Origin of the sequence: Streptomyces sp. NPDC019890 (assembly GCF_044903445.1) — a bacterium.
GTDB lineage: Bacteria > Actinomycetota > Actinomycetes > Streptomycetales > Streptomycetaceae > Streptomyces.
The window spans coordinates 115,343-230,685 of record NZ_JBJDQK010000008.1 but is presented as its reverse complement, the minus strand read 5'-3'; the positions used below and the strand labels follow the sequence as shown (position 1 = coordinate 230,685).

The following is a 115,343-nucleotide window of genomic DNA, read 5'->3' as shown; positions in this document are numbered from 1 at the left end:
CTCGCCGACCTGGAGCAGCAGCTCAAGGAGACCCAGGACGCCCGCCGCCGCCTCATCGTCACCGACGGCGTCTTCTCCATGGACGGCTACGTCGCCCCCCTCGCCGAGATCTGCGACCTCGCCGACCGCTACGACGCGATGGTCATGGTCGACGACTCGCACGCCGTCGGCTTCGTCGGCCCCGGCGGCCGGGGCACTCCCGAGCTGCATGGCGTCATGGACCGTGTCGACATCATCACCGGCACCCTCGGCAAGGCGCTCGGCGGCGCGTCCGGCGGCTATGTCGCGGCCCGCGCCGAGATCGTCGCCCTGCTGCGCCAGCGCTCCCGCCCGTACCTCTTCTCCAACTCCCTCGCCCCAGTGATCGCCGCCGCCTCCCTCAAGGTCCTTGACCTGCTGGAGTCGGCCGGAGACCTGCGCGAGCGGCTGAACGCGAACACTGCGCTGTTCCGTACGAAGATGACCGAGGCGGGCTTCGAGATCCTGCCCGGCAACCACCCCATCGCTCCCGTCATGATCGGCGACGCGGCCGAGGCCGGGCGGATGGCCGAGCTCCTGCTGGAGCGCGGCGTGTATGTGATCGGTTTCTCGTACCCCGTCGTCCCGATGGGCCAGGCCCGGATCCGGGTCCAGCTCTCCGCCGCGCACTCCACCGAGGACGTGGAGCGGGCGGTGGCGGCGTTCGTCGACGCACGAGCGACAATGGCGGGGTGATCGACCCCCGGCGGCTGCGTATTCTGCGGGCCGTGGCGGACCACCGTACGGTGACCGCCGCGGCTTCCGCGCTGTATCTCACCCCCTCGGCCGTCTCGCAGCAGCTCAACGCGCTCGAGCAGGAGACCGGCCACGCCCTGCTGATCCGCAGCGGCAAGGGGGTGCGGCTGACGGCTGCGGGGGAGATCCTGCTGGCCCACACCCATGCCGTGCTCGCCCAGCTGGAGCGGGCGGAGGCAGAGCTCGCGGCCTACGCGGGCGGCGCGGCCGGCGAGGTCACGGTCGCGGCTTTCGCCACCGGCATCGCGGAGGTCGTCGCCCCCGCCATCGGGGTTCTCGCGGTCAAGCACCCGGACATCCGGGTACGCGTGCGGGACGCCGAGGGCGACGAGAGCCTGCCGCTGGTGCTCGACGGTGAGGCGGATCTGGCCGTCGCGGTCGAGTACCGGGGAGCGCCCCGCGAGGACGACCGGCGCCTCGCCCGCGTGCCGCTGTACGCGGAGCCCTTCGACGCCGTGCTGCGCGCCGACCACCCCCTCGGTCTGGCCGGACGCGTCGAGCTGGCCGAGCTCGCGGACAGCGACTGGATCGGTCCGTATCCGGGCAACCCGTGCCACGACATGGTCCTCCTCGCCTGTGAACTCGCGGGTTTCCAGCCCCGCTTGATGCACTTGTCCGACGACTTCCGCGCCGTGGTCGCCCTGGCCGGGGCGGGCGCGGGGGTCGCGCTGGTGCCGCGCTCGGCGCTGCGCGGGATGGAGCTGAAGGACACGGTCGTACGGCCGGTCGCGGGCCCGGCCGCGACCCGCCGCGTGTTCGCCGCCGTACGCAGCGGAGCCCAGGCACACCCGCTGATCCGGCCGGTGCTCGACGCACTGGCGGACTCCGCCGCCGGACTCTCCACCGACTGATCACGACCGCCGGTACCCCTCTCAGGAGGCGGCGGGCGTCGCCTCCAGCGCCTTCTTGAGGTTGCTCAGAGTGGTGCGTATGTTCGCGCGCTGGAAGTCGGCGAACACCTGCCCGCGGGTGGCGAGCCTGTCGAACGCGTTGGCCAGGGCATCCGGCCAGGCGCGCCGGTCGTCCGTCCAGATCTCGGTGACCCGCGTTCCGCCGTCGACCGCCTCGAAGCGGTACTCCCAGGTGGCGATGCGACCGGGCAGCACAGGCTTGCGCCTGCCCATCCCTCGCACCCGGAAGGCGAACCGCTCACCGGGATCCGCCACGGTCACCGTGCAGCGTGTGGTCCAACCCATCGGCCCCCGCTTGTTGTGGCCGTCGAAGACCATGCCCACGTACGCCTCCTGGGCGCCGTCGGGCACCGTCGCGCCCCGGTTCTCCGGGCTCCAGCGGCCCATCAGTGCCGGATTGCTGACCTTCGCATAGATCGCCGAGGGGTCGGCGTCGATGACGACGCTGTCCGACACCGAGTACGTACGTGCCATGGAACGACTCCGATCGTGGGCTTTGGGCGGACAGCGTCGTCGGCGGTCATCCCTGCGGTCGTCCCGCGTCGGCCAGGATCGAGGCGTCGACGTCGTACTCGTCGTCCCGTCGGCGAAGAGCCTGAGACCTGTCCCTGGTGAGGACCGTGCCGAGCCAGCCGGCGAGGAATCCGACGGGGACGGAGACCAGGCCCGTAGTGGTGTACGGGAACCAGGTGAAGTCGTCATCGGGGAAGATCGCTTGAGGGGAACCCGAGACGAGCGTGGTGCCGGTGATGAGGATCAGCACGCTCGCCGTGCCGCCGATGAGCGTGCTCAGCAGCCCGCTGCGGTTGTACTGGCGCCAGAAGAGGCTGTAGGTCAGCGTGGGAGCAATGGCGGAGGCGCCCAGGCAGAAGGACAGGGTGACCATCGCCTGCAGGTTCACATGGCGGGAGGCCGCCGCGAGGAAGATTGCGGCGAGGCCGATCGCGGCCGCCGTCCCACGGGCCAGCATCATCTCGATCCTGTCGTGCGAAGTCCGCCTGCGGCGCAGACCGTGCGTGATGAGGTCGTGCGCAAGGGTGTTGGCGCAGGCGAGCGTGATGCCGGCGACGGAGGCGAGCAGCGTCAGGAAGATCGCCGTGGTCATGGCCGTGAACAGCAGCGTCTCGAAGGCCGACACATCCGCGCCCATGACCGCCCGGCTGACCATGAGGATCGAGGTCTTGCCCTGCGGGTCGCCGAGCATGATCTGCTGACGGCCGACGATCGCGGCGGCGCCGAAGCCGATCACGGCGCTGAGCACGCACATCACGACGACGGTCGAGACCGCCCAGGACATGGAGCGCCGCACGGCCTGTGTGCTGCGGGAGCTGAACATGCGCATCGTGATGTGCGGGAGGCATGCCGCGCCGAGTACGACGGTCAGCTGGGCGCTGATCATGTCGAGTCCGTCGCCGCCGAACTGGAGCCCGGGTGCGAGATACGCGTCGCCCGCACCGCTCCCGCGGGCCGCCGCGTCCAGCAGCGAGGGGATGCTGAAGTCGAAGCGGTTCAGGACGAGCGCGGCGATGGCGACGGCCGCGGCGAGCAGCACGACGGTCTTCACGATCTGGATGAATGCGGTGCCCTTCATGCCGCCGATGGCCGCGTAGATGATCATCAGCAGGCCGAGCAGCACAATGGACCCGGTCTTGAAGCCTGCGGCGTTGATCCCGAGAACGAAGGCCAGCAGATCGCCCGCGCCCGCCAGCTGGAAGATCAGCAGGGGGAAGAGGGCGAGGAGGGTGACGACGCACGCGGTGATGCGCACGGCGGGGCTCGGGGCGCGGCGGGTGAGTACGTCGCCCATGGTGAACCGGCCCGCGTTGCGCAGTGGTTCGGCCAGCAGGAACATCAGCAGCACGAGGGAGAGTGCGGTGCTCAGGGCGAGTACGAGCCCGTCCTGGCCGAGCAGCGATATGACGCCGATGGTGCCGAGCACGCTCGCGGCGGAGATGTAGTCGCCGGCGATGGCGAGGCCGCTCTGCGCGGGGGACAGGGAGCGGGAGCCGGTGTAGAACTCCTCCAGGTCGTCGCGGTCGGGTCCGGTCATCACGCACAGCAGCAGGGTCACTGTGGTCACCGCGATGAAGGCGACGAAGGACATGGTCTGGGTCTCGGAGCCGAATCCGTTCATCGGCGTGCTCCCTGGGTGGTCGGGGCGGCCTGGAGACGTACGGCTTCGGTGAGCGGGTCCACCCGCCGGCGCGCGGTCCTCTCGTACGCGGCAACGGCTACGAGCGTCACCGGGAGCTGGATCAGACCGAGCAGAAGGGCGATGGTGAGGCCACCGGTGATCTTGCTCGTCATCAGCCCCGGCGCCCAGGCGGAGAGGAAGAGGAACAACACGAAGTACCCGAGGGCCGTCAGAGTCGCGACCCGGCGCAGCCGTTTGTACGCGGCGCTCAGGGCGCGGATGTCGCGGTGGGGGTCGACCGGAGGCGGCGGGGGCGGGGCCGCGGGCTCCTGCCAGGAGTGGAAGGAGTGTCTCTGTGGCTCGGGGAACTCGGGATATGAGGGTGGCGGGGAGTAGTACGACATCGCGTTGGTTCCTCGTGCCTGTGCGGTGCGGCAGGGGCAGGGCATGCTGGCGGAGCGCTTCGTTACCCGTGGGTAGCGACGGCCGGTGCATTGTTGCATGAACTGTTCGGTCGGTCAGCAGGTGAATCAACTGGCGGACCGGACCCTGCCGGGCCCTCGGACATCCGGCCCTATGGGCCGCCGCCGCTCGGTGGCCCCTCGTCAGTGCACCGTGGTCCGCGAGCCGCCGGTTTGCCCGGCAGTCACAAGCGGCGATGCAGAATTTGTCCGCTTCTGCCACCGAGTGAGACCGACACCGGCGAGCACGACGACCATCCCCGCGACGATCCGGAATGTGAGCGCCTCGCCGAGCAGGAGCGCCCCGAGTGCGACGGAGACCACAGGCAGCAGATGGCCGACGGTGGCGGCATTTGTGGCGCCTTCATCGGCAATCAGCCGGTAATTGAGAGCGAAGGTGAAGCCGGTCCCGAAGATGCCCAGAATGACCACGGCAATCACACCGACCGCAGAGATGTGACCGGACTCCAGCCCACCGACCGGCAGGGCCGTCGTGCTCAGTGCCGTCGCGGTGAGCAGCTGGGCCGCGGACAGCGACATCGGGGCGGTGCCCTTCCCGGTGAGCTTGCGCCCCATGTCCGCGAACGCGACGGCGTAGCTCACCGCCGCCGCGAGAATGGCGAGGGCGCCCCAGCCGGCGATTCCGCTCTGCTGCCACGGCGCGAAGATCAGCAGCGTGCCCGCGAACCCGATGAGGAGACCGCCCAGTAGGAAACGGACTTTCGCGGCCGGTGTCAGGGATGGCTGACGAGATTGGCAACATTCGTCGAGGAGTTGGACGGTCCGCCCCGGTCGTTGATGACATGACGGATCGTCCCGGTGCCGCCGAGCGATACGGTCACCATGCTCCGGAAGCGCACATTCGGACTGTTCGGAGCCTCGAAGGCGTGCTCGGCCGTCACGCTCGGATTCGCGTTGAAGAAGCAGTAGCTGCCGAGCCCGAATGCCTCATGACTGGTGACCTGACTGCTGACCTTGTACGCGGCATAACCCTGGGTCGAACCGTTCATCCACGCCGCCTGGTTGGGCGGGTCGTACGGCATCTCGTTCTGGTAGAAGTAGGTGCGCCCGCCGTTGCCGTTCCAGACCGTCTGATGCTTCTGGTAGTGCTCCACGAACAGCCCGTACATGGTGACGTTGTCGCCGTTGACGACAAGTCCGGTGTCCGCCGTGTTGCTGTTCCAGCCGATGCCCGTGCCGTGGTCGCCGCGCCAGATCCACATATGGTCGCCGATGACGTTGGCACTGTTGACCACCAGGCTCGTCGTCGCCTTGCCCACCGCGGCACCGCCGACCCGGAAGAAGACATCGTGCAGGGACGTCGGGTTGGCCGCGTGTCCGGCCAAGGAGCCGGACGGTCCGACCTCCATCAGCGTCTGCGAGTTGGTCGTACCGGCGTCGAAGAGGATGCCCGCGACCTTGACGCCGTCGACGTCCGCGACCGTCATCGCGGTGAGGCCGTTGTCCGGGACGAACGTGGCGAGGCCGAGCCCGAGGACCACGGTGTCGGGACGGGTCACCCGCAGGGTCTGGTTCAGATGGTAGACACCGGGGGTGACCAGCAGGTTCTTGCCCTCCGCCAGCGCGGCGTTGATCTGCGCGGCACCCGCCCCGGGCTTCACGATGAAGAACTGGTCCATGCCGAGGGAGGTGCCTGCGGCGTTGCCGCCGGCCCAGGTGGTGGCCGATGAGTTGGCCCGCAGGGACGGTACGAACACCTTGTAGGCGCCGGCGCTGTCCACGTACAGGAAGGGCTTCTCACGGACCGTGGGTGACTGGTTCACGGTGGTGTAGGGAGGGTTGGGGAAGCTGGTGGCCGGGACGCCCTGGCTGCCGACGAAGACCATGTTCCAGTTGGCGCCGGTCCAGCTGCCGAGCTGGGAGTTACGGGTCAGCCACTGCTGCTGGGTACCGGAGCGCACCTGGCCGTCGATCTTGGTGTCGGCCATGAAGCCGCCGCTGGCCCAACCGCCGTCGTCGAGCGCCAGATTGCCCCGGACGTGCATGCGCCGGTACGGAGCGGCTTGGGACACCGCCCATCGGTCCGTGCCGCCGGACGGGTTCACCGCGAGGTTCTCGGCACCGCGCCAGAAGTTCTGCGTGGCGTTCTGCGGCGGGAACCAGTCGGCCTCGACGTGCACCGCGCCGTTGATCGTCACCGAGTCGGGCGACTGGCCGAGGCCGAGGACCTGGGTGTAGAAGCCGACGTTGACGTCGTTGTTGTAGGTGCCCGGCTTGAACATGACCGCGTAGCGCTGAGAGCCGAACTGGTTGGTCTCCTGCTGCTGGAAGATCGAGTCGAGCCGGTTCTGGATGGCCGACGACGGCATCGACGGGTCGATGACGACCACGTTCGGACCGAGGTCGACATCGGAGGGAGCGTTGCTCACCGGTGCGACCTGGAACCGCTGGGCCACTGTGCCGTTGCAGGCGTACTGCACGAGCTGCACGCTGTCCGCCGTCGAGGCGGAGGGGACGTCCAGGCACTTGCCGCTGTTGCGGTTGACGAAGTGGTACGCGCCACCGCCGTCGTCCACCGCCTGCCACTGCTGGTTGCCGCCGCCGCCGTACGTCCACAGGTGCACGGCCGCGTTGTCGGCGGTGGACACGTCGCTCACGTCCACCACCTGAGCCGGGTCATTGCGGTTGTTGATCCGGACGAAGCCGTCGCTGGTGGCGGTGAAACTCCACTGCTGGGCCGTGGTGTTGTTGCAGGCGTACTGCTGTACGGCAGTGCCGTTCGCCGTCGCGGCCGAGCGTGCGTCCAGGCACTTGCCACTGCCGCTGTTCACCACGGTGGCCCAACCGGTCGGCAACGCGGCCGCTTGGGCCGCCTTTTGAGGCGTCGCCGCCTCGCTGGACGGCACGGCGACCAGGACCGAGAAGGCCGTGGCCGCCACGGCGAAGGCGGCCACGAGGGGCCTGGTCCTGCGGTCGGCTTTGACGGTGTGACGGCCCGCTCCGGGCCTGCGCTGCGATCGAAGCACGATTTCTCCTGTGCTGGTGGGGTCAGCGGTTGTACGGCGGTGAGGACGCGGGTGAAGTCCAGGGGCTGCTGCGAGAAGCCATGGGCTCATCGGCCTGCTACCGTCCACTTCTGGTTGGCGGCTCCGGTGCAGGTCCAGATCTGCAGGCGGGTGCCGTTGGCCGAGCTGTTGCCGGTTGCGTCCAGGCATTTGCCGGCCTGGGGGTTGACGATGTCGTGTGCGGCGGTGACGTTCCAGCGCTGGGCAGCGGTGCCGTTGCAGTCCCAGAGTTGGGTCAGGGTGCCGTCGGCGGTTCCGCCGGAGGTGACGTCGAGGCACTTGCCGAGGGCCTGGAGGGTGTCGTCGCTGCCGACGTTCCATTGCTGGGCCGCTGTGCCGTTGCAGTCGTAGAGCTGTACGGGTGTGCCGTTGGCGCTGTTGGCCCCGGCGATGTCGACGCACTTGCCGCCGAGGCCCGTGACGGGGGCGGCCGTGCCCGGCCCGCTGTCGCTGGTGGTGACCCGTACATGGTCGACGACAAGCTGCTGGGGGAAGACGGTGCTGCCGTCCGGGTCGCCCGGCCAGTAGCCGCCCACCGCGAGGTTCAGGATCAGGAAGAACGGCTTGTTGAACACCCAGGTACGGCCGCCGAGATCGGCGGGCGTACGCCGCTGGTAGACCGTGCCGTCCACGGACCAGGTGACCGAGTCCGGGGCCCAGTCGACGGCGAACGTGTGGAACGCGTCGGCGAAGGCCTGCCCACCGGGCAGCGAGTACGCGGCGCCGATGCCGCCGGAGCCGGAGTATCCCGGGCCATGGAGGGTGCCATGGACGGTCGAGGGCTCGAAGCCGACGTTCTCCATGACGTCGATCTCGCCCGAGTCGGGCCAGCCGACCTGGCCGATGTCATTGCCCAGCATCCAGAAGGCGGGCCACATGCCCTGGCCGCGCGGCACCTTCAGACGGGCCTCGACATGTCCGTACGGCTGCGTGAACCTGCCTGCTGTGTTCAGCCGGGCGGAGGTGTACTCGCATCTGCCGTACCAGCACTGGTAGTTGGCCCGGTTCTCGCGCCGGGCGATGATGACCAGATGACCCTGACCGTCGAGAGCGGCGTTGCGGTTGCCCGCCGTGTAGTACTGCCGCTCATGGTTGTTGACGTTGTCGCCCGTCTCGATCTGCCACTTGCCCCCGTCGACGGCGGAGCCCGCGGGACCTTCGAATTCGTCGGCGAACGTCACGGCGGCCGGCCCGGCCGCGGCTGTCGGCGGGGCGGGGGCGGGTGCGCCCTGCGCGAGGCCGGTGCTGACGGTCGCCACGGCGAGGATCGAGAGGACGGAGAGGAGCAGGCGTCGCGATGAGCGCGGGGAGTCCATGACTCTCCCTTCCAGGTCTGGCATGCATATGACAGACCAGATGGCCCGAACGGCGTGGGGGCAACGCGGGGCAGGGTGGGGGGCGCTTAGTTCACTCCGTGATTTAAGAAGTGAACTAAGGGGCTGTCAAGGTCTTGGTATGGACCAGTCCGGGAAGTCTGTTCAGGCCGGATCAGTGAGCGGGGTCTGGTGCGTGCAGATGCAAGGCGGAGGATCCCTGGGCTTCGCCGCCTGAGACCGCTGCCGCTGTAGGGCGGTGCGGCTCAGGCCCGGAGCCTGGCCAGGGTCCACTGCCGCCCCACCGGCGCGCCGAGGCGTAACATCGCTACGGACAAAAGTAGCGTTGCTAACGCATCAGTGTTAGCGTTGTTCCTGTCGGGATGGAGGACGCCATCCCGCCAGGACAGGGAGCGACGTCATGAGCGAGCAGTCCACCACCTCACGCCGGGTCGCGATCGTCACCGGCGGATCCCGCGGCATCGGCCGGGAGAGCGCAGAGCGGCTGGCGTCGGACGGCTTCGCGGTCGTCATCAACTACGCGGGCAACCAGGCCGAGGCCGAAGCAGCCGTGGCGGCCATCACCGCCGCCGGCGGACAGGCGATCGCGTTTCGCGCCGACGTGGCTGACGAAGCGGGGGTGTCGGCTCTCTTCGGCCTCGCCGAGGACACGTACGGCGGCGTCGACGTGGTCGTGCACGCGGCCGGTGTCATGACGCTGGCTCCGCTGGTCGACACCGACCTGGACGCCCTGGACCGTATGCACCGGACCAATATCCGCGGGACGTTCGTCGTCGACCAGCAGGCCGCGCGCCGACTGCGCGCCGGCGGGGCGATCATCAACTTCTCCAGCTCCGTACTGGGCCTGGCGCTGCCCGGATACAGCGCGTACGCCGCCACCAAGGGCGCGGTCGAGGCCATGACCCTGATCCTGGCCCGGGAGATGCGCGGACGGGACATCACGGTCAACGCCGTGGCTCCCGGACCGACTGCCACCGCTCTGTTCCTGGACGGCAAGGACGAGCAGACCATCGCCAAGCTGGCCGGGCAGGCACCGCTCGGCCGTCTGGGCACGCCGCAGGACATCGCCGAGGTCGTCGCGTTCCTCGCCGGTCCCGGTCGCTGGGTCAACGGCCAGGTCCTGCGCGCCAACGGCGGCATCGCCTGATCCGCGCCCGCCCGCCCCACCTTCCCCCTCAGGGCCCCTTCTCCTGTCAGACCTTCCGCTCAACAGACCGAGGAGTTGCGTCATGGGCAAGACGATCGTCATCAAGGGTTCCGGTTCCGGGTTCGGAGCCCTGGCCGCACGGGCGCTGGCCCGGGCAGGACACACTGTCTACGCAGGGATGCGCAACACCGAAGGGCGCAACGCCGGCCGCCGCTACGCCGGCTTGATAGCGTCCAGCCGATGAGTACCCGAACACGCATCCTGGAAGTGGCGGCCGACCTGGTCGCCCAGTCGGAGAACGGCGACGTGTCCACCAGGGCCGTATGTGAGGCCGCCCAGGTGGGGGCGCCGGCGCTCTACCGGCACTTCGGGGACAAAGAGGGTCTGCTGTCGGCCGTCGTCGACCACGGCTTCGACAAGTACCTGGCCACGAAGCGCAGGCGCAGCCCCGGTACGGACCCCGTCGAGGACCTGCGCAAGGGCTGGGACACCCATGTGGAATTCGCCCTGCAGAACCCGAATCTGTACCGGCTGATGAACTCTCCCGCGATGCGCACACCGCCGGCCGCGGCGCTGGAGTCCCATCAGATCCTCACCCGCGACCTGGAACGGGTCGCTGCCCTGGGAAAGCTGCGACTCACCCCGGAACTGGCCGCCCAGATGGTCATGTCGGCCAATGTCGGCGTGGCCCTGATGCTTGTCGCCCGCCCTTCGACCTTCACGGACCCGAGCCTGTCGCGGCGGGTACGGGACTCGGTGCACGCCGCCATCTTCACACCGGATGCGCTGGGCACCGGCACCGCGGCCGAAGCACCCGGCACCGATACGGAACAGGCTCAAGTGCCGTCCGCGGCAGCCCGGTTGAGCACCCTGCTGCGCCAGGCGCACGGTGAGGCGCTCAGCACCGCCGAATCGGCCCTGATGACCGAATGGCTGGACCGGCTCTCGAACACCCCCGTGGCCCCGTTGCCGGACGACTCGGCCGTCGAGGAGCCGAGCCCGCGGGCCTGAGACGAGTCAGCGCTCCTCCGCTCCGTACAGGGCCTGCTTGGTGTAGGTGCCCCAGATCAGCGCGGGGTACCCCTCGCCGATGTTCTTGAGGGGCACCTGTTTCTGAGTGGTCGCGTCCTCGCCGAAGCGGCCGATCGCCGTGACGAGGTCGTCGGCGGAGCCGACGAACCACTCGGCCTTCCTGTCGTCCGTACGGCCCGAGGTCGTCGTCCCGGCATCCTCTCCAGCGGCCGCGAAGGTGGGATCGCCTGTGTCGCGTCGGCCGAGGGTCCCACTCAGGTACGAGGTGACAAGCTCGGCGGTCCGGGAGGTGATCGCCTGGTCGCCTATCGCACTGCGCAGCTTGGTGCGTTCGCCGTCCCGCTCCGCGGACTTCACGATCGACGGGGTGATCTTCTTGCCGTCGTGGCGGAAGGAGGCGTAGGCGCCTGCCAGTTCCATCGGACTGGCTCCCATCAGCCCCAGCGACAACGCCTCCGGCGATGCGAAGTCATCCTTGCTCACGTCCATGCCGAGCGCCTTGGCGGTCTGCCGGACACTGTCGTCGGTTACTGCCAGGCCTGTCGGGTCCTCGTCGTTGTTGGTCTTGGCCTCCATGGAGGCGGCCATGGCGATGGGTTCGAAGGTGGGGCCGGCCTGGTAGTCGGAACGGGTCGCGTTGCTGACGTAGTGGCGCAGGTAGTCACGGCCGCCGTAGAGAGCGACGATACGGCCGGACTTCGGGTCCACCGATACGGCTCCGGCCTGCTGGTTGGCGTCGGCGGCAGCCGCCCCGGCCACCTCGCCCGACTCCGACTCCGCCCCCGATTCCGGTTCAGGCCCCGCCACACCGCTGAGCCCCGAGGTGACCGCCTGCTCCAGGGCTCGCTGCTTGTCCGGATCGATGTTGAGAGTGATGCGCCAGCCACCGCCCGCCAGTTCCTGTTCGCTGACGCCGGAGGCCATGAGCTCACGCGTGGCGGCATCCACCAGATAGCCGGTCCGACCGGAGAGCCCGGACGCCGGTGCCGGCGCCGCCGGGACGGGGAACTTCATCGCCTGCCGCTTCCCCCTGTCCAGCCAGCCCTCCTCCACCATGTTGTCGAGTACGTAGTTCCAGCGCGCCGTGACCAGCTGCTTGCCTTCGGGGCTCGCGATGGCCCAGTCGTACTGACTCGGAGCCTGCAGCAACGCGGCCAGATACGCGCCCTGTTCGACGCTCAGCTCCTCGACCTCCCGGTGGTAGTACGCGCGCGATGCGGCCTGCACACCGTAGGCGAGACGTCCGTAGTAGCTGCTGTTCAGGTACCCGGCGAGGATGTCGTCCTTCGAGTACTGCCGGTCGACCTTGAGGGAGATGACCAGCTCCTTCACTTTGCGGCTGACCGTCTGCTCCTGGCTCAGGTAGTAGTTCTTGACGTACTGCTGCGTGATGGTCGAACCGCCCTGCTTGCCCTTGCCGGTGACCGTGCTGACGATGCCACGGGCGGTTCCGGTCAGCGAGACGCCTGAGTCGCTGTAGAAGTCCTTGTTCTCCGCCGCGACGAAAGCGCGCTGCACATCTTCGGGCACCCTGCTGAGCGGGACCGTCTCCCGGTTGATCTCCCCCGTGCGGGCGAGGCGGCTGCCGTCGCTGAACAGAAAGATGTTGCTCTGCGCCTTGGCCAGTGCATTGGCCTGGGGGATGTCGATGGCGACGTAGAGGACGGTGAACCCTCCGATCAGCAGGGCGATGACGCAGATCAGGGCGGCGAGTGCCTTCCGCCAGCTGAGGAAACGGCGGATTCCGGTCCGCTTCGGGGCGGGAGTCTTCCGCCTGCCCCGACGCACGAACCGGCCCCGGCGGGCCCTCCCTCTCGCCTCTCCGGGCGACCACGCCTCGCTGATCTCGTTGCTGATCTCGCTCGCCTTCTGCCGATCCACCGTCCGGTTCGGACTCCAACTGGTGCGCATGACGCCATCCTCAGCGCCGAAGATCTTCGTAAACGCAAAGGGAGACATCGGCTGGGCCTCGGAGGTGTATCAGCCGTGTATCGGAGGCTCGGGTTCCGGGAGATGGAGGGTGGCGTGTGCACCGCCGCCGGGTGCGTTGGCGAACTCCAGTTCCGCGCCGATGACTGCGGCCTGACCGAGGGCGATGGTCAGCCCCAGGCCATGGCCCGTGCCGCGTTCGCGGGCGCCCGTGCGGAAGCGCTGCGGCCCGTCCTGCAACACCGAGTCCGGATAGCCGGCACCGTGGTCACGTACCGATACGGTCCTGCCGTCCGCCGCCACCGTGACGGTGACCGGAGCGAGGCCGTGCCGGTGTGCGTTGACGATCAGATTGGTGAGAATGCGCTCCAGCCGGCGTGGATCGGTCCACACCGTCGTCGTTCCGTCCGTTCCGTCTGCGCATACGAGTTGTACGGACAGGCCGGTGCGGGCGGTGATGTCCTTCACCAGCAGACCGAGGGGGCAGGGGGAGAGGTCGGCCTCTTCCGCCCCGGTGTCGAGCCGGGAGATCTCAAGCAGGTCCTCGACGAGCGCGGCAAGGACGCGCACCCGGTTGCGGACATACCCGGCCGCCTCGTCGCCCTCGGGGAGCAGTTCGGCGGCGGTGACCAGGCCCATCAGGGGCGTACGCAGTTCGTGGGCAACATCGGCGGTGAACCGCTGCTCACTGCGCAGGCGTTGCTGCAGGGCAGCGGCCATGGTGTCCACGGCCGTGGAGATTTCGCCGATCTCGTCGCTGGGGCGCGCCGGGGCATCGATACGGGCGTCGAGGTCTCCGTCGGCGATCCGCCGCGCCGTCCCCGCGGCCGTACGCAGCCGCCGGCTCATCCGCCCCGCGCTGACCACACCGAGCGGCAGCACAGCCGCGGTGGTCAGGGCCCCGGCCCAGGCGATGGTCGCGTCGAGTGCGCTGATGTCGCGCAGGGTGGTGGTCATGTCGACGCGTACGGACAGCACTTGCCCGCCCGCGGGGCGCGCGGCCCACATGGCCGGACCGGTGGGACCCGTCGCGTACTGCGTCCCCCGCCGGCCGCGGGCCGCGAGGTCTCGCAGCCCCGCGGGCAGACCGGGCGCATCGAGCACGGCACCGGTGCCCTGCACCGTCCCGCTGCGGGTATAGGTGATGGCCGCCCGGTCGAGGGTGGTGCGGGCAGCTTCGCGGGCCTGGGACATCTCCCGGTCACGGGAGGCGTGGTGGACAAGTACGCCGACGGCGACAGCGACCGCGCAGATGGCGGCGGCGACAAGGGCGGCGATACGCCATCTCAACGGCATCGTCAGCGCCGCAGCTTGTAGCCGAAGCCGCGGACCGTTTCGATCCGTTCGGCGCCGATCTTCGCCCGCAGCCGCTGCACATGCAGATCGACGACACGAGTGTCGCCGTGCCAGGCGTGGTCCCACACGCGGCTGAGCAGCGTCCTGCGCTCCAGTACGACACCGGGCGATGCGGCGAACTCGAGAAGCATCCGCAGCTCGGTAGGGGTGAGGGCGAGCGGCTGTCCCGCGCGGTGGACTTCCATGCCGCGGGTGTCGATCGTCAGATCCCCGAACGTCATGGTGGAGGTGTCGGCGCCGTCCGCGTCCGCAGGGGCGGGGGTGAAGGAGGCCCGCCGCAGCAGTGAGCGGATACGGGCGACGAGCACCGCGCTCTCGCACGGCTTGACGACATAGTCGTCGGCACCGGCCTCAAGGCCTGACACCACGTCGAGGGCGTCGCCGCGCGCGGACATCATGAGGATGGGCGCAAGGCTCAGTTCGCGGATACGGCGGCACAGTCCGATGCCGTCGAGCTCCGGGAGCATGACGTCGAGCAGCAGGAGATCCGGGCGCCGTTCGAGAAAGATCTCAAGCCCGGACAGTCCGTCGGCAGCGGTGGAGACGGTGAAGCCGTAGCGCTCGAGAAGCATCCGGACCGTGTTGCGGATGACCTCGTCGTCCTCAACGAGCAGCAGATGGGCCTGGGCGGCGCTGCCGGGCAGAGTGGGGGGAGAGGTCATCGGTCCGTCCTGGTCGTGGGGAGCGGTGACGGACTCGCCATGGTGCGGGGCTGGTCCTGTTGCACGGCTGCGGTGAGCACCTTGCCGTCCCACCGGTAGCGGGTGGTGAAGCGGCCGTCGTTACCGGTCGAAGTGAGAACCAGATCGCGCCCGAAGGTCTCGCCGGTGAGCCCGAGCGGCCCCCAACTGATCAGCACCGGCCGTACCGCGGTGCCGAAGGCCCCGTAGACCTGAATCAGCGTGAGCCCGGCCTCCGGCGCATCGAGTGCCACCACCATCTCGTCCTGCCCGTCCCCGGTCAGGTCCCGGTAGACGGGCCGGCGCAGCCCGCAGTCGGGACCGGGGCAGTTCTGCATGGCGGCCTGCACCAGCGGGGGCACATTGGGGTCCTTCTCCAGCAGCTCCTTCACGGCTATGCGCTTCAGCCCGGCCGCGGGCACCTCGACACCCTTGATGCTCAGATACGGACGGTCCGGGCCGGTGGGCGTCGGTGTGAGCGGCTGGGCGTACTCCGGCCACAGCGGCGACGCACTGGTGGGCGGCGACAATGTGGGCGCCGGACCCCCGTCCCGTGCGCCGGTCTCCGCGGCACATCCGCCCAGGCCCACGACGGCTGCGCAGGCGGCGAGAGCGGTTATGAGGGTCCGCCTGCGGGGGTGAGGAGCGGTGCGGGGGGTGTGGGGCATAGGCATATCAGCGTACCGGCGGGGGCGGGAGGGGCTGAGGGGGACGTCCGCATGCTCGCGGCGCAACGGAAGTGGCCCACTCCATGGGGTCACAAATGGCCTGTGCGATGGGCCATTTGGCCTTCTAGGGTAGGGCGCAGAGCGGCCGGTGGGCGGTCGCCCCTGGCCAAGGAGCCTCATGCCCCTGCGGATTGTGCCGCCGAACGGTTCTCCGCGGACACTTGCCGTCGCCCAGTTGGTCAACTCCCTCGGTGACGGCGCGTACTACGTCTGCTCCGCGCTCTACTTCGCACGCATCGTCGGACTCTCCCCGGCCCAGATGGGCCTGGGGCTCACCGTCGCCTGGGCGATCGGCTCCGTCGCCGGAGTCCCGCTCGGGCATCTGGCCGACCGCCGGGGCCCGCGCTCCACTGCCGTGCTGCTGGCGCTGGCGACCGCGGCCTCGGTGGCCGCCTTCCTCTTCGTACGCTCCTTCCCGGCATTCGTGCTGGCAGCCTGCTGTTACGCCACCGCCCAGTGCGGCCTCTCCGCCGCCCGCCAGGCGTTGCTCGCCGGTCTGGTGGCCAAGGAGGAGCGCACCGAGACGCTCGCCCATCTGCAGTCGACACTCAACGCGGGCCTCGCCGTCGGTGCCGCGCTCGGCGGCGTCGCACTCCACTTCGGCATGCGCGAGGCGTATCTGTCCATCTTCGCGATCGACGCCACGGCCTTCACCCTGTGCGCGCTGATGCTGCTGCGGCTGCCCAGCGTCGCGCCCGCGGCACCGGCCGCCACCGACGGCCCGAAGCTCGCGGTGCTCCGCGACCGCCCCTACGCGCTGGTCTCCCTCCTCAACATGATCATGCTGCTGCGGATGCCGCTGATCAGCCTGGCCATCCCCCTCTGGATCGTGGAGCGGACCTCGGCGCCGGGCTGGACCGTCTCCGCCCTGCTCGTCCTCAACACCGGTGCGGTCATGCTCTTCCAGGTCCGCACGGCCGTCGCGGTGACCGACCTGCCCAGTGCCACCCGCACGGTCCGGCGCGGCGGCGCCGTGATGCTCGCCTCCTGCGCCGTCTTCGCCCTCACGGCAGTCACGGGCACACCCGCGTCGATCGCTGTGGCCGTGCTGATGGCCGGGGCCATACTCCAGGTCGCAGGCGAAATGATGCAGTCAGCCGGAGCCTGGCAGATCAGCTTCGACCTTGCGCCGACCGGCCGACAGGGCCAGTACCAGGGCTTCTTCGGCACCGGCGTCCCGGTGGCCAGGATGCTCGGTCCGCTGCTGCTGACCGCGCTGGTCGTCGGCTGGGGCGTGCCCGGCTGGCTGCTGCTGGGCACGCTGTTCCTGGGAGCCGGGCTCGCGACGGGACCGGTGGTGCGCTGGGCGGAGAAGGCCCGCCCCGTGGTGGCGTACTCCGGTTGAGGCGGCGGTCAGACGCAGCGGTAGGTGAGCTGCGCGGCGGCCGTGTGCGCGGACGGCGAGACGATGCGCAGTTCGGCCGCCGCCCGGTACTCGCCGCGGCCGTGGAACGTCCACAGCAGGTGCAGGCGCGCCTGCTTCTGGCCGCGGGTCAGCTTCTCGCGCAGCAGGCCCGATGTGGTGCCGTCGCTGCGGATCCACCGGTACGTCACCGTGCCCGGCCGTCCGTTGGTCTTCACCACGCCCACCACATCTGCCGTGCCGTCGCACCCCGGCCCCTCCGCGGAGGTCTGCACGGCCACGTCCTGTACGGCCAGGGCAGGTCCGTAACGCTGCCACGCGAGGAAGATGAGCACGGCCAGCAGTACGGCGCCGGCCAGGGTGTACCGGCGCAGTCCGCCGCGGCGGCGTTCGCGGGGCTGCTCCGGACCGTCGGACTGGCCGGCCAGTGTGCCGTGCCAGACGGCGGCGGTGGAGTTGTGGGGGACGCGGCCCGCGACGACCGCGGTCACTCCCGGGCCGAAGCGGAGGACGTCGCCCTCCACGCGGTCGGGTGCGACGTCGGTCGGCTGTCCGCCGCCGTGGACCAGTGTGGCCTTCTCCGTCGCCGACTCCGGCTGCCGCACCGTCTCCGGCTCCGGCCGCTCGAACCAGTGGCTGCCGAGGGCGGTCGCGCTGTACCCGTCGCTCTCGGCCTCGGCGTGAGCACGGTCGGCGGACAGGCGCGCGGTGGTCTGGTCCGGCACGTGTTCGTGCTCGTGTGTGCGGTCGTGGTCGCGGTCGCTGTCGTGGTCGCTGTCGTGGGGGATTCGTGGATCTCTCATGAGATGGTGCACCGCCGGGTGAGAATCTGCTGCGAGGAACTGCCGCTCGCGGCGGCAGGGTTCGTCGTCGCCCGTACGCCCCAGTAGCAGCCCTGCCCCTGGAAGGTGTGCTTGAGGCTGATCGTGTACTGCGTCGCGCCGCTGCGTTCGAAGGTCTCCGTGCCGTCCGGCGTACCCAGTTCACCCTTCGCCTGGCCGGTGAACCAGGTGACGACGATGGTCACGGGACCCGTCCCGTCCGTGGCGACGTCGATGGTCGCGGCCCCGCTCGTCGTACTCGTCTGCCGAAGGCTTGTGACGAATACGGACTTCACGCTCACAGCGGGCGTACTGGGAGTGGAAGGGCTGGGCTCGGTCGACGGAGCGGAGGACGACGGTGTCGGCGGGGAAGCGGGCGTCGAGGACACCGTGGGTGCGGGCGTGGTGGCCCCGGCGGTCACGCTTGCCGAAGGAGAGGGCGAGCTGCTTGCCGAGGCGCTCGCCGACGCTGACGGGCTAGCGGAGGCGGACGGACCGGCGGGCGCGTCGGTGGCCGTGCCCGGCACGGCGCCGGTGGTGGCGAGGCTCTGAGCCGTCGCCTCCTTCGGGCCGTCTCCGGTGGCGTTCGCGGCGACGGCGACCATCACAGCCACCACCAGCGCGGCGACGCCCGTCAGTATCCCGCGCAGACCCGGCTTCCAGCTGCCGCCCCAGCCGCCGGCGCCGGCGAGCGTGGTCGTCGCCAGCTCCGTGGTCCCGGCGGCCTGGCCCCCGGCGGAGGGGAAGAGCAGCGGCAGCAGGGCGGCGAGCGCGGCCAGTTTCCGCTGGCCCCGTTCCTCCCAGTCCGGGCCGTACGCGGCCTGCGCGATGTCCTCCAGTTCGGCCACGAACGCCGCCGCGTTGTCGGGCCGCTCCTCCGGCTCTTTGGCGAGACCGCGCCGGATCAGCGGTCGCACCGGCTCCGGAGCGTCCTGATCGGGCACGGGTGCGCTGATGTGCTGCAGCGCCAGCTCGGCGAAGTTCTCACCGGTGTACGGTTTGCGGCCCGTCAGGCACTCGTAGAACGTCGCGGTCGCGGCATAGACGTCGGCCGCCGGCGAAGCGGGCTCACCGTTCCACTGCTCGGGTGCCATGTACGCCGGAGTGCCCGCCACGCCGGGCGTCGTGCCACGGCCCGCGGCGATGCCGAAGTCGACCAGCTTGGACGAGCCGTCCGCCGCGACCAGGACGTTCTCCGGTTTGTAGTCACGGTGCACCACACCCGCACGGTGCGCGGCGGCCAGTCCCAGCAACGACCCCTTGAGCACGACCAGCGCCGCCTCCGGGCCGGTGGCCCCCTCCTGACGCAGCAGCGCGCGCAGGGCGATGCCATCGACCAGTTCCATCACGATGGCGGCACCCTGCGGCGCTTCGACGTACTCGTACAACCCCACCACATGCGGCGAGTCCAGCCCGCCGAGCAGCCGGGCCTCCGCCCGGAAGTCCTGGACGAAGGCGGAGTCCGTCCGCAGCCGCTCGCTGAGGTATTTGATGGCCACCGGCGTGCCGGTCGCGTCATGGACGGCCAGGACGACATGCCCGCTGCCGCCCGAGCCCAACTCCCGGGTATCGGTGTACCCGGGCACTGCCCACGCGTTCATCACGCCCCCCTGGCGTTGCTTCCGGCGGGGGACTGCCCACAGCCGTTCATATGTGACCGCCGCACGGTAGCCCATCTCCAGCCCACGTCTCGTCCTCATGAGGGACACATTTCCGTCACGACTGGTTCCCGTGCGGGGGTGGGGAGCGCTGCGGTCAGTGGGTCGTATGGGCGAGGGGTATCGCGAGCTCCAGCACGCAGTGGGCCGGCGCCGACCGTGCGGCGGCTCAGCCCGCGTACGGGTCGGGGTTCTTGCCCCGCCTGGCCAGGAACTCGAAGTCGCAGCCCGTGTCGGCCTGGGTGATCTGCTCGGTGTAGAGCGCTCCGTAACCGCGCTCGTACCGCTCGGGCGGCGGCGTCCAGGACGCTCCCCGGTCTGCCAACTCCTCCTCGGACACGCCCAGTTGGAGGGTACGTGTCTCGACGTCGAGGGTGATCGGATCTCCCGTCCGTACCAGGGCGAGCGGTCCGCCGACGTACGACTCGGGGGCGATGTGCAGCACGCAGGTGCCGTAGCTGGTGCCGCTCATCCGGGCGTCGGAGATCCGCACCATGTCCCGGATTCCCTCTTTGAGCAGATGGTCGGGGATCGGCAGCATGCCGTACTCGGGCATGCCGGGGCCGCCCTTGGGGCCGGCGCCCTGGAGCACCAGCACATGGTCCGGGGTGATGCCGAGCTCCGGGTCGTTGATGGTGCGCTGCATGGTCCGGTAGTCGGGGAAGACCACCGCGGGTCCGGTGTGCTTGAGAAGACGGGGCTCGGCGGCGATGTGCTTGATGACCGCACCGTCGGGGCAGAGGTTGCCGCGCAGGACCGCCACTCCGCCCTCGTCGGCGAGGGCGTTGTCCCGGCTGCGGATCACGTCGTCGTTGTGTACGAGTGCCCCCGCGAGCTGTTCGCGCAGCGTGTCGTGCGCGACGGTGGGCCGGTCCAGATGCAGCAGATCGGTGATCCGGGAGAGGAATCCCGGCAGCCCGCCCGCGAAGTGGAAGTCCTCCATCAGATAGCGCCCGCCGGGGCGGAGGTTGGCCAGTACCGGGACGGTACGGGCGATCCGGTCGAAGTCGTCGAGCGTGAGCCGTACACCCGAGCGTCCCGCCATCGCGATCAGATGGATCACGGCATTGGTGGACCCGCCAAGGCCGAGCACGGTCGTCACGGCGTCCTCGTACGCGTCCGGAGTGAGAATCCGGGACAGCCTCAGGTCCTGGCGTACGAGTTCCACGATCCGCAGCCCGCTGGCCGCGGCCATCCGGTCATGACCGGAGTCGACGGCCGGGACGGAGGAAGCGCCGGGCAGGGTGACGCCCAGCGTTTCGGCAGCTGCGGTCAGCGTGGCGGCGGTGCCCATCGTCATGCAGTGGCCGGGGGAGCGCGCCAGGCCACTCTCCAGCTCCGCCATCTCGCAGTCGCCGATCAGCCCGGCTCGCTTGTCGTCCCAGTACTTCCACATGTCCGTGCCCGAGCCGAGGACTTCGTCGCGCCAGTGGCCCGGCAGCATCGGTCCCGCCGGCACGAAGACGGTGGGCAGGTCGACGGAGGCGGCGCCCATCAGCAGCGCAGGCGTGGACTTGTCGCAGCCGCCCATCAGCACCGCTCCGTCGACGGGATAGGAGCGCAGCAGCTCCTCCGTCTCCATCGCCAGCATGTTGCGGTAGAGCATCGGGGTCGGCTTCTGAAACGTCTCGGAGAGTGTGGAGACCGGGAATTCGAGCGGAAACCCGCCGGCCTGCCACACGCCACGCTTCACGGCCCGGGCCCGGTCGCGCAGATGGACATGGCAGGGGTTGATGTCCGACCAGGTGTTGAGGATCGCGATGACCGGCTTGCCCAGGTGCTCCTCGGGGAGATAGCCGAGCTGGCGGGTGCGGGCACGGTGACTGAAGGAACGCAGCCCGTCCGTGCCGTACCACTGGTGGCTGCGCAACTGCTCGGGCCGCAGCGTCATACACCCCACCCGGCCACCAGTCCGGCGACCGCCGCGCGATTGACTTCGGGCAGCACGCGGCTCGGCGGACGGATGTCGCGCCGGCACAGGCCGAGCGAGGCGAGTGCCTCCTTGACCACCGTCACATTGTCTGCGGACTGGTGGGCGGCGCGCAGTTCCTCGAACGGACGGATCCGTTCCCAGATCTTCATCGCAGCCGGGTAGTCCCCGGTGTGCAGCGCGGCCAGCAGGTTCAGCGAGACGGCAGGGGAGACGTTGACGAGACCCGAGGTGAAACCGGTGGCTCCGCTCGCGAAGTAGGACGGGGCATACAGCTCGGCGAGTCCCGCGACCCACACGAACCGGTCCAGACCGGCGTCCCGCGCGAAGGCGGCGAACCGCGCGGCATCCGGCACGGCGTACTTCACCCCGATGACATTGGGGCACAGCTCCCCGAGCTCGGCGAGGCGGTCACCGTCGAGCTGCGGATTGCGGATGTACGGGACGATGCCGAGCTCCGGCACGGCATCGGCGATCGTGCGGTGATAGGCCGTCCAGCCGTCCTGCGAGAGATACGGATGGACGGGCTGATGCACCATCACCATCGAGGCGCCCGCAGCGCGGGCATGCTCGGCGGCGGCGACAGCGGTCGGCAGATCGAGGCCGACCCCGACCAGAACCGCGGCCCTACCGCTCACCTCGTCGATGGTCAACTCCGTGACCGCGCGCCGCTCTACGGGGCTCAGGGCGTAGTACTCCCCGGTGTTGCCGTTCGGAGTGACCGTGCGCACGCCGCCGTCGAGAAGGCGCCGCAGCAGCGAGCGGTGAGCGCCGGTGTCCAGGGTGTCGTCGGCCGTGAAGGGCGTGACCGGGATTGCCACGACATCGGCGAGCGCGTCCCGCTGCGACGTGAAATCGGGGGTGCTCATAGTTCTGCTCCTTCAGGAAACGCCCGTTGTACGAAGGCGGCGATGTGCTCGTGCAGAGCGCGGGCCGCCCCTTCGGCGTCCCCGGCCAGCGCGAGCCGCAGAATCTCCCGGTGCTGGGCGGCCTCTTGCTCCCAGGACGGCTCGGCGGCCCAGGCCACGGCGGAGACGAGGGCCGCCTGGTCACGCACCTCGTCGAGCATCCGGGCGAGCAGAGGATTGCCGCACGGCAGATACAGGGCCCGGTGGAACTCCCGGTTGGCCAGCGAGCGTTCGGCCGCGTCGACCGCCTCGTCCGCGCTGATGAGGGCCGACCGCGCGGGCTCCAGCGAGGCCCGGCGGGTGACGGTGCGCCGCAGCGCCTCCGGCTCCAGCAGCAGCCGTACGTCATACACCTCGCGGGCCATGTGCGCGTCGACCATGCGCACGGTGGCGCCCTTGTACTGGCTCATGACGACCAGGCCGGTGCCCGCCAACGTCTTGAGCGCTTCCCGTACCGGCGTCTTCGACACACCGAACTGCGCGGCGAGTTCGCTCTCGACGAGAGCCTGGCCGGGGCTGAGTCTGCCGGTGAGTATGCCGTGTTTGATCGCCTCCAGTACGAACTGGGTGCGGGAGGGGATCGGAGTCGGGGCGAAGGCCATGGGCACGCTCTCAGATCTCACGTATCGCGTCTCGTATATGACGTACGAACTGCAACGCGATGAAGCTAGAGCCGTGCCCATGGTTCGTCAATGCTTCGCGCGGCAGCCGCCTGACGTCCGATGGGTCGCTGTCGGGCGTGCTGCTTGCGGCGGCGGGGCCACCAAAGGCGCGTCCGGTGTTGGTATCGGCGGCCCACGCTGGACGGTGGGGGCCGGCCGTCGACCCGTAACGCCTGACTGCTGATATTGGGCCTTACATCGGTGGCGCGGCAGGGTGGAGGAATTGCGACGCCCCTCAGTCGGCGGGACGCTGGACGTATCAGCCCCGCGGCGTCCGACTGCGCCTGCGGCCCGTGAATGGTGCCCGGACCAAGCTCCCGCCGACGGGGGAGAACCGCTGCGGCGGGGCACCTGATGCTGCGGCCGGAACGGCCATCAGGCCGGGCGGGTTGCGCTTCCCACCTCGCCTGGGAGAACTCCATGGACGGCACCATTCTCGAAGAGATGCGGACAGCGCTGCGCGGCCCGGTCATCGGCCCGCAGGACCCGGAATACAACCAGGCTCGCAAGATCTACAACGCAATGATCGACCGGCGCCCGGCCGCCATAGTGCGGTGTTCGGACGCGGCGGACGTCATGAACGCGGTCGACTTCATCCGCGACCACGGTCTGGAACTCGTCGTACGGGGCGGCGGGCACAGCGGCGCCGGCCTCTGCCTGGTGGACGACGGCGTCACCATCGACCTGTCGCCCATGCGGTGGGTGCGCGTCGATCCCGTATCGAAGGTCGCCTGGGTCGGCGGCGGCAGCCAACTCGGCGACCTCGACCACGCCGCCCACGCCTTCGGTCTCGCCACTCCGGCCGGCATCATGTCGACGACGGGCGTCGGCGGCCTCACCCTCGGCGGCGGTCACGGCCACCTCACCCGCAAGTACGGACTGACGGTGGACAACCTGCTGGCCGCGGACGTCGTGCTCGCCGACGGCAGCTTTGTCACCGCGAGCGAGACCGAGCATCCCGACCTGTTCTGGGCACTGCGCGGCGGCGGCGGAAACTTCGGCATCGTGACCTCCTTCAGCTTCCGGATGCACTCTGTGCACTCCGTGGGCGTCGGCGTCACCGTGTGGCCCGTCGACCAGACCCGCGAGGTGCTCCAGTGGTACCGCGACTTCCTGCCGCAGGCGCCCGACGACCTGAACGGCTTCTTCGCGCTGCTCGTCGTGCCGCCGGGCCCGCCGTTCCCGGAAGAGATCCACGGGCAGAAGATGTGCGGCGTCGTGTGGTGCTGGACAGGAGACCTGGCCCGTCTCGACGACGCCCTCACAGTCGTGAGCGAGCCGGGCCGGCCGGCCTTCCACTTCACAGCTCCGATGCCCTACCCCGCGCTGCAGACCATGTTCGACGAGCTGATCCCCACCGGGCTGCAGTGGTACTGGCGCGGCGACTTCTTCGACCGGATCACCGACGAAGCCATCGATGTGCACCTTAAGTACGGCGAGAACCTCCCCACCGACCTGTCGACCATGCACCTCTATCCGGTCGACGGGGCAGCCGGACGGGTCCCCGAGAGCGACACCGCCTGGGCCTACCGGGACGCGGTCTGGTCCGGCGTCATCGGCGGTATTGACCCCGATCCGGACAATGCGGAGATCATCAGGCAGTGGGCTGTCGACTACTGGGAGGAGCTGCACCCGTACTCGATGGGCGGTGCGTACGTGAACTTCCTCGGCGCGGGTGAGAGCCAGGACCGGGTCAGGACGACCTACCGCGATCACTACGACAGGCTCGCGGAGATCAAGCGGATCTACGACCCGAACAACCTCTTCCACGCCAACCAGAACATCGAGCCTGCCGGGCAGAGCTGACCAGCAGCGTCATTCGGCCGTCCTTCGGAGCCGACGCGCCTTCCGGCTTGTCCTCCTCGGTGCCGAGGACCGCGGGCAACCAAGCGAGGCCGCCTGCTCGTCCCCACCCAGGGCCGCGCTAACGGGGGGCGGCCGTGGGCCCGTACAGGGCCGGCGAGTGAAAGAGGCTGCATGCTCCGCATTCACTTCACCTCTCATGACCTCCAGAACATCCGAATCGCCTCGCAGCCCGATCCACTGTGGGAGCTGGTCTGCAGTGTCTGCCGATTACAGACCGGCCAGGGACGGCTCGACTTCGGAGACTGGCGTGGCTCGGCCCACCACAGGCTCCGCAGGGATCCGGTCGTGCACCGGTCCCTGCAACTGCTGCGGACCCTGATCCCCGCTACCGGCTACATCCCGGACTTCCTCACACCGTCCATCACCGGTGCCGACCTGGCCGAGGGCCTCGAGCAGGTGCGTGGCACGCCGCGCGGGCAGCTGGCCGGCCAGATGGCGCGGCTGGCCGAGTCCCGGCCGGTCCCGGGCTGGACCCGTTCCATGGGCCTGGGGCGCGTCGGACTCCACTCCCTGGCAGGCGCCCTGGCGACCTATCACGGGGCACTGCTGCGCCCCTACTGGCCCACCATCCGCACCGCGGTGGGCAACGATGTCAGTCAGCGCGCACACGCACTGCTGGAAGGGGGTACCCAGACACTCCTGGAAGGGTTGCACCCGCTGGCGCGATGGAACTCCCCGGTGCTGGAGGTGGACTACCCGGTCGACCGCGACCTGCATCTGGAGGGGCGCGGTCTGCATCTTGTCCCCTCGTACTTCTGCTGGCGCCGGCCGACCGCCCTCGCGGACCCCGAACTGCCCCCGGTGCTCGTCTATCCGGTGCCGAAAGTACCGATCGACGTCGCGCGGGCGACGGAGAACGGCTTGGTGCGGCTGCTCGGACGCACCCGGGCGGCGGTCCTCATCGAGGTGGCCAACAGGCGCGCCCGGACCACGTCCGAGGTGGCCGAGGCCGTCAGAATTTCTCTGCCGAGCGTGAGTTACCAGATCAGCGTTCTGCGCGACGGCGGCCTTGTGACCAGCCGCCGTGAGGGCAAGTACGTCCTGCATGCGGTGACCCCGTTGGGCCTTCGGCTGCTCGGCGCCGGCATACCGGTTGCGGCGGAGCCGCCGCTCGAGGGCGCGAACGCCGCACAGCCGGTTACCTAGAGGGTGTCAATGCTGCCCGGCGGGGACCTGCGTGCGCCCGGCGGGGACCCGGGCGACCTCGCGGTCGATCAGCTTCTCCATCGGGCCGATCGCGAGCGCTCCGGAGGTCACGATCGCCGCGCCGATGGCGACGAGCAGGATCACCGTACCGAGTCCGACCATCGTGTCGACCGGCACGGTGTACGCGCCCACGATGCGCACCACGCACTCGCCGAGCAGCGCCGTGCCCCAGACCACGGAGAACAGTGCTTCACCGCGGCGGAAGCGGGGATCTGTGGCCATCAGGAGGTCCCAGGCGGCGGTCTTCTCCGCGCTGTTCTTGGTCAGCCACGGCTTCAGCGCGGTCGTCATCAGCGGGCGGCCGGTGGTGACGGAGAGGAGGATTCCGAGGCCGATCACACTGCTGACGCCGCTGTCCTTGGCGAGCATCAGGCGCGGGTCGCCGCTCACCGTGGACAGCGCGAGGCTGATCAGATTGACGGCCAGGATCAGCGCGGCGAACCGGTTGAGGCGCCGTTCCCGTATGACACCCCACACGGTCCGCACCGCCGGCAGGACACTGCTGATCGCGAGTGCGGCGAAGGTGGACAGCCCGCCCGCCTTGAGGACGTAGTACGCGGCCATCGGCACGCCCGCCTCGACGATCAGCGGCGTCAGACTCTGCACGAGGGGGCTGCGGTTGCTGCTGTCCATGATGCGGGTTCCTCCGTTGTCGCTGGGTTCCGGATGACGGGAACAGCTTCGCGGGAAGGGCCCTGCCCCCTGCAGAGCCTTGCGTCCTGAGTCCGGCATGACATTTGTCAGCCGGTTCGGGTGTACGTCGGAATGTCCCCGATGAGCCTCGATCATCCGACGGAGCCGCTCGTCAGTCCGCCGCCGGGCCGTCCGTCGTGTCCGTCGGCGGCCGATGGGCGGGCCACGCGTTGAGGGCGCTTGCCAGCTGGGCGCGCGAACGGACGTCCAGCTTCTGGTAGATGCGGGTGAGCCGCGCCTCGACCGTCTTCACGCTGAGATACAGCTTCGCCGCCGCCTCCTGGTTGCTGGCCCCCTGGCCGACCAGCTGCGCGAGCCGCAACTCCGCCTCCGTGAGGGAGGACACGGCGCCGCCGCGGGCCGGGTCGGGTTCGGTCGTACGGGACGGTGTCTCCGTCACCAGTGCCAGCCAGGGCGACGCACCAGCCCGTTCGAAGACCGCGGCCGCCGTCTGCAGCGCGTTCTGCGCGGCCGACCGTCTGCGGCGGCGGCGTTCGACCCGGGCGAGCGCGATCAGCGTCCGCCCGCGTGCCAGCGGCAGCCCCGCCGCGGCGAAGCGATCGGCGGTCTCGGTCAGCAGCGCTGCCGCCTCATCGGGCTTTCCGACCGCCGCCAGATACAGGGCGTACGCCCGGTCGCAGCCGAGCAGCACCGTTGCGCGGCCCAGGCGTTCGGCGTCGGGCCGCACATCGGAGAGCAGGGCCGCGGCATCCTCGGGGGCATCGTTCGCGATCAGCGCCTCGGCCAGCTCCTCGTGCCAGCGCAGCATGGAGGGGTCGACGGTCGACTGGGCGTGTTCACCGGACTGCACCCGGCGCAGGGTCTCCAGGGCATTCGCCACATCCCCGACCACGAGCTGGACCCGGCCGAGTGCGTACAGACTGCGGGAGAGGAAGACATGGTCGCCCTCCTCCTCGGATGCCTGGACGCTGCGCCGGGCGTAGCTCGCGGCGCGGGCGAAACTGCCGCCGGCGCTCTCCGCGAGAGCCAGCGTGTACCAGGCGGGCCCCGGCGAGAGGCCGGCCTCCAGGGTCAGGGCGAGTGACCGTCCGGCGTGCGCGAGCGATGCCGCGCACTGCCCCTGCCGGGCGTCGATCTCCGCGAGCGTGTGGAACAGCTCGATGGCGTCCTCCACCGGGCCACGGCGCTCGACCAGCGGCAGCAGGGCGTTGAGCTGGTCGCGGGCGTCGGTGAGCCGGTCGTCGAAGAGCGCATGGCGGATCGTCAGGATCTGTGCGGCGTTCCGGATGCCCAGCGGCCGCACGACCATCTCGAGGGCTCGTGCCTCGGTGAGGACCTGCTCGGCGTCCGGCGAGCCCAGGACGCGGTCCATGCGCGCCTGGACGGTCAGCGCCGTGGCCGCCGTCGTACGGTCGCCGACCGAAGAGGCGAGCACGGCGGACTCGACTGCGGCGGCCCGGGAGCGTACGGGATCACCGTCGGCCAGCACGTGCTTCACAGCCAGCCGCAGCTGGACGGCCGCCCGCAGTGCCGTGTCGCCCTCGGAGTCCTCCATGGCGTGGACGTAGATCTCGTCGAGGTCGGTCAGTCCCTGCCCGGCCGTGTCCAGCACCGCGAGCCGCGCGCGAACGCGGTCGGCGGGAGCGGCGTCACGCGCGAGGAGATCGGTCGCGGCGCGCATCGCAAGGTCCGCGCGGGCGGCGCGGGCGGCTTCCTCGGCGGCGTCGACGAGCCGGGCGAGCCGCTGCGCGCTGTGTGAGCCGGGCGTGGACTCGGCGGCGAGCAGGGCGAGTTCGGCAGCCAGTGCGCTGTTCCCGCGGCGTCGCGCGGTGTCGGCCGCGGCCGCGACCTCCGCTGCCAGTTGCTCGTCGGGGACGTCGGTGGCCAGCGCCCGGTGCCGTACGGCCTCGACGGGGTCGTCCACGACCCGCGCGAGAGCCGCATGGCCGTCGCTGCGCTCGGCCCAGCCGGCGTCGTGCACCAGCGTGGAGGGCAGTAGCCCGGCCGTGAAGGCGACCGTCCCGTCCTCCGTGAGTGAGATGAGATTCGCCCGCTCGGCGGCGGCGAGGTCGGCCTCGGCCGTGGGGCGGCCCGTGCGGCGGATCAGCGAAGCCGTCGGGCGCAGCGCCAGTGCGGCCAGCAGGAGCGTGTCACGCACGCCGGGGGAGGCGGCGCCGAGCAGTTGACGTGCGAGATCGCGTGCGCGCCCGGACAGGGACAGTGCCTCGGCGTGATGCACCGGGGTCCTGGCGTCGGCGAGGGACCGGCCGACGGCGAGCGCGAGACGCGGATTGCCGCCGCTGGCCTTGTGGATACGGCCGGCCATCCGGGACGGCAGCCGGTGGTGGATGAGGAGTTCGGCGATCTCGTCGGCGTGCAGCGGCGCCACGTTGAGGATGTCGGCCTCGGACGGCACCCACAGGGGCTCCGGGCAGGCAGCGTCCTGCGGCGGGGTACTCGTGGTGGAGGTGTCGGGTCCGTACGCCGCCGGGGTCTCGACGGCGACGACCCGTAGCGCTGATGGAGCCAGATGGAGGGCGAACCGCAGCAGGTCGGCGCTGTCGGCGTCGATGCGCTGGACGCCGTCGACGACGAGCAGGACGGGGCCGTGTGCGGCGAGCGTCCGCAGGATCTGCGCGAGGGCGAGCCGCAGGGCGATGGGGTCCCAGCCGTCGTCGGGCACGGGCGCCTCGCGGCACAGCATGGCGACGGCGGTCCGCTGCGGTCCGGGCAGTCCCCCGAGGACGTCGTCGCTGTCGGTGCCGCCGCGCGGCCGGACTGCGGGCCAGGACGTGCAGGCAGAAATGGTCGCGACCAGGGCGGCGGCGGCCGCGCCGGGTATGTCCCGGTCGGAGGGCAGAGTGGCGAGCCACAGTACGGTCTCGCCGCGGGACTCGGCGCGCGCGGCGGCGGCCAGGGCGACCTCGGTCTTGCCGACCCCGGCAGGGCCGGTGAGCAGGGCACGCCCGCGGGTGTGCAGGACCCGTTCGAGCCGTGTGAGTAGCTCCCCCCGCCCGACCGGTGCAGGGCGGTGCGCCGCCGTTGTCACCCCCACCACCCCCCACGTGGCCTGCACGGGACTCTGCCCGTTGAGAGCAGAGCATACGAATCAGGCCACCCCCGTCCAGGCTGTGTGTCCGGCATGCGGACACACGCGCCCGGAAAGGCGGCAGGGCGCGCCCGCGGCGAGATGCCGCGAACGCGCCCCTGACCAGCTGTGATGCGGTTGTTTGGGGTGGTTCAGAAGGTGAGACTCCAGGAGTCGATGTAGCCGGTGTCACCCGATGCCACATCGCGGACCTGCAGCTTCCAGGTGCCGCCTGCCACCTCGCTGGACGCGTCGACCGTGTACGTCGCGAGGACGTTGTCGGCGCTGTCGGACGATGACGAGGCCTTGAGGTTGCGCACCGTGCCGTCCGGCGCGATCAGGTCGATGACCAGGTCGCCGCGCCAGGTGTGCTTGATGTCCACGTTGACCTTGAGGGCGGCGGGGGCGTTGCCGGTGAGGCCGGTGACGGCGATCGACGAGCTGACGGTCGAGAGGTCCGCGATCGTCACGTCCGCCGTGTTGCTGAACGTTGTGCCGCCGGTGGTGCCGGTGACGGCGTTCACGGTCTTCGCCGCGTCGGCGATGCCGGTGCCGCAGCCGCCCGTGCACGTGCCCGGCAGTGGCCTGGCGTTGCTCTTGATCGCGGCCTCGATCTCGGCCGGGGTCAGAGTGCTCTTGGCCGACTTGAGCAGCGCGGCGAGCCCGGCGATGTGCGGGGCGGCCATCGAAGTGCCCTGGTAGGGCTTGTAGTTCTCGGTCGACTGAGTGGTGGCCCCGGAGTTCAGCGTGGAGAGAATGCCGTTCTCGGGGGTGGTGACGGTGCCCGGGGTGTCGGTGGCGCGGCGGGTCTCGCCGCCGGGAGCCGAGACATCGACGATGGAGCCGAAGTTCGAGTAGAACGAACGGTTGCCCTCGCGAGAGGTGGACGCCACGTTGATGACGCCCGAGCAGTTGGCCGGGGTGAAGCCGGAGGCGTTGGCGTTGCTGTTGCCCGCCGCCACGACGACCGTGGTGCCGCGCGACACGGCGCCGTTGATCGCGTTCTGGTAGACGCTGGGGCAGGTGGCGCTGGCGCCGCCGAGGCTCATGTTGATGACCTTGGCCGGGTTCGGGTTCGCCGGGACGCCCGGGACGGTGCCGCCGGACGCCCAGGTGATCGCGTCGGCGATGTCCGCGGAGGAGCCGCCGCACTTGCCGAGCACACGTACCGGCTGGATCTTCGCGTTGTACGCGATACCCGCAACGCCCTTGCTGTTGCCCGTCGTTGCCGCGATCGTGCCCGCGACGTGGGTGCCGTGCCAGGAGGAGTTGCTCGCCTTGGAACCGGTGCCGCACTCGCCGTCGGTCGCGCTCCAGTCGCCCTCGTCCTTGGAGTCGCTGTCCCGGCCGTTGCCGTCCCGGGCGTCCGCTGCTGTCGAGATGAAGTCGTAGCCGGACACGACATTGGCGGCCAGGTCCGTGTGGGCGGCGTAGCCGGTGTCGATGACGGCGACGGTGACGCCGCTGCCGGTGGTCTTGTCCCAGGCGCCGGGCACGTTCATGCCGCCGGTGGCCTCGAACAGGTCCCACTGCTTGGTGTACTCGGTGTCGTTCGGGGTGACCGCCATCGCGTAGGCGCGGATGTCGGGCTCCACGGACGCGACCGACGGGTCGGCGCGGAATGCGTCCAGGACCTCGGTGAGCTCCTTCTTGGACGCCTTGCCACCCAGGTCGACCAGAGCCGCGCCGCCGGCCAGCCGGCGCTCGAACGACAGGCTCTCGCCGGTCTCGGCGGCCTTGGCCGTCGCGTCGCTCCTGGCCGCCGTGTTGGACGTGGCCTCGGTCGTCCTGGACTTGTAGGTGACGATGACCCTCTCGACCGCTGCGGTCGGCAGCCCGGTCATGGACTGCGAAGCCGGAGCGGGCTTCGGCGAGGGGGCCGGCGGGGTGGCGGCGAGTGCCACGGACGACGTGGCGGCGACGGCGGCGATCGTCGCGCTCGCGGCCACGACGGATATGAGTCTCCGTCTGGAACCGTTCAAGGTGTTCCCTTTCAACTGACGGTGCGGAGGCGGCAGGCGGCGTGGGAACCGCGGTTCGCTGTGGGGGTGCGATCCGCGGTTCCCTGGGCCGGGTCGCCCTGACGCCGCCGTCGGCGCGACGGCCCCTGGTCAAGGGCCGCCGCCGGCGGAACCCACGATTTACATGCACCTGACATTCAACGATCAGGGGCTGGAATTCGCCGGTGCGGCAGACAGTAGGGAACGCGGAGATGAACCCGATACGGGGAAAACCCTTGTCACCCCGTGGCCGGGTCCCTCAGCAGTGACCGGGGCGCGGCAGGGTCACGGCGTGTCGCGTCGCACGCAACGGCGGATGTCAGTGCGGGCTGGCACGCTGAAGGCGACTGACCGCAAACCGTCCCCGCGCGCGTGCGGGAGGAGAACCGCGATGCTGACCACCACATATGTCCCGGGCGCGCCGAACTGGCTCGACCTGGGAAGCCCCGACGTCGAAGCGGCCGCCGCCTTCTACGGAGCCCTGTTCGGCTGGGAGTTGCTGACCATGGGACCGGAAGCCGGAGGGTACGGCTTCCTGCGGCTGAACGGGAAAACCGTCGCCGCGATCGGCCCGCTCACCGAAGAGGGCGCGGCCTCCGCCTGGACGCCGTATTTCCACACCGCCGACGCCGACGCCACCACCAGGGCCGTCGAGCAGGCCGGCGGCACCGTCCGTGTCCCGCCCATGGACGTCTTCTCGGAAGGCCGGATGGCGGCGTACACCGACCCGACCGGGGCCCGATTCGCCGCCTGGCAGCCCGGCGACACGAAGGGCCTGGAAGCGGTCAACGATGTGAACACGCTGTCCTGGACCGAGCTGTACACCACGGACGCTGCCGCCGCGAAGGACTTCTACCGCTCCGTGTTCTCGTGGGACTACGAGGACATGCAGGTCGCCGGTATCACCTACACCGTCGTCTCTCCCCAGGGCGGCGGCGAGAGGGCCACGCAGGGCGGCATCATGCAGCTGCAGAAGGAGCACCTGGCGGCGGGCTCCCGCTCCGAGTGGCATCCGTACTTCGAAGTGACCGACGTCGACGCCACCTTCGCCGAGGCCACCCGGCAGGGTGCCACGACGCTCATCCCGCCGATCGACGCGGAGGGTGTGGGCCGTCTGGCCATGTTCACCGACCCCTTCGGCGCTCCTTCGGCCGTCATCCGCGGCGCTGACCGCTGAGTCCGCGGCCCTGACGGTCAGACGAAGTTGACCTCGGCGCGGCGCAGCAGAGGATCGTCCACCATCCGCCACAGAGGTACGGCGTAGTTGCCGAGACCGTATCGGCCGCCGAAGTGGAGGCCGAGGACGCGGTGGTCGGTGAGGTCGAAGACGGGGGAGCCGCTGTTGCCGCCCAGCGTGGAGCAGTCGTGCTTCACGACGTTCTGCTGGGACGCGAGCTCCGTGGTGGTGCCGGGCTGGAGGCGCTTGACGTTGTAGATGTCCATGAAGATCCTGCTCATCGACTCCGGTTCGTTGCGCCGGCCGTCGTACGCCGGATAGCCGACGCAGTACACCGGATGTCCGGGCAGGTCGGCGGGGGAGTCCGCGGCCACCGGGAGCGGGGTCGGCAGTGCCGGGACGCCCGTGGCGGGGGAAACACGCAGCAGGGCCATGTCGACGTCCTGGTGTATGCCCAGCACCTCATCGACGTGGTACGCCGGTCCGCCGTCCCCCAGGGGCGCGCCGTACTCCTCGGTCAGGTCGATCCGGGCGTTCATGCCCGGCTGGAAGGTCCACCCGGCGCCGTCGGCGCGGGCGAATTCCACCGCCACATGACGGTTCGTCATGACGACGTCCGGGCTGACGAGGAAGGCGGTGCCGAGCCAGTCCAGGCTGGCGTGTCCCGAGACCTCGACCCTTCCCACGCGCGCGATCGACTCGCGGATCGCGGCCCGGTGGCCGTCGAGGACCGCCCAGTCGCCCTCCTGCGGCGCGAAGTCATGGTTCTGGATGAGGATGGCGGGTCTGCCTTCGAGCAGGACGATGGCCTCCATGCCGAAGGACTCGTCGTCGCTGATCTCGTCCGCGCGCCCCTCGGCGAGCTTGTCCAGGCCGTCCGCGCCCGCCGACAGCACACGGTCCCGCTCCTGCTGGGCGAACTGGGATATCTGCCCGCCCGGCTGTTCCTCCGCGGGGAGTTCCGCCGACGATTCGGGGACTTCCTGCCACAGTCCCTCCCGTACCCGCTGCGCGACCTCCCGGAGGTCGGTGAAGACCCGCTGGGGGTCGGTGGCCACCGGTGACCTGCTGCGATTACCCATGTCGCCCTCCTCAGTCGTGCTGTGCCGTCTCGATCTCGGCATGGATGCCGGGGTTGTTGGCCTTCAGATGGCGCATGACACTGTTCATCTGCGTACCGACGTTGACGAAGGCAGTCGCCCTGCCCTGGAACATCACGTCCTCCACGCGCCGTGTCCCCCGGTGGAGCGCGACGACCCTCCAGTCGTCCGTGAGGACGGGTGATCCGGAGGATCCGCCGCGGGTGTCGGTGAAGTAGCGCACATCGTGCTCGTCGGCTTCGTAGACGAGGTTGTTGCGCAGGGCGACACGTTTCGGCCGGCCGCCGGGGTGCTGGATGATGTTGACCGCCACGAAATCACCCTGGGTGACGGCCAGTGGTTGCCTCGCCAGCTTCAGCACCGGCCGGGAGGGCTCGGCGGTCAGCCGGAGGATCGCGTAGTCGAGTTCCCTGTCCGCGGCGACGAGTTCACTGACGGTGGCCTCCTCACTCTCCACGTCGTCCGTGTCGTAGTCGAACCGGGCGTGCGCATGCCGCGCCTGGAGTCGCAGGTCTTCGGGGTCGGCCCCTGGGCGGTCCTTGCCCGTGCCGGTCCGTGCGTTGACCACATGGTGGTTGGTGATGAGCAGGGCAGGAGCGATGAGCCAGCCGGTGCCGGCGTGCGGGAAGCCGTTCGGCTGGAGCGGGGAGCCGCCCTGGTAGGGAGGAACCTTGATGCGGGCGACCGCCAGTCCGGCCCGGTCGCCGCCGCGGAGGAAGTCGAAGGGGACCGTGTCGTCGCGGTGGACTATCTCTTCCTTGATTTCCGGGGCGGGCAGCTGCGCGACGATGTCCGGCTCGCCTCCGGCACTGCGCGCGACATCGTCCAGGGCGCGCTGCAGGACGACGAGAGCTTCGGCTTCGGTGGTCTGGGCGACGGCGTTGCGCAGCCAGATCTCCAGTGGCACGGAGCCGTCCACCAGCCGCTCGACCCGGTTCATTTCGTTGAGGTCCGAGTGCACCTGCCGTCCGGGTGCGGGAAGCAGCGGCAGCGTGCCGCGGTACTTGGGCATGATGCCGTCGAACAGCAGCGGCCGGACCATCGGGTCGGCGAGCCCGGTCTCAAGGGCGGCGTCGCGCACCTGGAGGATCTCTTCCGGCGTGAGGTACGCGTTCATGCCCGATCAGGCCGTGGTGGGCCGTTCCTTTCGCGTGCGCTGTTGTTCGTCGCCACGCGGCGGCCGCGTGTCTGCGTAGTACGCCCGGCGGCTCCCGCGCCCATGGCGGCGGCCACCCCTGCCGCGATCCCACCGCGCTCGTCATGGACGGCAAGCAGCCGCCGGGCGAGGACGTCGAGGGTGCCGCGGTCGCGAGCCAGCCGCAGGATGTCGGTGGTGTTGGAGGGGCCGGCTCCCTCCGGCGACCGGGCCGGTCCCGCGGCGTCGCGGAGGATGTCCATCAGGGTTCCGAGCAGCGCTGGTTGGCGGGAGGCCGCATGCCGTATCGCCGTGCCCAGGGTTTCCAGCGCCGCGTCGTCCGTCGGCAGACCCACGACCTCCACCGCGTGCTCGAGCGCCCCGGGATCCTGCGTGTAGACCTGCGAAGCGACGGCGCGTACGAGTACGGGCTGGTCGGCGAGAACGGCGTCGGGCAGCCGCCGCAGCTTCTTGGCGAGCTGGTTGTCGGCTTCGAGATCCGGGGCATCGGCGTCGGCCGCGAGGCAGGACCGGGCGAGCAGCGCTCCCATTGCTTCGAGGTCCTGCCCGAGGCCGACCGCGATGTCCTCCGCCGTACGCAGATCGCCGTCGGCGCTTTCCAGGTCGCCCGCGTCCTCCGAGAGACGGGCGGAGAGCAACAGCAGCTCCAACTGCCGCTCCGTGCAACCCGCGCTCTGAGCGGAGTCGATGGCGTCCGCCGTCGCCCTGCGGGCCTCCTCCGGCTGCCCGAGCCGGTTCAGGGTCTCCGCCAGCAGGGAGTGCAGCGGGCTGCACGGCGTCCAGGGCCGACGTTCCGCGAGCCGGACGAACGCCTCGTCGGCGAAGCCCTGCGCCAGAAGATCCTCCACCTCACGGGCGGCGATCCGCTCCCAGTCCTCCTGGTCGGCGCCCGCCATGACGTGGTCGGATGCCCCACCGCCGAGCTTGGCGGTGAGGAGGCCGGCTGCTCTGGGGGCCATCTCCTGCTCTGCGCCGACGAGGAACCGCTCGACTCCCGGCAGCCACCGCTCCTCCACCGACCGCGGGTTCTCGTTGAGCCGCAGCCGGTGGTAGATCTCCTCGGCGCGTGCCTCAAGACCGTCCCGCGCGGCGTAGTACGCGACCGCGCGCCGTTCGACGGTGCGCATCACGTCGGTGCGGTCGCTGCCCGGTAGCCGCAGCATGATGGCGCGTACGTCGCCGCGGTGCTGTACGGCCTCGGGTCCGGCCGGTTCCACCAGGTCGAGGCGGGAGAGCTCGTCGAAGAGGAGACGGGCGTCGTCGAGGGTGTCCACCCGCAGGCCGCACGGCTCGGCGAGGACGTCCTTGATGATGTCGGGGGTGATGACCCGCAGCACCATGCCCGGATGGGCAAGACGGCGTACGTCCGGGTTCGCGATGTGGTTGAGGATGCGGTCGTAGAGGATGCCCTGGACGAGCATCTGGTCGACGCGGCGGAAGACCTGCCGGCGCCGGGCGGGCAGGCTGCGGATCAGTTCGCCCATCCGGTCGGCTTCGCTTCCGGCGAGTGTGGCTGCCCGGGCGGCCAGTTTCAGACTCAGCGGGTGGCCGCCGACCCGGTCGGCCAACGCCCGTGCCACATCGGGATCCTTGACGCCGCAGGACATCAGAAGACCGACGGCCGCCGACGGATCGAGTTCGTGCAGTTCGATGTCCAGCGGTGTCATGGCGCCTGCCGGATGGCCGACGGGAGCCCGCCCGGAGACGACGACGCGCAGTCGCGGGTAGACGTACTGGAGCGCGACGCAGATCGCCCACATCCTCCCCACCACCGGGGAACCGCGGTACTGGGCCTCCTCGAACGAGTCGACGACCAGCACGAACGGGGGGATCTTCTGGTGTGCTGCCGCCACGGCGCGGACCAGTACGTCGGCGACCCGCCGGATGAGGTCCGTCTCGCGCTCGGTGGCGAGCAGCTGGAACTCCTGCGAGGAGCTGCGTCCGAGGACGGACCGGGTGGTGGCGAGCTCGTGCAGCTTCGTCACACGGTCCTGGCCCTCCCGTTGGCTGCGCGCCGCCTGCTGGCACTCGTCCGCCAGGGCGTCCAGCTCGGCACGGTGAGTGGGGTACTGGATGCCGAGCTGCCGCGCGGCCTCGGCGATCAGGGTGACCGGCTCGTGGATCGAGAGTGTGGGCCGCTCGAAGTCGATGTAGGCGAAGGGGAAGCCGGCGGTGTGGCCGTGGACGCTGTCGAGGAGGAACTCGGCAAGGAGGGTGCTCTTGCCCATGCCGCCGGGCCCGTGGATGACCAGTGGGGGCACGGGTGCGCTGTCGAGGCCGGCGGAGGGGTTGCCTCCGGCCTGTTCCGCTCGGGCGGCATCGGCCTCGGCCTCGGTGGGCAGGTCGATGTAGCTGCGCAGTTCCTCGAGTTCGCGGGTGCGCCCATGGAACGTTCCCTGTGCGAGCCGTTCGAGGGGTTGCAGGAGTCTGGCCCGCTCCAGGGAGTGCTGGAGTGCACGGGCGTCCGGCAGCCCGCTGGTGCCCGGGATGCGCGACAGCCACAGCACCGCCTGGAGGGTGTCGGCCAGTTCGTCGGCGCTCTGGTCCTTCGGCGACGGCCCCTCGCCGGACAGATGGGCCAAAGCGCTGCGCTCCGGCCCGGACTCCTCGTCCCGGAACTGATCGAGGTTGCACTCCAGCGCGAGCCGGGCTGCTTCCGGGCCGGCGAGAGATCGCAGCGCGCGGTCCCGGACATCGGCCTTGAGGCTCCACAGGGCCCTGTCCTTGCGGCCCATGGTCGTACAGTCGTCGACAAGCTCGAGGAGCGCGCCGCCGTGGGCGCGCTCCTCGCCGGGCAGCCGGAGCAGCATGGGATCGAAGTGGGTGAGCAGGCAGGCGGCTTGCCGGTATGCGCCGCGGGCGTCCGAGACGACGTGGCTGCGGTCGTCGCCGCCGCGCAGTTCCCGGCGCAGTCGTTCGGTGAAGATCCTGCGCGCCTCAGAGGGTTCGGTAGACACGAATCGCCCCCTCCGCTGCCGTGCAGATCTTCCGCATGTAGCTCTCGCCGCCGGCGGCCGCTTCCGCCGCCGCGAGTACTTCTTGGACGGCCACGTCGACGAATTCGGTGATCGTCGACTCCGCGGGTGCTCCGGCCTTGAGGAATGTGGGAGGGGATTCGTGGAAGTACTGGTCGAAGAAGCTGCGCAGATCGGCGGGTTCGGCGACCCGGGCCGTGTCCCAGCAGAGGCTTCCCCGCAGGTCGTAGGGCAGTTGACGCATCGCGGGCCCGTAGCCGAGCAGCACCAGGCGGGGAGCCTGGTCGCCGCGTACCGCCGCGTGCTCGTAGATGGCGAGGGCCAGTTGTCCGATGAAGTCCCACATGTCGGAGCTGGGGGCGAGTTTGTCGCACTCGTCGAGGACCAGCCAGAGGCGGTCGTCGACGGCTGTCGCCCTGCCGACCACCCAGTGCACGGCGTCGTCGATCGAGGGCAGCAGGTCGTTCAGTTCGGTGGGGTTCAACGGTGACATTCCCGCGCCGGGGTCGGTGACGAACTCCGCCATCCGGCGGATGACCTTGTCCGCGGTGGAGGTGTGCGACAGGGTCACTCGTGCCGGACGGAATCCGTGGTGCTGCCCGATGTGGCGGATGAGGTTGTAGGTGTATGACCTGCCGCTGTCCGGTTCCCCGTCCACCAGCAGCACGGACTTCTCGGGGTCCTCGACGAACCGGCGCAGTGTTTCCCGCAGGTTCTGACGGTCGATGAAGACCTCTGTCCCGTTCTTGAGGACGCAGGTACGGAAGTTGTCCTCCGAGGCATGGGCGCGGCAGTCCTCGCGCAGGCGGTCGCGGAACTCAAGGGCCTTGGAGATTTCCGGAAGCACGGACAACCGGTCGACCGAGGCGAGGGCCTCGACGAGTGCGAGCTGCCGCTGGATGTCTTTGCGTGAAGCTTGAACGAGTGCGCGGGCATTCTCCCCACTGACCGCCGTCAGAGCGAGGGCGGAGATGAAATCCGCGGAGAATCCGTACTGGGCGAGCTGAGTGTGGGGATCGGTGGTGTCGAGCAGGTACTCCCGTACCCAGAGGGTGACGAGGTCCCATTCCGTTTCGGCCAACGGCATAGCGCACCTACCCAGCCGCCCCTGGGGAGCAAGGGCCGGACCAACTGCTACTTGTCATGTTTGCACCCGGTATGCCCTCATGCAACGTCGCTGAAAATCCGCTGGAAAGGCTCTCTGACCTTAGGGTTTCCCAGGTACTCGGCGATGCCGTGATGGTTGTGGCTGTTGTTCGTCACCAACAGGTCGGTGACCCGTTCCGGCGGCGCGTACTCAGGCCGCAGCGTGTGGTCGAGCGCCACCAGGTCCCGCAGGTCCGAGGCGTTGCGCCAGGCCCGTACGCCGGCCGGGACCGCGGGCGGCTTCGCCAGGTGGTCCTGCACCTCGGTGATCGCCAGCGGCGATCCGACCGTGGCGAACAGCTCGACCTCCCGGCCCTGCTCCGCCAGTACTTCGTAGGCGACGATGGACCCGAGGCTGTGGCCGACCACTACGAGGGGAGCGCCGTCCAGGCCCTCCAGAGCCTCCTGCACCACGCCCCGAATCGTCTTCCCCGCGCCGCCGAAGAAATAGGCGTGCACGTCCTTGAACGTGTGCTTGACGAGCAACCGGAACACCGCCTTGCGCGGTGTCGCGGGCAACGGCAGCGCCTCGAGCGGGAGGCGGTCTGACGGCCCGGCATCCTCCATCTCGGCGAGTGTGTCCGCGAGAGAGGTCATTTCGCTCAGCCAGTCGACGAGCGCGCCCTGCGGCTCGCCGGCGCCGGGCGTGGACTCGGGCCCGACGCCACCGGCCTCGAACCGTGCTTCGTCAAGGGTTCTCGCCACGAATTCCTCGGGCGGTTCGAACTCCACGGATGTGACTGTCTCCTCGATTTCCGTCGGCCCGCCGTCCAGGGGGCCGGGCCGGGAATCGGGCAAGGGCCGCTCGTACCGGACAGGAGCCCAGTAGGCCATGCGGGAGAGATCGGCCATGTCGCTGCCGAACAGCGCCCTGTCCCACTGGGACTTGAGCAGTTCCGAGCGGACTTTGTTCCCGTTTCCATGGACGTAAACGACTCTGGGTTGCATGACTGCCTCCCGCCTCGGCACGAACGCCGGCCACTGTCAGTATTGGCTCGGGGGGATTCGATCGCCATTCGGCCCCCGCCGCGGCTCCTCCGGCTGCGCCCGAGGCGCCCGTTCAGGCGGTACCGGCCGCTGTCGGGTTCGGAAGCGGGCAGCGCACGGAACGGATCCCGGTGATGCCCGCCGCCCCAGGTGCAAGGAGAAACCCCCATGGCCACCGGCCTCTCCCTCCACGTCGGACTCAACAAGGTCGACCCAGCCACATACGGCGGCTGGGACGGCGAACTCGTCGCCTGCGAGAACGACGCCCGCGACATGGCCGGCCTGGCCCGCGAGGCCGGGTTCGACGAGACGACCATCCTCACCACCGACGGCACCGTCGAGAACGTCACCGCCGAGCTGAAAAAGGCGGCCAAGAAGCTGAAGAGCGGGGACATCCTGCTGTTCACCTACTCCGGCCACGGCGGCCAGGTGCCGAACACCGTCGGCTCCGACGACGAACCGGACGAGTTCGACGAAACCCTCGTCCTGTACGACCGCGAGTTTCTCGACGACGAGCTGTACCGAGAGTTCGCCCGCTTCGAGGAGGGCGTACGGATCCTTGCGCTGCTCGACTCCTGCCACAGCGGCAGCGGCATCGAGGTACGCGAGGTCCTCAGCCCCGAGGCCATGCAGAAGCAGTTCCAGACGCTCGACCCGGACCAGATCGAGAACACCTCACGGCTCATGCCGGTCGCCAAACAGTACGAGATCTACCAACGGGACAAGGAGTTCTTCGAGGAGATCCAGCGCGGCCTCGGCCCGAAGAAGACCCGTGAGTCGGAAGTGAGCGCCCTGCTCATCTCCGGCTGCCAGGACAACCAGCTCTCCTCCGACGGCCCGGTCAACGGCAAGTTCACCGGCACCCTGCTGGAGGTCTGGGACGGCGGGACCTTCCACGGCGGGTACCGGGCCTTCCACCGCGACATTCTGCGCAGCATGCCGGCCACCCAGAGCCCGAATTTCTATGTGACCGGCCGACCCGGTGACCAGTTCCTGGAACAGCGCCCCTTCACCGTGTGAGTGGAGCCGTCAAGGTGAGCGGCCTCGTCACGGCCAGGCGCCGGTGAAGTCGATCTGCTCGGCCCACTCCGGGTGATCGATCAGCGGGTTGCGATTGCCCTGTATCTCGGCTATCGCCGCATTGCGGTGCCGCTCGTACTCGCTGACCGCGTTGTCACTGTGCCAGGCCAGCAGAAGGCCCAGGCGCTCCCGCTGGAGCTCGCGTGCCTCATCGCCGATGAACCCGGGGTAGCGCAGCAGGAAATACAGCGTCGCCCTGGCGACCGGACCCTTGCCGGCCGACGGCTCGAACTTGTCCGGCTCACGGCGCCCGCAGGCCTCCCGGACGACTTCCTCGCTGTCAGCGAAGTCGAAGTACGGGATGTTTCCGCGGAAGCTGTTGCACCCCGACTCGCAGGCGAAGAGGTGATGCAGATCCCCGCGCATGGGCTCCTTCTTGGCGAACCAGGACTGCGGCACGACATGCTCGCAGTTGAACGGCAGCGCCGCCTCCAGGGCGTCGAACTGGGCCTCGAGCGCGGCGGGGCCGGGCGCACTCTCGTGCAGCAGGAACTCCTGCCAGCGTCCGATCCGGGCGGCCTCCACCGCGGCGTCGGCCTGTATGAGCTCTTCGGGCGAGAAGTCCTTGCCCGAGTAGATGCTGCGCAACTGCTCGTCCGGATGCAGGTCGACCCACGGGTAGACCATGCGCATCGGCTTGTACGCGGGCCGCTGCGCATGGGTGGCTTCGAGCAGTTCGGTGAGCGCGTGGCACAGCCCGCTGGGGCGGTCGGCGCGGATGTTCGCGTAGTAGGCCTCGCGCGCGGCTTCGTCCGCACGCGCGTCGTAGTACGGGCGGCTACGTGCGGCCGCCAGGTTGACCAGCGCGGCGGCCAGGTCGGTCTCGGCGGGTGACTGACCGTCGATGTGGCCGACCCCGGAATCCGGCACCAGCGGGGGGCCGGCTGCCGGCGTCGGAGGCGACTGGGGAACCCGGGCCTGGGCCAGTGCCTGAGGCTGCGCCTGTGCTTGGGCCTGGGGTGTGGCCGGGTCGAAGCTGACACTGATGTGCAGCGGAACGCTCCAGCCCACGGTCCCGCCTGGTGCCGACTGCTGTGCGGCCCCGTCAAGTGCGAGGCTCTGCGGTCCGACGCCGTTTGTCGCGCTCACCGGCGGCTGTGACGTCTCGACCGGATGCAGGGCCGCTCCGGCCGCGAAGAGCTCTTCGCGGAGTGCGGCGCCGGCGCCGGTCAGGGGGGCCTGCCGGAGCGCACCGAGGACGCGGCTGATCCGCACCCCCTCATTGGCCTTCCAGGCCAGCCGGTGCTCACCCATGGCCGGTTCCCAGCGGGACCCGTCGACGGCAAGGGGCTGGCCGTGCTCGTCGGTGCGCGGAACACCGGCGTGATGCAGCGCCACGACCTCCCACTGGTCGTTGAAGACCGGTGACCCCGATGAGCCGGGTGCCGTGTCCGTCTCGTAGTGCAGGAACTTCTCCAGCAGGTCCACGACCCGGTTCTCACGCAGCGCGAGCTGCTTGGGCTCGCCGTTGGGGTGCTGGACGATGTTGACGATCTCTCCGAGGATGACTTTTCCCTCGGCCTCCTTGAGCGGCAGTCGGCCGAAGGACGACACCGGTCGGCCGTCCTGGGAGTGTTGGGCCACGGCGACCACGCTGAAGTCGAGGTCACGGTCCGTGACAAAGAAGGTCCCCGGCTCCAGAGAGAACACCACGGGCGCGAGCAGCTGTCCGTCCAGGCCCTCCTGGAAGTTGAATTCGACAACACCGCGGGCCGCTTCGTCCGCCGTGTGCAGTACATGGTTGTTCGTCATCAGGAGCGAGGGGGACACGAGAAATCCGGTGCCGTGGAAAGTCCCGCCTCCGCCACGGACGGTCACCCGCCCGATCGAGCGGGAGGCCAGAAATCCCGCTTCGAGGAAGCCGACCCCAATGAGGTCATTGCGCCCCATCAGGCGCTCCAGCCCCAGCAGATCGGCTCCGGCCGTGTCAGGGTCCAGGCCCAGACTGCTGCCCGGGGTGGCTTCCGCGGGCGTTTGTTCAATCTGCTTGGCCATCGCCAGGTCGGCGCCCAGGCGTGCCAGCCTCTTACTGATCCGGTCAGGCGAATCGGCGTACAGGATGCCGCTCTCGTCGAGCGCCCGAAGATTTCCTGCTCGCTCCGCGGTGCGCATCGCGTAGCGCTCACCGGCTCGCTTCACTTGCGCGAGGTATTCCGCCTCCGCCCGGGACAACTGTTCCACTGTCATGGCGGCCCGACCTCCTCGTGGCCCTCGTTCGTATGTGGGTTTGGCAGCTTTTCGGCCCCTCTTTCATTAGGACACGGAATGTGCAGCACTGCTCACTCGAATGGGGTAATGCTTCGCCCTTCAACACTCGACACTGAAACAGTGCCAATTTCTCCGTCCCGGGCCGACGTCCATCTCATCCGGCGGGTTCGCGTACGGGTGCGTTGTGCCGGGCGTGCGACAGGAAGGCGCGGGCGGGGCGGCTGAGCGGGCGGCGTCGGTGGACGATGCCCACGGCGCGCAGCAGCGGCGGGGTGAAGGAACGGACCTCGACGCGGTGACCGAAGGCCCGTAACACCATGTCCCGGTACCAGATCAGCGAACCGAGCCCGTCCATGACGCTGGTGACCCAGACCAGCCGCTCGTCCGCCTCCACCACCGGCACAGGGCGCACGCCGAGCCGGCCGAACATCGCCTCGAGCTCCGTGCGCCGACCGGTGCCGGGGGTGGGCAGCACCATCCGCAGGCCGCTCAGCATCCGGTACGGCACGGGGTCGGGGAGCCCGGTGCCGCGCGGCGAGATCAGTACGACCTCGCGGTCCCGCAGATGGTGCGTCGACAGCTCCTTGTCGACGGGCAGATCGACCAGGCCCAGCTCCGCCGCGCCGTCGGTCAGGGCTTCTACAAGTGCCTCGCGGCTGTCGTGCTGGAGCAGCCGTACCTCGATGCCGGGGTGGCGTTCGGTGAAGGAGGGCACGAGGTCGGCGGCGAGGTCGAGGGAGAGTGTCGGGGTGACGGTGACGGTCAGCGTGCCCGCGCTCGAACTGCGGCCGTGTGGGGGGCGGATGTCCTCGATGGCTTCCACGGCGTCGAGGACGGTGCGGGCCAGTCGTACGACGCGGGCGCCCATGGGGGTCAGGGTCGCTCCCCGGCTCCTGCGGTCCAGGAGTTCCACGCCGAGGTCGCGTTCCAGGGACTGGATGGAGCGGGAGAGGGCCGGCTGGGCGATGTAGACGGAGTACGCCGCGGCGGTGATCGAGTGGCAGTCAGCGACGGCGACGAGGTAGCGCAGCTGCTGGAGTGTGGGGGTCATGGACGGACGGTAGCCGCAGGGCCTTGCGGGTGTAAGAGCCGCTCTGTGAACAAATCCCGCTCTGTGCAAGGAAGTTGATGCTCCGTCAGCAGGCTCCCATACCTCTGAGGCATGGGTGGCGGATGTGCTTGACAGCGCCCGCCGACCGCCGCAACGATTCTTCGCGGCAAGCAATGTTACTGCTGATTAGCCTCACTGGTGCCCGTACATCTCTCAGCCCGCCGTGGTCCGACCCGCCCCGGCCGTGGCGCAGCGCCGGCCCTCCGTGCCGTGAACCACCGCTCGACGCTCCCTCGCCCGGCCCTGCTCGGAAACCAAGGAGAGCCCGTGACCTCGCAGCCGACCCGGTACTCAGGCCGGGACCTCGTCGTCGTGCTCAGCCCGTTCGAGGAGCCCAACGCCCCGATGGTCGCGGCCGCGGAACGGGCCGGCGCGCTGGGCCTGCTGGATCTCGGCAGGGACCGCGAACGGGCACGCACCGCGATGGACAGGCTGCGAGGGCGCTACGGAGTGCGCGTACCGGCCGGATGCCGGGTCATTCCGGCCGAACTGCCCGCCGGGGTGGACACCGTTCTGCTCGCCGAGGAGAACTGGCGCACAGGGACGGCCGAGTGGGCCGCGGGCGGCCGGCGCCGGGTATGGGCCGAGGTCGTCAGCCCCGCCGAGGCCACGGCCGCCCTCGCCGGCGGCGCGGCCGGGATCGTGGCCAAGGGACACGAGGCAGGCGGCCGGGTCGGCGAACTGACCACGTTCGTACTGCTCCAACGGCTGCTGGCCGACCCCGAGATGACCGTTCCGGTCCTGGCTGCGGGAGGCATCGGCCCGCACACGGCGGCCGCGGCCGTTGCGGGCGGAGCCGCCGGAGTCGTACTCGACACGCAGCTCGCGCTCACCACCGAGGGCACCGAGCCACTGCCCGCCTCGGTCGCGGCCGCCATCCGGGCCATGGACGGCAGCGAAACCACCCTTGTCGCGGGCCATCGCGTCTATGCCCGTCCCGATCTGACCCCACCGAAGGGGAACCTCGCCGAACTTCTCGGCGCGCGCGGCCTGCATACCCAGCCGCTGCCCATCGGCCAGGACGGTGCGACGGCCGCCCGGCTCTCCTTACGCCACCGCACCACCGGCTCTGTCGTACAGGCCGTGCGGGCCGCCATCACCGGTCATCTTCAAGCGGCGGTCCGGGCCCGTCCCCTCCAGCCGCGCCCGGACGCGGGCCGTCTGCCCGTGGCCCAAGGGCCCATGACCCGGGTCAGCGACCGACCCGCCTTCGCCTGGGCCGTGGCCGACGCGGGCGGGTTGCCCTTTCTCGCCCTGGCCGTGATGGACGGCCGTGATGTACGCGAACTGCTCACCGAAACCGCCGAGCGCCTGGCCGGCCGGGACTGGGGCGTCGGACTGCTCGGCTTCGCCCCCGACGAGCTGCGCCGCGAACAGCTCGCCGCCGTCGCCGACGTACGGCCGCCGTACGCGATCATCGCGGGCGGCCGGCCCGCGCAGGCCGCCCCCCTCGAAGCCGCCGGGACCCGGACCTATCTGCATGTGCCCTCGCCCGGACTGCTGGAGCAGTTTCTCGCCGAGGGGGCGCGGCGGTTCGTCTTCGAAGGGCTCGAGTGCGGCGGGCACATCGGGCCGCGCGCCGCCTTCCCGCTCTGGGAGGAACAGATCGAGCGGCTGCTGGCCTGCCCGTACGCCGCCGAGCTCGACGTGCTGTTCGCCGGGGGCATCCACGACGAACGGTCCGCGGCGATGGCGGTGGCCGCCGCCGGTCCGCTGGCCGAGCGCGGCGCCCGGATCGGCGTCCTCATGGGCACCGCCTATCTGTTCACCGACGAGGCAGTGTCCGCCGGAGCCGTACTGCCCGGCTTCCAGCGCACAGCCATCGACTGCCGGGCCACGGCACTGCTGCACACCGCTCCCGGCCACGCCACCCGCTGTGCCGTCACTGCGTACGCCGATGTCTTCACCACCACCGCCGAGCGGCTGCGGCAGGACGGCGCGAGCCCCACCGAGGTGTGGGAGGAGCTGGAGAAGCTCAACCTCGGGCGGCTGCGGATCGCCAGCAAGGGCCTGCGTCACACCGCGACGGGGCCCGCCCCGGCGGACGAGGAGGAACAGCGCGACGAGGGCCTCTACATGCTCGGCCAGATCGCCACCGCGCGCACCGCCACCACCACGGTCGCCGCCCTGCACACCCAGGTCACCGAGGGCGCGACGCAGCTGCTCGAGGACCGTCTGGAGGAGTTGCGGGCCGAGGCACCCGAGCCCCTGGTGGAGGAGGCTCCGCTCGACATCGCGGTCGTCGGCATGGCCTGCCGCTATCCCGGCGCCGACGACCTCGCCGGTTACTGGTCGAACATCGTCGCCGGTACCGACTCCGTCACCGAAGTGCCCGCCGACCGCTGGGACACCGCCGCCTACCACGACCCCGATCCGGCGCGGGCGGGGGAGCGGACTCCGTCCCGCTGGGGCGGCTTCCTGCCACCCGCCCCGTTCGACGCGCTCGCCCACGGCATCGCCCCGGCCTCCCTCGGCAGCATCGAACCGGTTCAGCTGCTCGCCCTCGACATTGCCGCCAGAGCCCTCGCCGACGCCGGATACGCGGGGGAGCGGCACTTCGACCGCTCCCGCACTTCGGTCGTCTTCGGCGCCGAGGCCGGTACGGATCTCGCCGGGGCCTACGGCTTTCGCGCCCTGCACCCCGGCTATCTCGGCGAGCTGCCGCCCGAGCTGGACGCCCAACTGCCGCGGCTGACCGAGGACTCCTTCCCCGGAGTCCTCGCGAACGTCATCGCCGGACGCGTCGCCAACCGCCTCGACCTCGGGGGCGCCAACTGCACCATCGACGCCGCCTGTGCCTCCTCGCTCGCCGCCCTCGACCTGGCCTGCAAGCAACTGCGCGACCGGGACAGCGACATGGTGCTGTGCGGCGGAGCCGATGTGCACAACGGCATCAACGACTACCTGATGTTCGCCTCCGTACGAGCCCTGTCGCCCACCGGCCGGTGCCGCCCCTTCGACACCTCCGCCGACGGCATCGCACTCGGCGAAGGCGTCGCCTGCCTCGTACTCAAGCGTCTGCCGGACGCCGAACGCGACGGCGACCGCATCTACGCCGTTGTGAAGGCCGTCGGCGCTTCCAGCGACGGACGTTCCCTCGGACTCACCGCACCCCGGCCCGAAGGGCAGCGCCGCGCACTGGAACGCGCCTACCGGCGCTCCGGGATCACGCCCGCCGAGATCGGTCTGGTGGAGGCTCACGGCACCGGCACCGTCGTGGGGGACAGCACCGAACTGGCCGTCCTCACCGAGGTCTTCGGCGGCTCGGACGCGGGTGGCTGCTCGCTCGGCTCGGTCAAGTCGCAGCTCGGTCACACGAAATGCGCGGCGGGGCTGGCCGGGCTGATCAAGGCGGCACGGGCCGTGCACTCCGGCGTCCGGCCGCCGACTCTGCATCTGACCAGCCCCAACCCCGACTGGCAGCCGGACACGAGCCCCTTCTGCTTCGACACGGAGGCCAGGCCGTGGGCCGAGCCCGTCGGCCGGCGGCTCGCCGCCGTCAGCGCCTTCGGGTTCGGAGGCACCAACTACCACGCCGTCCTCGCCGGGTACGGCGATGCGGACGAGCCCGCGCACGGGCTGGACACCTGGCCTGCCGAGCTCTTCTGCTTCCGGGGCGCGGACCGTCCGGCCGCCGTGCGGGCGATCGACCGCCTCGCCGCCCGGCTGGAACAGAACGATGCGGCGGGACGGCCCTGGCCGCTGCGTGACCTCGCCGGTGAGACGTCGGCCGGGGAGGGCGGGATCCAGGTCGCGGTCGTCGCGACAGGCCTTGACGACCTGGCCGCCAAGCTGGACCGGGCCCGGGAGTTCGCCACCGGTGACGGCATTCATGTGCGCACCGATGCACCGGAGTCGGGCCGGACCGCCTTCCTCTTCCCGGGGCAGGGCAGCCAGCGTCCCGGCATGCTCGGCGATCTGTTCATCGCCTTCCCGCGGCTGCGGACGACGCTGTACGCGGCGGACCCTCGCCGCGTGAGCAGGATGTTCCCGCCCGCCGCCTTCACACCCGAGGAGCGGGCCGCCCAGCGCGCCGCCGTCACCGACACCCTGACCGCCCAGCCTGCCCTGGGCCTCACCGGAGCGGCCGCCCACCTCCTGCTCACCTCGCTCGGCATCCGCCCCGACTGCACGGCCGGGCACTCCTACGGCGAGCTGGTCGCCCTCTGGGCCGCCGGCGCCTACGACACCGCGACCCTCCTGCGGCTCAGCGACCGCCGGGCGGAGGCGATACTCACCGCCGCCGGAGACGACCCCGGAGCGATGGCCGCGGTGCCCGCGCCCCCAGGGGTCCTGCCCGAACTGCCACCCCGCTGCGTTGTCGCCAACCACAACTCACCGTCCCAGTGCGTCATCTCAGGGCCCACGCAAGCGGTCGATGCCGCGATCAGCGCGCTGCGCGAGGCGGGGATCGCGGCCGAGCGCATCCCGGTCGCCTGCGCCTTTCACAGCGAAGTCGTCGCCGGCGCCGCCGACGCGCTGGCAGCGGAACTCGCCGCTTCGGCGGTGTCCCGGCCGACGCTCCCGGTCTGGTCGAACACCACGGCGCGCCCCTATCCGGCCGAGCCGGTGGGCGTTCGGGAGTTACTGGCCCGACAGCTCGCCGAACCGGTGCGCTTCGCCGAGCAGATCGAGGCGATGTACGCCTCCGGGGTGCGGACCTTTGTGGAGGCGGGCCCGGGCCGGGTGCTGACCGGACTGGTCGGCCGCATCCTGGGCGACCGGCCGCACACCGCCGTACCGCTCGACGTTCCGGGCGAACACGGCGTGACCCGCCTGGTCACCGCCCTCGGCGAACTCGCAGCGGCGGGCGTCTCCTTCGACCCGGAGCCGCTGTTCAAGGGGCGCGCCGCGGCGCTGCCCGCCGAGCCGCCCCGGCGTGCCGGATGGCTGGTGGACGGCCATCTCGTACGAACGGCGGACGGACAGCCCGTGGCGGGCGGACTGCGCCCGGCCCGGCGGGTGGCGGTGGCTCGTCCCGCGGTGGCCGCGGACCGGCGTGAGGACGCCGTACTGGAGTACTTGCGTGGTGCGCGGGAATTGGTTGCCGCGCAACGGGACGTGCTGTTGGGCTACTTGGGGGTGGACGGTGCGCCACCACGCGCACCGTTGGTCGCACCCGAGCCCGAAGCCCCGGAAAGCTTCGCGCCTCGGCCGGTCGCCGAGGAGACCGAGAGCCGCCCCCTCACGCGTGACGAACTCATGGATGCCGTGCTGGAGATCGTCCATCTGCGCACCGGCTATCCGAGGGAGATGCTCGACCCGGCGCTCGACCTGGAGGCCGATCTCTCGGTGGACTCCATCAAGCGGGTGGAGATCATCGGGGCGCTGGCGGACCGGATCGGGCTGCCGCGCGGTGCGGACGGGCCGGCGGAGTCGGCCGTCGAGGAACTCTCCCGGCTGAAGACCATCAGCGGCATCGTCGAGTGGATTGTGGCGCGCCGCGCGACGGCGGAGCAGGACCCTGGCGCCGGGCCGGCCGCCGATCCCACGACCGAGCCGCCCACCCGGGAGGACGGGCTTCGTCCACCCGCCCGGGAGGATCGGCCTCGCCCAACGCTCCCCGCCCGGCTTCTGGTCGAGGTCGCTCCCGTGGGGCCGCCCACCACCCGCAACCCGGCCGATGTGCTGCCCGGCCGGCGGTTCGCCGTCGTCGACGACGGCCTCGGGATCGCCGTCGCCCTCGCCGCCGCGCTGGAGTCCCACGGAGCCGAGGTGCGCACCCTCCACCCGGACCGGCTGGCGGACGCCGCCGGGGCCGACGGCGTGGTGGACCTGAGCGCCCTGCGCCCCGGCCCGGCGCCCGTGCTGCCGGAGAACTTCGGCGCGCTGCGCGCGATCCTGACGGCGGGCACAGGCCGACTGCTGCTCGTCACGGGCCGCGGCGGAGCGTTCGGCCGAACCGCGGCGTCAGAGGCATCGCCGGGTACGGCCGACCCGATCCCCGGAGCAGGTCTCACCGGCTTCGCCCGTGCCGCGGCGATCGAGCACCCCACCACCGCCGTGCGTGCCGTGGACATCGACCCCAAGGACCGCCCCGAGCGGATCGCCGCCCATCTGGTCGCCGAACTGTGCGCCGCTGACGAGCCCGTGGCGATCGGCTACACGAACGGCACACGCAACAGCCTGCGCACCGTCGCCGCCCCTCTCGCCACCGGCGAAGCGCGTCCTCCGCTCCCGATCGGCCGCGACGCGGTGGTGCTGCTGACCGGCGGAGCCCGCGGCATCACCGCCCGTACAGCCATCGCCCTCGCCGAAGCCACCGGCTGCCACATCGAACTCATCGGCCGCACGCCACCGCCCGACGACGCCGAGGACCCGGCCGTCGCGCACGCCCATGACCGGGTCGCCCTGCGCGCGGCCCTCGTCGGGCTAGGCCTGCGCACCCCCGCCGAGATCGAGACGGCCGCGACCCGCATCCTCGCCGCCCGCGAGATCCGCGGCACGCTCGCCGCCCTCAGCGGCACGGCCGCTTCCGTGCGCTATCACGCGGCGGACGTCACCGACCTCGATGCCGTACGCGCTGTCGTCCATGACATACGCACGCGTCACGACCGTCTCGACGGCATCGTGCACGGCGCCGGAACCATCGAGGACAAGCTGCTGCGCGAGAAGGACCCGGCGTCCTTCGCGCGGGTCTTCACCACCAAGGTCGACGGCGCACGCCACCTCGCCGACGCCGCCGCCGACCACGGTGACGGTCCGGCCCCCGGCTTCCTCTGCCTCTTCGGCAGCGTCGCCGGTGTCTTCGGCAACCGCGGACAGGCCGACTACGCGGCCGCCAACGAGGCCCTGGACACCCTCGCCACCACCCCCGCCTGGTCGCGACGCTTCCCGGGCCGGGTCCTCGCCGTCGACTGGGGCCCGTGGGCGGCCGAGGCAGGCGGCATGGTCACGCCCGAGCTGGAGCGGATGTACGCGAGCCGCGGCATCCCGCTCCTCGATCCGGCGGCCGGCACCTCCGCGCTCCTCGCCGAACTGGCGCACGGCACCACCGGCCAGGTCGTCCTCCTCGCCGAAGAGAGCCGGGCCTCGGCCCAGGCCCACCATGGCTGACCGCGGCCCCCGTCCGACCGACGCCGCCATCATCGGCATGGGCGCCGTCTTCCCCGGGGCCGCCGACCTGGCCGCGTACCGTCGTAACCTCGTCGCGGGCATGGACGCCATCACGGATGTGCCGCCCCGCCGCTGGGACCCCCAGGTCTACTACGACGCGACCGGCACCGAAGGACCTGCCCGCAGCGATCAGTTCTACTGCCGGCGCGGCGGCTTCATCGACGACCTCGCTGCCTTCGACCCGACCCGTTTCGGCATCATGCCCGCCGCCGTGGCCGGTGCCGAGCCCGACCAACTGCTCGCCCTGCGCGTCATCGCCGAGGCCGTGGCCGATGCCGGGGGCGAGGAGCGGCTGCCCGCCGACCGCTCCCGGATCGGCGTCATCCTCGGCCGCGGCGGGTTCATGGGCGTCGCCACCGCCCGCCTCGACCAGCGCGTGCGCACCGCCCACCAGTTGTCCGCGACGCTGCGCGAACTCGCCCCCGAACTGGGCGAGGAGCGCATCAGCCAGGTGCGCGAAGCCTTCCAGGCAGGGCTGGGCCCGGAACGGCCGGAGGCGTCCATCGGCCTCGTACCCAGTTTCACCGCGGCGAGGGCCGCCAACCGCCTCGACTTCCAGGGCCCCGCCTACACCCTTGACGCCGCCTGTGCCTCCTCGCTGCTCGCCGTCGAGCAGGCGGCCGGCCTGCTGGCCTCCGGCAGCTGCGACCTGATGGTCGCCGGAGCCGTGCACCACTGCCATATCGCCACGCTGTGGAGCGTCTTCACCCAGCTGCGGGCGTTGAGCCCGAGCCAGCAGATCCGCCCGTTCGACCGCCGCGCCGACGGCACGCTGCTGTCCGAGGGCACGGGTGTCGTCCTGCTCAAGCGCCTGGCGGACGCCGAGCGTGACGGCGACCGCGTCCATGCCGTCGTGCGCGGTGTGGGCGTGGCGGGCGACGGCCGCGCAGCGAGCCTGATGAGCCCCCTGGTCGACGGACAGGTTCGCGCCCTGCACCGGGCCTGGAGGCAGGCCGGGCTCGATCCGGCCGCACCCGGTGCGCTCGGGCTGCTGGAGGCGCACGGCACCGGTACGCCGGTCGGCGACGAGGCCGAACTCGCCACCCTGGCACGCGTATTCGGTCCGCGCAGGGCCGGCGCGGAACCGGTCGCGATGGGGTCCGTGAAGTCGATGGTCGGCCACACCATGCAGGCTTCCGGGATGGCCGGGCTGATCAAGGCCGTACTCGCGGTGCACGACGGAACGCTGCCTCCGACCCTCCATGTCGAAGCGCCGCACGAGGGCTTCGCCGCGACACGGATGCGACCGGTGACGGAGTCGGAGCCCTGGGAGCGCGGGCACGGGCCGCGTCGGGCCGGGGTGAACGCCTTCGGCTTCGGCGGGATCAATGCGCATGTGGTGCTGGAGGAGGCGCCGGGTGCGGGCGCGTTCGTCCCATCAGCCGGGCGCGGGTCGGGCCGACCTGCCGTGCTCGCCGAACCCCCTGTGACTTTGCTCGCCGCTGCCACTCCCGGCGAACTCGGCCGCCTGGTCGAGGGGTTGGCGGACTCGGGACGGTCCTCGCCACCATCGCCGTCCGGCGGGCCGCCCTGCCGCCTCGCCGTTCTCGGTCTCACCCCGAAGCGCCGGGCTCTGGCCATGGCGGTCGTCGCCCGGGGAAGGCCGTGGCGCGGTCGCGGCGGTGTGTGGTTCGCGCCGCGCCCGCTGCTTGCGGACGATGCACGACTGGCGTTCGTCTTCCCGGGTCTGGAGCCGGACTTCACGCCGTACGTCGACGATGTCGCCGACCGCTTCGGTCTGCCCCGGCCCGCGCCGACCGGCGGCGGCACCCTCGTGGAACGGGCGGTGGACGCCATCGCCGTGGGCCGCTTCTTCGCCCGCGTCCTGCCCGAACTGGGCGTACACGCCGACGTGCTGGCCGGGCACAGCCTGGGGGAGTGGACCGCCATGGTGGTCGCCGGGATGTATCCCCAGCAGGCCGTCGACACCTTCCTCGACTCGCTGCGGCCGGGCGATCTCGACGTTCCCGATCTCGTGTACGCGGCACTCGGCTGCGGGGCGCAGCAGGCCCGGGCCGCCCTGCACGGGCTGGACCGCGTCGCCGTCAGCCACGACAACTGCCCCCATCAGTCGGTGCTGTGCGGGGAACCGAGTCCCGTGAGCGAGGCGCTGGCCCGGCTTGCCGGGCAGGGCGTACTCACCCAGGAGTTGCCCTTCCGGTCCGGCTTCCACACGCCCATGTGGGCGCCCTACCTCGATCAGGTCCGCGCCGCGTTCGCCAGACTCCCGCTCCGGCCGCCGACCGTGCCCGTCTGGTCGGCGACCACAGTCGCCGCGTACCCCGGCGGCGAGCAGGATGTCCGGGAGGTGGTGCTGCGTCATCTGCTGGAGCCGGTGCGCTTCCGGGAGTTGACGGCGCGGCTGTACGCGGAGGGGGTACGGGCCTTCATACAGATGGGCCCGGGCAGCCTGCCCGGTTTTGTGTCGGACACCCTGCACGGCCGGGACCACCTGGCCGTCTCCGCGGGCGCCGGGCGGGGCGGCAGCGGTCTTGACCAACTGCGCCGGCTGGCCGCGGCCCTGTGGACGGAGGGGCTGAACCCGCGCTGGGACCGGCTGGCGGAGGACGAGCCCGCGGCGGTCGCCGCGCCCGCGTCTGTCGCGTTCACCGCGCCCGCGGCCCCCGAACGCACGGCCCCCGAACGCACGGCCCCCGAGCCCGCCCTCGTACGGCTCGACCTCGGCTCTCCGCTCATCAGCCTGGGAGCCGCCGCGCCCCCGCTCCGTCTCGCCCGCCCGCCCTGCTCGCCCCGGGCGTCCACCCCCGGTCAACCGGGACTGCTGTCGGCCCTCGACGCCGTACTCGACGAAACGCACGACGCGGCACGCGCCGTCGCCGATGCCTGGCGCGGGAAACCCGCCCCGCAGCCGCCTGTGTCAGCAGCCCGTCGCACCCTGCGCCGGCTCTCCCTTCAGACCATGCCCTACGTCCGTGACCACTGCGTCTATCTCCAGCCCGACAGCTGGCCCGAGGTCTCGGACCGCTTCCCCGTCGTCCCCATGACCACCCTCCTCGAACTCGCCGCGGACGCCGCACGCCAGGCCGCCCCCGGGCGGGTCGTCACCGGCTTCGACGACGTGCGGGCCCTGCGCTGGCTGTCCGTCGCGCCTCCCGTCGACGCGGAGTTCCACGTGACTCCCGACCCCGCGGGCGACCGGGTACGCGTGGAGATCGGCGACTGCGCGACGGTCACCGTCACTCTCGCGGACCGTCATGCGGCCCCTCCCGCCCCCGACCGCTCGGCGCTGACCCGCGAAGGGCCGCCTCCCGTCAGCGCCGAGGCCCTCTATCGCGACCGGTGGATGTTCCACGGCCCCGCCTTCGCCGGAGTCCACGCGGTCACCGCCGTCGCCGACGACGGGGTGCGCGGGGTGCTGCGCGCCCTGCCCGCGCCCGGCGCGCTGCTGGACGCCGCCGGTCAACTCCTCGGCCACTGGATGCAGTTGCGGCTGCCCGCCGACCGGCTGGTGTTCCCCGCCTCGTTGGAACGGGTCAGCCTGTACGGACCCGCCCCGCGCGAGGGCGCCCTGCTGCGGGCCACCGCCCGCATCCGCGCCGTACGACCCGGCTCCGTTCAGGGCGATGTGGAACTCGCCACCGACGACGGCACGGTGTGGGCTCGCCTGGAGGGCTGGACCTACCGGCGTTTCGCCGCCGACGAGCGGGTGTGGCCGATGAAGTTCACCCCGGAGATCTGCGGTATCGGCGAGCCGCAGCCCGGCGGCTGGTGCCTGGCCAGGCGCCGCTGGACCGACCCCGCATCGCAGGAGCTGGTGATGCGGCGCTATCTGGGTGCCGCAGAGCGCGCCGCGTACGAGAAGCGACCGCCGCGGGCCCGCACGGCCTGGCTGCTGGGACGGATCGCCGCCAAGGACGCCGTACGCCACCTCTTGTGGGACGGCGGCGCGGGACCACTGTTCCCCGCGGAGGTGCCGGTGGGCAACGACGACGCGGGCCGCCCCCGCGCCGAGGGCCCGCGCGCCGCCGGGCTCCGGCTCTCCCTCGCCCACAAGGACCGGCTGGCCGTGGCCTACGCCCACCCACGTCACGCCGTCGGCATCGACATCGAGACCGTCACCGAGGACCCGGAGGCGCTGAGCCGCATCGCCTTCACCGCCGACGAGCGCCGGCTCGCCGACCAACTCGCCGCGCGCGAAGGGTTCGACCGGGCGCAGGCGCTCACCGCCCTCTGGTCCGCCAAGGAAGCCGCCGCCAAGGCCGAGGGCACCGGCCTGGGGGGACGACCGCGGCAGTGGACCGTCACCGACACCGCACCCACAGGGCTCCGGGTGATATCTCCCCAAGGCCGCGGCCACACCGTACGGATCAGCACGGTCGACGATCCGCCCGGCCCGGACAACCGTCCCACCACCCATGTTGTCGCCTGGACCGAACCCCCCGTCCCCACCCCCACGGAGGCCAGTCATGGCATCTGATGCCACCGCCGAACAGATACTCGCCGAGATCACCGCCATGCTCGTCGAGACCGTCGGCGACGAGTTCCTCCTCGCGGACGAGGTCACCCTGGCGACCACCTTCAACGAGGACCTGGCGCTGGAGAGCATCGAGTTCGTCGCGCTCGCCGAGCTGCTCCAGAAGCGCTACGGGTCAGCGGTGGACCTGATCGCCCTCCTGGCCGAGAAGGACATGGAGGAGATCCTCGCCATGACGGTCGGCGACCTCGTGGCGCACATCGCCGCCGCACCCGCTTCGGCCCCGGCCGTCTGAGCCCGCCATGGCCGAGATCATCGCCAACTCCCTCCGCTTCCACGTCCAGCGGCTGCCCGCCGCCGACGCTGGCTCGGGCACGACGGCCGTCTTCCTCCATGGCCTGGTCGTCGACAACCTCTCCAGCTTCTACGCCACGCTCGCCGTCCCCGCCGCCCGCGCCGGACACGACGTCGTCCTGTACGACCTGCGCGGCCACGGGCGCAGCGAGCGCCCGCCCACCGGCTACGACACCCGGACCTCGGTGGCGGACCTGACCGCCCTGCTCGCCGCAATGGAGCTCGACGAACGCCCGGTACACCTCATCGGCAACAGTTACGGCGGCACACTCGCCCTGCACACCGCGCTCGCTCGCCCCGACCTCGTCGCCGGGCTCGTGCTGATCGAGCCCCCGCTGAACGGGCCCTGGATCGAGAACATGCTCGACACACTCTCCGTCGCCGCTCTCGGCCTCGAAGGCAGCCAGGTGCCGCGCGAACTCGCCTTGCTCGGCGCGCGCAAGGCGGCACGGCTGACCGCCACGGCCGACGAACTCCTCAACCGCACCAGCCTGGTCGACGACATCGCGGCGGCACGGACGTTCACGGCCGAGGACTTCGCCCGGGTGAGCTGTCCGGTGCTGGCCGTCTGCGGAGAGCACTCCGAACTCGTCCCCGGCGTCCGGGAACTGGCCCGCCACGCGCCCTTGTGCACCGTCCGCATCCTGGCGGGTCTCGGCCACGACGTCCTGCAGGGCGGCACCGGCGAGCTCCGCCAAGCAGTCCTCGACCGGCTGGCCGAGGCCGCGCTGCGGCAGCCCGAGGCGGTGACGGTATGAGAGTGCTGTTTGCCGTCCCGCCGCTCGCCGGGCACGTCAACCCCACGGTCGCCGTCGCCGCCGAACTCACCGCGCGCGGACACCAGGTCGCCTGGACCGGTCCCGCCGAGGTCCTGCCCTCTCTGCTGCCCGCACGCGCCACTCTCCTCCCGGCCGGCGACCGCACCGGGCCCGGGGGCTACGGCACACTGCACGGCCGCTGGCGCGATCTGCGTGGCGTCGCCGCCCTGCGCTTTCTGTGGGAGGAGGCGCTCATCCCGCTCGCCCACGCAATGCTGCCCGGAGTCGAGGAGGCGGTCGATGCATACGCCCCCGATGTGCTCGTCGCCGACCAACAGGCCCTCGCCGGGGCCGTGACCGCCCGGCGGCGCGGACTGCCGTGGGTGACCTCCGCGACGACCACGGCCGAGTTCACCCGGCCCTTCGCCGGATTCCCCAAGGTGGGGGAGTGGGTGACAGACCGGATCGCCGGCTTCCTGACCGAGGCCGGCGCGCCCGCGGACTGGGACCCGCGCTTCTCGGACCGCCTGGTCCTGGTCTTCTCCACCCCCGAACTCCTCGGCGCGGACGAGGCCGGTCCCGACCACCACGCCTTCGTCGGTCCCGCGCTGGGCACCCGCCCGGCAGACGCCTCGTCCTTCCCCTGGCGGCGGCTGGATCCCGTACGACGCCGGGTGCTGGTCTCGCTTGGCACCCTCAACCGCGAGGCGGGCGGCCGTTTCTACACCGCGGTCCTGCGGGCCGCGGAGCGCCTGGCCGACCAGGTGCAGCTGATCGTGGCCGCACCCACGGACGTGGTCGGCGAGGTGCGCGCGGACCATGTCCTGCTTCAGGAGTACGTCCCCCAACTCCCGCTGCTGGCACATCTCGACGCCGTGGTCTGCCACGGCGGGCACAACACCGTCTGCGAGGCACTCGCGCACGGTCTGCCCCTGGTCGTCGCGCCGGTCCGTGACGACCAGCCGATCGTCGCGCGGCAGGTCGAGGCGGCCGGGGCAGGCATCCGGGTGCGCTTCGGCCGCCCCCGCGCCGACGACATCCACGCCGCTCTGAGCGCCGTTCTCGACGGCCCGGACCACCGCCGGGCCGCCCGCCGAATCCAGGCATCCTTCGCGGCGGCCGGAGGTGCCGCGGCCGCGGCCGACAGGTTGGAGAAGCTGCTATGACACAGTCCCGTACACGCCGCGTCCCGTGGGCCGCGCTCGCCGCCCTGGCCGGCCTCACCGCGGGCACGGTGCGCGCCCGCCGCCGACTGGCCGCCGTACCCGTGCTGGATCCGGCAGCCCCCGCGGACGGCGTGGCCCTGGACGGCTGGCAGCTGATCACCGGGCAGGGCGTCGAGGTCGACAAGGCCACCCTGACCGCCGCCGTCGCCCACGCGGAACATACCGGCCTGCAACTCCTCGACCTGTTCCCCGGCGGCATCGACACGGAGCGCGCGCTGGGCCTGCTCCGTGATCTTGAACTCAAGGACTCCCGCTTTGCCCGCACGGGCACGGTGCGCGGCGCAGGACACGCCGTACTTGTCGCGGACGGCGTCCGGGACCGGTCGGGAACCGAGGCAGGGACCGACCTCGACACCGCGGAACTGCACACCCTGCTCTGCCGTTTGAAGGAGTACGCCACCGCCGCGACCGGCACCGCCATCGCCCCCGGGCTGACCGCCCCGGCCCCCGACCTCGCCGGGCGCGTCGCGGAGTTGCGCGCCCAGGGACTGCCCCCGCGTCTGGTGGCCGCCGCTCAACTGGCCGGCCTGGTCCTGCTCGTCCGTGCGGCCGTCAAAGACCGCCGCTGGGGTGCCGTCGCGCTGGCCCTCTACTGGCTGCAACCCACCCTGGTCCTCGGCGGCAAGCGCAGCCCGTTGCGCCCGGGGGACCTGTCGCGCGCCACCGCCCTGCGCCCACTGCGCTCCTTCGCCACCGCCCTGCGCACCGCGGCGAGCCACGATCCGGGCTCGGCACAAACGGTGTCCGCGCTGACGGCGCTGCGGCCCGCCTACACCGCCGACCTCAAGGAGGGCACCGAGCGGTTCCTCGAACCGCGCCGCCCCGACTGCCCCTGGTGCGGCTCGGCCGAACTCGCCGTACGCGTGCACATGCCTGATCTGTTCCAGGGCAAGCCCGGCCACTTCACCCTCGAACAGTGCGGTGACTGCGGGCATGTCTTCCAGAACCCCCGCCTCTCCCTCGAAGGACTCGACTTCTACTACCGCGACTTCTACGACGGCCTCGGTGTCGGCGGCGCCGCCCATGTGTTCGGCACGATGGGCCCCTCGTACCGTGGCCGCGCGGCCATGCTGAAACCGTTCGGCGAGCCTGCCGCCTGGCTCGACGTGGGCACCGGCCACGGCCACTTCTGCGACAGCGCGCGCGACATCTGGCCCGGGACCCGCTTCGACGGCCTGGACATGTCGGACGCCGTGCGCGAGGCCGAGGCCCGCGGCTGGATCGGCACCGCTCACCGCGGCCAGTTCCCCGAGCTCGCCCCCGGACTCGTCAACCGCTACGACACCGTCAGCATGTACCACTACCTGGAACACACCCGGGACCCGCTCGCCGAGCTCGATGCGGCCGCCCAGGTGCTGCCGCCCGGCGGGCATCTGCTCATCGAGCTGCCCGACCCCGAGTCACGGCTCTCCCGGCTCCTCGGCCCGTACTGGCTGCCCTGGTTCCAGCCCCAGCACCAGCACCTCATCCCGCTCGCCAACCTCCGGCAGGCGCTCGCCGACCGCGGGTTCACGGTCCTGGCCGAGGAGCACGGCCCGGCCCATCAGGCATGCGACTTCGTCGGCGCCGTGCTGCTCACCGCGAACCGGCTCGCTCCCAACCCGTACGCCCCCTGGGGGGCGGGCAAGGCCACCGTGCCGCAGCGGGCCTTCCGCGCAGCCGTACAGACCGCGGCGCTGCCGTGCTACGCCGCCGCTGCGGCCCTGGACAGAGTGCGCGCGGCAGTGGCCCGTGCCACCGACGGGGGCAACGCCTACCGGTTGATCGCCCGCAGGACGCAGGCGGCCCCCGGGCCGCGGTGACCGGCATGCTGGACATCGCCCGCCGCCACACGGCCGACCCGCTCTTCCGGCTGGTCGCCTACGCTCTCGAATCGGCACACGACCGGCCGCCGGCCACGGTGTGGAGCGCCCCGCACGCCTTCCACCTCGGCTCGCCGCATCTCGTCGCCGCCGCGGGCTGGCCCGTGGCGGCCGCCGCGGCACCGCGTGAAGACGGCATCGTACGGCTGAGTTCGCTCGCCCACCCCGCACACAGCTGCGAACTCCCGCTCAGCGGCCCGGCGTCACCCCACCCCGACTGGGCAGCCCGCAGCTACGCCCTCCTGCGGACCATGGCCCGCCACGGATACGGCCGCGGCGGTATCGACCTGCACATCCACTCCACGCTGACGGCCGCGACCGGGCTGTCGAGCGCCGAACCGCTGGAGTGCGCGGTGGCGCTCGCGGTCGCCGACCTGCACGCCGGGCGCAGCCGACCACGCCCGCCGCGCGGCAGGCTCGCCGCCCTCGCGCGGGCCGCCGGGCCCGGCGGCAATGAGGCGTTGCGCGAGGCCGTGCTGTTCGCCCGCCCCGGCCGGGCACTCCTGCTCGGCGAGCACGGACGGCGCCGCGTCCGCTTCGACCCTGCCGAGTACGGGGCCCGGCTGATGCTGTTGGTGACCCGCGGGGAAAGCCCGGGCCCTGGCGACATCCGGCGCGCTGTGGCGAGCGCCCGGCGCGCTGGCGCTACGGCCGCCTGGTGGCCCGGGCTGCGGCCGGAGCGCAGCGCCCTGGTGCTGCTGCCGCAGGACCGGGTGAGTGACATCCGTACCACCGTTGCCGAGGAGTTCCGCGCCGGCGGCCACCGTGTGCCGCGCTTCGTGAACATCACCGTGGCGGGCGCGGCCCGCCGCGAGGAGTGAGAATGAAGAAGGAGGGACACCGAGTGAATCGGACACCGAACCGAAAACCCGACACCGGCGGCGGCAGCAGCGTCCGGGGGTGGCGGGTGACGGCCGCAGGGATCTTCAGCATCCTCTGTCTCGTCGCCACCTACGGTGCCGCCGACTCCCGCGCCGCAGAGCCGCAGGCGAGTGCCGCCGCACTGCCCGGCTACGACCACGTGGTCGTCGTCGTCTTCGAGAACAAGCAGTACGGCGAGATCATCGGCAGTGCCAATGCGCCCTACATCAACCAGCTCGCCACCGCCGGCGCAAGCCTCACCGGCATGAAGGCGCTGACGCACCCCAGCCAGCCGAACTACTTCAACCTCTTCTCCGGCACCACTCAGGGGGTCACCTCAGACGGCTGCTACACCCCCCAGTCGATGAGCGCCCCCAACCTCGGTCAGGAACTGATCGCCGCGGGCAAGACCTTCGCCACCTACAACGAAGACCTTCCGAGCGAAGGATCCACCGCCTGCACCAACGGCCAGTACGCACAGAAGCACAACCCGTGGTTCGCCTTCAAGAACGTGCCCCTCAACACCGGCAAGACCTGGGCGCAGTTCCCGAAGAGCGATTTCACCCAGCTGCCGAACCTGTCGTTCGTCGTTCCGAACCAGTGCAACGACATGCATTCCTGTTCGGTCGGCACCGGCGACTCCTGGCTCAAGAACAGTCTCGGCGCCTACGCCGATTGGGCAAAGGCACACAACAGCCTGCTGGTGCTCACGTGGGACGAGGACAACTACCTCGGCTCCAACCAGATCGCAACGGTCTTCTCCGGGGCCAAGGTCAAGCAGGGCAAGTACGGCGGCGCGTACAACCACTACAACCTGCTGCGCACCCTTGAGGATCTCTTCGGCACGGCCCATGCAGGCAACGCGGCAACCGCCACACCCATCAGCGAGGTGTTCGGTGACGGGACTCCGCCGGGCGGGGCCCTGAGTGTGGCCAACCCTGGTGCGCAGACGTGCAGGTTCAACCAGAGCTGCACCATCCAGATCACCGCCACGGGCGGCACGGCTCCGCTCACGTTAGCCGCTTCCGGGCTGCCGTTCGGCCTCTCCATCGACGCCACGACCGGCAGGATCACCGGCAAGCCCTGGCAGGTCGGCACCCTCCAGGTCACCGCCACAGCGACAGACTCCGCCGGAGCCTCGGACAGCACCACCTTCCCTCTCACGGTCAACTGGTTCTGACCTCGGCCGGAAGGGGAGACGCTGTGTATCTGTCGGCCAGCCGGGCCGCCGACACCACGGCGGGCATACGCACCCGCCCGCCGCGCGGCACCAAGGTCCGCCGTGCGGTCGCCGGAAATGTGATCGCCCTGGGCGCGGTCAGCCTCCTCACGGACGTCTCCGCCGAGATGGTCACCGCCGTACTGCCGCTCTATCTCGTTGTCGGCCTCGGAATGTCCCCGCTCGCCTTCGGCGCCCTCGACGGCCTCTATCAGGGCGCGACCGTCCTGTCCCGGCTGGCGGGCGGCCATCTCGCCGACCGCGCCCAGCGCCGCAAACTGCTCGCCGGTATCGGCTACGCCATCTCCGCCGGATGCAAACTCGCCCTGCTCGCCGTTACGACACCCTGGGGGATCGGTGCCGTCCTCGCCGCGGACCGCAGCGGTAAGGGGCTGCGCACCGCCCCGCGGGACGCGCTCATCTCCCTGTCCTGCCCGCCCGAGGAACAGGGCCGCGCCTTCGGGGTCCACCGGGCGATGGACACCGCGGGGGCGCTGTTGGGCCCGCTCGCCGCCTTCGCGGTGCTGTGGGCCGCACGTGACGGCTACGACGCCGTGTTCGTGGTCAGCTTCTGCGTCGCCGCACTCGGCGTACTGCTGCTCGTCCTCTTCGTACGGGACACCTCGGCGGGAAAGGCCGAGCGCGCGACGGTGAGCCGAACACCCAGCAACCGCAGGGTACTTCGGGCCCCCGCCCGCACCCGTGGCCTGCCGCGGCTCTGCCTGATCGCCGCGCTGCTCGGCGCGGTCACGGTGAGCGACTCGTTCCTCTATCTGCTGCTACAGCGCCGTCTCGACCTGCCCACCCCGTACTTCCCGCTGCTGCCCGTCGGTGCGGCCACCGGATTCCTGCTGCTGGCGGTGCCGCTGGGACGGCTGGCGGACCGGATCGGTCGCCCGGGGGTCTTCCTCGCCGGGCACGGGGCGCTGCTCATCGCATATCTGCTGCTCCTCGCGCCCTGGGGCGGCGGTCGGGTGGCAGCCGGGTGCGTACTCATCCTGCTCGGTACGTTCTACGCGGCCACTGACGGCGTGCTGATGGCCGCGACAGGTCCGCTGCTGCCCCCGCAGCTGACGGCGAGCGGACTCGCGCTGGTGCAGTCGTCACAAGCCCTCGCCCGTTTCGGCGGCTCACTTCTCTTCGGCGTGGGCTGGATGTACCTCGGGCCCGAAGGCGCTCTGACCGTGGCCGCTGCGGCTCTGGCGCTCGCCCTGATCGCGGTCGCCGCCTTCCATCAACGGAGTCGCGCATGAAAACCCGTTCCAAACTGCTCGTCCTCGTCGTCGCCGCCGCACTCCTGGCCGCGGTCGCCACCGTCGCCACTCTGCGTGCCGCCGACCGTGCCGCCGAACGCGACCGCGCCCGGCCTGGCGAACCGGTCGCCCACGCCGGTGCGGTGACCTTGCGTCAGCAGGGCAGGCTGCTCTTCCGTAACCTCGCCTGGGGTCCGCAACGCGATCGCGTCTCGTCGGTCCCGCTGAACACTCCGGCCGGGCCTCGTCTCTCCGCGCCCCGCGACTGCCTGCGCTTCCACGCGGCGGCCGGCACCGGCATCTGCCTGCGGGCCACGGGCGGAGTGGTCCCCGGCCATGAAGCAGTGCTCCTGGACGCGAAGCTGCGAGCCGTCCGCAGTTTCCGGGTGCCCGGGATTCCCACACGCGCCCGGGTATCACCGAGCGGCCGGCTCGCTGCGTGGACGGTCTTCGTCAGCGGAGACTCGTACGCGGGTGGCGCGTTCTCCACCCGTACCGCCATCTACGACACACGGACCGGAACCCTCCATCCCGACCTCGAGAAGTTCACCGTCCTCAAGGACGGCCGCCGCCACCGGGCCGCCGACGCCAACTTCTGGGGCGTCACCTTCGCCGCGGACGACAACCGCTTCTACGCGACTCTTGCCACCGGTGGTCATACCTACCTCGTGGAAGGCGACCTCGCTCGGCGCACGCTGCGCACCCTGCACGAGAACGTCGAGTGCCCCTCCCTCTCCCCGGACGGCGCCCGCGTAGCCTTCAAGAAACGCGTCCCGGGCGCTCCCGCCGACACCCCGTGGCGGCTGTATGTCCTGGACCTGCGCAGCGGCCGGGAGACAGCGCTCGCCGAGCAGAGAAGCGTCGACGACCAGGCACTGTGGCTGGACGGCCGTACGCTCCTCTACGCGCTGCCCGGCGACTTCGGTGCCGATCTCTGGTCGGTCCGGGCCGACGGGAGCGGCACGCCAGGGATGTTGGTGAAATCAGGTGTCTCTCCGGCTGTGATCGGCTGAGCCCTCATCTGTCCGCCATGGCGAGGTCCTGGCGGTTCTTTCAGGTGATCGTGGCCTGTCACCGGGGTGCTTCGGGGCGGGGCTGGCCACCATGGCCGCATGATCAACAAGAGTCACGGCCTCGTGCGGAGTCGTCGGTCGGTGCTGCCGGCCCTCGCGCTGACGACGCTCGCCGTAACGCCGGCCGCCGCCAGTGGGGACGCCGGTGCTGACGCCGGTGCGGTCCGCGCACCGGCCGCCGAGCGTCGCGTGGCGGCCTACCTGCAGAGCATCCATGACCGGCCGGAGGAACTCGCCTCGTTCTTCCGCCGATTGCCCAAGGGCGGCGACCTGCACAGCCATCTCTCCGGCGCCGCATCGACCGAACTGCTGATGGACCTGGCCGTCGAGGACGGTCTCTGCATCGAGAACGACACCCAGCGGGCTCTCCCGCCGCCGTGTCCGGCGGGCAGCCGGCCCGCCGCCGAGTTGAACACCGACGCCGGCTTCCGGCAGCAGGTGCTGCGTGCCTGGTCGATGCAGGACTTCACACCCGGCGCCGAGTCCGGGCACGATCACTTCTTCGCCACGTTCGGCAAGTTCGGCGAGGCGACCTGGCGACATCCCGGCAAACTGATGGCCGACGTCTCGAACACGGTGGCCAGGCAGAACCAGTTCTACCAAGAGCTGATGATCACCCCGAACAGTCAGGGTGCCAAGGCACTCGCCGACCGGGTCGGCTACGACGCGAATCTGCCCCAGCTGCACCGCAAGCTGCTCGCCGACGGCGCGATGGACCAGGTCGTGCGGCAGGCCCGGACGGAAGCCGACCGGGGACTCGCGGAGTTCCGCGCCGTCGCCCACTGCGACAGCGCACATCCGGACCCGGGCTGCGCGGTGCCCTTCCTGTTCATCTCGCAGGTGTCGCGCAACTCAACCCCCGAGCGGGTGTTCACCCAGATGGTGCTGGCCATGGAACTGGCCGAACGCGACCCGCGGTTCGCCGCGGTGAACCTGGTCCAGCCCGAGGACGGGGTCGAATCCCTGCGGGACTACAGCCTGCACATGCGGATGCTCAACTATTTGCACGGCGTCCACCCCCGGGCGCACATCACCCTGCACGCCGGCGAACTGGCCCCCGGCCTGGTCAAGCCCGAGGACCTGGCCTTCCACATCCGTGAGGCCGTGAATATCGCAGGAGCCGAGCGGATCGGGCACGGCGTCGACATCCGGCACGAGGACGCGAGGGACGAACTCCTGGCGACCATGGCCGCGCGCCGTGTCGCCGTCGAGGTCCCACTCAGCAGCAACGACCAGATCCTCGGTGTGTCGGGCCCCGAACATCCCTTCCCGCTCTACCGGCAGCGTGGCGTCCCCGTCGTGCTCGCCACGGATGACGCGGGTGTCTCCCGGATCACCATCAGCGACGAATACCTGCGCGCGGCCCGGACGTACGACCTGTCCTACCGCGACCTGAAGGACCTGGCCCGCGCCTCGCTCGAGTACGCCTTCCTGCCGGGCCGCAGCCTGTGGGACGCACCCGGCCGCCACCGCCGGGTGCGCGAGTGCCGCGCCGAACGACCGGGGGAGCGCGAACCGGGCCCCGGATGTGCGGCATTCCTCGCGGCCAGCCCGAAGGCGAGCGTGGAATGGCGTCAGGAGGCGGCGTTCACGGCCTTCGAACACCGGGTTCCCGCGTCCCGGCCCTAGCGTCCTGTCCGGCCGGATCGCCGGCCGGGAGTGAGCCCGTCAGAGGGTCCACTGGTCTTGCACAGCTTCGTCGTCCATACTGCCCGCCGTGGACCAGCGCATAGATCCAGATATTCAGCTCGAGGGCACCGTTGGGACGGACCCGGCGTACATTCCCGGCCTCAGCCTCCCCCGCCCTGCCGGGACGGAGGAGGCAGACCCGAAGCAGGACCAGGAGGGATCGCCCGACGAGGCCGTCCCGCAAGACGCCGAGCCGCACGACTCCCAGCCGGACGACTCCCAGCCGGTGGGCGGCGCCGAAGATGCGGCCGCTGTCGGTGAGGAAGGCGCCGCCACGGAGGCGGAGGCGGACGTAGGCGGTCCTGTATTCGAGGTCAGCGACCGGCGCGGCTCGATCACTGCGGACCGTGACGGCGTCCGGTTCCGGCTGGACGACCAGGAGGCCGAGTTCCGGTGGGACGAGATCGGGGCGGTCGAGGTCAAGTCGCCACGATTCGGGCGCCGGTTCACCGTCACGGTCCACCTCGCGACCCGCCGCTGGTTCGACGCCGAGGTCGAGGCCCCGGCCAGGAGCCTCCTCCCGGAGTGGACGGCAGAGCTCGACGCGGTCCTGGACGCCTACTTCGAGGAGTCCTGACCGGCCGTCCGGCGATCCCGCCGTCGCGGTCCCTCACCGAGTCATGACGGCATGGGCGCGGACCGGTCGTCGTACGTGCCCGCGGCCACGCGCCGCGTGGCGAGGCTGACGACCGGTTCTGCGCCCCCTGCCGTCCTGCCCTGTGCCGTCCGCAGAGTGCCCGGAGTGCGGCAGCGTGTTCAACGCCACGGCCACCACCCGCGACCTGGTCAGAAGCCGTCGGGTACGGTGACCAACGCTCCACACAGACCCACAAACTCATCGACACCGTCCACGAGGACGCCGGATGCCATGGCAGCGCCGGGTGCGACACGACAGGGGAGTTTGATGTTCCGCAAGGTATTGGTCGCCAACCGAGGTGAGATCGCCATCCGCGCGTTCCGCGCGGCGTTCGAGCTCGGCATCTCCACGGTGGCGGTGTTCCCTTACGAGGACCGCAACTCACTGCACCGGGCCAAGGCGGACGAGGCATACCAAATCGGTGAACCCGGCCATCCCGTACGGGCGTACCTCTCGGTCGATGAGGTGATCAAGGCGGCGCGCAAGGCCGGCGCCGACGCAATCTATCCCGGCTACGGCTTTCTGTCGGAGAACCCGGACCTGGCCGCAGCCTGCGCGGATGCGGGGATCACCTTCGTGGGACCACCCGCGTCCGTACTGCACCTGACGGGGAACAAGTCCCGCGCGGTCGCGGCGGCGCGGGAGGCCGGCGTCCCGGTACTCCAGTCCTCGGAGCCGTCCACGGACGTGGACGTGCTGCTCGGGGCCGCCGACAGCATCGGCTTCCCGCTGTTCGTCAAGGCCGTCGCAGGTGGCGGCGGACGGGGCATGCGCCGGGTGGCCGAACCCGGGGAGCTGCGGGAGTCGATCGACGCGGCGATGCGCGAGGCGAAGTCCGCGTTCGGCGACGCGACGGTCTTCCTCGAGCAGGCCGTGGTGAATCCGCGCCACATCGAGGTGCAGATCCTGGCTGACGCGGACGGCAATGTCGTGCACCTGTACGAGCGGGACTGCTCGGTGCAGCGGCGTCACCAGAAGGTCGTCGAGATCGCGCCCGCACCGCACCTGGACCCCCGCCTGCGCGAGCGGATCTGTGCCGACGCCGTCGCGTTCGCCCGCCACATCGGGTACGTGAACGCGGGCACCGTGGAGTTTCTCGTCGACGAGCGCGGCAACCACGTCTTCATCGAGATGAATCCGCGCATCCAGGTGGAGCACACGGTGACCGAGCAGGTCACCGGCCGGGACCTGGTGATCGGGCAACTGCGCATCGCCGCGGGTATGACTCTGCGCGAACTGCGCCTGACCCAGGACGACATCGTCCTGAACGGCACCGCCCTTCAGTGCCGCATCACCACCGAGGACCCCGCCAACGGCTTCCGGCCCGATACCGGCGTCATCTCCGCCTACCGCTCACCGGGCGGGCCCGGCGTCCGGCTCGACGGCGGCACGGTGCACACCGGCGCCGAGGTGTCGGCGCACTTCGACTCGATGCTGGTCAAGCTCACCTGTCACGGCCACGACTTCGCCAACGCCGCCCGTCGCGCGCGCCGGGCGATCGCCGAGTTCCGCATCCGTGGGGTCGCCACCAATCTCCCCTTCCTCGGCGCCGTGCTGGACCACCCCGAATTCCGGGCGGGCCGCATCACGACCAGCTTCATCGACGACCATCCGGAGTTGATGCGGGCCCGTCCGTCGGCCGACCGCGGCAGCCGCATGCTGCACTACCTCGCCGAGACCACCGTCAACCGGCCCCACGGTCCCCGCCCGGACGTCATCGACCCGATCGACAAGCTTCCTCCCACGTCACTGGGCGCGCCGCCGCCCGACGGCTCCCGGCAGCGCCTCGCGGACCTCGGACCGGAAGCCTTCGCCGCCGCACTGCGCCGTCAGTCGGCCGTCGCCGTTACGGACACGACGTTCCGTGACGCGCACCAGTCCCTGCTCGCGACCCGGGTGCGGACCCGCGATCTGCTGGCCGTGGCTCCGCATGTCGCACGTACGACGCCGCAGCTACTCAGCCTGGAGTGCTGGGGCGGCGCGACGTACGACGTGGCGCTGCGATTCCTGGCCGAGGACCCCTGGGAGCGACTCGCCGCCATCCGGGAGGCGGTACCCAATGTGTGCACCCAGATGCTGCTGCGCGGGCGCAACACCGTTGGCTACACGCCTTATCCGACGGAAGTGACGGAAGCGTTCGTCGCCGAGGCCGCAGCGACCGGGATGGATATCTTCCGGATCTTCGACGCGCTCAACGACGTCTCACAGATGCGCCCGGCGATCGACGCGGTGCGGGCCACGGGCACGGCCCTGGCCGAGGTCGCGCTCTGCTACACCGCGGACCTGTCGGACCCCGGCGAGACGCTCTACACGCTGGACTACTACCTGCGCCTGGCCGAGCAGATCGTCGAAGCGGGCGCGCACGTACTCGCGATCAAGGACATGGCCGGGCTGCTGCGCCCGCCCGCCGCCCGGACGCTGGTGACGGCGCTGCGCGAGCGGTTCGACCTCCCCGTGCATCTGCACACCCACGACACGGCAGGCGGGCAGCTCGCGACGCTGATCGCCGCGATCGACGCGGGGGTCGACGCCGTCGACGCCGCGGTCGCCTCGATGGCCGGCACCACCAGCCAGCCGTCCCTGTCGGCACTGGTGGCGGCGACGGACCATACGGACCGGGCGACCGGGTTGTCGCTGCAGGCCGTCGGCGATCTGGAGCCGTACTGGGAGGCGACGCGGAAGGTCTACGCGCCGTTCGAGTCCGGTCTTGCCTCGCCCACCGGGCGGGTCTACCACCATGAGATCCCCGGCGGGCAGCTGTCGAACCTGCGTCAGCAAGCCATCGCTCTCGGCCTCGGCGACCGCTTCGAGCTGATCGAGGACTGCTACGCGGCGGCGGACCGGATGCTCGGCCGGCTGGTGAAGGTGACTCCGTCGTCGAAGGTGGTGGGCGACCTCGCACTGCATCTGGTCGGAGCCGGCGTCGAGGCCGCGGACTTCGAGTCCGACCCCGGCAAGTTCGACGTGCCGGACTCGGTGATCGGATTCCTGCGCGGCGAGTTGGGCGACCCGCCCGGCGGCTGGCCCGAGCCGTTCCGCACGCGCGCGTTGCAGGGCCGCCCGGCGCAGGCGAAGGCCCCCACGCTGTCGGCCGAGGACCGGAGCAGTCTGCAGGACGCACCCCGGGCGACGCTGAACCGGCTGCTGTTCCCGGGCCCGACGAAGGAGTTCGACGCCCACCGTGAGGCGTACGGCGACACCTCCGTACTGCGTACACAGGACTACTTCTACGGCCTGGAACCGGAGACCGAGCACACGGTCACCCTTGAGCCCGGCGTCACGCTGCTGATTGAGCTGGAAGCCATCTCCGAGGCGGACGAACGGGGCTTTCGTTCGGTGGTGGCCACGCTCAACGGGCAGCTGCGGCCGGTGGCGGTGCGGGACAAGTCCGTCGCCACGGAGGTCAAAGCGGCGGAGAAGGCCGAGCGGGGCAACGACCGCCATGTCGCGGCGCCCTTCGCCGGGGTGGTCACGCTGCAGGTGGAGGAGGGCGAATCGGTGTCCGTGGGGCAGACGGTGGCGACCATCGAGGCGATGAAGATGGAGGCCTCCATCACCGCCCAGCGTGCCGGTACCGTTCAGCGGCTGGCGATCGGCAGGATCCAGCAGGTCGAGGCGGGCGACCTGCTGATCGAGATCGGCGGCTGACGCCGACATCGGCGATGATCCGAAGGCGTGGCGACCGCCGCACCTTCGGGTCATCCGTCGGACGGGCGGGGTCCACGGCGGGGCTCCTCGCACGGGCGGGTCCGAGCGCGTAGAAGGGAGCGGGGCGCGCACCCCCGGGCGTCCCGGCCACCGCCCTGGTGCGGTGGCTCGCTCATGCCACGCCAGGGAGTTGCCCGTGAAAGCCCTCGTCGCCGCCGATTACCTGCCGCTGGACCGGATCGCGGTCACGGACCACCCCACACTCACGCCAGGACCGGGCCAGGTGCTGATCAAGGTCGAGGCCGCGGCGCTCAACCCGCTCGACCTGGCGCTGATCAGCGGCGCGGCGAAGGACTTGTACCCGGTCGAGCACCCGATGGTGGTCGGCATGGACGCGGCCGGCACCGTGGCCGAGGTGGGGGAGGGCGTTTCCGGATACGGGCCCGGTGATCCGGTGCTCGCGTTCACCGGACAGGCGGGCGCCGTGGCCCAGTACACAGTGGCCTCACCCGGCCCCAGGCTGGCCACGCGTCCTGAGGGCCTGGACAGCGTTCACGCGGCCGCCATTCCCGAATCGGGCCTCACGGCGGTCTGTCTGCTGCGCGCCGTCCGGCTCGCGGCGGGCGAGAGCGTGCTGGTGGTCGGGGCCACCGGCGGAATCGGTCTGTACGCCGTGCAGTTGGCGCACGCGCTCGGGGCCCGGGTGATCGCCACGTCGACCGCGGAGGACGAGAAGTATCTGCGGGGCCTCGGCGCCGCGGAGACTGTCGAATACAAGAACGCCGACGTGGTCGAGCAGACCCTGCGCCTGACGCCCGACGGCGTCGACGTGGTCGTCGACCTGATCAACTCGGGCGAGCAGGTAGCGAGCACTGCCCGGGCGGCCCGACCCGGCGGCCGTCTGGTCTCCCCGCTGTTCGGGCCCGGCGACCTGGGCCGCGACGTGTCGCCGGTGTACATCGGCCCCTTCCAGGCAGAGCCGGGCGATCTCGAGGACCTGGCGGCCCGGGCGGCGGACGGGCGGCTGCGGGTCGAGATCGGTGCCCGTTACGAGTTCGAGGACGCTCCGCAGGCAGTCCTCGACTTCGCCCAGAAGCACATCCGGGGCAAGGTCGTCATCACCGTGGCATGAGTGAGGCGTGGCGCCGACGCAATTCCGTACCCCGCCTCCGGCCGGGCCGGGGGCGAGGTTATTCGGCGTCGGGGCCCTGCGCCCGTACCTGCTGAACGTGCTCGAGGGAGTCGCGCAGGTCGCTCAGCCACTCGTCCGCGTTGCGCTGCACCAGACGCACGCACCAGGCAAGCGCTTCGCTGCGGCTTCGGGCGACGCCGCCCGCGATCAAGGTGTCGAGTGCCTGGCGTTCGGGCTGGCGCAGTCGGGTCATCACGGGTGCCGCGACCGTGGTGTACATGGCGCGCTTGCCCCCGCACTCCACACCCCACGAGACCTTGCGCCCGAAGCGCTTCTCGGCCTCGCGCGCGACCGCGATGCGCTCATCCCGAGTCCGTTCGCGGAACTCCGAGATGCGTCCGTCCCGGGACGCCTCGCGTTCCACCTCGGATGCTTCTGCGCCGAGTTCGGGTTCCGGGATCCGGCCGATGACGGTGATCTCCTCACGGTCCACGGTGACGTCGAGGAGTTCGACGAAGAGTCCTTCCGGCAGCCGCCCGGCGAACCAGCCGCGCAGCGCCTGTTCCTGCTCCCTTGTAATCATGTAATCCAGATTACGCCGCACGAGGGTGGAGGGAAGGGGCTCAGCCCAGGGCGTAATGCGGCACCGCTCCCGTGTGTATCGGGGGGTGTGCGAGGGCTCGCGCAGCCCCATGCCCCGGCCTAAAGTTGCGTATATCGGGGCGAATGGCAGATACCTCCTGCCCGCGTCTCTGGGAGGGCACATGACCCGTATCTCGCTGACGGTTGACGGCACGGCGTACGAGGACGAGGTGGAGCCCCGTCTTCTCCTTGTGCACTACCTGCGCGACCGTCTGGGCCTCACCGGTACCCCCGTCGGATGTGACACCACCAATTGCGGGACCTGCACGATCGACCTCGACGGTGACAGCGTCAAGAGCTGCACGGTGCTCGCCGTGCAGGCCGACGGCTGCGAGGTGACGACCATCCAAGGGCTCGCCACCGACGCAGAATGGGATCCGCTGCAGACCGCGTTCCATCAGCAGCACGCCCTGCAGTGCGGCTACTGCACCCCCGGCATGATCATGGCCGCGCGGGACCTGCTCAAGGAGAACCCCGACCCGACCCCGGACGAGATCCGCCACGGTCTCGAGGGCAATCTCTGCCGGTGCACCGGCTACCAGAACATCGTCCGAGCCGTCCTCGCCGCGGCCGCCGAGGAGCGGCGCCGCCGCGCCCCCGCGCCTGATGCCGCGACGGAAGCAGCCACGCCCAAGGCCCCGGCCGGGCGGGAGGCGCCGGTATGACCGATCAGCTCTCTGCCCCCGAAGCAACCGCCGAAATCGGTCGCTCCCGTATCCGCAAGGAAGACGCCCGACTCGTCACGGGCCGGACCACCTGGACCGACAACATCGCCGTCCCGGGTCTGCTGCACATGGCGATCCTGCGCAGCCCCATGGCACACGCCACCATCGACCGCGTCGACGTGTCGCCCGCGCTCCGGCGCCCTGGCGTGATTGCCGCTTTCAGCGGCCGTGACCTGGCCGACGAGCTCGGCTCCATGCCCTGTGTGTGGCCGGTGACCGAAGACATCGTCATGCCCGACCACCCACCGATCGCCGTCGACGAGGTCCGGTACGCCGGCGACCCCGTGGCCATCGTCATCGCGCGCGACGGGTACGCGGCGGCCGATGCGCTCGAAGCCGTAGAAGTCGACTACACGCCACTGCCTCCCGTACTCGACCTGGAGGCCGCACTGGCCGACGGCTCCCCGCTGGTCCACTCCGACAAGGGCACCAACCGCTGCTACACCTGGCCGCTCGCCACGGGCGACTACGAAGCGGAGAAGGCCCGGGCCGACCTGGTGGTCCGCCGCCGTTACACCCAGCAGCGCCTCATCCCGAACGCGATGGAGCCGAGGGCCGTCGTCGCCACTCCGCCCACAGCATCCAACGAATACACCCTGTACTCATCGACCCAGGTCCCTCACGTGGCCAGGGTGACGCTGTCGATGGTCACCGGGATTCCCGAACACAGGCTGCGGGTGATCGCCCCGGACGTCGGCGGCGGCTTCGGCTCCAAGCTCCAGGTGTACGGCGAGGAAGCCGTTGCCCTCGCCGTGGCCAAGCGGCTCGGCCGACCGGTCAAGTGGACCGAATCCCGGTCGGAGGGCTACCAGGCCACCCACCACGGCCGCGGCCAGATCCAGGACATCGAGATCGCCGCGACCCGGGACGGCAAGGTGCTCGGCATGAAGGTCGACCTGCTCGCCGACATGGGCTCCTACCTGATGCTGATCACACCCGGCACCCCGCTTCTCGGCGCGTTCATGTACTGCGGGATCTACAAGATGAACGCGTACGACTTCACGTGCACCGGCGTCTTCACCACCAAGACGCCCACGGACGCCTACCGCGGCGCGGGCCGTCCGGAAGCGACGTTCGCGATCGAGCGGACCATGGACGAACTGGCCGCGGAGCTCGGCCTCGACCCGATGGAACTGCGCCGCCGCAACTGGATCGGCCACGACGAGTTCCCGTACACCACCATCGCGGGGCTCACCTACGACAGCGGCAACTACGAAGCGGCCACCGACCGGGCGCTCGCCCTCTTCGGCTACGACGACCTCCGGGCCGAGCAGCGCGCGCGGAACGAACGGGGCGACCCGGTGCGGCTCGGCATCGGCATCTCCACCTACACCGAGATGTGCGGCCTGGCGCCGAGCCGGATCCTGCGCGATCTGCGCTACGTCGCCGGAGGCTGGGAGGCGGCCAGCATCCGCATGCTGCCCACCGGCAAGGTCGAGATTGCCACCGGCACCAGCCCGCACGGACAGGGGCACGCCACCTGTTGGAGCCAGATCGCGGCCGACGTGCTCGGCGTGCCCTTCGACGACATCGAGGTGGTGCACGGCGACACCAAGGCGGTGCCCCAGGGCATGGACACGTACGGCTCCCGCTCCCTGGTGGTGGGCGGAGTCGCGGTCCACCACGCCGCGCAGAAGGTGGTGGCCAAGGCGCGCAAGGTCGCCGCGCATCTGCTGGAAGCGAGCGAAGCCGACCTGGAGTTCTCCAACGGGACCTTCTCGGTGAAGGGATCGCCAGAGGCGACGAAGACCATCCAGGAAGTGGCCTTCGCGACGTTCTCCTCCCACGACCTGCCCGACGGAATGGAACCGACGATCAATGCCGAGCACTTGGTCGACCCGGACACCTTCTCGTTCCCGTTCGGCACCCACCTGTGCGCGATCGAGGTCGACACCGAGACCGGTCGTGCCCGGATCCGCAGCTACGTCTGCGTCGACGACGTCGGCAAGGTCATCAACCCCATGATCGTCCAGGGGCAGATCCACGGTGGCGTCGCGCAGGGAATTTCCCAGGCGCTCTACGAGGAAGCGGTGTACGACACCGAGGGCAATCTGGTGTCCGGCACCATGGCGGACTATCTGGTGCCCTCCGCGGTGGACCTGCCCGACTTCATCACCGACCGCACCGAGACCCCGGCGACCTCCAACGCGCTCGGCGTCAAGGGTGTCGGCGAGACCGGGACGATCGCCTCTACACCGGCCGTGGTCAACGCGGTCGTAGACGCACTGCGCCCGATGGGCGTGAAGGACGTCGCGATGCCGTGCACGCCCCAGCGCATCTGGCAGGCCGTCACGGCGGCCCGGGCCGAGGAGGGAACAGCATGATTCCCGCGGCATTCGACTACGTACGGCCCAAGACGATCGACGAAGCGGTACGCGCCCTGGTGGACAGCGGCGAGGAGGCGAAGGTCCTGGCCGGCGGGCAGAGCCTGATCCCCATCCTGCGGCTGCGGCTCGCCTTCCCCGAACTGCTGGTCGACGTCGGCCGGATCCCGGAGCTGCGCGGTGTCCGCAAAGACGCCGACGCACTCGTGATCGGGTCCATGACGACCCATCACGATGTCATCCACGACCCGCTGGTGCGACGCCACGCAGGGCTGCTGGCCGCGGCCACCGAGACGGTCGCCGACCCCTCCGTACGCCATCGCGGCACGCTCGGCGGCTCGCTCTCCCACGCCGATCCCGCAGGGGACCTACCGGCGGTGCTGCTCGCCCTGGACGGCGAGGTGACCGCCATGGGTCCGCAGGGCCGGCGCAGCATCCCGGCCCGCGAATTCTTCACCGACTACCTGCAAACAGCGCTGCAGCCGGACGAAGTGCTGGTCGAGGTCCGGATTCCACTGAGCGACAACTGGGGTTTCCACTACGAGAAGTTCAATCAGGTCGCACAGGCCTGGGCGATCGTCGGCGTGGCAGCGATGGTGCGGCGCGACGACGGCCACCTCGTCGAATCCCGGGTCGCCCTGACCAACATGGGGACGACGCCCCTGCGCGCGACCGCCACCGAAGAGGCGCTCGCCGGGGCGGACGCCGACCCGGCAGTGGTGGCGCGGGCTGCCGAAGCGGCAGCGGAGGGCACCCACCCGGCGTCCGACCTGTCGGCCTCGCCCGAGTACCGCGAACACCTCGCGCGCGTGCTCACCCGGCGAGCGGTGCTGGCTGCGGCCGGGATGGAGTGAGGGTGTGACACACGGGCCGGACGAGCTGCGAGCTCGACTGGAGAAGACCGGCTATCTCGTCGACGACGGTCTCGCGATCGCCTGCTTCCTGGCCCTGAAACTGCACCGGCCGATCTTCTGCGAGGGCGACGCGGGCACGGGCAAGACCGCGCTCGCCTCCGCCCTTGCACAGGTCCTCGACGCACCCCTGATCCGTCTCCAGTGCTACGAGGGCATCGACGCCTCCCAGGCCCTGTACGACTGGGACTTTCCGCGCCAGCTGCTGCATCTGCGGGCCGCCGAAGCCGCCGGCGTCACCGATGCCGACCGGCTGGAGAGCGAGTTGTACGACAGGCGCTTCCTCATTGCGCGTCCGCTGCTGCAGGCGCTGGAGACGCAGCCTTGCGTGCTCCTTGTCGATGAAGTCGACCGGGCCGACGACGAGTTCGAGGCCTTTCTGCTGGAACTGCTCTCCGAGTACAGCGTCACCGTCCCCGAGCTGGGCACTCTTGGAACCTCGTCGCCGCCCACAGTGGTACTCACCTCGAACCGCACCCGGGACGTCCACGATGCGCTGAAACGGCGCTGCCTGTACCACTGGTTCGACCACCCCGGCTTCGAACGCGAACTCGCCATCGTCCGCAGACGGCAGCCCCAGGTGACCGAACGGCTCGCCGCTCAGGTGACCGCCGTCGTACAGACACTGCGCAACCAGGATCTGCTCAAGCCACCCGGAGTGGCCGAGACCATCGACTGGGCCGAGGCCCTCGACGCACTCGGCGCGACAGAACTCGATGCGGAGCTGGCGTTCGCCACGCTTGGCTCGGTACTGAAATACCGCGAGGACGCGGAACGGGCCCGGTCCCTCGATCTGTCCGCGGTCCTCGTGGCGCGAGGAGTGTGACCACCATGCCGGCAGCACCAGCGGTGGACGCGATCGCGGTCCTGGTCGGATTCGTCCGGGCACTGCGCGCGGCCGGTGTGGCCACCGGGCCGGACCGCATGCAGACCTTCCTGGGTGCGCTGGCCATCCTCGGATCCGAGCTGCGCTCCGACGTCTATTGGGCGGGCAGGCTCACCCTCTGCGGCAGCCAGGACGACCTGGAACGGTACGACCGCGTCTTCGCCGCGTACTTCGCGCAGCGACCGCACCGAGGCGACCGGGTGCGTCGGATCCCGGCCCCCGTGCCACAGTTCCGCCTGGGGGCCGCCGACGCCGCCCTGGCTGCCGGAACGGAAGGAGATGGCGGCACGGCGCAGCCGGCGGCCGCTCTGGCGAGTTCCGCGGAGGTCCTGCGCCACCGCGACATGGCCGAGTTGTCCGCCGCCGAGCGGGCTCAACTGCGGTCCCTGCTCGCGGCGTTCTCGTTGAGCGGGGAGCCACGCCGCACTCCGCGTCTGCGGCCGGCCCGCCGCGGCGGCGTCGATCCCAGGCGCACTGTACGTGAACTGCTGCACCGTGGCGGGGAGCCGGCCCGGCTGCGCTACCGTGCCCCCGCCGCCAAGCCGCGCCGTGTCGTACTGCTGCTGGACGTGAGCGGCTCGATGGCTCCGTACTCGGACGCCCTGCTGCGCTTCGCGCACGCCGCCACACACGGGCCGAAGTCTCCTGCCCCGACCGAGGTGTTCACCATCGGCACCCGCCTGACCCGGGTGACCCGGGAAATGGCCCATCGCGATCCGGACATGGCGCTGGCCGCTGTCGCGTCGGCGGTTCCCGACTGGAGCGGAGGCACCCGGCTCGGCGAGATGCTCCGCGCCTTCCTCGACCGGTGGGGGCAGCGCGGCGTCGCGCGCGGAGCGGTGGTCGTGCTGCTCTCCGACGGGTGGGAGCGTGGCGACCCGGCGCTGCTCGCGGCTCAGATGCGGCGCCTGCACCGCCTTGCGCACCGGGTGGTGTGGGCCAACCCGCGCAAGGCGCGCCCGGGTTACGCGCCGCTTGCGGCCGGTATGGCGGCGGCGCTGCCCAGCGTGGACGCGTTTGTCGAGGGGCACAGCCTGGGTGCCCTGGAGCGCCTGGCAGCAGTAGTGAGAGGCGGTGCGTTCGATGCGTGAGATCTTCCCTGTGCTGAGCCGCTGGTACGCATCCGGAACGCCGTTCGGGCTGGCCACCGTTGTCGCGGTCAGCCGCAGCGCGCCACGCGGCCCCGGGGCGGCGATGGCGGTGGGGCCGGACGACGCAGTCGTCGGCAGCGTCTCCGGCGGTTGTGTGGAGGGGGCGGTCTTCGAACTGGCCAAGGAGGTCGTGGAGACCGGTCAGGCGCAGCTGCAGACTTTCGGCTTCAGCGACGAGGACGCGTTCGCCGTCGGGCTCACCTGCGGCGGTGAGATCACTGTCCTCGTACGCTCTGTGTCGCCCGAGGCCGACACCTCCTTCGCCGAGGTGGCCGATTCGGTCGCCGAGCACCGGCCGGTGGTGGCGGCGACGGTGATCGACGGGCCTGCCCCGCGGGGCGCCACGCTCGCCGTATGGCCGGACACGGTGTCCGGCTCCCTGGGATCGAGCGGCCTCGACGCGGCGGTCACCGCCGACGCGCGCGGGGAACTGGCGCAAGGGGCGACGGGACGGCGGCACTACGGGCCGCACGGAGAGCGGCGCGAGGACGACGTCACCGTATTCCTGCAGTCCTTCGCGCCGCCGCCGCGGATGCTGGTCTTCGGCGCGATCGACTTCGCTGCCGCGGTGGCCCGGATCGGCGCGTTCCTCGGCTACCGGGTGACAGTGTGCGACGCACGTCCGGTCTTCGCCGACCCCCGCCGGTTCCCGGACGGGGTGGAGGTGGTGGTCGACTGGCCGCACAAGTATCTGCGCGGCACGGAGGTGGATGAGCGGACCGTGATGTGTGTGCTCACCCACGACCCGAAGTTCGACGTTCCGCTGCTCGAGGTGGCGCTGGACTCCCCGGCCGTGTACATCGGCGTGATGGGCAGCCGTCGCACGCACGAGGACCGCCTGGCGCGGCTGCGGGAGGCAGGCATCGGCGAGACGGAACTGGCGCGCCTGCGCTCGCCCATCGGTCTCGACCTCGGTGCCCGTACGCCCGCGGAGGTGGCCGTCTCGATCGCCGCGGAAATCGTCGCTCTGCGGTGGGGCGGCAGCGGCAGCCCGCTGGCCCAGACCGCCGGAGCGATCCACAGTCCGCATCTGAAGCCGGTGTGAGGAGGAGACCATGGAGCTGCACCACTCGTTCACCGTCCCTGTCCCGGTCGACGAGGCGTGGCCGGCGCTTCTGGACATCGAGCGGGTCGCCCCGTGCATGCCGGGCGCCACCGTGGAGGGCTTCGACGGCGAGACGGTCGAGGGAGCCGTGAAGGTGAGGGTCGGCCCGATCACGGTGACCTACCGCGGCACCGCGACCTTCCGGGAGAAGGACGAGTCGGCACACCGGATTGTCCTTGCCGCCCAGGGCAAGGATGTCCGCGGCCAAGGCACGGCAAGCGCCACCGTGACCGCAACGCTGGCCGATCGCGACGGTGCCACGTCTGTCATCGTCCTCACCGATCTGACAATCACCGGCCGGCCGGCCCAGTTCGGCCGCGGGGTCATGGCCGAAGTGGGCGACAAGCTCATCGGCCGCTTCGCGGACTGCCTCTCCCGGCAACTGGCCGACACGGAACCGGCTGCGGGCGCGCCCGCCGAGACGGAGCCCGAGGCCGTCGCGAGCACCGGAACACAGGAGGCGGAGCCGATCGACCTCTTGCACACGGCGGGCCTCCCGCTCGCCAAGCGCGCGGCGGGAGCTCTCGTCGTGGCCGCTCTTGTCGCGCTGCTGGTCATCCTCATCCGAAGAAGGCGGTGACGGGCGCTTCGGCTACCGCCGCACCTCCATGGACCTGCTCGCTCAAGCGGCAGGGATGTCCCGTCCTGCATTTTCATGCCTCGATCGGTGCGTTCGGCAGGGCGAGCGACGAAGCGACAACGGCTCGAGTGGGGAGCCTGCTGACCGACGACGCGAGGGGCGTCTTCCGCGCCGCGCTCGGGAGTGACGACGCGACCTGGGCCCGAGGCCGCGGCTGGGCACTGTCGATCGCGCTCATGGAACTCTCGTACTACCGGGAGACGAACCCGGTGATGGCGGCCATCGCCCGACACGTGATCCACGAAGTCCTCACCGATCACGAGCACACCACGCATCACTCTGTCGCCGTCAGGTGTGATGACAGGTTGAGCTGATTGGCGGATGTCTCAGTTGAGAGCTGCCGAGGGCACTTGCTGAGTGACGGTTCAATTACATGACCCCGGATCGCAGTTCCGTTGGCCGTGCTGCGTCGTTGGGCGTGACATGGAGGTTTACGACAACGATCCGATCCCGGTCCCCGATGCGCGGCTCACGGGCGCGTACTGGCTGTCGTCTCGCATGCATGGCGAAGACAGCTGCACATGGTGTGCGCAGCTGCGGGAAGCTGACACCCGCGCCACCCTCGCGTCCGAGGAGAGAAAACGTTCCCCCTCGACGTGGGTCGTGCCTCCGGGTCTGCCACCCCGCCCGCAATAGCGGGTGGACGCCGCCCGGCGTGCGCCGCCCACGCGTCACGCATTGCTGCTGGGAAACGCTCCTTGGCAAGCGGGCTCTCGTTCGGTGAAGTACGCCGCGTCCTTGGGGCGATGCACGTCCGAGGCGCGCGGCCGCGGGGCGGGTTCCAGGTGCGGGATGTGCTTGGAGCAGTGGACATACGCCTCGTCGACCGTCACGTGTATCCACAGCTGCGGCTGCCGCCCGGGTGCGGCGTCACTCGGCAGGCGGGGATACTCGGCACGCTGCTCGTCATCGGTGCGCAGCCGGGCCGACCCGTTGATGTGCAGGCCGATGTGGTCTCTGGTGAAGTCCATGAAGAGCAGGCCGAGACGGGGATTCTCGGTGAGGTTTCCGACGCTGGCCAGTACGCCGTTGCCGCGGTACTCGGGGTAGGTCAGCGTGCGGTCGTCCAGCACGGTGACGAATCCGGGCGGGCCGGCGCGAAAGGTGGAGTCGCAGGAACCGTGAGCGTCGGCCGTGGCCAGGAACATCATGGTCTGCTGGGCTATGAACTCCCGCATGGAGGGCGTGAGGAAGTCATGCATCTGCCGGTCGTAGAAGTCGGCCGCGCGGTCGGAGGTGCCGAACTGCTTCTGCATCATGCGCTCGCCGTGGGAGCCGATGGCTTTGTCGTGTGCGGTCACGGCTGCTGGTTCTCCTCCTGAGGGCGGGCAAGGTCCAACTGCGCGGACAGGACGGGCACATCCCCGGGGGACGTATCGCATCCGCGTTCGCGGCGGTCCGCGCCGCCGTACGACTCGCGGGCGGCGCGGACATCTGCGTGAGCTTACTGAGCAGGGCCTCATACTCGTCCGCGGGAAGGAGCTCGTCCAGCACTTGGGCAGCCGCTGAGGCGGAGGGTTCGGTGCGGGCGGCGATGCTCACTCGGCGAGGAACGTGAGCAGTGCCTGGTTGACCTCCTCGCCGTGCGTCCACAGCAGGCCGTGCGGTGCGCCTTCGACTTCGACGTAGGACGCCTGGGGAAGGGCCTTGTGGAAGGGGCGGCCCGTCGCGTCGATGGGCAGGATGTTGTCGGCCGTGCCGTGCAGGATGAGCGCCGGCACGTCGATCTTCGGGATGTCGCCGCGGAAGTCCGTGATCCAGGTCGGCACGGCGGCGCTGGAGGCGAACCAGGACGATCCCGCCGCGACGTTCCAGCTGTTGCGCAGGGCCTCTTCGGACAAGCGACTTCCGAGGGTGTCGTCGGTGTTGTAGAAGTTCTTGTAGAAGTCCGTGAAGTAGGCATAGCGGTCGGCCTTGACCGCGGCGATGATGCCGTCGAACACTTCCTGCGGTACACCGGTCGGGTTGTCGTCCGTCTTGAGCAGGAAGGGTTCCAGGGAGGCGAGGAAGGCTGCCTTCGCGACTCGCTGTGAACCGTACGTACCGAGGTAGCGGCCTACTTCGCCGGTGCCCATCGAGAAGCCGACGAGGACGACGTTCGTGAGGTCGAGCGTGTCGAGGACGACCTTGAGGTCCGCTGCGAAGGTGTCGTAGTCGTATCCGGTGGTGGGCAGGCTGGAGCGGCCGAACCCTCTGCGGTCGTAGGTGATGACCCGGTAGCCGGCGTCGAGCAGGGCGGCGCTCTGCTTCTCCCACGAGTGCCCGTCGAGCGGGTAGCCGTGGATGAGGACGACCGGCTGCCCGGTTCCGTGGTCCTCGTAGTAGAGCTCGATGCTCGTGGTGTTCTCGGAGCCGACGGTGATGAACGGCATCGTGCTTTTCCTTTCGCGAATCGCGGAGAGCGTTTGTTCTCCACCCGTTGATACGGCCTTGATCACGTCAGGCGGTGGTCGTCGACGGCACGGCCTCGCCGACTTCTGACGCTACGGCCTCGCGGGCATGCGGGCGCGCGGTCTTGGCGGCGTGTTTCGAGGAGCGCTCGCCGGCTGTATCGCCGGACTCGCACCCGGCCGGGCAGTGTCATGGCACGCCATCCGCCTGCCTCACGGCAAGATGGCCGGAACCCCGACGACGGCCTGGTGGACACGAGTGGTGACGATGACCCCGCACGACAGCAGTACCCCGCAGCGAGCATCGCTCGGCACCTGGCCGACCCCGCTCGAACCCATGCCACGGCTGGCCCGTGCGCTCGGGCTCGGATCGGACGACCTGTGGGTCAAACGCGACGACCTCACCGGCCTCGGCGGCGGCGGAAACAAGGTGCGCAAGCTTGAGTGGCTCTGCGGTGCGGCGCTGGCCGACGGCGCCACCGTCCTGGTGACGGTCGGAGCGCCGCAGAGCAACCACGCGCGGCTGACCGCGGCCGCCGGCGCCCGGCTGGGGCTCGATGTGGTCCTCGTACTCGCCGGCGCACCCGGATCGTCGGCCTCGGGCAATCTCGCACTCGACGGACTCTTCGGCGCCACCGTCGTATGGGCCGGTGGCGACGACAAAGAGGCTCTTCACTTCACCGCCGAGCAGGTGGCCGCGCAGCTACAGCTACGGGGCGCTGTCCCGGTCGTGATCCCCTTCGGCGGTTCCAGCGTGGTCGGCGCGCGCGGCTATGTCGAGTGCGGGCGTGAACTCCTCGCCCAGGCCCACGATGTGGCGACCGTTGTCGTCGCGGTCGGCTCCGGGGGGACCATGGCCGGCCTCGTCGACCAGCTGGGAGCGGATCGGGTGCTCGGTGTCCACTGCGGCGCCGTCACCGACCCCGCCCGGACCGTGTCAGAGCTGGCCGCCGGCCTGTCCGGCTCGCCCGGCGCGCCGGAGACGTTGAGACTCCGGCTCGACCAGGTCGGCGACGGCTACGGCGCGTTGACCGAGCCCGTCATGGCCGCCCTGATCCAGACCGCCCGTACCGAGGGCATCGTTCTCGACCCGGTCTACACCGGTCGTGCGATGGCCGGCCTGATCGCGGCGGTCCAGGACGGCGACATCGTCCGCGGGCAGCGCACGGTCTTCCTGCACTCGGGCGGTTTGCCCGGCCTGTTCGGCCACGCGGAGGCGCTCGCGCAAGCAGAGGCTGCGCTGAACGTCGAAGATGATCGCGGTCTGCCCCAAGGGTAGTGGCGATAACCGGTCGCCACAGTCCGGAGGACCATGCCCAGAAGGTGGGCGGCGTACGGTGATCACGTCAACGGAGCCAGGATGCGCCGGGCCTGACGACCGGAGCCGAGCAGTCGGCCGTCCGCCGCCCATACCGTGCTGTCGTCGACCGCCCAGCCGCTTCCCGCGTGGTCGGTACGGATACGGACCAGCGCCCATCCGCCCACGGGCCCGTGGTCCAGGGCGTCGCCGTAGTGGACGGTCAGTTCGGCCGAGGGAACGGGCCGCGGCGCGGTCCAGCGCGCGAAGAGCGCAGGGGGCAGGGCATCCGCCAGGATGACGACGGCCTCGGCGTCCAGGCTGCGCCCGTCGGTGAAACGTATCCAGGCCGTCAGTTCGGCGCGGTCGCCTCCGCCGAGCGGCCGGGCCGGCGTCGCCGGACGTATTTCGAGATGCCGCGCGAACGCGGCCAGTCGCTCCGGCAGCTCCAGCGCCTCGCAGTCCTCGGCTCCGGGCACGCCGGGGGCCTCGCTGCCGTCGTAACCGGGGCCGCGGTGCGGTGTGCCGAACACCGCTGAGCCCCGCAGCACCATGGCGCCACCCTGCTCGGCGGTGAAGGACGCAAACGAGGTGCCGCGCCCGGCACGCTCGACCGTGGCCCCCACCCGGAGGGGACGGTCGTCGACCGGCGCCAGGAAGTGGGTGGTGAGCGTCCGCGGCACGGGTGCCTCGCCGAGCAGGGTGCGCATTCCGGCCAGGCCCTGCGCCGCCAGATACCCGCCGTGGACGCCGGCCCACGACCACCACGAACGACCGACGCTGACCGTAGTGCCCGCAGTCGTCATGCTCATGTCGCCGCCCCTAATGGTGTGAGTTTGGAAACTGGACTCACCTCGCACCATACCCTGATCGGCCGAAAGGGTGAATGTGCTTCGGCAGCAAGTGCCCCAGGCGAGGGCCTGGTTTGCATCCGTAAAAGGGTCGCTGGGGGTCCGGCTCCGTGGCCGCTGGAACACGCTGCCCGGCCCGAGCCGGCGCCTGTCCCGATGTCCTTCCCGATGCGGAGTCGGGGTCGGGGCGCCTAGGCTCGACGGTGTGCTGCGCATCGTTGACGAACTGGCAGGCCGTGGGCCGCTGCGGATCTGCGCCCACGTGCCACCGCCCGGCGAGCCCGGCGGCCTCACCGGCCTGCGGGTACTGCTGGTCGCCGACGTACTGGCGCGCGTCGTCGAGGTGCGCGGCAGACAGGTCCTGATGGGGTGGACCGGCCCGAGGGTCCCCTTCGCCGCCGCTGCCGGTATCCGGCCGGCCGACGCCCACGGGACCGCGGACCAGATCGCCGACGTGCTCGGCGGCCCACCCGGCGTACACCTCACCCACCGCGCATACGAGGGCGGAGGTGGTGCCTCCGTCCAGATCGCAGAGGCACGTACCTCCGTATCCCTGGCGGGACTTGAGGAGCAGGACCTGCTCGCCGTGCGCCTGCTGCTGCTCTCTCACGCCCACTACGAGCCGGCCGCGCTGCGCCCCGAAGCGCTCGACGAGGCCCGCCGCACGCTGGCTCGATGGCGGCGCGCCGTGGCCGACTGGGCCGAGCAGCCCTCGAAGCCGATGCCCGGCGACCATGTGAGCCCGGTCCGCAGCGCACTGGAGGACAGGCTGGCCACCCCCGACGTACTCGCGCTGCTGCGGGATCTGGAGACGGCCACGGACGTGCCGGCCGGAGCGAAGTTCGAGACCTTCGCCCACCTGGACCGCGTCCTCGGCCTGGAACTCGCCCGCGCGATCGGCCGCCCGCACCCCGCCGGAGCGCCGGCATGAGCCCGCTGCGGCGGCTGGTCGTGCTGCGGCACGCCAAGTCCGCCCGGCCCGAGGGCGTTGCCGACCATGTCCGTCCCCTCGCGGCGCGCGGTCTGAGTGACGCCCCCACCGCCGGCCACTGGCTGGCAGCGGCCGACTGCGAGCCCGATCTCGTCCTGTGCTCCACCTCCCTTCGTACCCGCCAGACCTGGGAACTGGCCGCCACGGAACTGGGCAGTGGTCCACCGGTCCGTTACGAGCCGCGCGTCTATGCCGCGGACGCCGAGGAACTGCTCGATGTCGTACGCGAAGTGCCTGACGACGTCTGGACGTTGCTGCTGATCGGACACAACCCCGGGCTGGAGGACCTGATCCTGCTGCTTGCCGGCGAGGCGCTCGGCGACACACTGCAGCGCGTACGGAGCAAGTTCCCGACCTCCGCCGTCGCTGTGCTGACCTGGCAGGGCACCTGGTCGGACCTCGCGCCGGGCGCCGCACTGCTGACCGACCTGGCCGTCCCGCGCGGACAGCGGTGAGCCGGGGTTTCAGACGGTCGAGGCGTTCGCCATCAGGACCAGCCGGTGGCCGGGCCCGAAATGCCGCGGCGTCCTGTACCTCGCAGCGTGGACGACCTGCGGACGCTGATGCCGCAGGATCTGCCACCCCACCCGGTGGGCAGCTCAGGCTGAGCGCACGGGTCACACCCGCAGGACCTGGGGGCCCAGCAGTGCATAGCGCTGGGCCTCCACAGCGGTGAGCGAGCTGTCGGTGATGATGGCCTCGAACTCCCGTACTTCGGCGAACCGGCTGAAACTCACCGCGCCGAACTTGGTGTGGATCCCCGAGAAGATCCGCCGCCGGGCCGACTTCATGGCCTGCGCCTTGACATGGCCGACTGCCGGATCGGGGGTGGTCAGCCCGTACTCACGGGAGATGCCGTTGGCCCCGACATAGGCAAGATCGATGACCAGGCCGGCCAGCATGTCGGTCACCCAATGGTCCACAGTGGCCAGCGTGTTGCCGCGCACCCGGCCGCCCAGCAGGAGTACCTGGGTGTTTTCCCGAGAGGCCAGCAGGCCCGCGCTGGTCAGCGATGCGGTGACGACGGTCAGTGGCCGGTCCTCGGGCAGCGCCTCGGCGATCAGCTGTGGGGTGTAGCCCTCGTCGACGAAGACGGTCTCCGCGTCCCCGAGCAACTCGACGGCTGCCGCGGCGATGCGGGCCTTCTGCGGTACGTGCCGGGTGGTGCGGGAGGCGAGTGTCGTCTCGAATCCGGCGCTCTCGACGGGGTAGGCCCCGCCGTGCCTGCGCCGGACGAGACCGCTTTCCTCGAGCATCCGCAGATCGCGCCGGACGGTCTCCAGGGACACCGCCAACTCCGTGGCGAGGGCGGCGACTTCCACAGAACCGTCGCGTCGCGCGACGGTGAGAATTGCACGCCGACGTTCGTCGCCGTCCAGGGTCTTCTCCTCCTTCGGCCGGAAGGGCCCCGGTCTCCTCGTTGAGCCTGCCAGGATTCTCCACAGGATCCTTCGGCATTGACCAGCATGTCGGTATTCGGGCCTGAGTGTGATGAGCAGCACTGCTCTGTCGCTACCACCCCTCGTCCGCTACCACCCCCTCGTCCAGGTCCTGTCCGGAGGACAACGGGTTCTGGCGAGGAGCACCGCCACATCGTCCTGGGCCGTGGAGGGCAGCAGACGGCCGAGAATGCGGTCGCAGATCTCCTTCAACGGGTGGTCGAGGTGTCGCAGCGCCTGGGCGAGCTGTTGCATCCCCTGGTCGATGTCTCTGTCGCGGGCCTCGATGAGTCCGTCGGTGTAGAGCACCAGCAGACTTCCGGGGGGCAGCGGTACGTGCTCGGTCTGGAAGTCCTGCCCGCCCGCTCCCAGAGGAGTACCCGGGGGGCCGTCGAGGAATGCGATCGCCCCCCGGCCGTCTGCCACGGCCGGGGGCGGATGGCCGGCCCTGGCGATCAGGCAGCCGCCGGCAGCCGGGTCGTGCACTGCGTAGATGCACGTCGCCATCTCGTTCTCGCCCAGGTCGGCCACGACAAGATCCAGCGAGCGCAGCATCTGAGCCGGGGGGATGTCGAGCCGCGCCAGCGTGCGCACCGCCGTGCGCAGCTGTCCCATGACGGCCGCCGCGTGGATTCCATGTCCCATGACGTCGCCGATGACCAGCCCGGTCCTGCTGTCGGGCAGGGGGATGACGTCGTACCAGTCGCCACCGACCTCGTGGTCGCTGGCGGGGAGGTAGCGCCCGGTGAGGTCCAGGTTCCGCACGTCGGGCAGCGAGCTGTTCGTCAGGCTGCGCTGCAGGGTGAGGGCCGCGGCACGCTGGCTGGTGAACATGCGCGCGTTGTCGATGTTCAGCGCCGCTCGGGCGACCAGCTCGTCGATGAGCACGCAGTCCTGCTCGTCGAACGGCTCGCGGCCGCGGATACGCGTCACCACCACGGCGCCGAGCACTGTGCCGCGGGCGACCAGGGGCACCAGTCGCGCTGAGCCCACATTGGCAGTGAGGTACGAACGCAGCCGCTCGGCGTCCGGATCGCTGATCAGTGCCGGGATGTCGGACAGATAGAGGTTCATGGGGCGGCCGTCGGCGATGATCTGCTCGTACACCGAGCCGAGCGGGACCTGGAAGGTCATGCCCACCGCCAGATGCTCGGTGGGCGCGGCCGGGTCCGGGAAGGAGGCCGCCATACGACGCACCACGCCGTGGGTGGATGCGGCCGCCTCATCGGGGTCGATCACCTCTGCCAGCAGTTGTACGTCGGCCGAGTCGGCGAGCTGGGGCACCAGCAGCTGCACCACCTCTTCGGAGGTCTGCCGCAGATCCAAGGTGGTCCCTATCCGCGTGCCGGCCTCGGCCAGCAGCGCGAAGCGGTGGCGCGCCCGGTCGGCGTCGATGTGTGCCTGCTGGCTGGCGGTGATGTCGATCAGGGACGCGATCAGTCCGAGCCTGTGGCCGGCGTTGTCGAGCAGCGGAGCATAGGAGCAGGACCAGGTCCGGTCGTGGTCGGGATCGGCTGCGGTGCGACCGGTGCGGCGTACGTCGACCACCGCCTCGCCGAGATCCAGGGACTGCCGCATCACCGTCTCGAGTGCCGCGGCGTTGACGTCCGGCGCGACCTCGGCCGGGCGTTTGCCGAGGTGCTCGGCCGCGGAGACGCCGTTCATCCGTGCCAGCGCGTTGTTGACCCGCAGAAAGCGCAGATCGGGGCCGAGGATGGCCAGACCGATGGGGGACTGGGTGAACAGACCTTCCAGGGCCGCCAGTGAATCCCGCATCCGCAGAACCGCGGAGGTCTCCACGGCGATGACCAGGACGCCGGTTCCGCCCTGCCGGTCCACAGCCGGGCAGATCCACATCTCCATCGGCACCAGGTGCCCGTCGCGATGGCGCACCGGGAGAGTCGCGACAATCGCCTCACCCGCCGCAACCTTCCGCGTCAGCTGCTCGGCCAGCTCCCAGTTGGGCTTGGGGACCAGCATCGGGATCCCGGACCGGCCCAGCAGCTGCTCCGGTGTGTAGCCGAGCAGGTCCTGAGCGGCGAGCGACCACTCGGCGATGCGCCCTTCCGCATCGGCCCTCCACAGCGCGATCGGAAGCAGGTCGCGAAGCACCCCCGCGTACCCGATCGCGGTCAGGGGGTGATCCGGCGCGTGGCTCGTCGACTCGTGCATGTCCAACGCAATGACCTCACCCCGGGGCGTGGGGGCCTCTGCCTGCCGACCACACCCTGGCTGCCGGCCGAGCGCTGCCGACGCATTGTCGATGCGGCGTCTTCGCCACAGCGACTCTGGGCGCAGCGGTCTTCGGGTGCAATTGCTAACACATCAGCCTATCCGAGGCGCCGACATGGGCGAGCGGAACCGACGTGGTCACCTTCTGTCAGAAGGTCATTCCGCTTGGTCACTGCGATCTGTGTGCTGTGCAGCCGGGTATGCCCCCCGTTCGTTGAAAGCGGTCGTCGGGGTGATGGTCAGGCCCAGGGGCGGGAGGCTGCGATGGATCTCGTCTCCCTGGCCCCTGGGCCCATTTCGATGGCCATCTTGTTGTGTGCGTGTTGCCGCGTCGATAGGTCCTCCTTCCGTCGTCGGGCCCAGCCCGCTATGCGGGGCCGGCGCAGACATGAAGTTCGAACCACACCACCTTTCCCGCGCGTGTGCGGTGGCTGCCCCAGCAGCGGGACAGCAGGCTCAGCAGATGCATCCCCCGCCCCGCCTCGTCGTGCTCGCGGGCCTGGCGCCTCAGGGGGCCGGCCGGGTTCGCGTCCTCGATCTCGCAACGCAGCCCGCCGTCCCGGGAGGTCAGCGAGAAGGTGAGCCGGATCGGCCCCCACGCGTGGCGCATGGCGTTCGTGACCAGCTCGCTGACGAGCAGCTCCGTATCGTCGATCTGCTCGTGGAGCGCCCAGTGAGTCAGCTGGGCGCGGGCGAGTCGCCGTGCTTCACGCACGGATGACGGTTCGGGGGGCAGGAGCCAGGAGCTTGTACGGGCCGGCTCGTCCCGGGCGGCGCCGAGCCCGGCCGACTGCACCGACACAGCCGCGGGCGGGGGCTTGGGCGCGGTGAACGGTTTCATACCGTCCTGCCCTCCAGCGCCTGAACGCCTGACGCGGAGCTGCCGTCGGGCAGTAGCTCACCCATGTCCTCGAAGACTGTCACTCCGTTGCAGAGGAGGCCCCAGCCCTGCTCGGGGTGGTAGGCCACGAGGCGGGCGGCGTCACGGTCGGGCGCGGTTGAGGAGGGACAGGACGGCTGGTGCTGGCACATGGCTCGGACCTTCGATTCTCCGCCCCCGGACGGGGGCGGATCTCGTATGACCCGACCATCCTGTGCCGACGGCGAGCGTGACGGGGAGGGGGTAAATCCCCGGATTGGTACCTGAAACCATCCGCCGCGCACCCGACGGGCTTCGGAGGGTGACGGCGTCATCGCTCGGCGTGCGACCCCGTCCCCGCATACAGGGCCCAGTCGGCCGCCCCGTCGCGTCCCATCCGCGCTCCGCGCCGTATTGCCGCGGCGTATCTGCGCTCGCCGAGCTCGGTGCGGAGACGGGATTCGGTCCTCTTGTGTCCCGCGGCCAGGTGCCGGAAGCCGGACTGCGAGATCCCCGTGGAACGCCATTCGACCTCTGCCGCGCCCAGCAGCCGGGCACCGCGCTCGGCCTCGCCGGCCGAGGCGGCGGTCCAGGCCAGCGCCTCCAGGCACAGGGCGATTCCCCACCCGTCGCCGACGACCCGGCGGGTCTTGAGGGCATCGCGGAGGAGTTCTGCCGCACGGAGTGGCTCGCCCTGCCGCCAGAGGTGGAGGCCGAGCGCCCACAGAGCATAGGAGCGGGACCAGGGAGCGTGCGCCTCATTGCACAGGTCCAGGCAGTCCTTCCCGAAATCCGCGGCCCGGGGATCGCCGGACATGGCGCAGGCCATGGTGAGCTGATAGAGGGCGGTCATCAGGCCATTGCGATCGCCGGTCGCGCGGTGGCCCTCCACGGCTTCCTCCAGAAGACCGATGGCCCTGGGGAAGTCGCCCTCGTACAGCGCGCGTCCGCCCAGGAACTGCTTGGCGTGGACCAGGGTGGGACCGTCGTGGAGCCGGAGCGCGAGCGCCCGGCACTCCTCCAGCTGCGGCAGCGCGGAAGCCGTGTCGCCCCGGAGCACCGACAGCCAGCCGTCCACCCACAGCGCCTTGCCGCGGGCCACCGTGTCCTGGGGCGCGAGGGCCAGCGCCCTGCCGAGCCAGTGGCGGCCCTCGCCGAGGAACCCGCTGCACAGCCAGTGGAACCACAGCGACGCCGCGATCTCCAGCCCCGCCTGTGCCTGGCCGGGCTCAGTGAGACAGAAATCCAGGGCGGTGCGCAGGTTGGCGTGCTCGCTCTGCAGCCGGGCGAGCCAGGTCTCCTGGCGCGGGCTCAGCCAGTCCGCCTCCGCGCGGTTCACCAGTTGCTGGTACCAGTCCCGGTGGCGGTACCGCAGGACCCGCGTCTCCCCGGCCTCGGCCAGGCGCTCCGCGCCGTACTGCCGGATCGTTTCCAGCAGGCGGAAGCGCACCTCGCTGCCCTGCTCCTCCCGGACCAGGACCGACTTGTCCACCAGCCCCGTCACCAGGTCGAGGATGCGTTCCTGGGGTATGCCGTCACCCGAGCAGACCGCTTCGACCGCCTCCAGCCCGCAGCTGCCGACGAAGACCGACGTGCGCGCCCACACCCGCTGCTCAGCGGGAGAACACAGACCGAAGCTCCAGTCGATCGACGCACGCAAGGTCCCGTGCCGGGGCAGGTCCGCGGTGGCGCCGTCCTCGGACAGCTCAAGGTGCTCGTCCAGCCGCCGCAGGATCTCCTCGGGCGTGAGCGCCCTCAGTCGCGCCGTGGCCAGTTCGATGGCGAGCGGAATGCCGTCCAGGCGCCGGCAGAGCTGGACGACCGTCTCCAGGTTTTCGGGGCCCAGGGTGAACTCCGGCGACGCCTCCGCCGCGCGCCGTTCGAACAGCCTGACCGCCGCATAGTGCGTGGCCGTCGCTGAGCGGAGCGTTCGACGGGGTTCCGGCACCGTGAGTGCGGGCACCGGGAGGACGGACTCGCCGTACACCCCCAGTGGCTGGCGGCTGGTGGCCAGCACACACAGCCGGGGAGCCGCGCGCAGCAGGCGGTCGGTGAGCGCCGCGCAGCTGTCCAGGATGTGCTCGCAGTTGTCCAGCACTATCAGGGAGCGCGTTTCGCTCAGGTGGTCGCAGAGCAGGTCCATCGGGTGTCGGGCCGACTGGTCCCGTAGCCCGAGTGCCGTTGCGACGGTCTGCGGGAGCAGTTCCTCGTCCTCCAGCGCTCCGAGTTCCACCAGCCATACGCCGTCCGGGAACGCCCTGCGCACCTCGTCGGCAACTCCTGCTGCCAGCTTGGTCTTGCCCACGCCACCCACACCGGTCAGCGTCACCAGGCGGGAGTGCCACAGCATCCGTTTCGCCTCGGCCAGCTGCTGCCGGCGGCCGATCAGCAAGGACTCGTCGCCGAAGGCGGTGCCCCGCCGGAGACGGGGACCGGTGCCGTTGGCGCCGTGAGCGGACATAACACCATGGTTGCACCCTGCCGCGGGAGGAGCAGGATTCCACTTGGACCAGGGCCGCTGCGGAGGAATAGGCTGGATGGCGTCGGCCCGGTTCGCGAACGTGTGGTGCTTTGCGGATCGGACCGATCCGAGGAATCGATGGCTGTCGTGGCACCGAGCGCTTCGGCACGTCGGCAGGAGGGCACGCTGCCCGCCGAGGTGACGAGCTTCGTGGGACGTCGGCACGAAGTGGCCGAGGTCCGCCGAAGGCTGTCCGACTCGCGTCTGGTGACGCTCACGGGCGTGGGTGGCGTGGGCAAGACGCGGCTGGCGGCACGTGTCGCAGCCGAGGTCCGGTCGGCGTTTCCGGACGGAGTGTGGCTGGTCGAACTCGCGGCCCTGGAGAATTCCGAGCTGCTCGCCCAGACCGTGGCCGAAGCGCTGGAGATCCGTGACCACTCCTCCCGGCAGCCCCTGGACGTCCTCACCGACCACCTCCGGGACAAGCGCACGCTGGTGATCCTGGACAACTGCGAGCATCTGCTGCCGCAGTGCGCGGTGCTGGCCGATTCCCTGCTGCGCTCCAGCCCCGATCTGAAGATCCTGGCCACCAGCCGGCAGGTGCTGGGTGTCGCCTACGAGCACACCCTGGCCGTGCCGACGCTGGACCTGCCGAGCGCCGGGAACCAACGGCTGTCCATCACGTCGCTGGCCCGGTGCGACGCCGTACGGCTGTTCATCGAGAGGGCGGGCGCCGTCCTGCCCGGCTTCGCCGTCACCGAGGACAACCGCGAAGCGGTGGAAGGGATCTGCCGGCAGCTGGACGGGATCCCGCTGGGAATCGAGCTTGCCGTCGTGCGGCTGCGGGCCCTTTCCGTGCAACAGCTGCTGGAGCGGCTGGACGACCGGTTCCAGCTGCTCACCGCTGGTTCGCGGTTGGTGCTCCCGCGCCACCGGACGCTGCGCGCGCTGATCGACTGGAGTTACGTTCTGTGCACCGACCAGGAGCGGCTTCTCTGGTCCCGCGCCTCTGTGTTCACCGGCGGATTCGACCTGGAGGCGGCCGAGGAGGTCTGCTCCGGCGACGGCATCAGCCGCGAAGAGGTCCTCGACGTGGTGACCGGACTGGTCGACAAGTCCGTCCTGCTGCGGGAGGAGCCCCATTCGACGGTCCGCTACCGGCTGCTGGACACTCTGCGGCAGTACGGCCGGGAGCGGCTCGTCGCAGCGGGGGAGACGGCGCCCGTGCAACGGCGCCACCGCGACTACTACCGGCGGCTGGCGGGCGATGCGCGTGCCGAGTTGTTCGGTCCGTCCCAGGTCGCCTGGTTCGCGCGGCTCCACCTGGAGCACACCAACCTGCGCACCGCCCTGGAGTTCAGCTTCGCCGAACCCGGGGAGGCCGAGACCGGTCTGGCCATGGCCTCGGACCTGCTCTACCACTGGATCACCAGTTATTACCTCGGCGAGGGACGACGCTGGCTGGACGAGGGGCTCGCCGTCTGCACCGAACCGAGCCGGGTCCGGGCCCGAGCGCTGTGGACCAACAGCTGGCTGGCCGTCATCCAGTCCGAGACCGATGCCGCGGCGGCCATGCTCGCGGAGAGCGGGAAGCTCGGGGAACGCCTCGCGGACGAGTCCGTGGCCGGCTACACCGCGCTGTACTCCGGCATGATCGCCATGTACCGGGGGGACGCCGAATCCGCGATCGGGCTCTACGAGGAGGCGGTGGCCCGGCACCGGGCCACCGACGACCCCGTGGGGCTCGCGCTGTCGCTGATCCGGCTCTCCATGGTCCACTCGTTCCGCGGTGACTCGCCGCGCGCCATCTCCATCGGCGAGGAGTCCTTGAGCGTGTGCGACGCCTACGGAGAGGGCTGGCACAGGGCCTACACGACGATGGCACTCGGTATCGAGGTCTGGCGCCAGGGCGAGTCCCGTCGCGCCGCCGAGCTCGAGAAGGAGAGCCTGGCCTTCAACCGTTCGCTCGACGATCCGCTGGGGGTCGGCGTCAACCTCGAGGTGCTGGCCTGGATCGCCGCCACCGAGGAGCAGTACGAGCGCGCCGCCCGGCTCCTGGGCGGCCTGCGGACCATCTGGCAGGCGATCGGCGCGCCGCTGTCCGGGTACGGGCACCTCGTCAAGTACCACGACGAATGCGAGTCCCGCACAAGCCGTGCCCTCGGCGCGACGGCCTTCCGTGCCGCCGTCCGGAAGGGCTCCCAGCTTTCCTACCACGAGGTGCTCGGCTATGCGCTCGAGGAGCACCCGGCTGCGGTGGAACCGAGCGCAGAGGATGAGCGGCCGTCCCCGCTCACGCGTCGGGAGAACGAGATAGCACGTCTGGTCGCACAGGGGCTGAGCAACAAGGAGATCGCGGCCACGCTGGTGATCGCCCAGCGCACGGCGGAGGGCCATATCGAGCACATCCTCAGCAAACTCGGCTTCACCTCCCGTGCCCAGGTGGCTGTCTGGGTCTTCGAACAGGACCGCCCGGAAGCGGACTCGGCGGCAACTACCCCTTGACCGCACCCGAGGTGAGCCCCTGGACGATATGGCGGCTGGCGAAGGCGAAGAGCACCATGGTCGGCACAATCGTGAGCACGGCTGCGGCGGACATCGAACCCCAGTCGATGTTGAAGCTCGAGATGAAGCCGTTCAACGCCGTGGGGATGGTCTTGTTGTCGTCGCTGTTCATGAGCGTGACCGAAAGGAAGAGCTCGTTCCAGCAGTTCACGAAGTTGAAGATGAACGCGGCGATGATGCCCGGCTTCATCACCGGCAGAAGTACCCGGAAAAGCGCCCCGAACCGCGAGAGGCCGTCGATCATGGCGGCCTCCTCCAGCGCGTCGGGAATGTTCGCGAAGAATCCGCGGAGCATCACCGTGCAGAAGGGGATGCAGACTCCGACGTACACCAGGATGAGACCGAGCCGGTTGTCGACCAGTTTCAGTTCGGTCATCATCAGGTACAGCGGTCCCAGCGCGATGAACGAGGGAATCATCTGCGTGATCAGAGCCGCCATCAACAGCGCGCTCTTGCTGCGGAACTCGAAACGGGCGAGCACATAGGCCGACAGCATCGAGATCGCGGTCGCCACCACCCCCGCCGCCGTCGCGACGATCAGACTGTTGGTCAGATAGCCACCGAACTGCGCATTGCTGAACAGGCCCGCGTAGTTCTCCAGGGAGAAGTTCTGCGGCCAGTAGGCGATCGGGAACGTGAAGATGTCGCCGGGGCTCTTCAGCGACGTGATGGTGATCCAGTACAGCGGGAAGACCGTGACGGCCAGCCAGAGCGAGAGGAAGAAGACTCTGGTGACACGTCCTGGAACGGACTCCTTGTTGATCACGAATGTGCTCCCTTCTTCTCGCGCGTGGCCAGGAGGTAGAAGACCGAGAAGACCAACAGCACCGCGACGACGATGAGACCGAGCGCGGACGCCTTTCCGTAGTCGCCCTGCTGGGTAATCGTGATCATCCATGTGGTCACGATGTGCGTCTCGTTGTTCGGGCCGCCGCCGGTCATCCCGAAGATGATGTCGGGGAAGTTGAAGATCCAGATCACCCGGAGCAGCACGGTCAGCGCCAGAGTCATCCGGATGTAGGGAATGGTGACCTGGAAGAGCGTGCGGACCTTGCCGGCGCCGTCGAGTTCGGCTGCCTCGTACAGGTCGTTGGGGATCGACTGCAGGGCGGCGAGGATCATGATCGAGAAGAATGTGACGCCGTACCAGATATTGGTGACGATGACGGCGATCATCGCCATCTTCGGATCCGCGAGCCAGGCGATCGGCTCGTCGATCAGTCCTGCCTTCTCCAGGAGGTCGTTCACGACCCCGAACTCGCTGTTGAACATCCAGCGGAACAGGATGCCGATGAGGAATCCGGATATGGCCCAGGGGAAGAAGACAAGTGCCTGGTACAGCCCGCGGAAGCGGAAACGGCGGCGCAGCCACAGCGCGATGGCGAAACCGATCACGAACTGGGGAACGATGGAGGCGAACACCCACAGCGCGGTATTGCTGAGCACGGTGCTCCATGCCGGGTCCGCGAAGATCGCCTGGAAGTTCCCGAAGCCCACCCAGGAGGTGTCGGTGAGGTCTGTGAGGTTCCAGTGGCGGAAGGCCATCTGACTGCCCCGGAGCATGGGGTAGTAGATGAAGACAGCGACGAAGACCGCGGCCGGGGCCATGTACGCGGCGATGACCAGGCCGCGGCGTGCGGTGAAGGCCGGCTTGCGCCGACGCTGACTGGACGTTGTCGGTGCGGGCCGAGCGCCCCCCTGGAGGGAGGGGCGCTCCACCTGCTCGTAGGTCGATCGGGTCACGTCCCGCCTTCCCCTCAGCCCTTGCTCTTCCACTTCTCGGTCCAGTACGTGTCCCAGCTGTCGAGCAGTTGCTTCGGGGTCATCTTGCCGAGCAGCACCCGCTGGATCTCCGCGTCGGCCTTCTGGGACCACTCGGTCCACCAGGGCGCGTCACGGGGCTGTGTGACGGTGATGTACTTGTCCGGGTTCTCGGTCATCGTCACGTAGCTGGCCCACGGACCGGTCTTGTAGAACTCGTCCTGGCTCGCCGCCTTGAGGATCGGGACCAGGCTGTTCTCCTTGCTGAAGGTGGTCGACGCCTCGCCCTGCGAGAGGAACTTGATCAACTTGATGGACTCCGCCTTGTGCTTACTGCCCTTGGCGACTCCCCAGCCGGCGGTCGCCAGCGGCTGGACGGCCTTTCCGCCGGGACCGGCGAGCAGGGGAGCGGTGGTCCACTGGTCCTTCTTGATCGCCTTCGACTGCCCCACCGTTGCGATCACTTCGGGGTCCTGCAGCAGGAAGGCGGTGGAGCCGTTCGAGAAGCCTTCGACCATCTCGGGGTATCCCCACGCGACCGACGACGGCGGCGACGCCTGCTTGAACAGCTTGAAGTAGGTGTTCAGCGCGTCGAGAGCCTCCGGTGCGGAGAAGATCGTGCTGCCGTCGGTGAGCTTGTACCCGTTCGCTCGGTCGACCTTGTCGGCGACATACGCCTCGATGGCCGCGGTCACATTGCCGTTGGCATTGGTTCCGCCGCGGAATGCATAGCCGTACTGGCGCTTGCCCTTGTCCTGGATCGCGCTGGCCTGCTCCAGCAGTTCGTCCCAGTTGGCGGGCGGACTGGTGGCTCCGGCCTTCTTGATCAGGTCGGTGCGGTAGAAGAGGCTCAGTCCGTAGAAGCCGTACGGGACGAAGTACGTGTTTCCCTTGGCGTTCTTGGCGGCCTTGGTGGCGTTCGCGGTCATGTCCTTCCAACCGCCCCACCCCTGAAGGTCCTTGCCCATGTCGTAGAGCCAGCCGTTGGTCGACCACGGGCCGGCAGTGATGTCCCGTACTTCGAGGGTGTCGACGCCGCTGCCGGACTGGAGCATCTGCTGGATCTTCTGATCTGCCTGGTCGGTCGGCGGCGAGATCAGATTGACCTTGATCTTCGGGTTTTCCTTCTGGAATTCCGCGACGAGTTTCTTCAGAAGCTCCGTTCGGGCGGGGTTCGTCAGGCTCTCCACCATCTGAAGGGTGACGGTCCCGTCACTCGCACTCGTGGAGCAGCCCGTCAGTACCATCGCGGCGGCGATGCCGAGGGCGGCTACTGCCTTCCTTCTTCTCAACTGTCCTCCTCCAGAGGTGTGAATCCGAGGGTGTGAATCCGCACAGCGGCATCGGGTGGGAACATGGCTCGGACCTCCTTACGCTGCGGCGTCCGCAGTGCGGGCCCACTCGCCGAGCACAGGGACGCAGCGCTCGGCGAAGTACTCGAAGTCGGCGGCCGTGTTGTACACATGCGTCGACAGGCGGATGTAGCCGACTCCGTCGAAGCTGGTGAACGCCGCCGCGACGCCCAACTCCCGTGCCACCCGGTCACGCAGCGCGTCGGCGGCGGCAGGGCTGGTGGCCAGGCCATCGGGGAGACGCACCAGCCGCAAGGCGTTGACCGGCATGCCCACGTCGACCCCGCTGCGTCCACCGGTGAGTTCGGCGAAGGCGTCGCCGACGATCCGCTCGGCATAGTCGGCGAGATCCCTCATGTAGCTACGTGCCGTCTTCCAGCCCCACGTGCGCTCGATGAAGTCGAGAGCCGTCGGCGCCGCCAGGTAGCTGGTGACGTCCACCGTTCCCTGGGTGTCGAAACGCTCGGGGAAGGGATCGGCGGCGCCCCAGGAGTCGATCAGGGGATAGAGGCTGTCGCGCAGCGCGCCGCGGGCGACCAGAGCCGACGTGCCACGCGGGGCACAGCCGAACTTGTGAAGGTTGCCGATCCAGAAGTCGCACTCCACAGCGGAGAGGGGATCGTCGATCAGGCCGGGTACATGAGCCCCGTCCACGAGGAGTGGGATGCCGCGCCTTCGTGCCTCCGAGCCGATCCGCTCCACGGGCATCCGGCGCGCGGTGGCCGAGGTGATGTGGTCCACGACGATCAGTTCCGTCGCGTCGCCGAGTTCGGCGGCCACCGCCTCGTAGGCCTGCTTCTCGTCGGCGTCGAGGGGAACCCTCACCGTGCGGACGGTGGCGCCGCAGCGCCTCGCGAGGCGCTGAGCCCCCATGGTGACGGCTCCGTAGCCGTGGTCGGTCACCAGGATCTCGCCGCCGCGCCCGACCGGCAGGTTCGCGTAGACGACGCTCGCGCCGCCACTCGCGTTCGGTACCAGAGCGAGGTCTTCCACGGCGACGCGCAGGAACGCGGCGATGTCCGCCCTGGCGGTCGCGACCCGCTTGGGGAGTGCCGGGAACCACACCAGCGGGGACCGTTCCATCTCCTGGCGCAACCGGTCCTGTTCGTCCTGGGCGACGAGGGGAACCGCCCCGAACGACCCGTGGTTGAGATGTCTTTGCGCCGGGTCCAGCGACCACGCTTCCGCGGCGGCCCGGCCGTCCGGGAGGAGCAGCGGGCGCGGTGCTGGGCCGAGGTGGGACTCGCTCACATGACTCCCGATCTCCCGTGATCTTCCAGATCTGCACGCGACATCAGACGATTCTCAAAAGAGATATGATGACTTGGGGCGGCATCCTGGCACGCCCTCTCCGGCGAGGGCAATAGCCCTGCACCCCCTTCAGGCTGTTGTGTCAGCCTGAAGGGTCGCGATCAACCAGTCTCCCCGTATCGGTATCCGACTATGACCTGGTAAAACAGCGAGAGTTGGGCTCGTCGCCCCGGTGTCGCCCGCTGCTGCGTGCTGTGTGGCCACGCGCCTGCCGCTGCTGGTCTCTCGTCGCGGATCGGGTCGCGAAGTTGCCTTCAGTGGCGCCCCTCGCCCCAAGTCATCTAATGACTTGTTGCTGATCATCGTGCCCTGTCTGATGACTCGGTAGACTGTCCCGAGACCGGGCGGTGCTGCCGGGTCATCCGGGGAGGAAGCGATGTCCGCAGTCGACAAGGCATTTCACGGCCTGAGACACATGATCGCCACCGGTCGTCTGGGTGCGGGGGAGCGTATTCCGCCCGAGAACGAGTTGTGCGAGGAGCTTGGTGTGTCCCGGGGGCCACTCCGCGAGGCGGTGCGGATGCTCGTGGCCCTGCGTATCGTCGAGCCCCGTCACGGCTCGGGCACGTTCGTCTCCCAGCTGCGGCCCGAAGACATCATCGGCAGCCTGTCGTTGACCGTCGACCTGCTGCCGCTGAGCGGGCTGCTCGAGGTGTACGAGATCCGGCGCGTTCTGGAATCCCACATCGCTGCTCAGGCGGCTGCTCGCGCGACCCCCGAAACGCTGAAGACGATCTTCGAACCCATCGAGGCGATGGAGGCGACGGAGGACCCGACCGAGATCTCCGAGCTCGACAACCGCTTCCACTCGGCGATCGCCCGGATCGGAGGCAACCCGACGCTGGAGTCCCTGCTCGGCGTGTTCCGCGCACGCTCCCGCGCGTACCAGTTGTTCACGCTTCCCGAGAGCGCCGAGATCAAGCGCGCAAGCGATGGGCAGCACCGGGCGATTGCTACCGCGATCGCCAACCGGGACCCTGTCGCCGCTGCCAGTGCGGCGGCGACCCACGTCGCTCACACGGAGAGATGGCTGCACGCCTTTCTGCCGCCTCCGGAGGGGGACGGCCCGAGCGCCTCCTCGTGACAACCGCGCCTGGGCGCCTGCCACTTGCCGCGCCGTACGCCTTGGGTCGGCGCGAAGGTCATCCCGCCGAAGGTGCCCCGCTGCGCTGGTAGCGCAGCAGGACGACTCCATTGCCGAAGGCCCGGGTCTCGACGAGGCGGAGACTGATCTTGGCGTCCGACGCCCGGAACAGGGATTTGCCCCGTCCGATGAGGATCGGATGGACATAGACGCGGTACTCGTCGATCAGGTCGTGCTGCATGAAGGCCGCGGCGAGGTCGGCACCACCGAGCACCAGATCTCCGCCCGGCTGTGCCTTGAGCGCCATGATCTCCTCGACGTCGACGTCCCGCATGATGGTGGTGTTCCAGTCGGCCCGCTCCAGGGTCCTGGAAAACACGATCTTGGGCATGTCCCGCCAGATGCCGGCAAACTCCACCATGGGTCGGGTACTTGACGGGTCGGAGTCGGCCGTCGGCCAGAAGCCGGCCATGAGCTCATAGGTCACGCGTCCGCTCAGGAACGCGCCCATCGGCCTGAGCCACTCGTTGAAGTGGCTGTGCAGCTCGTCGTCGACCAGGTGCCAGTCGATCTGGCGGTCCGGTCCCTCGATGAAGCCATCGAGGGACACCGACATAGTCAAGATGATCTTTCTCATCGCGGTCCTCGCCCAAGTCCGAGCAGCCGGCCAGGCGTGCGCGCCGGTCACGGCCGAGACGATACGCCCGCAGGATCACGGCGGGACGCATCCAGGAGGAAACGGGCGTGTACGGCGACCACGAAAGCTTCTTCTCCCTCGTGCAGCCACGTCAGGATCAGTTGCTCCCGCCGCCGTCCCGGGCCTGCGCTTCGCCGAGCCGGCCGGCCGCGCTGTCCAGCAACATCTCCAGCGCCGTGGGATACGCACTGTGGTTCATCCGGGCGACCAGCAGATGCGCGGTTGCCGCGATGTGCGGGTGAGTCGCGGCGGGCAGCCGGGCGTACGTGGCCTGCCAGACCTCCTCGTCCGCCGCGCGTGCCGCCGCCGGCAGTGCCAGCGAAGCGGCGTCGAGCGCGGCGAACGCCAAGCTCTGGTCGATGAACGCGTGATAGATCCGGACCGCTTCGGCGTCCGGGAAGCCGGCTGTGCGCAGCAGCCCCAGGATCGTCTCGTCGGCCGTCACCTCGTGAGCCTTGCCGGTCACACGGCTGGCGGTCAGCACGGCAGCCTGCGGATGTTCGAGATACGCGGCATGGATGCGCAGCCCCAGCTCCCGCAGGTCGGCGCGCCAGTCGCCGGTGCTCTCCCACCCCGCCAGAGCACGCCCGATGAGCACGTTCCCCACGGCAAGCGTCAGGTCGTCGATGCCGCTGAAGTACCGGTACAGCGTGCTCGGGTCCGCCCCCAGGGCGGTGCCGAGGCGGCGGACGGTCAGCCCCGCGCTCCCGTGCTCCCGCAGCATCCGCAGCGCGGTCTCCACGATCAGCTGCTCCGAGAGCACCGCGCCGTTCTTCGTGGGACGCCGCCGTCTCCGGGCCTCCTCCGGCACCACGGGCTTGGGCACGACACGCTCCTTCCGTCGTCATCCGCCATGACCCCACCACCTTATGCCAACATGATTGACGTTAATAGTGGGGGGCGCGTTGGATCAGGTTCGACAGGCGCCGCGCCCGCAAGCGGCGCCCAGCAGACTGTGTCTGGGAAACGGAGTTTGGCCATGCGTGTTCTTCTCGTGGGAGCCGGCGGCGTCGGCACTGCCATCACCCGGATCGCTGCCCGCCGGTCCTTCTTCGACCACGTGGTCGTGGCCGACTACGACCTCTCCCGCGCCCAGGCCGCCGTCGCGGCCCTGGAACCGGACGGCCGCTTCAGCGCCGAGCAGATCGACGCGAGTGACGAGGGGGCCGTCACCTCCCTGCTGCGCAGCCGGCGCTGCGACGTCCTGCTCAATGCCACCGACCCCCGCTTTGTGATGCCGCTGTTCCAGGCGGCCCTGGCCGCCGGTGCGCACTACCTGGACATGGCGATGTCGCTGTCCCACCCGCACCCGGAGCGCCCCTACGAGCTGTGTGGCGTCAAGCTCGGCGACACCCAGTTCGAGCGCGCCGCGGACTGGGAGAAGGCCGGATTGCTCGCTCTCGTCGGCATCGGTGTCGAACCGGGACTGTCCGACGTCTTCGCCCGCCATGCCGCCGACGAACTCTTCGACGAGATCGAGGAGATCGGCATCCGCGACGGGGCGAACCTCACGGTCGACGGCTACGACTTCGCGCCCTCGTTCAGCATCTGGACCACCATCGAGGAATGCCTCAATGCGCCTGTCGTCTACGAGGCCGGCCGCGGCTGGTTCACCACCGCCCCCTTCAGTGAGCCCGAGGTCTTCGACTTCCCCGAGGGGATTGGCCCCGTCGAGTGCGTCAACGTCGAGCACGAGGAGGTCCTGCTGGTGCCGCGGTGGGTGGACGCGGGCCGCGTCACCTTCAAGTACGGCCTCGGCGAGGACTTCATCCGTACGCTGCAGACGCTGCATCTGCTGGGCCTCGACCGCACCGATCCGGTGCCGGTGCCCGCGGCGGACGGATCGGGCACGGTGCATGTCTCCCCGCGGGACGTGGTCGCCGCCTGCCTGCCGAACCCGGCAGCCCTGGGGGAGCGTATGCATGGCAAGACCTGCGCGGGCACCTGGGTCAAGGGCACCAAGGACGGCCGCCCACGCGAGGTCTACCTGTACCACGTGGTCGACAACCAGTGGTCCATGAGTGAGTACGGCAGCCAGGCCGTCGTGTGGCAGACCGCGATCAACCCCGTCGTGGCCCTGGAACTGATCGCCGTCGGCACCTGGTCCGGCAGCGGTGTCCTCGGCCCCGAGGCGCTGCCCGCCCGGCCTTTCCTGGACCTGCTGACGGAGTACGGCTCACCCTGGGGCATGCGCGAGCAGTGAGGCTCCGCGTCCGGTCGGCTACCGTTTGTGACGGAAAGGTGTGTTTCGCGCACACTGGCCTCACGGCGGAAGGGCGCACGCATGGACCTGCAACTGGACGGCGCTGTGCTCGGGGTGCCCGGACCCGTACCGGCATGACGACACCGGACCCGGACCCGCGACCGGCCGACTTCGGGCACACCGCCGCCACGGCAGCCCGTGCCGGCGACACCGCGGCCGCGCGCCTCAAGGAACGGATCTACGCGACCATCACCTTGACCGCGGTCGTGGTGACCCTTGCCGAGGCGGAGGACCCCGACCACCTCGAAGCTGGGCTCACCGTGGCGGCGGCAGCGCTCGGGGTCTGGCTGGCCACGCTGGTCGCCGACGAGCAGGCGCACCGGGCAGTGAGCGGGCGCAGCGCGAACCGCGCGGAAGTCCGGACGGCGTTGTATGTCTCGAGTCCGTTGCTGCTGAGTGCCGTGGGGCCACTGGTGCTGATCGGCCTGTCGGCACTGGACGTGATGGGTCTGGAGACTGCGTTGATGACAGCGGCCGGCGTGGAAGTGGCGACCCTGTTCGTGTGGGGCTGCCGGACCGGCCTGCGGATGGGCAACGGGCCCCTGAGCGCGCTGATCTCAGGCCTTCTGGACACCGTGATCGGCGCCGGGGTCGTGGCCGTGAAGCTCATCGCCGGCCACTAGGACAAGATCGGCCGGACAGGACCTGAGCCTGCCGGTCAACCTCCGGCCGGTTCGCGCGCCTTGCGCAGCGCCTGGTGGACCGACCAGAGGACGGACACCAACGGCACGGCCACCACCGCCCCCACCACTCCGGCCGCGATGGCGCCGCCGATGACCGTGAGCGCGACCACCACCGGATGCAGCTGAACGGCCCAGCTCATCACGATCGGGTGCAGCACATGGCCCTCGATCTGCCCGATGACCACGATGAGGGCGACGACCAGGGCCGCGACCAGCGGGCCTTTGGCCGCCAGGGCCACCACGGCCGCGACCGCGAGGGCGATGGGTGAGCCGATCAGCGGAATGAAGGCGGCGAAGAACTCCAGCAGCGCCAGCGGCACCGCGAGCGGCACGCCGAGAACGAAGAGGGCCACGCCGACCAGGATCGCGTTGGTCCCGGCCACCAGCACGATGCCGCGGGTGTAGCCGGTGAAGGTCCGCCAGGCCGCGCTGCCCCCGATCGACACCCGTTCCCGTGCGGCCGGCGGAAGCTGGTCGCAGAACCAGCTCCACTGCCGGTCGCCGGAGTGGATGAAGAAGACCGAGGAGAACAGGGCCAGGGCGAACACGGTCAGGACTTCGACCACCCGGCCGGCGCCGCTGATTGCCGTACTGATGAGGGTGGCTCGGTGGCTGGACAGGAACTCCCCGATCCGGGACTGGAGGTCGTTGAGTGCCCCGGGGTTGAGCCGCAGCGGCGGCCCCTCCAGCCAACGCTCGATCCTGCCGAAGCCTGCCCGGAACTCCCGTACGAGCCCGGCCTGCTCTCCCGCCACCGCCTGGCCGACCAGCGCCAGGACCCCGAGGACGACGACGATGCTGCCGAGCAGGGACACGGCGACGGCGAGCGGGCGCGGCATGACGCGCTCCAGGCGGTCGGCCAGCGGCCGGAGCATCGCGGTGATGACCATGCCGAGGAAGACGGCCACGGCGATCTCGTGGAACCGGCCCAGCAGCGAGAAGACGGCGTAGACGACGGCGCCCACGACGAGGATCCGCCAGGCGTACGCGGCAGCCGTCCGCAGGGTGGGGGACACCCGCAGCTCGACGCCGGGCCGGGATCGGGGCGGTGGCCGCCGACCCGCTCGGTTTCCGGTCGGCGGGCGGGTGCTGCCGCTCAGTGCCTGACGCGACGCCGTACGGATCCGGTGCCGACGCCCGGCGGACGGCGCGCCGGGGTCCGGATTCCTGGGCTGCGGATCCGTGGGCATGGGCATCCACAAGCACGTACCACCGGGGGGCCGCCGTGCCACGCCACCGGCGCGATATTCGCCCGAAGGCACCCGGACCGTGTGCCGGGGTCCACACAGCGACGGGCTCTCGACGGCCCCGTCGTCGGCGCGCACTCGATCGGCCGCGTCGGCCGGCGCGGGCAACGCGGCCATGAGCCGCACGCTGTGGGCCGCTCGGCCGGCTACCCGTTCGGCCTCAGCCGCCGTTGTTCTCCGGGTGGGTGAGGTTGACACCGGTGCGCGGGTCGAAGACATGCATGCGTGAGGTGTCCACCCACAGTTCGGCCCGGCCTCCCTCGGTGATGCGCGTGGACGCGTCGAGCCGGGTGACGATCTTGTCGGCTGCGGCTCCGGTCTCCTTCTGGCCGGAGTCGGCTGCCAGCTCCTCGAGTTCCGAGGTCAAGGTCGGCTCCCAGCCCTCCTGGGTGAAGAAGGCGTAGACATCCGAGCCGAGGGACTCGATCACGTCCACACTCGCGGTGAAACGCGTCCCTTCCCGGTCCGGATCGACCAGCGTGGCGTCCTCGAACGCTTCGGGCCGCAGCCCGACGATGAGGTCACGCGGTGCGTTCTGGCGCTCCAGGCTGCGACGGATCTCGTCGTTCACCGGAAGGTCGCCGATGGCGGTCTGCAGCCGGTTTTCCTCCAGCGTGGCCTGGATGAAGTTCATGGCGGGTGAGCCGATGAACCCGGCGACGAACAGGTTGCGCGGGGCGTCGTAGAGGTGTTGGGGGGTGCCGACCTGCTGGACGATGCCGCTGCGCATGACGACCACTCGGTCCCCGAGGGTCATGGCCTCGGTCTGGTCATGGGTGACGTAGACGGTGGTAGTGGCCAGCCGCTGTTGGAGGCGCGAGATCTGGGTGCGCATCTGCACCCGGAGCTTCGCGTCGAGGTTGGACAGCGGCTCGTCCATCAGGAACGCCTTGGGACTGCGGACGATGGCGCGGCCCATGGCGACACGCTGTCGCTGGCCACCCGAGAGGTTCGCCGGTTTCCGGTCCAGATGTTCCGTCAGGTCGAGGATCTGGGCGGCCTCCTCCACCTTGCTCTTGATGGTGGCCTTGTCGGCCTTGGCCAGGCGCAGGGCGAAGCCCATGTTCTCCCGCACGGTCATGTGCGGATAGAGGGCGTAACTCTGGAAGACCATGGCGATGTCGCGGTCCTTGGGAGCCTTGTCGTTGACGACCTGATCGCCGATCCGGAGGGTGCCCTCGGTGATGTCCTCGAGTCCGGCGATCATGTTCAGCGTGGTGGACTTGCCACAACCTGAGGGCCCGACCAGGATGACGAACTCCCCGTCGCCGACTGTGAGGTTGACGTCCCGCACGGCCAGGGCGCCGTCGGGATACCTCTTGGTGATGCCCTCGAGAACGATCTCGGCCACGGTCGGTGCTCCTTGTCCTGACGATCGGCTGCTGCCGGTCAGCCCTTGACGGCCCCGGACGTCAGTCCGGCGACGATGCGCCGCTGGAACAGCAGCACGAAGACGATGATCGGAATGGTGATCACCACCGCGGCGGCGGCGATCGAACCGGTGGGCTGCTGGAACGCGCTGCTCCCGGTGAAGAAGGCGATCGCAGCCGGCACGGTGCGGGCCGCGGTGGTCGAGGTCAGGGAGATCGCGAACAGGAAGTCGTTCCAGCAGAAGATGAAGACGAGGATCGCGGTGGTGAACACGCCCGGCGCCGCCAGCGGTGCGATCACCAGCCGGAAGGCCTGGGCCGGAGTTGCCCCGTCGACCTTGGCCGCCTTCTCCAGATCCCACGGGATCTCCCGGAAGAACGCCGAGAGGGTGTAGATCGCGAGCGGGAGGGAGAAGGTCATGTACGGGATGATCAGCCCCGGCCAGGTGTCGAAGATCCCGATGATGCGCTCGATGTTGAACAGCGGGGACACCAGGGAGATCGGCGGGAACATCGCGATCAACAGAGACATGCCGATCAGCACTTTCTTGCCCGGGAAGCGCAGCCTCGCCACGGCATAGGCGGCCATGGTGCCGAGCACCACGGCGATCACCGTGGAGATCAGGGCGATACCGATCGAGTTGATCAGGGCACGGGTGAACTCCGAGGTGTCGAAGATGCCGCGGTAGTTCTCCCATGTCCACTTGTCGGGGACGAAGTTGCCGTCGGTGAGAGTGCTGGGGTCCTTGAACGACAGAGCCGCAATCCACCAGACCGGGAACAGTGCGTAGGCGATCACCACCGTGTTGACGATGGCCCAGCCGGTGATGTGCCTCTTGCCTGCGCTGGCCATCAGCGTCCCGCCTCCTCTGAACCGGGGGCGGCAGCCCCGAAGAGTTTGATGAAGGCGAAGGCGATCAGGCCGACGCAGATGAAGATGAGCACGGAGATTGCCGATCCGATGCCGAGGTTGAGTGACGTGAACAGGTTGTCGTAGCCGAGAATCGACACCGATCCTGTGCCATGGGCACCCGAGGTCAGGATGTAGATGTTGTCGAAGATCCGGAAGGCGTCCAGGGTGCGGAACAGCAGGGCGACCAGGATGGCCGGCTTCATCAGCGGCACCGTAACCAGGATAAATCGCTGCCAGGAGGACGCACCGTCGACCATGGCGGCGCGCAGCGTCTCCTCGGGCACCAGGGCGAGTCCGGCCAGCAGGAGAAGGGCCATGAAGGGGGTGGTCTTCCAGACCTCGGCGAGGATGATCAGCCCGATCGCGGGCCACTGCTCGGTGAGCGGGGCTTCACCGGAGGGCAGGAGCGCGGCGAGATAGCCGGTGTCCGGAGTCCACGCGTACTGCCAGGAGTAGGCGGCGACGACGGTGACGATGCCGTACGGGACCAGGATCGCGGTACGCACCGTCCCTCTGCCGAAGATGGCGCGGTGCATGACCAGGGCCAGCGCGAAGCCGAGGACGAGTTCCACGGCCACCGACGCGGCGGTGATGAACAGCGTGACCCAGAACGCCTCCCACCAGAAGTCGGAGGAGAGCACGGCCCCGTAATTGCTCAGCCCCACCCACTTCGCCTGGTTCGGGAAGCGCAGGTCGTAGCGCTGCAGGGACAGATAGATCGCATAGCCGATGGGGTAGGCCGTGACGGCGATCATGACGACCACCGCGGGCGCGCACAGCAGCCAGCCCAGCCGTCGTTCCTGCCGTGCGCCCTCGGACAGTGCCTCGGCCGCGCCGGGGGCCGGAGCCGTCGCCGTGGCGGGGGTCGGGGTGTTCACGGAATCAGCCCCTTGGACTCGAGGGCGTCCTTGATCTGGCTGCCGATTTCATCGACATCGCTCCGGGGATTGATTCCCGAGGGCGGGGAGAGCGTGTGCGAGATCGCGATGGACACGTTCTGGTAGGCGGGGGTCTGGGGGCGGGTGCTCGCGTTCTCCAGGGCCGAGAGCACATCGGCGGCGAACGGGTAGCTCTTGATCAACACCTTGTCGGAGTAGAGGGAGCGCAGGGTGGGCGGAAGTCCGCCCTCGATCGCCGCGGTCATCTGGTTCTGACGATTACGCAGGCACAGGGCTGCTTCGAAAGCGAGGGCCGGGTGCTTCGAGTAGGCGCCGATGGCGAGGTCGATGCCGCCGATGGTCGGCCTGGAGGGCCGACCGGGGGCAACTCCTGGGTAGGGCGCCCAGTGGAAACTCTTGAACAGCTCGGGGTTGTTCGCCTTCATGGAGGGATAGACGAACGGGTAGTTCAGCTCGAAGGCCGCCGTTCCCGACTCCATGGCCAGCCGGTTCTGGTCCTCCATCTGGTTGGACAGGGAGGGGTCCGCGGCGGGAGAGGTGGCCAGGTCGTGCATGATCGTGGCCGCCCGGACCGCGGGCGGGCCGAGCGAGGGTGCGGTGGCCGTCCGGTTGAGGATGGAGCCGCCCGCGCTCTCCACGAGTGTGTTGAACCAGACCGTCAGGCCCTCGTACTGGGCGCCCTGGATCTCCACGAAGTGGGGCTTGCCCTGCTTGGCGAGGACGCGCGCCATGGCCAGCATCTCCGCCCAGGTCTTGGGCGGCTTGGGCACGAGATCGCTTCGGTACCACAGCAGCTGGGTGTTGGTGTTGTACGGGACGGCGTACAGCCTGCCCTTCCACGTCGCCGTCTGCAGCGGCACTTCGAGGGTGCCCTCGGTGGCCTTGCGGCGATTGGCGCCCGTCCACGGCAGGATCCACTTGGCCTCGGCGAACTCCGCGGCCCAGGTGACATCGAGGCCCAGGATGTCCATGGCACTGTCCTGGGCGGCGAGCCGGCGGACGAGCTGCTGACGCTGGCCGTCCGCGGCGCGCGGGAGCTTGTTGTACGAGATGCTGTACCGCCCGCCCGAGGCGCGGCTGCAGTTGGTCGCCGCAGTGGCCAGGGCGCCCGAGTCGTCGGGGAAGTTGTACCAGTTCAGGCGGACCGGGCCGCCGGATTCCTCTGAGCCGCAGGACGTCAGCAGCCCGGCCAGCAGCGACAGCGCGGCAAGACACCGCAGCCGTTGCGCGGCACGACGGCCGGCGGTTCGCGGCGAAGCTTTGCCGCGCACCCGTACCGGACGGGCCTGTCCGTTCGTGCGCCCCACCATTCACCTCCCGGACCCGGCGGTCACCGGGTGTCTGGTCACCCCGTACAGCGCCTTGGTCGCGGTGAACCTAACGGTTCCTTTGCCGTGGCCCGGGGAGGGCAGCGTGTCGGAGGCGGGAGATCCCCCGGATGGCCAGGGGGTACCGGGCCCAGGGAGCCGCCCCCGTGCGATCGCGAACACTGGCTCCTTCCGCCTGCGAGGCACAGGAGAACCACGCGACTCGGCGACGCGCACAAGGCCGTACTGGCTCGCACTTCTCGTGTGCGTCGCTGTGCCGACAGTCACCTTGACGATGCTCAATAATTAGGTGAGCCTTACCTTCGCTCGCTCCGCAGATGGTGGGGGCACCTTCCGCACGACACCCCCTGGAGCAGCTGTGTTCGCCGCCGACGCACCCTCGACCGGACGAAGATCTGGACAGGATGCCGAGCTCCCTCGGCTGCCCCAGTGGTGCGGACCCGCATTCGCATCCCTGGCGGTGTGCGGCGGATGGGCAGCAAGCACCTGGGTCGCCGTCCACCTGCGCGCCGACGCCGCCCTCCACACTGCGGCCCTCTTCGTTCACCTCGCCAGTCTGGTGCTCGGATTCGGTGCTGTTCTCGCCGTCGACTACTACGGCGCCCTGTGGCTCGGCGGCCGGAAGACGCTGCGCGAGGTACTCGACTTCACCGCCTCCTTGCACACACTCGTCTGGGCGGGGCTGATCGGCCTGATCGGCAGCGGCGCTCTGCTCCACCCCGACCTCGGCTCGCCGCTCACGTGCGTCAAACTCGGCCTTGTCCTGGTCATCGCCCTCAACGGAGTCCAGGCCGGCGCCCTGCACAGGCGACTGGCCGCCCTCGACGGCCGGCCCGCCGGCCGCTCGCTGCTGCTCCGCGGTGCGGCCACCGCGTCCCTCTCGCAGATCGCCTGGTGGGGTGCGCTCGCCATCGGCTTCCTCAACAGCCGGCAGTGACGGGCGCGGACCGGTCAGGCACCGGAGCCCGAATGCGACGCGGCGATCACCTTGAGGTGGATGCCGGCGACCCGGGCGGGCTGGTCGGTCAGCACCATGTGGGTGGCGTCGGGGACGGTGACCATCGTGGCGTGCGGGCAGGACTCGAGGCCCCGTCGTTCGGACGGACCTCTGTAGCCCGGCCGGCGGCGCACCGGATGCCGCCCCACCCGGAACCCGGCAGGGTGGCATCCACCAGGACCATCCCGCACAGACGAGGACCGCCCATGTCCGTGACCGATCACCGGCGCCTCCGCGTCGTCGCCGGGGCAGCGCTCCTGACCATCGCGCTGGCGGGCTGCTCCGGCCTCGGCCGCACCGCGGTGGGCACCATCTCCTACGGATCCGCGAACGAGCGCCTTGTGATGGTGTCGAACCCTCTGGTCACGGGCTGCCACAGCCTCGGGCCCGCCGGTGCGACCACGGTCACCAACAACACGCTGGTCGACATCATTCTGTATCCCAGCCGGGACTGCTCCGGGGACGAGTCGACGTATCTGCCGACGGAGACATCCGACGACATTGCGCCCGGCGCACCGCTGTGGCGCAGCTACTCCACGGTGCACTGAGACCTGCCGGGCGGGCCGGCGCTCTCTCTCCGGGCGCGTCGGCAACTGGTCACGCCGGAGTCAGGCGAGCGAGCGAGGGCGAGGGCGCGGACCGCCTTGCGCATTCCTCCGCATTCTCGCGCCCGGCTCCGCAGCCTGGTGATCGCTGACAGGCACTCAGCTTCCCGGCGTCCGGGACCCCATCGCCGGCCGGGTGCCCGGCCGGGCACCCGGCGGCACGGCCACCACCGTCGACTGCTGTCCCTCAGCCGTCCCTCAGATGAGCCCCTGCGCGAGCATCGCGTCCGCGACGCGCTCGAACCCGACGATATTCGCTCCTGTCACATAGTCGCCGGGTGCTCCGTAGCGCTCGGCGGTCTCGTAGGTGACGCGATGGATATCACGCATGATCCCCGCGAGTTCGTCCTCCACGCGCCCTGGTGTCCAGGAGTCCCGGGCGGCGTTCTGGCGCATCTCCAGGGCGCTGACGGCGACGCCGCCCGCATTCGCGGCCTTGCCCGGGCCGAAGGCCACCCCCGCGTCCTGCAGGATGCGAACCGCCTCCGGAGTGGTGGGCATGTTGGCGCCCTCGGAGACTGCCTTGACTCCGTTGCGGACAAGCGCGAGAGCGTCCTGGGCTTCGAGCTCGTTCTGGGTGGCCGACGGGAAGGCGACGTCGCAGGGCACCTCCCACACTCGGCCGCCGGGAACGTAACGGGCGGAAACGCCACGACGCTTGGCGTACTCGCTGACGCGTGCGCGTTCGACTTCCTTGATCTGCCTGAGCAGTTCGAGGTCGATTCCCTTCTCGTCCACCACATAGCCCTCGGAGTCGGAACAGGTCATGGGATGGGCGCCGCTGCGCGTCAGCTTTTCGATGGTGTGGATGGCGACGTTGCCCGAGCCGGAGACCACGGCCCCCTGGCCCTCGAGCTCCTCACCTCGCCGACTCAGCATTTCGGCCGCGAAGAGCACGCTGCCGTAGCCGGTCGCCTGTGTGCGCATCGCCGAGCCGCCCCACCCCTGGCCCTTGCCGGTGAGGACACCGGCTTCCCAGCGGTTGGTGATGCGCCGGTACTGGCCGAAGAGGTACCCGATTTCGCGGCCGCCGACGCCGATGTCGCCGGCCGGGACGTCGGTCTGCTCGCCGATGTGCCGGTGGAGCTCCGTCATGAAGGACTGGCAGAAGCGCATGACTTCGGCGTCCGAACGGCCTCGTGGGTCGAAGTCGCTGCCGCCCTTGCCGCCGCCGATGGCCAGCCCGGTGAGGGCGTTCTTGAAGATCTGCTCGAAGCCGAGAAACTTCACGACACCCAGGTTCACCGAAGGGTGGAAGCGCAGGCCGCCCTTGTAGGGGCCGAGCGCGCTGTTGAACTCCACTCTGAATCCCCGGTTGACGTGCACTGCTCCGTGATCGTCCTGCCAGGGCACCCGGAAGATGATCTGCCGTTCGGGCTCACAGAGGCGTTCGATGAGCCCTGGCTGCGCGTACTCGGGACGCACGGCGAGCACGGGAGCCAGGGTCTCCAGCACTTCCCTTGATGCCTGGTGGAATTCCGGCTGTGCCGGGTTGCGGCGCTCGAGGTCGGCGCGCAGGGAGGCCAGTTGGGCCTTCGGGGAAGACAGGGTCACAGCATGTCCCTTCCTGCCCGGCCGGCGGATGGCAGCCCGGCCGTGGCGGTGACGGTCCAGGTGTCGTTGCCAGCCAGCAGTACGGCCTGGTCGCACCTGCTGTTCATTGCAACAGCGGTTTCGAGTCATAGGTCACCACCCCATTGCTGGAGGGGTGACGCGATGAAGCCGTGAGATTCCGGGGCCTTCGCACAAGAGGGTTGACGGTGGCATGCCACGTCTCCACACTCTGCTACCAATCGCAGCGGCGCTCAGCAGCCGTATCCCTCGCGCATGTCCACCTCGTGCGGCGAGCGGCGCGTGAGACAACGTTGTCAATGGCCCCACCCAGATGGAGGCACGGCATGACGACACCACTGAACGCCCGGTTATCGCGGCGCGCCCTGTTCCGTACCGCGGCAGGCGCAGGAGCCGCGTTCGCCCTCGTCGGACTCGGGGCGCGCCCCGCGTTCGCCGCCCTCGGCCCGCCCAATCCCCAGCTGGCCAACGACGTTCGGCAGGAGTTCCTCACCGCCTGGACCGCGTACCGCCGGCTCACCTGGGGCCGCGACGAGCTGCATCCGCTGAGCGGCACCGGCTCGGAGTTCTTCATCAACGGCGTGCCGCTCGGCCTGACCATCGTCGAGTCGCTCGACACGCTGCACCTGATGGAGCTCGACGGCGAGCTGGACGCCGGCATCGCCTGGATCAGCGGCAATCTGAACTTCAACCGCAACGCCAGTGTCCATGTGTTCGAGACGATCATCCGGCTGGTCGGCGGTCTGCTCTCCGGACACCACGCCACCGGCAACGCCGTGCTTCTGGCCAGGGCCCGCGACCTGACGGACCGGCTCCTGCCGGCGTTCACCTCGTCGCCGACGGGCGCCCCTTACCGGTACGTCAACCTCCAGACCGGCGCGGTCTCCGGGAACCAGGTGCCGCTCGCCGAGATCGGCAGCAACATCACCGAGTTGGGCCGGCTGTCGCAGCTCACGGGTGATCCGAAGTACTTCAACGCGGCCAAGCGGGCGCTGCGGGCCGTGTACGACCGGAGGTCGTCACTGAACCTGGTCGGCACGACGCTCAACGTCGAAACCGGCGCCTGGACCGACGCAACCGCTCGCATCGACCCGCCGGTGGACTCGTTCTTCGAGTACCTCTGGGACGCGTACCAGTTCTTCGGCGACACCGAGATCCGCGGCTGGTACCAGACGCTGACCGCGGCGGTGCTGCAACGCCTCGGCGAGACGTACAACGGCCGGCTCTGGTTCAGGGCCGTCAACATGAACACGGGCGCGCTGGTCGGCCGGTATCAGTCGGAACTGACCGCTTTCTACGCCGGGCTGCTCGCTCAGGGCGGCAACCTGAGCGAGGGGGAGTCGTATCACAGCTCGTGGGCAGCGGCGCTGGCCCAGTACCGGCTGCCACCGGAGGGAATCAACTACACGACGCTCGCGGCGACGAGCAACGAATACCAACTGCGCCCCGAGTACGTCGACTCCGCGCTGTTCCTGTGGCTGCTCACCGGGAACGAGGTCTACCGGGACCGCGCCCAGTGGCTGTGGAACGGCCAGAAGGCGCACTGCAAGGTCTCAGGCGGCTACACGATCGTCTCGAACATGACGACGACGCCCACGACCAAGGGCGACCTCACACCGGGCTACTGGTACTCGGAGAACATGAAGTACTTCTACCTGCTGTGGGCGGGCTCGGCGCGGTTCGACTACGCGACCAACTACCTCACCACCGAGGGCAATGTGCTGCGCGGCATCAAACAGGTCGCGGCCCCGTTCGCGAGTGGTACTTTCCGGCTGGTCAACCGGGCGACGGGACGGGCGCTCGATGTGAGCGGCGCGTCGACATCCGACGGCGCGGCGGCCATCGCGTGGACTGTCAACAGTGGCGCGAACCAGCACTGGATCGCCACCACGACCGAGGGGTACACACGGCTGACGAGCCT

At 70.1% G+C, this 115,343-nt stretch carries 88 protein-coding genes and 1 pseudogene (2 of these 89 running past the window's edge); 42 read left to right on the top strand and 47 right to left on the bottom strand.

Translation table 11 applies throughout. From position 1 onward, the window contains the following. Both ACI2LP_RS23105 and ACI2LP_RS23100 read left to right on the top strand, forming a co-directional pair. Positions 1-714, top strand: the 3' portion of a protein-coding gene (locus ACI2LP_RS23105; protein ID WP_404726396.1) for a glycine C-acetyltransferase. It extends 468 nt beyond the left edge of the window; 714 of the gene's 1,182 nt are visible here — the last part of the coding sequence; its start codon lies off the left edge, out of view; its stop codon occupies positions 712-714. Continuing rightward, positions 711-1,625 (top strand): LysR family transcriptional regulator, encoded by a 915-nt coding sequence (locus ACI2LP_RS23100; protein WP_404726395.1) that lies wholly within the window; start codon positions 711-713, stop codon positions 1,623-1,625. The genes ACI2LP_RS23105 and ACI2LP_RS23100 overlap by 4 nt, the downstream gene beginning before the upstream one ends. Positions 1,626-1,646: 21 nt before the next feature. Here the strand turns inward: ACI2LP_RS23100 and ACI2LP_RS23095 are convergent, their stop codons facing one another. The 6 genes from ACI2LP_RS23095 to ACI2LP_RS23070 form a co-directional block, all read right to left on the bottom strand. Further along, on the bottom strand, positions 1,647-2,159 hold the full coding sequence (locus ACI2LP_RS23095) for an SRPBCC family protein (protein ID WP_404726394.1): 513 nt from the start codon (positions 2,157-2,159) through the stop codon (positions 1,647-1,649). Between the two features lie 46 nt (positions 2,160-2,205). Next, on the bottom strand, positions 2,206-3,819 hold the full coding sequence (locus tag ACI2LP_RS23090) for a cation acetate symporter (protein WP_404726393.1): 1,614 nt from the start codon (positions 3,817-3,819) through the stop codon (positions 2,206-2,208). After that, on the bottom strand, positions 3,816-4,223 hold the full coding sequence (locus tag ACI2LP_RS23085) for a DUF485 domain-containing protein (protein ID WP_404726392.1): 408 nt from the start codon (positions 4,221-4,223) through the stop codon (positions 3,816-3,818). Before ACI2LP_RS23085 ends, ACI2LP_RS23090 begins: the two co-directional genes overlap by 4 nt. Before the next feature lie 201 nt (positions 4,224-4,424). Beyond that, entirely contained in the window at positions 4,425-4,922 is a 498-nt protein-coding gene (locus tag ACI2LP_RS23080) for an EamA family transporter (protein WP_404726489.1), read from the bottom strand. A 92-nt stretch (positions 4,923-5,014) separates the two neighbouring features. Next, positions 5,015-7,357: an RICIN domain-containing protein gene (locus ACI2LP_RS23075; RefSeq protein ID WP_404726391.1), complete on the bottom strand. Its 2,343-nt coding sequence runs from the start codon at positions 7,355-7,357 to the stop codon at positions 5,015-5,017. After that, a complete protein-coding gene (locus ACI2LP_RS23070; RefSeq protein ID WP_404726390.1) occupies positions 7,354-8,622 on the bottom strand; it encodes a ricin-type beta-trefoil lectin domain protein in 1,269 nt (422 codons plus the stop codon). Before ACI2LP_RS23070 ends, ACI2LP_RS23075 begins: the two co-directional genes overlap by 4 nt. 418 nt (positions 8,623-9,040) lie before the next feature. On the opposite strand from ACI2LP_RS23070, the gene ACI2LP_RS23065 reads away from it, so the two are divergent. The 3 genes from ACI2LP_RS23065 (at position 9,041) to ACI2LP_RS23055 (ending at position 10,798) form a co-directional block, all read left to right on the top strand. Then, positions 9,041-9,787, top strand: a complete 747-nt coding sequence (locus ACI2LP_RS23065) for an SDR family oxidoreductase (RefSeq protein WP_404726389.1) — start codon at positions 9,041-9,043, stop codon at positions 9,785-9,787. 82 nt (positions 9,788-9,869) lie between these two features. Then, on the top strand, positions 9,870-10,031 hold the full coding sequence (locus tag ACI2LP_RS23060; protein WP_404726388.1) for a hypothetical protein: 162 nt from the start codon (positions 9,870-9,872) through the stop codon (positions 10,029-10,031). Beyond that, on the top strand, positions 10,028-10,798 hold the full coding sequence (locus tag ACI2LP_RS23055; protein ID WP_404726387.1) for a TetR/AcrR family transcriptional regulator: 771 nt from the start codon (positions 10,028-10,030) through the stop codon (positions 10,796-10,798). Before ACI2LP_RS23060 ends, ACI2LP_RS23055 begins: the two co-directional genes overlap by 4 nt. Before the next feature lie 6 nt (positions 10,799-10,804). On the opposite strand, the gene ACI2LP_RS23050 is transcribed toward ACI2LP_RS23055, so the two are convergent. The 4 genes from ACI2LP_RS23050 to ACI2LP_RS23035 form a co-directional block, all read right to left on the bottom strand. Next, positions 10,805-12,730 (bottom strand): transglycosylase domain-containing protein, encoded by a 1,926-nt coding sequence (locus ACI2LP_RS23050; RefSeq protein ID WP_404726386.1) that lies wholly within the window; start codon positions 12,728-12,730, stop codon positions 10,805-10,807. Between the two features lie 69 nt (positions 12,731-12,799). Continuing rightward, positions 12,800-14,044: a sensor histidine kinase gene (locus ACI2LP_RS23045; protein WP_404726385.1), complete on the bottom strand. Its 1,245-nt coding sequence runs from the start codon at positions 14,042-14,044 to the stop codon at positions 12,800-12,802. 2 nt (positions 14,045-14,046) lie between these two features. Beyond that, the gene (cseB, locus tag ACI2LP_RS23040) at positions 14,047-14,766 is read right to left on the bottom strand and encodes a two-component system response regulator CseB (RefSeq protein ID WP_404726384.1); all 720 of its coding nucleotides are present in this window, start codon (positions 14,764-14,766) and stop codon (positions 14,047-14,049) included. Next, positions 14,763-15,452, bottom strand: coding sequence for a hypothetical protein (locus ACI2LP_RS23035; RefSeq protein WP_404726383.1), 690 nt, complete (start codon positions 15,450-15,452; stop codon positions 14,763-14,765). The genes cseB and ACI2LP_RS23035 overlap by 4 nt, the downstream gene beginning before the upstream one ends. Before the next feature lie 178 nt (positions 15,453-15,630). On the opposite strand from ACI2LP_RS23035, the gene ACI2LP_RS23030 reads away from it, so the two are divergent. Continuing rightward, entirely contained in the window at positions 15,631-16,857 is a 1,227-nt protein-coding gene (locus ACI2LP_RS23030; RefSeq protein WP_404726382.1) for an MFS transporter, read from the top strand. An 8-nt stretch (positions 16,858-16,865) separates the two neighbouring features. Here the strand turns inward: ACI2LP_RS23030 and ACI2LP_RS23025 are convergent, their stop codons facing one another. The 5 genes from ACI2LP_RS23025 to ACI2LP_RS23005 form a co-directional block, all read right to left on the bottom strand. After that, on the bottom strand, positions 16,866-17,678 hold the full coding sequence (locus ACI2LP_RS23025) for a hypothetical protein (protein WP_404726381.1): 813 nt from the start codon (positions 17,676-17,678) through the stop codon (positions 16,866-16,868). Next, entirely contained in the window at positions 17,675-19,297 is a 1,623-nt protein-coding gene (locus ACI2LP_RS23020) for a serine/threonine-protein kinase (protein ID WP_404726380.1), read from the bottom strand. The genes ACI2LP_RS23025 and ACI2LP_RS23020 overlap by 4 nt, the downstream gene beginning before the upstream one ends. Positions 19,298-19,523: 226 nt before the next feature. Further along, positions 19,524-21,245 carry an L-arabinonate dehydratase gene (araD, locus tag ACI2LP_RS23015; RefSeq protein WP_404726379.1) on the bottom strand — a complete coding sequence of 574 codons (1,722 nt, stop codon included), beginning with the start codon at positions 21,243-21,245 and terminating at the stop codon, positions 19,524-19,526. Further along, positions 21,242-22,153, bottom strand: a complete 912-nt coding sequence (locus tag ACI2LP_RS23010) for a dihydrodipicolinate synthase family protein (RefSeq protein WP_404726378.1) — start codon at positions 22,151-22,153, stop codon at positions 21,242-21,244. The genes araD and ACI2LP_RS23010 overlap by 4 nt, the downstream gene beginning before the upstream one ends. Continuing rightward, entirely contained in the window at positions 22,150-22,794 is a 645-nt protein-coding gene (locus tag ACI2LP_RS23005) for a GntR family transcriptional regulator (RefSeq protein ID WP_404726377.1), read from the bottom strand. The genes ACI2LP_RS23010 and ACI2LP_RS23005 overlap by 4 nt, the downstream gene beginning before the upstream one ends. A 480-nt stretch (positions 22,795-23,274) precedes the next feature. Here ACI2LP_RS23005 and ACI2LP_RS23000 point away from each other — a divergent pair, with 480 nt between their 5' ends. Both ACI2LP_RS23000 and ACI2LP_RS22995 read left to right on the top strand, forming a co-directional pair. Then, positions 23,275-24,660: an FAD-binding oxidoreductase gene (locus ACI2LP_RS23000; RefSeq protein ID WP_404726376.1), complete on the top strand. Its 1,386-nt coding sequence runs from the start codon at positions 23,275-23,277 to the stop codon at positions 24,658-24,660. A gap of 171 nt (positions 24,661-24,831) precedes the next feature. After that, positions 24,832-25,866: an ArsR/SmtB family transcription factor gene (locus tag ACI2LP_RS22995; protein ID WP_404726375.1), complete on the top strand. Its 1,035-nt coding sequence runs from the start codon at positions 24,832-24,834 to the stop codon at positions 25,864-25,866. A gap of 6 nt (positions 25,867-25,872) precedes the next feature. On the opposite strand, the gene ACI2LP_RS22990 is transcribed toward ACI2LP_RS22995, so the two are convergent. From ACI2LP_RS22990 to ACI2LP_RS22980, 3 genes are all read right to left on the bottom strand, one after another. Continuing rightward, complete coding sequence (locus ACI2LP_RS22990) at positions 25,873-26,559, bottom strand: VC0807 family protein (protein ID WP_404726374.1); 687 nt, start codon at positions 26,557-26,559, stop codon at positions 25,873-25,875. Positions 26,560-26,731: 172 nt separating this feature from the next. Beyond that, positions 26,732-29,656: an AAA family ATPase gene (locus ACI2LP_RS22985; protein WP_404726373.1), complete on the bottom strand. Its 2,925-nt coding sequence runs from the start codon at positions 29,654-29,656 to the stop codon at positions 26,732-26,734. Between the two features lie 164 nt (positions 29,657-29,820). Then, the gene (locus ACI2LP_RS22980; RefSeq protein WP_404726488.1) at positions 29,821-31,512 is read right to left on the bottom strand and encodes a S8 family serine peptidase; all 1,692 of its coding nucleotides are present in this window, start codon (positions 31,510-31,512) and stop codon (positions 29,821-29,823) included. 547 nt (positions 31,513-32,059) lie between these two features. Here ACI2LP_RS22980 and ACI2LP_RS22975 point away from each other — a divergent pair. Beyond that, a complete protein-coding gene (locus ACI2LP_RS22975; RefSeq protein WP_404726372.1) occupies positions 32,060-32,845 on the top strand; it encodes a VOC family protein in 786 nt (261 codons plus the stop codon). 17 nt (positions 32,846-32,862) lie between these two features. On the opposite strand, the gene ACI2LP_RS22970 is transcribed toward ACI2LP_RS22975, so the two are convergent. The 5 genes from ACI2LP_RS22970 to ACI2LP_RS22950 all read right to left on the bottom strand — a co-directional run bounded on the left by ACI2LP_RS22970 (position 32,863) and on the right by ACI2LP_RS22950 (position 40,170). Continuing rightward, the gene (locus tag ACI2LP_RS22970) at positions 32,863-33,927 is read right to left on the bottom strand and encodes a trypsin-like serine peptidase (protein ID WP_404726371.1); all 1,065 of its coding nucleotides are present in this window, start codon (positions 33,925-33,927) and stop codon (positions 32,863-32,865) included. Between the two features lie 10 nt (positions 33,928-33,937). Then, positions 33,938-35,062 carry a trypsin-like peptidase domain-containing protein gene (locus ACI2LP_RS22965; RefSeq protein ID WP_404726370.1) on the bottom strand — a complete coding sequence of 375 codons (1,125 nt, stop codon included), beginning with the start codon at positions 35,060-35,062 and terminating at the stop codon, positions 33,938-33,940. Next, a complete protein-coding gene (locus tag ACI2LP_RS22960; protein WP_404726369.1) occupies positions 35,059-38,058 on the bottom strand; it encodes an AAA family ATPase in 3,000 nt (999 codons plus the stop codon). The genes ACI2LP_RS22965 and ACI2LP_RS22960 overlap by 4 nt, the downstream gene beginning before the upstream one ends. Continuing rightward, on the bottom strand, positions 38,039-39,163 hold the full coding sequence (locus tag ACI2LP_RS22955; RefSeq protein WP_404726368.1) for a hypothetical protein: 1,125 nt from the start codon (positions 39,161-39,163) through the stop codon (positions 38,039-38,041). Before ACI2LP_RS22955 ends, ACI2LP_RS22960 begins: the two co-directional genes overlap by 20 nt. Positions 39,164-39,240: 77 nt before the next feature. Further along, the gene (locus tag ACI2LP_RS22950) at positions 39,241-40,170 is read right to left on the bottom strand and encodes a hypothetical protein (protein ID WP_404726367.1); all 930 of its coding nucleotides are present in this window, start codon (positions 40,168-40,170) and stop codon (positions 39,241-39,243) included. A gap of 207 nt (positions 40,171-40,377) precedes the next feature. Here ACI2LP_RS22950 and ACI2LP_RS22945 point away from each other — a divergent pair, with 207 nt between their 5' ends. Then, entirely contained in the window at positions 40,378-41,229 is an 852-nt protein-coding gene (locus tag ACI2LP_RS22945) for a caspase family protein (protein WP_404726366.1), read from the top strand. Positions 41,230-41,256: 27 nt separating this feature from the next. Here ACI2LP_RS22945 and ACI2LP_RS22940 read toward each other — a convergent pair whose 3' ends face one another. Together ACI2LP_RS22940 and ACI2LP_RS22935 are read right to left on the bottom strand one after the other, a co-directional pair. Beyond that, positions 41,257-43,476 carry an endonuclease gene (locus ACI2LP_RS22940; RefSeq protein WP_404726365.1) on the bottom strand — a complete coding sequence of 740 codons (2,220 nt, stop codon included), beginning with the start codon at positions 43,474-43,476 and terminating at the stop codon, positions 41,257-41,259. Positions 43,477-43,651: 175 nt separating this feature from the next. Then, entirely contained in the window at positions 43,652-44,548 is an 897-nt protein-coding gene (locus ACI2LP_RS22935; protein WP_404726364.1) for a LysR family transcriptional regulator, read from the bottom strand. Positions 44,549-44,875: 327 nt separating this feature from the next. Between ACI2LP_RS22935 and ACI2LP_RS22930 the strand changes: the two genes are divergently transcribed. The 14 genes from ACI2LP_RS22930 (at position 44,876) to ACI2LP_RS22865 (ending at position 71,871) form a co-directional block, all read left to right on the top strand. Beyond that, a complete protein-coding gene (locus ACI2LP_RS22930; protein WP_404726363.1) occupies positions 44,876-51,664 on the top strand; it encodes an SDR family NAD(P)-dependent oxidoreductase in 6,789 nt (2,262 codons plus the stop codon). Continuing rightward, a complete protein-coding gene (locus tag ACI2LP_RS22925; RefSeq protein ID WP_404726362.1) occupies positions 51,657-56,162 on the top strand; it encodes a beta-ketoacyl synthase N-terminal-like domain-containing protein in 4,506 nt (1,501 codons plus the stop codon). Before ACI2LP_RS22930 ends, ACI2LP_RS22925 begins: the two co-directional genes overlap by 8 nt. Beyond that, positions 56,152-56,454: an acyl carrier protein gene (locus ACI2LP_RS22920; protein ID WP_360865072.1), complete on the top strand. Its 303-nt coding sequence runs from the start codon at positions 56,152-56,154 to the stop codon at positions 56,452-56,454. The genes ACI2LP_RS22925 and ACI2LP_RS22920 overlap by 11 nt, the downstream gene beginning before the upstream one ends. A gap of 7 nt (positions 56,455-56,461) precedes the next feature. Then, positions 56,462-57,271 (top strand): alpha/beta fold hydrolase, encoded by an 810-nt coding sequence (locus tag ACI2LP_RS22915; RefSeq protein ID WP_404726361.1) that lies wholly within the window; start codon positions 56,462-56,464, stop codon positions 57,269-57,271. Next, positions 57,268-58,437: a glycosyltransferase gene (locus ACI2LP_RS22910; protein WP_404726360.1), complete on the top strand. Its 1,170-nt coding sequence runs from the start codon at positions 57,268-57,270 to the stop codon at positions 58,435-58,437. Before ACI2LP_RS22915 ends, ACI2LP_RS22910 begins: the two co-directional genes overlap by 4 nt. Continuing rightward, positions 58,434-60,299, top strand: a complete 1,866-nt coding sequence (locus ACI2LP_RS22905) for a class I SAM-dependent methyltransferase (protein WP_404726359.1) — start codon at positions 58,434-58,436, stop codon at positions 60,297-60,299. Before ACI2LP_RS22910 ends, ACI2LP_RS22905 begins: the two co-directional genes overlap by 4 nt. A gap of 5 nt (positions 60,300-60,304) precedes the next feature. Then, a complete protein-coding gene (locus tag ACI2LP_RS22900; protein WP_404726358.1) occupies positions 60,305-61,180 on the top strand; it encodes a galactokinase in 876 nt (291 codons plus the stop codon). A gap of 23 nt (positions 61,181-61,203) precedes the next feature. Continuing rightward, positions 61,204-62,400, top strand: a complete 1,197-nt coding sequence (locus tag ACI2LP_RS22895) for an alkaline phosphatase family protein (RefSeq protein ID WP_404726357.1) — start codon at positions 61,204-61,206, stop codon at positions 62,398-62,400. 23 nt (positions 62,401-62,423) lie between these two features. After that, positions 62,424-63,692, top strand: a complete 1,269-nt coding sequence (locus ACI2LP_RS22890; protein WP_404726356.1) for an MFS transporter — start codon at positions 62,424-62,426, stop codon at positions 63,690-63,692. Further along, the gene (locus ACI2LP_RS22885) at positions 63,689-64,705 is read left to right on the top strand and encodes a TolB family protein (RefSeq protein ID WP_404726355.1); all 1,017 of its coding nucleotides are present in this window, start codon (positions 63,689-63,691) and stop codon (positions 64,703-64,705) included. The genes ACI2LP_RS22890 and ACI2LP_RS22885 overlap by 4 nt, the downstream gene beginning before the upstream one ends. 99 nt (positions 64,706-64,804) lie before the next feature. After that, a complete protein-coding gene (locus ACI2LP_RS22880; protein WP_404726354.1) occupies positions 64,805-66,394 on the top strand; it encodes an adenosine deaminase in 1,590 nt (529 codons plus the stop codon). Positions 66,395-66,482: 88 nt separating this feature from the next. After that, the gene (locus ACI2LP_RS22875; RefSeq protein WP_404726353.1) at positions 66,483-67,031 is read left to right on the top strand and encodes a hypothetical protein; all 549 of its coding nucleotides are present in this window, start codon (positions 66,483-66,485) and stop codon (positions 67,029-67,031) included. Positions 67,032-67,358: 327 nt separating this feature from the next. Further along, on the top strand, positions 67,359-70,739 hold the full coding sequence (locus tag ACI2LP_RS22870; RefSeq protein WP_404726352.1) for a pyruvate carboxylase: 3,381 nt from the start codon (positions 67,359-67,361) through the stop codon (positions 70,737-70,739). A gap of 196 nt (positions 70,740-70,935) precedes the next feature. Further along, complete coding sequence (locus ACI2LP_RS22865; protein ID WP_404726351.1) at positions 70,936-71,871, top strand: NADP-dependent oxidoreductase; 936 nt, start codon at positions 70,936-70,938, stop codon at positions 71,869-71,871. 58 nt (positions 71,872-71,929) lie between these two features. Here the strand turns inward: ACI2LP_RS22865 and ACI2LP_RS22860 are convergent, their stop codons facing one another. Next, positions 71,930-72,454, bottom strand: a complete 525-nt coding sequence (locus ACI2LP_RS22860) for a hypothetical protein (protein WP_404726350.1) — start codon at positions 72,452-72,454, stop codon at positions 71,930-71,932. A gap of 181 nt (positions 72,455-72,635) precedes the next feature. Between ACI2LP_RS22860 and ACI2LP_RS22855 the strand changes: the two genes are divergently transcribed. The 8 genes and pseudogenes from ACI2LP_RS22855 to ACI2LP_RS22820 all read left to right on the top strand — a co-directional run. Next, on the top strand, positions 72,636-73,178 hold the full coding sequence (locus ACI2LP_RS22855; RefSeq protein WP_404726349.1) for a (2Fe-2S)-binding protein: 543 nt from the start codon (positions 72,636-72,638) through the stop codon (positions 73,176-73,178). Beyond that, positions 73,175-75,562 carry a xanthine dehydrogenase family protein molybdopterin-binding subunit gene (locus tag ACI2LP_RS22850; RefSeq protein WP_404726348.1) on the top strand — a complete coding sequence of 796 codons (2,388 nt, stop codon included), beginning with the start codon at positions 73,175-73,177 and terminating at the stop codon, positions 75,560-75,562. Before ACI2LP_RS22855 ends, ACI2LP_RS22850 begins: the two co-directional genes overlap by 4 nt. Next, complete coding sequence (locus ACI2LP_RS22845; protein ID WP_404726347.1) at positions 75,559-76,416, top strand: FAD binding domain-containing protein; 858 nt, start codon at positions 75,559-75,561, stop codon at positions 76,414-76,416. The genes ACI2LP_RS22850 and ACI2LP_RS22845 overlap by 4 nt, the downstream gene beginning before the upstream one ends. Before the next feature lie 4 nt (positions 76,417-76,420). Next, positions 76,421-77,299: an AAA family ATPase gene (locus ACI2LP_RS22840; protein WP_404726346.1), complete on the top strand. Its 879-nt coding sequence runs from the start codon at positions 76,421-76,423 to the stop codon at positions 77,297-77,299. 5 nt (positions 77,300-77,304) lie between these two features. Further along, on the top strand, positions 77,305-78,450 hold the full coding sequence (locus tag ACI2LP_RS22835) for a VWA domain-containing protein (RefSeq protein ID WP_404726345.1): 1,146 nt from the start codon (positions 77,305-77,307) through the stop codon (positions 78,448-78,450). Next, on the top strand, positions 78,443-79,555 hold the full coding sequence (locus ACI2LP_RS22830; protein WP_404726344.1) for an XdhC family protein: 1,113 nt from the start codon (positions 78,443-78,445) through the stop codon (positions 79,553-79,555). The genes ACI2LP_RS22835 and ACI2LP_RS22830 overlap by 8 nt, the downstream gene beginning before the upstream one ends. A gap of 10 nt (positions 79,556-79,565) precedes the next feature. Next, positions 79,566-80,195: an SRPBCC family protein gene (locus ACI2LP_RS22825; protein ID WP_404726343.1), complete on the top strand. Its 630-nt coding sequence runs from the start codon at positions 79,566-79,568 to the stop codon at positions 80,193-80,195. 134 nt (positions 80,196-80,329) lie between these two features. Continuing rightward, a pseudogene (locus ACI2LP_RS22820) lies at positions 80,330-80,569 on the top strand (hypothetical protein); the annotation flags it as partial. Between the two features lie 357 nt (positions 80,570-80,926). Here the strand turns inward: ACI2LP_RS22820 and ACI2LP_RS22815 are convergent. Both ACI2LP_RS22815 and ACI2LP_RS22810 read right to left on the bottom strand, forming a co-directional pair. Then, a complete protein-coding gene (locus ACI2LP_RS22815) occupies positions 80,927-81,514 on the bottom strand; it encodes a pyridoxamine 5'-phosphate oxidase family protein (protein ID WP_404726487.1) in 588 nt (195 codons plus the stop codon). A gap of 279 nt (positions 81,515-81,793) precedes the next feature. Next, a complete protein-coding gene (locus tag ACI2LP_RS22810) occupies positions 81,794-82,627 on the bottom strand; it encodes an alpha/beta fold hydrolase (protein ID WP_404726342.1) in 834 nt (277 codons plus the stop codon). A 286-nt stretch (positions 82,628-82,913) separates the two neighbouring features. On the opposite strand from ACI2LP_RS22810, the gene ACI2LP_RS22805 reads away from it, so the two are divergent. Beyond that, a complete protein-coding gene (locus ACI2LP_RS22805; protein ID WP_404726486.1) occupies positions 82,914-83,924 on the top strand; it encodes a D-cysteine desulfhydrase family protein in 1,011 nt (336 codons plus the stop codon). A 62-nt stretch (positions 83,925-83,986) separates the two neighbouring features. Here the strand turns inward: ACI2LP_RS22805 and ACI2LP_RS22800 are convergent, their stop codons facing one another. After that, positions 83,987-84,754: an acyl-CoA thioesterase gene (locus ACI2LP_RS22800; RefSeq protein ID WP_404726341.1), complete on the bottom strand. Its 768-nt coding sequence runs from the start codon at positions 84,752-84,754 to the stop codon at positions 83,987-83,989. A gap of 244 nt (positions 84,755-84,998) precedes the next feature. Here ACI2LP_RS22800 and ACI2LP_RS22795 point away from each other — a divergent pair, with 244 nt between their 5' ends. Continuing rightward, positions 84,999-85,724: a hypothetical protein gene (locus tag ACI2LP_RS22795; protein WP_404726340.1), complete on the top strand. Its 726-nt coding sequence runs from the start codon at positions 84,999-85,001 to the stop codon at positions 85,722-85,724. Further along, positions 85,721-86,239 (top strand): SixA phosphatase family protein, encoded by a 519-nt coding sequence (locus ACI2LP_RS22790; protein WP_404726339.1) that lies wholly within the window; start codon positions 85,721-85,723, stop codon positions 86,237-86,239. The genes ACI2LP_RS22795 and ACI2LP_RS22790 overlap by 4 nt, the downstream gene beginning before the upstream one ends. Before the next feature lie 162 nt (positions 86,240-86,401). Here the strand turns inward: ACI2LP_RS22790 and ACI2LP_RS22785 are convergent, their stop codons facing one another. The 5 genes from ACI2LP_RS22785 to ACI2LP_RS22765 all read right to left on the bottom strand — a co-directional run bounded on the left by ACI2LP_RS22785 (position 86,402) and on the right by ACI2LP_RS22765 (position 92,775). Then, positions 86,402-87,163, bottom strand: a complete 762-nt coding sequence (locus ACI2LP_RS22785; RefSeq protein WP_404726485.1) for a DeoR/GlpR family DNA-binding transcription regulator — start codon at positions 87,161-87,163, stop codon at positions 86,402-86,404. Positions 87,164-87,313: 150 nt separating this feature from the next. Continuing rightward, positions 87,314-89,395, bottom strand: coding sequence for a SpoIIE family protein phosphatase (locus tag ACI2LP_RS22780; RefSeq protein ID WP_404726338.1), 2,082 nt, complete (start codon positions 89,393-89,395; stop codon positions 87,314-87,316). 427 nt (positions 89,396-89,822) lie between these two features. Beyond that, on the bottom strand, positions 89,823-90,296 hold the full coding sequence (locus tag ACI2LP_RS22775) for an ATP-binding protein (RefSeq protein ID WP_404726337.1): 474 nt from the start codon (positions 90,294-90,296) through the stop codon (positions 89,823-89,825). Further along, positions 90,293-90,487 carry a DUF5999 family protein gene (locus tag ACI2LP_RS22770; protein ID WP_404726336.1) on the bottom strand — a complete coding sequence of 65 codons (195 nt, stop codon included), beginning with the start codon at positions 90,485-90,487 and terminating at the stop codon, positions 90,293-90,295. Before ACI2LP_RS22770 ends, ACI2LP_RS22775 begins: the two co-directional genes overlap by 4 nt. A gap of 158 nt (positions 90,488-90,645) precedes the next feature. Next, complete coding sequence (locus tag ACI2LP_RS22765; protein ID WP_404726335.1) at positions 90,646-92,775, bottom strand: ATP-binding protein; 2,130 nt, start codon at positions 92,773-92,775, stop codon at positions 90,646-90,648. Positions 92,776-92,913: 138 nt separating this feature from the next. Here ACI2LP_RS22765 and ACI2LP_RS22760 point away from each other — a divergent pair, with 138 nt between their 5' ends. Beyond that, the gene (locus ACI2LP_RS22760; RefSeq protein ID WP_404726334.1) at positions 92,914-95,280 is read left to right on the top strand and encodes an ATP-binding protein; all 2,367 of its coding nucleotides are present in this window, start codon (positions 92,914-92,916) and stop codon (positions 95,278-95,280) included. On the opposite strand, the gene ACI2LP_RS22755 is transcribed toward ACI2LP_RS22760, so the two are convergent. From ACI2LP_RS22755 to ACI2LP_RS22740, 4 genes are all read right to left on the bottom strand, one after another. Continuing rightward, the gene (locus tag ACI2LP_RS22755) at positions 95,270-96,106 is read right to left on the bottom strand and encodes a carbohydrate ABC transporter permease (protein WP_404726333.1); all 837 of its coding nucleotides are present in this window, start codon (positions 96,104-96,106) and stop codon (positions 95,270-95,272) included. The two genes, ACI2LP_RS22760 and ACI2LP_RS22755, sit on opposite strands and share 11 nt — an antisense overlap. Then, a complete protein-coding gene (locus tag ACI2LP_RS22750) occupies positions 96,103-97,083 on the bottom strand; it encodes a carbohydrate ABC transporter permease (RefSeq protein WP_404726332.1) in 981 nt (326 codons plus the stop codon). The genes ACI2LP_RS22755 and ACI2LP_RS22750 overlap by 4 nt, the downstream gene beginning before the upstream one ends. A gap of 14 nt (positions 97,084-97,097) precedes the next feature. Beyond that, positions 97,098-98,393 (bottom strand): ABC transporter substrate-binding protein, encoded by a 1,296-nt coding sequence (locus ACI2LP_RS22745; RefSeq protein ID WP_404726331.1) that lies wholly within the window; start codon positions 98,391-98,393, stop codon positions 97,098-97,100. 78 nt (positions 98,394-98,471) lie between these two features. After that, the gene (locus ACI2LP_RS22740; protein WP_404726330.1) at positions 98,472-99,704 is read right to left on the bottom strand and encodes an aminotransferase class V-fold PLP-dependent enzyme; all 1,233 of its coding nucleotides are present in this window, start codon (positions 99,702-99,704) and stop codon (positions 98,472-98,474) included. Between the two features lie 436 nt (positions 99,705-100,140). On the opposite strand from ACI2LP_RS22740, the gene ACI2LP_RS22735 reads away from it, so the two are divergent. Beyond that, complete coding sequence (locus ACI2LP_RS22735; protein WP_404726329.1) at positions 100,141-100,848, top strand: FadR/GntR family transcriptional regulator; 708 nt, start codon at positions 100,141-100,143, stop codon at positions 100,846-100,848. A gap of 58 nt (positions 100,849-100,906) precedes the next feature. On the opposite strand, the gene ACI2LP_RS22730 is transcribed toward ACI2LP_RS22735, so the two are convergent. Beyond that, the gene (locus tag ACI2LP_RS22730; protein WP_404726328.1) at positions 100,907-101,485 is read right to left on the bottom strand and encodes a dihydrofolate reductase family protein; all 579 of its coding nucleotides are present in this window, start codon (positions 101,483-101,485) and stop codon (positions 100,907-100,909) included. A gap of 157 nt (positions 101,486-101,642) precedes the next feature. Then, on the bottom strand, positions 101,643-102,371 hold the full coding sequence (locus ACI2LP_RS22725) for a TetR/AcrR family transcriptional regulator (protein ID WP_404726327.1): 729 nt from the start codon (positions 102,369-102,371) through the stop codon (positions 101,643-101,645). Positions 102,372-102,524: 153 nt separating this feature from the next. Between ACI2LP_RS22725 and ACI2LP_RS22720 the strand changes: the two genes are divergently transcribed. Together ACI2LP_RS22720 and ACI2LP_RS22715 are read left to right on the top strand one after the other, a co-directional pair. Next, the gene (locus tag ACI2LP_RS22720) at positions 102,525-103,748 is read left to right on the top strand and encodes a saccharopine dehydrogenase family protein (protein ID WP_404726326.1); all 1,224 of its coding nucleotides are present in this window, start codon (positions 102,525-102,527) and stop codon (positions 103,746-103,748) included. A gap of 134 nt (positions 103,749-103,882) precedes the next feature. Then, positions 103,883-104,431 carry a hypothetical protein gene (locus ACI2LP_RS22715; RefSeq protein WP_404726325.1) on the top strand — a complete coding sequence of 183 codons (549 nt, stop codon included), beginning with the start codon at positions 103,883-103,885 and terminating at the stop codon, positions 104,429-104,431. Between the two features lie 35 nt (positions 104,432-104,466). Here ACI2LP_RS22715 and ACI2LP_RS22710 read toward each other — a convergent pair whose 3' ends face one another. The 5 genes from ACI2LP_RS22710 to ACI2LP_RS22690 all read right to left on the bottom strand — a co-directional run bounded on the left by ACI2LP_RS22710 (position 104,467) and on the right by ACI2LP_RS22690 (position 110,230). Beyond that, entirely contained in the window at positions 104,467-105,681 is a 1,215-nt protein-coding gene (locus tag ACI2LP_RS22710; RefSeq protein WP_404726324.1) for an AI-2E family transporter, read from the bottom strand. A 217-nt stretch (positions 105,682-105,898) separates the two neighbouring features. Then, entirely contained in the window at positions 105,899-107,089 is a 1,191-nt protein-coding gene (locus tag ACI2LP_RS22705) for an ABC transporter ATP-binding protein (protein ID WP_404726323.1), read from the bottom strand. 38 nt (positions 107,090-107,127) lie between these two features. After that, entirely contained in the window at positions 107,128-107,961 is an 834-nt protein-coding gene (locus ACI2LP_RS22700; RefSeq protein WP_404726322.1) for a carbohydrate ABC transporter permease, read from the bottom strand. Further along, on the bottom strand, positions 107,961-108,899 hold the full coding sequence (locus tag ACI2LP_RS22695) for a carbohydrate ABC transporter permease (protein WP_404726321.1): 939 nt from the start codon (positions 108,897-108,899) through the stop codon (positions 107,961-107,963). The genes ACI2LP_RS22700 and ACI2LP_RS22695 overlap by 1 nt, the downstream gene beginning before the upstream one ends. Continuing rightward, the gene (locus ACI2LP_RS22690) at positions 108,896-110,230 is read right to left on the bottom strand and encodes an ABC transporter substrate-binding protein (protein ID WP_404726320.1); all 1,335 of its coding nucleotides are present in this window, start codon (positions 110,228-110,230) and stop codon (positions 108,896-108,898) included. Before ACI2LP_RS22690 ends, ACI2LP_RS22695 begins: the two co-directional genes overlap by 4 nt. A 478-nt stretch (positions 110,231-110,708) precedes the next feature. Here ACI2LP_RS22690 and ACI2LP_RS22685 point away from each other — a divergent pair, with 478 nt between their 5' ends. Then, a complete protein-coding gene (locus ACI2LP_RS22685; protein ID WP_404726319.1) occupies positions 110,709-111,185 on the top strand; it encodes a hypothetical protein in 477 nt (158 codons plus the stop codon). A 14-nt stretch (positions 111,186-111,199) separates the two neighbouring features. On the opposite strand, the gene ACI2LP_RS22680 is transcribed toward ACI2LP_RS22685, so the two are convergent. Further along, entirely contained in the window at positions 111,200-111,379 is a 180-nt protein-coding gene (locus ACI2LP_RS22680; protein ID WP_404726318.1) for a hypothetical protein, read from the bottom strand. 72 nt (positions 111,380-111,451) lie between these two features. On the opposite strand from ACI2LP_RS22680, the gene ACI2LP_RS22675 reads away from it, so the two are divergent. Beyond that, a complete protein-coding gene (locus tag ACI2LP_RS22675) occupies positions 111,452-111,793 on the top strand; it encodes a hypothetical protein (protein WP_404726317.1) in 342 nt (113 codons plus the stop codon). Between the two features lie 255 nt (positions 111,794-112,048). Here ACI2LP_RS22675 and gdhA read toward each other — a convergent pair whose 3' ends face one another. Then, positions 112,049-113,404: an NADP-specific glutamate dehydrogenase gene (gdhA, locus tag ACI2LP_RS22670; RefSeq protein WP_404726316.1), complete on the bottom strand. Its 1,356-nt coding sequence runs from the start codon at positions 113,402-113,404 to the stop codon at positions 112,049-112,051. A gap of 344 nt (positions 113,405-113,748) precedes the next feature. Here gdhA and ACI2LP_RS22665 point away from each other — a divergent pair, with 344 nt between their 5' ends. After that, positions 113,749-115,343: the 5' portion of a glycoside hydrolase family 47 protein gene (locus ACI2LP_RS22665; protein WP_404726315.1), read on the top strand. 250 nt of this gene lie beyond the right edge of the window; the window shows 1,595 of its 1,845 coding nt (coding positions 1-1,595); the start codon lies at positions 113,749-113,751; its stop codon lies beyond the right edge, outside the window.

Coding starts and splice junctions, on each gene's coding strand:
- ACI2LP_RS23095 (WP_404726394.1), bottom strand. CDS start 2,159: ATGGCACGTACGTACTCGGTGTCGGACAGCGTCGTCATCGACGCCGAC.
- ACI2LP_RS23090 (WP_404726393.1), bottom strand. CDS start 3,819: ATGAACGGATTCGGCTCCGAGACCCAGACCATGTCCTTCGTCGCCTTC.
- ACI2LP_RS23085 (WP_404726392.1), bottom strand. CDS start 4,223: ATGTCGTACTACTCCCCGCCACCCTCATATCCCGAGTTCCCCGAGCCA.
- ACI2LP_RS23075 (WP_404726391.1), bottom strand. CDS start 7,357: ATGAGCCCATGGCTTCTCGCAGCAGCCCCTGGACTTCACCCGCGTCCT.
- ACI2LP_RS23070 (WP_404726390.1), bottom strand. CDS start 8,622: ATGGACTCCCCGCGCTCATCGCGACGCCTGCTCCTCTCCGTCCTCTCG.
- ACI2LP_RS23065 (WP_404726389.1), top strand. CDS start 9,041: ATGAGCGAGCAGTCCACCACCTCACGCCGGGTCGCGATCGTCACCGGC.
- ACI2LP_RS23060 (WP_404726388.1), top strand. CDS start 9,870: ATGGGCAAGACGATCGTCATCAAGGGTTCCGGTTCCGGGTTCGGAGCC.
- ACI2LP_RS23055 (WP_404726387.1), top strand. CDS start 10,028: ATGAGTACCCGAACACGCATCCTGGAAGTGGCGGCCGACCTGGTCGCC.
- ACI2LP_RS23050 (WP_404726386.1), bottom strand. CDS start 12,730: ATGCGCACCAGTTGGAGTCCGAACCGGACGGTGGATCGGCAGAAGGCG.
- ACI2LP_RS23045 (WP_404726385.1), bottom strand. CDS start 14,044: ATGCCGTTGAGATGGCGTATCGCCGCCCTTGTCGCCGCCGCCATCTGC.
- cseB (WP_404726384.1), bottom strand. CDS start 14,766: ATGACCTCTCCCCCCACTCTGCCCGGCAGCGCCGCCCAGGCCCATCTG.
- ACI2LP_RS23035 (WP_404726383.1), bottom strand. CDS start 15,452: ATGCCCCACACCCCCCGCACCGCTCCTCACCCCCGCAGGCGGACCCTC.
- ACI2LP_RS23030 (WP_404726382.1), top strand. CDS start 15,631: ATGCCCCTGCGGATTGTGCCGCCGAACGGTTCTCCGCGGACACTTGCC.
- ACI2LP_RS23025 (WP_404726381.1), bottom strand. CDS start 17,678: ATGAGAGATCCACGAATCCCCCACGACAGCGACCACGACAGCGACCGC.
- ACI2LP_RS23020 (WP_404726380.1), bottom strand. CDS start 19,297: ATGAACGCGTGGGCAGTGCCCGGGTACACCGATACCCGGGAGTTGGGC.
- araD (WP_404726379.1), bottom strand. CDS start 21,245: ATGACGCTGCGGCCCGAGCAGTTGCGCAGCCACCAGTGGTACGGCACG.
- ACI2LP_RS23010 (WP_404726378.1), bottom strand. CDS start 22,153: ATGAGCACCCCCGATTTCACGTCGCAGCGGGACGCGCTCGCCGATGTC.
- ACI2LP_RS23005 (WP_404726377.1), bottom strand. CDS start 22,794: ATGGCCTTCGCCCCGACTCCGATCCCCTCCCGCACCCAGTTCGTACTG.
- ACI2LP_RS23000 (WP_404726376.1), top strand. CDS start 23,275: ATGGACGGCACCATTCTCGAAGAGATGCGGACAGCGCTGCGCGGCCCG.
- ACI2LP_RS22995 (WP_404726375.1), top strand. CDS start 24,832: ATGCTCCGCATTCACTTCACCTCTCATGACCTCCAGAACATCCGAATC.
- ACI2LP_RS22990 (WP_404726374.1), bottom strand. CDS start 26,559: ATGGACAGCAGCAACCGCAGCCCCCTCGTGCAGAGTCTGACGCCGCTG.
- ACI2LP_RS22980 (WP_404726488.1), bottom strand. CDS start 31,512: ATGACCGGGCTGCCGACCGCAGCGGTCGAGAGGGTCATCGTCACCTAC.
- ACI2LP_RS22975 (WP_404726372.1), top strand. CDS start 32,060: ATGCTGACCACCACATATGTCCCGGGCGCGCCGAACTGGCTCGACCTG.
- ACI2LP_RS22970 (WP_404726371.1), bottom strand. CDS start 33,927: ATGGGTAATCGCAGCAGGTCACCGGTGGCCACCGACCCCCAGCGGGTC.
- ACI2LP_RS22965 (WP_404726370.1), bottom strand. CDS start 35,062: ATGAACGCGTACCTCACGCCGGAAGAGATCCTCCAGGTGCGCGACGCC.
- ACI2LP_RS22955 (WP_404726368.1), bottom strand. CDS start 39,163: ATGCCGTTGGCCGAAACGGAATGGGACCTCGTCACCCTCTGGGTACGG.
- ACI2LP_RS22950 (WP_404726367.1), bottom strand. CDS start 40,170: ATGCAACCCAGAGTCGTTTACGTCCATGGAAACGGGAACAAAGTCCGC.
- ACI2LP_RS22945 (WP_404726366.1), top strand. CDS start 40,378: ATGGCCACCGGCCTCTCCCTCCACGTCGGACTCAACAAGGTCGACCCA.
- ACI2LP_RS22940 (WP_404726365.1), bottom strand. CDS start 43,476: ATGACAGTGGAACAGTTGTCCCGGGCGGAGGCGGAATACCTCGCGCAA.
- ACI2LP_RS22935 (WP_404726364.1), bottom strand. CDS start 44,548: ATGACCCCCACACTCCAGCAGCTGCGCTACCTCGTCGCCGTCGCTGAC.
- ACI2LP_RS22925 (WP_404726362.1), top strand. CDS start 51,657: ATGGCTGACCGCGGCCCCCGTCCGACCGACGCCGCCATCATCGGCATG.
- ACI2LP_RS22920 (WP_360865072.1), top strand. CDS start 56,152: ATGGCATCTGATGCCACCGCCGAACAGATACTCGCCGAGATCACCGCC.
- ACI2LP_RS22915 (WP_404726361.1), top strand. CDS start 56,462: ATGGCCGAGATCATCGCCAACTCCCTCCGCTTCCACGTCCAGCGGCTG.
- ACI2LP_RS22910 (WP_404726360.1), top strand. CDS start 57,268: ATGAGAGTGCTGTTTGCCGTCCCGCCGCTCGCCGGGCACGTCAACCCC.
- ACI2LP_RS22905 (WP_404726359.1), top strand. CDS start 58,434: ATGACACAGTCCCGTACACGCCGCGTCCCGTGGGCCGCGCTCGCCGCC.
- ACI2LP_RS22900 (WP_404726358.1), top strand. CDS start 60,305: ATGCTGGACATCGCCCGCCGCCACACGGCCGACCCGCTCTTCCGGCTG.
- ACI2LP_RS22885 (WP_404726355.1), top strand. CDS start 63,689: ATGAAAACCCGTTCCAAACTGCTCGTCCTCGTCGTCGCCGCCGCACTC.
- ACI2LP_RS22880 (WP_404726354.1), top strand. CDS start 64,805: ATGATCAACAAGAGTCACGGCCTCGTGCGGAGTCGTCGGTCGGTGCTG.
- ACI2LP_RS22870 (WP_404726352.1), top strand. CDS start 67,359: ATGTTCCGCAAGGTATTGGTCGCCAACCGAGGTGAGATCGCCATCCGC.
- ACI2LP_RS22860 (WP_404726350.1), bottom strand. CDS start 72,454: ATGATTACAAGGGAGCAGGAACAGGCGCTGCGCGGCTGGTTCGCCGGG.
- ACI2LP_RS22855 (WP_404726349.1), top strand. CDS start 72,636: ATGACCCGTATCTCGCTGACGGTTGACGGCACGGCGTACGAGGACGAG.
- ACI2LP_RS22850 (WP_404726348.1), top strand. CDS start 73,175: ATGACCGATCAGCTCTCTGCCCCCGAAGCAACCGCCGAAATCGGTCGC.
- ACI2LP_RS22845 (WP_404726347.1), top strand. CDS start 75,559: ATGATTCCCGCGGCATTCGACTACGTACGGCCCAAGACGATCGACGAA.
- ACI2LP_RS22835 (WP_404726345.1), top strand. CDS start 77,305: ATGCCGGCAGCACCAGCGGTGGACGCGATCGCGGTCCTGGTCGGATTC.
- ACI2LP_RS22830 (WP_404726344.1), top strand. CDS start 78,443: ATGCGTGAGATCTTCCCTGTGCTGAGCCGCTGGTACGCATCCGGAACG.
- ACI2LP_RS22825 (WP_404726343.1), top strand. CDS start 79,566: ATGGAGCTGCACCACTCGTTCACCGTCCCTGTCCCGGTCGACGAGGCG.
- ACI2LP_RS22815 (WP_404726487.1), bottom strand. CDS start 81,514: ATGATGCAGAAGCAGTTCGGCACCTCCGACCGCGCGGCCGACTTCTAC.
- ACI2LP_RS22810 (WP_404726342.1), bottom strand. CDS start 82,627: ATGCCGTTCATCACCGTCGGCTCCGAGAACACCACGAGCATCGAGCTC.
- ACI2LP_RS22805 (WP_404726486.1), top strand. CDS start 82,914: ATGACCCCGCACGACAGCAGTACCCCGCAGCGAGCATCGCTCGGCACC.
- ACI2LP_RS22800 (WP_404726341.1), bottom strand. CDS start 84,754: ATGAGCATGACGACTGCGGGCACTACGGTCAGCGTCGGTCGTTCGTGG.
- ACI2LP_RS22790 (WP_404726339.1), top strand. CDS start 85,721: ATGAGCCCGCTGCGGCGGCTGGTCGTGCTGCGGCACGCCAAGTCCGCC.
- ACI2LP_RS22780 (WP_404726338.1), bottom strand. CDS start 89,395: ATGCACGAGTCGACGAGCCACGCGCCGGATCACCCCCTGACCGCGATC.
- ACI2LP_RS22775 (WP_404726337.1), bottom strand. CDS start 90,296: ATGAAACCGTTCACCGCGCCCAAGCCCCCGCCCGCGGCTGTGTCGGTG.
- ACI2LP_RS22770 (WP_404726336.1), bottom strand. CDS start 90,487: ATGTGCCAGCACCAGCCGTCCTGTCCCTCCTCAACCGCGCCCGACCGT.
- ACI2LP_RS22765 (WP_404726335.1), bottom strand. CDS start 92,775: ATGTCCGCTCACGGCGCCAACGGCACCGGTCCCCGTCTCCGGCGGGGC.
- ACI2LP_RS22760 (WP_404726334.1), top strand. CDS start 92,914: ATGGCTGTCGTGGCACCGAGCGCTTCGGCACGTCGGCAGGAGGGCACG.
- ACI2LP_RS22735 (WP_404726329.1), top strand. CDS start 100,141: ATGTCCGCAGTCGACAAGGCATTTCACGGCCTGAGACACATGATCGCC.
- ACI2LP_RS22730 (WP_404726328.1), bottom strand. CDS start 101,485: ATGAGAAAGATCATCTTGACTATGTCGGTGTCCCTCGATGGCTTCATC.
- ACI2LP_RS22720 (WP_404726326.1), top strand. CDS start 102,525: ATGCGTGTTCTTCTCGTGGGAGCCGGCGGCGTCGGCACTGCCATCACC.
- ACI2LP_RS22715 (WP_404726325.1), top strand. CDS start 103,883: ATGACGACACCGGACCCGGACCCGCGACCGGCCGACTTCGGGCACACC.
- ACI2LP_RS22710 (WP_404726324.1), bottom strand. CDS start 105,681: ATGCCCACGGATCCGCAGCCCAGGAATCCGGACCCCGGCGCGCCGTCC.
- ACI2LP_RS22700 (WP_404726322.1), bottom strand. CDS start 107,961: ATGGCCAGCGCAGGCAAGAGGCACATCACCGGCTGGGCCATCGTCAAC.
- ACI2LP_RS22690 (WP_404726320.1), bottom strand. CDS start 110,230: ATGGTGGGGCGCACGAACGGACAGGCCCGTCCGGTACGGGTGCGCGGC.
- ACI2LP_RS22675 (WP_404726317.1), top strand. CDS start 111,452: ATGTCCGTGACCGATCACCGGCGCCTCCGCGTCGTCGCCGGGGCAGCG.